We start from the raw sequence: 114,475 nt of genomic DNA, 5'->3' as shown, positions 1-114,475 counted from the left end.
CGCGCCCTGAAAGGCAAACGGACTGCCCTGCGGAGCGCTGCTGGCGGCCTTGCGCGAGCGGATAAAGCCCCACAGCAGCATGCCCGCCAGCACGATCAGGCCGATCATCAGGAACTGACCCATTTCTGCGCCCAGGCCCATGGAATGCGCCAGCCAGGCCAGGCCGACACCGGCCGCCAAACCACCCAACATAGCACCCCATGGGCGCTTGGGAGCTACTGCGGGCGCAGGTGCTGCGGCGGGAGCCGGACGGGCTACGTTGGTGGCGTTTTGCGTGGGTGCCACGGGTGCGGGGGCCGCCTGGCGCTGCGTCACATTGCTGGACTGCCGACCCATCGAACGGCCGCCGCCCAAACGCGCAGCTTCGGCATCGAAACCTGCGGCCAAGACCATCGTGGCGGCCAAAACCAATGCCCAAACTTTCATACTGACTCCATTTATTGTTATGAATTAGACCGGACTACGCTCAACACTTGATACCCACATGCAAGGCCACCATGCCCCCGGTAAGGTTGTGGTAGTCCACATGGCCGAAGCCCGCGGTCTGCATCATGGCCTTGAGTTCTTTTTGGCCGGGGTGCATGCGGATGGACTCGGCTAGATAGCGGTAGCTGGCATCGTCGCCCGCCACCAGCTTGCCCAGCTGCGGCAACACCTTGAAGGAATACCAGTCGTAGACCTTCTCCAGAGGTTGGGCCACCTTGGAAAACTCCAAGACCAGCAGCTTGCCGCCGGGCTTAAGTACGCGGCACATCTCGGCCAGGGCCACGTCTTTGTGCGTCATGTTGCGCAGGCCAAAGGCCACGCTGACGCGGTCGAACGCGGCATCGGCGAAAGGCAGCTTTTCGGCATCGCAAACCATGGTGGGCAGCACCACGCCCGCATCCAGCAGGCGGTCGCGGCCGGTGCGCAGCATGGCTTCGTTGATGTCGGTATGCACCACCCGGCCAGTCGCGCCGACCTTTTTGGCAAACGCCATCGCCAAGTCGCCCGTGCCGCCCGCGATATCCAGTACCTGGTGGCCTTCGCGGATATCGGCCACCAGGACGGTGTAGGCCTTCCAGGTGCGGTGCAGGCCTGCCGACATCAGGTCGTTCATCAGGTCGTATTTGGAGGCGACGGAATCAAACACGCCGCGCACATGGCGGGCTTTGTCGTTCTCGTCCACCGACTGGAAACCAAAGTGGGTAGTGCTCATGTTTGTATACTAAATCAGAATGATGGCGCAGCACAGCGACAACCCTGCACCGCACAGGGAATTTAAAGAAAATCGGCCTCTAGCGTAGGTTCTACCTACGCTAGTAGCTATATCTTCAATAGCAAACCGATTTTAGTGGCTACCGCAGCCCTTAGCCGTTTTGCCGGGCATGGGGGTATCCCGGCTGGCACCGGCGGCGGCCAAGCGGGCTTCGTAGTCGGCCCACAGCTTGTCTTGCTCAGCTCCCAGGAAGTACAGGTAGTCCCAGGTGAAGATGCCGGTGCTGTGGCCGTCGGAGAACGTGGGCTGCACGCCGTAGTTGCCCACCGGCTCCAGCCCGTTCAACGTGACTTCGCGCATGCCGGTTTGCAGGGTTTCCTGACCCGGGCCGTGGCCTTGCACTTCGGCGGATGGCGAGTACACGCGCATCAGCTCGAACGGGATGCGGAACACCGCACCGTCGGAGAACGTGACTTCCAGCGCCCGCGACAGGCCGTGGACGGTGATGTCTTTGGGGGTAGGCGCGCCCGCCTTGAGGCCGGCCATCAGACCAAAACCCGCTCAATGCCGCCGTGGTTGGCTTGCGCCACGTAGGTCGGCAACCAGTCACTGCCCAGGATCTGGTTGGCCATTTCGACCACGATGTAGTCGGCTTCGAGCAGGCCGTTTTGCAGGTCGTTGCCGTAGCGGCTCAGGCCTTGCAGGCAGCTGGGGCAGCTGGTGAGGATTTTCACGTTGTCCTTTTCGCCTACGGAGCCCAGGGCCCGCAGCTTGGTTTCGTCGTTGCGCAGTTCTTCTTCCTTGCGGAAGCGGATTTGCGTGGAGATGTCGGGCCGGGTCACGCCCAGGGTGCCCGACTCGCCGCAGCAGCGTTTGGATTCCAGCACCTGGTCGCCCAGCAGCGCCTTCACCGTCTTCATCGGCTCCTGCAGCTTCATGGGCGTGTGGCAGGGGTCGTGGTACAGGTAGGAGCCGCCGTTGTTCAGCGTGATGCCTTTTTCCAGCAGGTATTCGTGGATGTCGATGATGCGGCAGCCAGGGAATATTTTGTCGAACTCGTAGCCCTGGAGTTGGTCGTAGCAAGTGCCGCAGCTCACCACCACGGTCTTGATGTCCAGGTAGTTCAGCGTATTGGCCACGCGGTGGAACAGCACCCGGTTGTCAGTGATGATCTTGTTGGCCTTGTCGAACTGGCCGCTGCCCTTTTGCGGGTAGCCGCAGCACAGGTAACCCGGTGGCAGCACAGTTTGCACGCCCGCATGCCACAGCATGGCCTGGGTGGCCAGGCCGACCTGGCTGAACAGGCGCTCGGAGCCGCAGCCGGGGAAGTAAAACACCGCCTCGGACTCGCTGGTGGTGGCGACAGGGTTGCGGATGATGGGTACGTAATCGCCATCTTCAATGTCCAGCAGGGCACGTGCGGTTTTCTTCGGCAAGCCACCTGGCATTTTTTTGTTGATGAAGTGGATCACCTGCTCCTTGATGGGCGCGGTGCCCGCCGTGGCGCGCGGCGCGGCGGTCTGCTTCTTGGCAAAGCTGCGCAGCAGGTCGTTGGCCAGGCGCTGGGCCTTGAAGCCCACGCCGACCATGGCGGCGCGCGCCAGCTTGATGGTTTCGGGGTTGGTGGCGTTCAGGAACAGCATGGCGGCGGCGTTGCCGGGGCGGAAGGTCTTTTTGCCCATCTTACGCAGCAGGTTGCGCATGTTCATGGTGACGTCGCCGAAGTCGATCTTCACCGGGCAGGGGCTCAGGCATTTGTGGCACACCGTGCAATGGTCGGCCACGTCCTCGAACTGCTCCCAGTGCTTGATGCTCACGCCGCGGCGGGTCTGCTCTTCGTACAAGAAGGCTTCCACCAGCAAAGACGTGGCCAGAATCTTGTTGCGCGGGCTGTACAGCAGGTTGGCACGTGGCACGTGGGTGGCGCACACGGGTTTGCATTTGCCGCAGCGCAGGCAGTCCTTCATGCTGTCGGCAATGGCACCGATGTCGCTCTGCTGCATGATCAGCGACTCGTGGCCCATCAGCCCGAAGCTCGGGGTGTAGGCATTGGTTAAATCAGCCTCTAGCGCATGTCCTGCCTTCGCATGCAGCTGCGAATTTCGTAGCAACTTACCTTTGTTGAAGCGGCCCTCGGGGTCGATGCGCTGCTTGTAGTCGGTGAACGGCTGCATCTCGGCATCGCTCAGAAACTCCAGCTTGGTGATGCCAATGCCGTGCTCACCCGAGATCACGCCGTCCAGGCTGCGGGCCAACGCCATGATGCGTTTGACGGCACCGTGCGCGGTTTGCAGCATCTCGTAGTTGTCGCTATTGACCGGCAGGTTGGTGTGCACATTGCCGTCCCCGGCGTGCATGTGCAGAGCCACCCAGACCCGACCCTTCAAGACCTTTTTGTGGATGGCGGTGCACTCGTCCAGGATGCCCTTGAAGGCCGCGCCGGTGAAGATGTTTTGCAGACCCGCGCGGATCTGCGTCTTCCAGCTAGCGCGCAGGCTGTGGTCTTGCAGCTGCGGGAACAGGGTTTCCACCCCGTCCAGCCAGCCCTGCCACAGGGCACGCACCTCGGCCACCAGGCTCTGGGCCTGCACCACGCGCTCTTCCAGCAGCTCGGGCGACGGCACATCGCCGTCTTCATCGCCCTTGCCCAGCGGCAGGTTGCCGCGGCTGAAGAACTCCTGCAGCGCGTCGCACAGCTCCAGCTTGTTCTTCAGGCTGAGTTCGATGTTGATGCGCTCGATACCGTCGGTGTACTCGGCCATGCGCGGCAGCGGGATCACCACGTCTTCGTTGATCTTGAAGGCATTGGTGTGGCGGCTGATGGCGGCGGTCTTCTTGCGGTCCAGCCAGAATTTCTTGCGCGCTTCAGGGCTGATGGCGATGAAACCTTCGCCGCTGCGCGAATTGGCGATGCGCACCACTTCGCTGGTGGCACGGGCCACGTCGTCGGCGTTGTCGCCCGCGATGTCGCCAAACAAGGCCATCTTGGGCAGGCCGCCGCGCTTGGATTTGGTGGTGTAGCCCACGGCTTTCAGGTAGCGATCGTCCAGATGTTCCAGACCGGCCAGCAGCACGCCGGTGCGCTTTTGCTCGGCGAACATGAAATCTTTGATCTCGACGATGCTGGGCACGGCGTTCTTGGCATCGCCAAAGAACTCCAGGCACACGGTGCGGGTGTGCGCAGGCATGCGGTGCACCACCCAGCGGCCGCTGGTGATCAGGCCGTCGCAGCCCTCTTTCTGGATGCCGGGCAGGCCGCTGAGGAACTTGTCGGTCACGTCCTTGCCCAGGCCTTCTTTGCGGAAGGTGCGGCCCGGGATGTCCAGGCGCTCGGTGCGGATCTTGGTCTTGCCATCGGCTTCGAAATACTGCAGCTCAAAACTGGCCATTTCCACGTCGTGGATCTTGCCCAGGTTGTGGTTCAGGCGGGTGACTTCCAGCCACTGCGCGTCGGGCGTGACCATGCGCCACGAGGCCAGGTTGTCCAACGCCGTGCCCCAGAGCACGGCCTTCTTACCACCGGCATTCATGGCGATGTTGCCGCCGATGCAGGAGGCCTCGGCCGACGTGGGATCGACCGCAAACACGTAGCCACCGCGCTCGGCTGCGTCGGCCACGCGCTGGGTCACCACACCAGCTTCGCTGAAGATGGTGGCCACCGGGTGGTCCACGCCGGGCAGCATGCGCATCTCCACCTCGGTCATCGCTTCGAGCTTTTCGGTGTTGATGACCGCGCTGTTCCAGGTCAACGGGATTGCGCCGCCGGTGTAGCCAGTGCCGCCACCGCGCGGAATGATGGTCAGGCCGAGTTCGATACAGCCCCTGACCAGCCCGGCCATCTCGGCCTCGGTGTCGGGGGTGAGCACCACAAACGGGTATTCGACGCGCCAGTCGGTGGCATCGGTGACGTGGCTCACACGGCTCAGGCCGTCAAACTTGATGTTGTCTTTGGCCGTGAGCTTGCCCAGCACCCGCGCGGTCTTGCGGCGCAGCTCGGCCACCTCGACGAAGGTTTTGCCAAACTGGTCCACCGCCGCCGTGGCCGCCACTAGCAACTCGCCCACCAGAGCATCGCGCTCGCTGTTGGCATCCGGGTTGCGGCGCTTGCCTACTTCGTCCAGGCGGTGGTGCAAGGCATCCACCAGCTGCTTGCGGCGCTTGGGGTTGTCCAGCAGGTCGTCTTGCAGGTAGGGGTTGCGCTGCACCACCCAGATATCGCCCAGCACCTCGTACAGCATGCGGGCGGATCTACCGGTGCGGCGCTCCTGGCGTAGGCCGTTCAGGACATCCCAGGCACGCGTGCCCAGCAGGCGGATGACGATTTCGCGGTCGGAAAACGAGGTGTAGTTGTACGGGATTTCGCGCAGGCGCACGGCTTCAGGAGCCTGCGCCAGCAGGGTGGACAACGCGGTGGGAGCATTCATGGGGAAAATAACCTGGGGTGGGCACAGCGCCCATGGGCCTGGGATGGGAATCGGATAGCGATTTTAGGGCAGCAGACTTTCACCCTGCCGACAGCGGGTTGTCGGGAAACGACGGTTACATCAGAACAGCACGCGGCTACGGATGGTGCCGGGCACGTGGGCCAGCTTTTCCAAAGCCAGGTCGCTGGAGGCCGCGTCGATGTCGATCACCACATAGCCAATTTTTTCATTGGTTTGCAAAAACTGCGCAGCGATGTTGATGTGGTTGTCGGTAAACACCTGGTTCACCGCCGACAGCACGCCCGGCACGTTGTGGTGGATGTGCAGCAGGCGGTGCTTGCCTGAATGGCTGCTTAGGGCCACCTCGGGGAAGTTGACCGACGAGGTGGAGGTGCCGTTGTCGCTGTACTTGACCAGTTTTTCGGCCACTTCCAGGCCAATATTGGCCTGCGCTTCGATGGTGGAGCCGCCCACGTGGGGGGTCAGGATCACATTGTCCAGCCCGCGCAGAGGCGACTGGAACTCGTCTTTGTTGCTGCGCGGCTCCTCGGGGAACACGTCGATGGCGGCACCGAGCAGCTTTTTAGCCTGCAGGGCTGCGGCCAGCGCGTCAATATCCACCACCGTACCGCGCGCGGCGTTGATAAAAATGCTGTCCTGCTTCATGGCGGCGAACTCTTTGGCCCCAATCATCCACTGCGTGGCGGCGGTTTCGGGCACGTGCAGGGTGACGATGTCGCTTTGGCCCAGCAGATCGTGCAGGTTGCCGACCTGGCGCGCATTGCCCAGCGGCAGCTTGGTCACCACGTCATAAAAGCAGACCTGCATGCCCATGGCCTCGGCCAATACCGACAACTGCGTGCCGATGGAGCCGTAGCCCACGATGCCCAGGGTTTTGCCGCGGATCTCGTACGAATTTTCGGCCGACTTGAGCCAGCCGCCGCGGTGCGCCACCGCGCTTTTCTCGGGGATGCCACGCAGCAGCAAGATCGCCTCGGCCAGCACCAGCTCGGCCACCGACCGGGTGTTGGAAAACGGCGCGTTGAACACCGCAATGCCACGCTCGCGGGCGGCCTCCAGGTCTACCTGGTTGGTGCCTATGCAAAAGCAGCCCACGGCCACCAGCTTGTGTGCCTGGGCAAACACTTCTTTGGTGAGCTGGGTGCGCGAGCGGATGCCGATGAAATGCGCGTCGGCGATCTTTTCTTTCAGCTGCTCCTCGGGCAAAGCGCCGGGCACGCTCTCGATCTGGGTGTAGCCCGCGTTGCGCAGCACCTCCAGCGCCGAAGGGTGCACGCCTTCCAGTAAAAGAAACTTGATCTTGCTTTTGTCCAGAGAAGTCTTGCGCATGCGGTGCCCGGCTGTCAGAGGTGGAGGAGGTTATCCCAAGGGACAAGAATGCTAGCATGCTGCGCCGCAACAAAAGGGGTTACTACCTGCACGGCATTGCCCACAGCAGGGGTTTATGACTCAAGCCTTTGCCACCGGTAAATCTGCCCAGCAGGTGGTGTAACCCGGCGAGCGCAGTTCTTGTTTCATGGTCCAGGTCCGCTGTGGCCCTGCCAAGCCCGCACTGGCCAGCAGCACCGTGCCGCGGCCATAGCGCTGGTTCAGCCCGTCCAGGGCGGACATGAGGCGGGTCCGGTCGGCGGGCAAGGCCCCAGCCTGCAGTGCCAGTTCGCCCTGGTGCTGCGGGTCAGCTTGCAGATCCAACAGCATCACCCCGGCCTTGGCGAGCTGGAAACCGGGCCGGTAGATGGACTGCAAACCCGCCAATGCTGCCCCCACCAGCACCGTGGTGTCAGCGCTGGGCCGGTGCAAGGGCACGGTAGCGGAACGGCTGTACTGCGGCTCCTGGCGAAATGGGCTGGTACGGATATAGACCAGCACCTGGCTGGCCAGGCTGTTCTGGGTGCGCAATTTTTCAGCGGCCCGACTGGCAAATTCGGTCACCGCCTCCTGCAACTCCACCAGATTGGATACCGGTTGCCCAAACGACCGCGTGTAGGCCACTTGCTGGCTGCGCGCAGGCGCTGAGTCCAGGCCATAGCACGGCGTTCCCTGTAGCTCGCGTACGGTGGACTCCAAAACCACCGACCAACGTGCGCGCACCATGGCGGGGTCCAGTCGGGCCAGTTGCAAGGCGGTGGTGATGCCTATTTTTTCGAGCTGCGCACCAATGCGCCGCCCCACGCCCCACACGTCCCGCACGGCCGTTGCGCCCAGCACCGTCGCCAGATCCACGGGTGCCAAGGCAGCCAGGTTGCACACTTGCGCCAGGTGGGCTGGATAGCTGCCGGGTGTGCGTTCGGTCGTTTTGGCCACGTGGTTGGCCAGCTTGGCCAAGGTTTTGGTAGCCCCCATGCCGATACCGCAGGGAATGCCCACCCATTGCAGGATGCGGGCACGGATCGCGTGTGCCCGCGCCACCAGGTTGCCACGTACCCCGGTCAAGTCGATAAACGATTCGTCAATGGAGTAAATCTCCTGGTGCGGCCCCAGCCCGGCGGCCAGACTCATCATGCGGTCGCTCAGGTCACCGTAAAGCGCAAAGTTGGACGACAAGGCCACCAGCCTGTGCGTATCCACCATATGCCGGATCTTGAACCACGGAGCCCCCATCTTGATACCCAGCGCCTTGGCTTCGTTGCTGCGAGCAATGGCACAGCCGTCGTTGTTGCTCAGCACCACCACCGGGAGGCCACGCAAGTCGGGACGGAAGACCCGTTCGCACGAGACGAAAAAATTATTGCCATCGACCAGGGCGTACATGGCTAGACCGCAAACTGCTTGATGCTGCTGGTCACCACGCCCCAGACCTCGATAATCTGGCCGTCGCGGGGCACGATGTCGGGGTAGGCCGGGTTGGCGGCCTGCAGCCAGGTGCGCCCAGCCTGCTGTTGCAGGGTTTTGACCGTGAAGTCGCCATCCACGATAGCCACCACGATGTGCTTGTGGCGGGGTTGGATGGCCCGGTCCACCAGCAGGATGTCGCCGTCAAAAATACCCACCCCCACCATCGACTGGCCGCTGGCCCGTAAAAAGTAAGTGGCTTGCGCATGCACTACCAGCATCTGGGTCAGGTCCATCCGCTGCGCACCCAGGTCTTCCGCCGGGGACGGAAACCCTGCACTCACCCGATTCGCCAGCAGCATCCCCCACAGCGGTGCATCCGAAACCAGCACCGGTGATGGCGGCATAAAAATACTGTTCATAAGTACAGTATATCTACCATCACAACGGATGCCTAGCTTGGCAGTGCTCCCGGCAACTGCATCACCCTGCCGACCAGGGCGGGCACGGGCAGCGCTCGGTGTGCCGCCGCCATGCCCTGCACCCGGGCCAGCACGTCGGTCGGAAATACCGCCGAGCGAGGGCCCCGTATGTCCACATGCAGCAGCATCTGCTCGCACACCGCCACCGGTTCCGCCCTGCCCGACAGCACCAGGCGGAGGAAGATATGCAGCCGCTTCGCATCACAGCCCAGCAACTGCAATTGCACCTGCACTTGTGCGCCCAGCTTCACCTCGTGCAGGTAGTGGATGTGACTTTCCAGCGTAAACAGGCTGCCGTGGGTGCACGCGCGGCCCGCTGCATCCAGGCCAATCTGGTCCATCAGCGCGTCGGTGGCATAGCTGCAAATCAGCCCGTAGTAGGCATCGCGCAGATGGCCGTTGTAGTCCACCCACTCGGGCGGCACGACGGTGGTGTACAGGGGGTCAGATGCCATGGCGGGCTTTGGCGGCTTCCACGGCGGCCATCACGCTCTGGATGGCATCGTCGCGGTAGCGCTCTAGCTGTTTGATGCTGTGCGTGCCAAGCTGGGCGGTAGTGCCGTCCACCACGCTGTCAATCAGCGCATCGGTGAGTTTGGGTGCGACCAACTTGGTCCAAGGCAGCTCCAGGGCCGGGCCAAACTGCGCCATGAAGTGCCGCATGCCGGCATCGCCCCCGGCCAGGGTGTAGGTCAAAAACGTGCCCATGAAGGACCAGCGGATGCCTGCGCCGTAGCGGATGGCATCGTCGATCTCGCCGGTGGTGGCCACGCCGTCGTTGACCAAGTGCAGGGCCTCGCGCCACACGGCTTCCAGCAAGCGGTCGGCGATGAATCCGGGGATTTCCTTGCGTACGTGCAGGGGCCGCATGCCAAGTGCGCTATAGATTTTGATAGCGGCGGCAATGGCTTCGGCGGAGGTTTTTTCGCCACCCACCACTTCCACCAGGGGCAGCAGGTAGACCGGGTTGAACGGGTGGCCGACCACGCAGCGCTCGGGGTGGGTGGCGCTGGCGTAGAAGTCGGTGGGCAGCAGGCCGGAGGTGGACGAGGCGATGATGGCATCGGGCCGGGCCGCCGCGCTGATCTGGGCGTGCAGCGACAGCTTGAGGTCTTGCCGCTCGGGGGCACTTTCCTGGATGAAGTCGGCGTGCTGCACGCATTGCGCAATGGTGGCGACAAAACGCAGGCGCTCCATGGAGGCCCCTGCGGCCAGGCCTTGCCGCTCCAGCGCGGGCCAGGCATTGGCCACGTTGGCGCGCAGTTGCTGTTCGGCCCCGGCAGCCGGGTCCCAGGCAACGACATCCAGTCCGTGGGCCAGTGCGCGCGCAACCCAGCCGCTGCCGATAACGCCTACGCCCAGGGCGGCAAAGGTTTTGAGGGTGGTAGTGATGGTCATGGTGAAAATTTAAGAAATGGTTGGGTTAGAAAACCACCAGGCGGGCCAGGCCAGCACCCGGTCTGCGACGAGCTGGTAGCCCGCAGCCCCCGGATGGCAGCCGTCGCTGGCAACCACGTCGACCCGCCAGAGTGCGCTGTCGGTCAAGAAACGGGCCACCGGCAAATACGGTACGCCAAGGGCCTGGGCGCGTTCGGCATACAGCGGGCACAGGTCCAAGATGCGGGCATCCTGGGCGGCCTCACCCACTGGGAACGGCCCCAGCACCACGGTGGGGTGCCGCGCCTGGGCCGCGGAAACGATGCGGGTAAAAAACTCCACACTCTGCGCCACCGCCACCCGCAGCCCGTCTCCCTGCGGGGTCATGTCGTTGGCACCGAATGAAAACACCAAATATTTATGGCACTCCGCCTGCAAGCGCAGCGCCGACTCGGCCTGCCAGCGCGCCGCAACGCCCTGGCTGGTGTCGCCACGGATGCCCAGGTTGTGGGCGGTCACCGCATAGCCTGTGGCCCAGGCAGCCGCGCTGACACGCCCGGGCCAGCCCAGGCAGGTGGGGTCGCTGGTGCCCTGCGTCATCGAGTCACCGATGAAGCAGATGCGGTGGTCGTTGGCTACGTCAGCCACGCTTTTTGAGGCCCAACTTCTGGCGGCCTTCTTCCGGGGTGAGCGTGCGCGCGCCCATCATGCTGATGATGCTGTTGGCCCGCTCCACCAGCGAGCCATTGCTGGCGGGCACGCCCTTGTCCAGCCAGAGGTTGTCTTCCAGGCCCACGCGCACATTGCCGCCCAGCAATACCGCCTGCGCCACCATGGGCATCTGCATGCGGCCAATGCCAAAGCCGGCCCAGGTGGCACCCGGCGGCATGTTGTCGGCCATGGCTTTCATGGTGGTGGTGTCGGCAGGAGCGCCCCAGGGGATGCCCAGGCACACCTGGAACAGTGGCGCGTCGCCCAGCAGGCCTTCTTTCAGCATCTGCTTGGCAAACCACAGGTGGCCGGTGTCGAACACCTCCAGCTCGGCTTTCACGCCCAGTTCCAGAATGCGCTTGGCCCCGGCACGCAACTGGGCGGGGGTGGAGACGTAGATGTAGTCGCCATCGCCAAAATTCAGCGTGCCGCAGTCCAGCGTGCAGATTTCGGGCAGCAGCTCTTCGATGTGGATCAGCCGGGCCAGCCCGCCGACCAGGTCGGTGCCGGGGCCGAACTGCATGGGGCTTTCGCCCGCGCCGATCTCCAGGTCGCCGCCCATGCCGGCCGTCAGGTTCAGCACCATGTCCACGCCGCTGGAGCGGATACGGTCCACCAGTTCGCGGTACAACGCCGGGTCGCGGCTGCCCTTGCCGGTGGCCGGGTCGCGCACATGGCAGTGCACCACGGTGGCCCCGGCTTTGGCGGCCTCTACTGCCGCTTCGGCGATCTGCTTGGGGGTGACGGGAATGGCCGGGTGACGGCCAACGGTGTCGCCCGCGCCGGTCACGGCGCAGGTCAGGATGACATCATGGTTCATGTGTAGCTTTCCTTATAGACCGAGGGACGTACGCACGGCAGGCAGGCCGTCTTTGCCGTCATAGGTTTTGACACCCGCCAGCCATTTGGTCAGCAGCTCGGGGTTTTGCTTCAAGAAGTCTTTGGCGGCGGTGGCGGGCAGCACCTTGGCCATGATGGGCACCATCAGGCGGTTTTCCACGTCGGTGCTGAAGATCAGATTGGACACCAGCTTGCCCGCGTTCGGGCAGCGCTCCAGGTAGTCATTCGCCACCAAGGTCTTGACCTTGGCTTCGCCAAAATTCGCGCCAAAGTAGGCATCGCCCCCGGTGAGGTAGCTGATCTGCATCTGGATGTTCATGGGGTGTGGCTCCCAGCCCAGGAACACCACCAGCTTCTTCTGCCGTATCGCGCGCTGCACCTCGGCCAGCATGCCCGCTTCGCTGGACTGCACCAGCTTGAAGCCGCCCAAGCCTAGTTCGTTCTTGTCGATCATCTGCTGCACCTTGGCGTTGGCGCTGCTGCCGGCTTCGATGCCGAAAATCTTGCCGTCCAGCTCTTTCTGGAACTTGGCAATGTCGGCAAAGCTCTTCAGCCCCGCCTCATTGGCGTAGGCGGGCACGGCCAGGGTGGCCTTGGCACCGCTGAGGTTGGGCGTGGGCAGCACGACCAGGTTTTTGGCCTTGACCAGCGGATCGACCATGCCGTCCTGCATAGGGCTCCAGTAGCCCAGCGACACGTCGATCTGCTTGCTCTTCAGGCCCGCAAAAGAGATCGGCACCGAGGCGATGGTGGTGCTGGGGGTGTAGCCCAGGCCCTCAAACACCGTGGTGGCCAGCGCGGTGGTAGCGGTGATGTCGCTCCAGCCGATGTCCACAAAGCGGACTTTTTTGCAGCTTTCGGCATCCTGGGCCACCGCTGGTAAAACGCATATCGCCGCAGCCAACAAGCCTGCACCTTGAAGCCATTTTTTCATCATGTTTCCTTGGAATGAATACCGCAAACAGCGCGCATCGCCTTGCGATGGACGAAATTTACCGGGGGATATGCTGAAAAAACGACGCATTGCGACCAGTCATTGACCAGCAGCGACCACGCGGGTTTTCCCATCTGCTACAACCTCAGCCCATGTCTGACCCCGAAGATCTGTACTTTCTGCTGCTGCCCGCGTTTTCGATGCTGGGCTTTGTCTCGGCGGTCGAACCGCTGCGGGTGGCGAACCGTTTCCGCAAGGACCTGTACCGCTGGCACATCCTGAGCGTGGACGGCGGCCCGGTAACGGCCAGCAACGGCATGTCACTCAATGCCGAAGGCTCGCTGGATACGGTCGCCAGCGCCCCCACCTTGTTCATCGTGGGCGGCTTCAACCCGCTGGAGCACTACACGCCGGCGCTGGGCAGTTGGCTGCGGCGGCTGGACCGGGCGGGCACGGTGCTGGGTGCCATCGACACCGGCAGCTTTGTGCTGGCCGAGGCCGGGCTGTTGCAGCGCCAGAAGCTGACCCTGCACTGGGAGGCGATATCGGCGTTTGTGGAGCGCTACCCGGCGCTGGCAGCGATGGTGACGCAGGAGCTGTTTGAAATCGACGGCCAGCGCATCACCAGCGCGGGCGGCACCGCTTCCATCGACATGCTGCTGGCACTGATTGCCCGCAAGCATGGCCACGCGCTGGCCACCGAGGTATCGGAGCAGTTTGTGCTGGGCCGCATCCGCAACCCGTCGGACCACCAGCGCATGCAGATTGCCGCGCGTTACGGCATCCACAACAAGAAAACTATCCAGGTCGTGAGCGAAATGGAGCGCCACATGGAAGACCCGCTGTCGCCCGACGCGCTGGCCGACAGCATCGGTGTGACCCGGCGGCAACTGGAGCGCTTGTTTGCCACTTACCTGAAAGACACGCCCTCGCACTTCTACCTGGGCCTGCGGTTGGACCGGGCGCGCCAGCTGCTGCAGCAGACCGAGATGCGCATCATCGAGGTGAGCGTGGCCTGCGGCTTTGAGTCGCCCTCGTACTTTTCGCGGGCCTACCGCAGCCGGTTCCACAGCCCACCCAAGCAAGATCGTTTGGCTAGCTGACCCCAGAAATGAAAAAACCACCCGAAGGTGGTTATTCATTTTTGCTGGCAGCGCACCCTACAAAACGGCGGACGGTGGTGACACCGTCCGGGCGGTTTGCTTAAAAGATTTAAGCGGCGACAGGTGCGGCCACGAGTGCCTTCACCTTGGTGCTCAGACGGCTCTTATCGCGAGCTGCCTTGTTCTTGTGGAAGATGCCCTTGTCGGCAACCGTGTCCACTACCGCTTGCATCTTGGCAAACAGTTCGGTGGCTTTGGCTTTGTCGCCAGTCAGAACAGCTTTTTCAACGTTCTTGACAGCGGTACGGTATTTGGAACGCAGCGAGGTGTTGGCGGCGTTGATCTTGACGTCCTGGCGGACGCGCTTACGGCCCGACGCAAGGCGTGGGTTCTTTTTCTTTGGTTTGGTTGCCATAATAATTTTCCTTGAGATTGTTAGAGGATGATGCCAGCAAAGCCCACGAGTATAGCAGTTGGGCGCTTACACCCCCCAGCCGGGCTACACTGGATGGGTGAGTCTCTTCAAATCTGCATCCACCATCTCCCTGCTGACCCTGGCTTCCCGCGTGGCGGGTTTGGTCCGCGACCAGTTGTTTGCCGCCACGTTCGGTGCCAACGCCATGACCGACGCGTTCTACGTGGCGTTCCGCATCCCCAACCTGTTTCGCCGCCTGTTTGGCGAAGGCGCGTTCAGCCAGGCCTTTGTGCCAGTGCTGGCCGCCAGCAAGGCCCAACACGGGCTGGAAGCCACCAAGCTGCTGATCGACCGCGTGGCCACCCTGCTGACCTGGGTGCTGGTGCTGACCTGCGTGCTGGGGGTACTGGACACACCGCTGCTGGTCTGGGCCATGGCCGGGGGCATGCAGCAAGAACCGCAGGCCTATGCCGCAGCCACCACCATGACGCGCTGGATGTTCCCTTACATCCTGTTCATCTCGCTGGTGTCCATGGCCTCGGGCATTTTGAACACCTGGCGGGTCTTTGCCGTACCCGCGGCCACTCCAGTACTTCTGAACATCGCCATGATCGCCGCAACCCTGTGGGCCACGCCCTGGTTCCGCAACCACGGCATCGAGCCCATTTATGCGCAGATCATCGGCGTAATGCTGGGCGGCATCTTGCAACTGGCAGTGCAGATTCCGGCGTTGAAGCGTCTGGGTCTGTTTCCCAACATAGGGCTTACCTGGTCGCTGGTGCGCACCGCATGGGCCGATGATGCTACTAAAAAAGTAGCGAAACTGATGGTGCCGGCCCTACTGGGCGTGGGCGTGGCGCAGATTTCGCTGTTCATCAACACCCAGATCGCCTCGCGCCTGGCCCCCGGCAGCGTGAGCTGGCTCAGCGGGGCCGACCGGCTGATGGAATTCCCCACCGCCATGCTGGGCGTGGCGCTGGGCGTGGTGCTGATGCCGCAACTGGCCGGTGCCAAGGCCGCCAACGACCCCAAACAGTACTCCGCCATGCTCGACTGGGGTCTGCGCCTGGTGGTATTGCTGGCCGTGCCCTGCTCGGTGGCGCTGCTGACTTTTGCCACCCCGCTGGTGGCGGTGATCTTCCACTACGGGGCATTTACCGAGCGCGACGTGGCACAAACCGCGCTGGCCTTGATGGGCTGGGGCGTGGGCCTGCTGGGCGTGGTCGCCATCAAGGTGCTGGCCCCCGGCTTTTACGCCAGCCACAACATGAAGACCCCGGCGCGCATCGCCGTGGCGGTGCTGGTCATCACCCAATTGCTGAATCTGGTGCTGGTGCCCTTGTTCCAGCATGCGGCGCTGACGCTGTCGGTGGGCCTGGGTGCCCTGATCAACGCCACCTGGCTGCTGATCGGCCTGCGGCGGCGCGGCAGCTACCTGCCCGTGCCCGGCTGGTGGAGGTTCATCCTGCAGGTGCTGGCGGCCAGCGCCCTGTTGGCGGTATTTTTGATCTGGGCCAGCGGTGCCGTGACCTGGACCCACTTTGCAGGCGCAAAATTGGAACGGGTTGGCTATCTGGCGCTGGTTCTGCTTGCGTCAGCAGCTATTTATTTTGTAGCATTGTGGGCGACAGGAATGAAGTTACGTAAAGTGATACATCCTGGCGGCATTTAAGCTTGACGCTGCGCTGGCGCTCCACTAGAAACTAGACCATGCACATTCCCTACCAAGCCCCCACCCCGCTGGAGTATTTTGCGGCGCTGGTCCAGAGCGATGAGCACTTCCCGCTGCTGGAAGCGGTGACCAGTCTGGCGCAAGACGAATACCCCGAACTGGACATGGAACAGGTACTGGACGACGTAGACCAGTTGCTGGCCCGCCTCAAGCGCCGCCTGCCGCGCGACTCGGTGCCGCTGCAGCGCCTGCGCTCCCTGAACCAGTTTTTCTACCGCGACCTGAACTTTGGCGGCAACGTCAACGACTACTACGACCCTGACAACAGCTACCTCAACGCCGTGCTGCGCACGCGCCGGGGCATCCCGATATCGCTGGCCGTGGTGTGGATGGAGCTGGCCCAAGGCATTGGCCTGGTGGTGCGCGGTGTGGCGTTTCCGGGGCATTTCATGGTCAAGATCAACTTGCCCAAGGGCCAGGTGGTGATGGACCCGTTCACCGGCCAGTCGCTGAGCCGCGAAGAGCTGTCGGAGCGGCTGGAACCCTACACCCGGCGCAACGCGCTGTCCGATGATTTTGAAGTGCCGCTGGGCCTGTACCTGCAGGCCAGCCCGCCGCGCGACATCGTGGCCCGCATGCTGCGCAACCTGAAAGATATCCATACCTCGCAAAGCGACTGGCAGCGCCTGGTGCCGGTGCTGAACCGCCTGCTGGTGCTGCAGCCCGATGCCTGGAGCGACTACCGCGACCGCGGCCTGGCCCACGCCGCCCTGGGCAACAGCGCACAAGCGGTGGAAGATCTGGAAAAGTACCTGCTGTGCGCCGAAGACCCTTTGGACATCGACAGCATCGCCTACCGCATCAGCACCCTGCGCAGGGCAAAAAACTAGGCACACCCCAGGCTACAGCGCAGGCGCCTTTCACAACCCCCCTCGTATAGGCTTGAAAAGCCAATACGACATGCAGGGGGCAACACCAGTGGCCCGGCAAAGCCGGTTCCACGGTGTTTCTGGAAGTTAACGTCTCGCCAGCGTAGCCTGCGCGCCCCGGGCTCCTACGGCCTGCTTGCGGTACAGCACCAGCGTGGCGACCAGCCCGCACAGCGCCGCAAACGTCATCCACAGTGCCGGAGCCGCCTTGTTGCCGGTAGCTTCTATCAAGCCGGTGGCGATGGCGGGGGTGAAGCCGCCAAAAACTGCCGTGGCCAGGCTGTAGGCCAGCGAGAAGCCCACGGTGCGCACCTCCACCGGCATCACCTCGGTCAGCGCCACCACCATGGCACCGTTGTAGCTGGCGTACAAAAAGGACAGCCACAGCTCTACAATCAGCATCTTCTCGAAGCTGGGAGCGTTGGTCAGCCAGGTCATGGCCGGGTAGGCGCTGAGGATGGTCAGCACGGTAAAGAACAGCAGCAGCGGGCGGCGGCCAATGCGGTCCGACAGCGCTCCCATCAACGGTAGCCAGATGAAGTTAGAGATACCCACGCACAGCGTGACGACCAGCGCGTCGGTGGTGCTCAGGTGCAGCACGCTTTTGCCAAACGTGGGGGTGTAGACCGTGATCAGGTAGAACGACACCGTGGTCATGGACACCAGCATCATCCCGGCCACCACCAGGCCCCAGTTGTCCAGCATCGAGCGGAAGATGGCCCGGGTGTCGGGCCGGTGCTTGCGCTGCATGAATTCTTCGGTTTCCTGCAGCGAGCGGCGCAGCATGAACAGCACTGGCACGATCATGCAGCCGATAAAGAAGGGCACGCGCCAGCCCCAGTCGCCGATTTCCAGCGGCGTGAGCCAGATGTTCAGCATGTAACCCAGCGCCGCCGCCACGATGATGGCCACCTGCTGGCTGGCCGACTGCCAGCTCACATAAAAACCCTTGCGCCCCGGCGTGGCCATTTCGGCCAGGTACACCGACACGCCGCCCAGCTCTACCCCCGCCGAAAAGCCCTGCAGTAAGCGGCCGATCAGCACCAGCGCGGGGGCCAGGTAGCCAATGCTGGCATAGCCGGGCACGCAGGCAATCAGCACCGTGCCGGTGGCCATCAGGGCCAGCGTGACAATCAACCCCTGCCGCCGCCCCACTCGGTCCACATACGCCCCCAGAAAAATCGCCCCCAGTGGACGCATCAAAAAGCCTGCGCCAAAGGTCATAAAGGTAAACATCAGCGACGCAAATTCGTCGGCCGCCGGGAAGAAGGTTTTGGCAATGTAGGTGGCGTAAAAGCCGAACAGGAAGAAGTCGAACATCTCCATGAAATTGCCGCTGGTGACACGGAGCACCGTGCCAAACTTCGACTGCGCGGGGGAGGCGGTCATGGTTGTCATTTTTTTGGGGTGTGAACAAAGGGAATGGGAGCGATCTGGCGTGGCCAATCGAATCCATTGTCTGCCTGCTGCCGCGCCCCACAGACGGTGCGCGCCGGGCTTTACCCCTTGTTCACACTGCTTTACGCAGCCGCATTTAACGGCCCCAAAAACTCAGCGCGCAGCAGGACTATCGGCCAAAAACAGCGCCTGCAAATCGCTCAAAAAGTCAAAACCGCGCACCGTGGGCCGGATCCGCACGCCATCACGCTCCAGCAGGCCTTTGCGCTCGCCCTCGGCCAGGCCTTTCTGGATGCTGGTCAGCGGCAGGCCGGTGCGCTCGGTGAACTTCGGCAGCTCAAAGCCGTCGCGCAAGCGCAGGGCGTTGAGCATGTACTCGAACGGCAGCTCGGCACGCGCAACGTCGTCGTCTTGCGCCACGGCCTTGCCTGCCAGAGCGTTGGCCATGTACAGGTTCGGCTCACGGTACCGCACCTGCCGGATGATGCGGTGGGCAAAGCTGAGCTTGCTGTGGGCCCCTGCGCCAATCCCCAGGTAGTCGCCAAACTGCCAGTAGTTCTGGTTGTGCAGGCAGGCGTGGCCGGGTAGCGCGTAGGCCGAGACTTCGTAGCGATCCATGCCGGCAGCCAGGGTCATCTCGGTGATCTTGTCCAGCATGTCGTAGCCCAGGTCTTCCTCGGGCACCACGGGCGGGAACTTGGCGAAGTAGGTGTTGGGCTCGATGGTCAGCTGGTAAATACTGATGTGTTTGGGCCCCAGCGCAAGCGCCGTCTGCATATCTAGCTCTAGATTTTGTAGCGTCTGGCCAGGCAGCGCGTACATGATGTCGAGGTTGAAGGTGTCAAACGACTGGGCCGCTTCTTCCACTGCCGCAATGGCCTGGGCGCTGTCGTGGACCCGGCCCAGGGCTTTCAGGTGCGCGTCGTTAAAGCTTTGCACGCCCACCGACAGGCGTGTCACCCCGGCGCTGCGGTAGGCGCGGAAGCGGTTTTTCTCGAAGGTGCCGGGGTTGGCTTCCAGGGTGATCTCGCAGTCGGGCTCCAGCTTCAGGCGGGCGCGGATGTCGCCAATCAACCTATCGATGGCCTGCGGCGAAAACAGGCTGGGCGTGCCGCCGCCGATGAAGATGCTGTGCACGGTGCGGCCCCAGACCAGCGGCAGCGCGGCTTCCAGGTCGGCCATCAGCGCATCGATGTAGCGCTGCTCGGGCACTTCGCTGGTCGGCACGGGCGCGGCCAGGTTGGCAGCCGGATGCAGGGTCTGCGCGCCATCCGCCCGCAATTCATGCGAGTTGAAGTCACAGTACGGGCATTTCTTCAGGCACCAGGGCAGGTGCACGTACAACGACAACGGCGGCAGCGCGGCCAGTTGCAGCAGACCGGGGCGCATGTGGTGTTGCAGGTCTTTCATGGCAGCCAACGCTCGCGCATCAGGGCCAGCATGGCACGCGACGACTGGCCGCGGTGGCTGTTGGCGTTCTTCACTTCGGGTGTCAGCTCGGCAAAGGTCTTGCCGAACTGTGGCAGGAACATCACCGGGTCAAAGCCAAAGCCGTTCTCGCCCTGCGGCGCGCGGGTGATCTCACCAACGGCCCGGCCCACGGCGATCAGCGGCTCGGGGTCTTGCGGGCTGCGCACAGCGACCAGGGTGCTGACCAGGGCGGCGCGGCGGTTGTCGACGTGCGCCATCTGCTCTAGCAGCGCGCGTACGTTGTTGTCTTCGCTCTTGGGGTAGCCGAACTGGGTGGCGTAATACGCGGTCTGCACGCCCGGCAGGCCACCAAAGGCATCGACGCACAGGCCCGCGTCGTCGGCCACGGCGGGCAGGCCACTGTGGGCACTGGCATGCCGGGCCTTGGCCAGGGCGTTTTCGACGAAGGTGTGGAATGGCTCGTCCGCTTCCGGGATGCCTAACGCTCCTTGCGCTACCAGCTCCACGCCCAGCGGGGCGAACAGGGCTTGCAGTTCAAACAGTTTGCCTGCGTTGTTGGACGCGAGTACGATTTTCATAACAAATAGGGCTCTAGCGTATATTCTGCCTGCATAGTTAGCTCTTATTTCGATAGTTCTTGCTGCTGCAGGTCCATCAGTTCGACGATACCTTTTTCGGCCAATGCCAGCAGCGCGTCCATCTCGGCGCGGGTGAAGGCCACGCCCTCGGCCGTGCCCTGCACTTCGACGAAATGGCCTGCGCCAGTCATCACCACGTTCATGTCGGTATCGCAGGCCGAGTCTTCGGTGCATTCCAAATCCAGCAGCGGCGTGCCCTGCACGATGCCTACCGAGATGGCGGCTACGGGCTGGAGGATGGGCGTGGTGACGATCTTGCCCGCCTTCAGCAGCACGTTGACCGCATCCTGCGCGGCCACGAACGCGCCGGTGATGGCGGCCGTGCGGGTCCCGCCGTCGGCCTGCAGCACGTCGCAATCCAGGTGGATGGTGCGCTCGCCCAGCAGCTTCAAATCGAACACGGCGCGCAGCGATCGGCCGATCAGACGCTGGATTTCCTGCGTGCGGCCGCTTTGCTTGCCGCGCGCGGCCTCGCGGTCGCTGCGGGTGTGGGTGGCGCGCGGCAGCATGCCGTATTCGGCGGTGACCCAGCCCTCGCCGCTGCCCTTTTTGTGGCCAGGCACTTTTTCTTCCACCGAGGCAGTGCACAAAACTTTGGTGTTGCCAAACTCGATCAGCACCGAGCCTTCGGCGTGGATGGTGTAGCCGCGGGTGATGCGCACCGGGCGCAGTTGGTGGGCGGCACGGCCGCTACTACGGATAAATTCGGTCATGGTGTGGATTTCAAAAGCATAAAACACCCCGTTTTACAGGGGAAAACTCAAGCGCGTTTTGCGGCAGCGCGGCGGATGGCTTCGTTAATTTCGGCAATCGACCGCTCGATGGCCGCATCGTCCAGATCGTCGATCAGGCTTTCGGGCCCACGGGGCTGGATGGACGAGGCAAACACGCCCGGCTGGATTGCATCGGTGGAGATGCCCCGGGTGGACTCGAACATGTCAGGGGTTTCCCATTCGATGGCCAACACGGTGACGTTGTCGCTACGGGCACCCGCTTTGCGCAGCGCCTGCTCGACCAGATCGGGCACGGCCTGCGACACCGGAGCGCTGGCCAGAGCGCGCACGATGGTGGCATCGTCCAGGCTTTCCCACAGGCCGTCCGAGCAGAGCATGATTTTGTCGCCCTGGTGCAGCACGATGGGGCCGGTGACGTCGAACTGGGGTTTGACCGGCGAGCCCAGGCAGGTGTAGAGCACGTTGCGGTTCACCGTGTGGGGCAACTGCAGGCCGCCCTCGGCACGGTGCTGCTCGGCATAGGAATGGTCGCGCGTGCGGGTCAGCAGCAGGCCGTCGCGCACCACGTACAGGCGCGAATCGCCGCAGTGCACCCAGGTGGCGCTATTACCTTGCACCACGGCGGCGACCAGGGTGGTGCGCGGGGTGTCGAGCATGCCGTGTTTGGCGGCGTAACGCAGGATTTGGTCGTGGGCCGACAGCAGCGCGGTGCTCAAGAATTCGGCCGCAAGGGGCAGCAGCGGGCGGGCCTGCTTCTGGTACAGGGCGGACAGGGTTTGCAGCGCCATCTGGGCTGCCACCTCGCCTTCCGGGTGGCCGCCCATGCCGTCGGCCAGCAAGAACAGGCCCGAGCCACGGGTATAGCAGTAGCCCATACGGTCTTCGTTTTTTTCGCGGCCGCCTTTGCGGCTGACCTGGAATACCGAAAACTTCACTTGGGCGCAGACCCGATGCCGGTGGCTTCGCGTACGTTTTTCTTGGTGTCGGACACCAGGGTATCGAACTGCAGGCGCAGCTTCTCGGCCACGGTCAGCTTGGTGTAGCGGCGCTCGCCTTCGCGGCTGAGCTCTTTTTGCAGCGCAAACACCGACTGCGGGCGCGACAGCGGGTCGATCGACATGCACCATTCGACTACCTCGATCAGGTTGTCTGAATAGATGCCGCGCAGCCGCGACAAGGCCAGGCCGATGCGGTCTTTTTCCAGGCGCTGCGGCGCTTCGTTGGGCGGAAAGCCCTGCATGCAAGCATAGATGCAGGCACCGATGGCGTAGATGTCGGTCCACGGCCCCATGGACGCGTCGCGCCGGTACATCTCGGGCGCAGCAAAGCCGGGGGTGTACATGGGGCGGATGAAGTTACCTTCTTTGTTCAGCACCTCGCGGGCCGCGCCGAAGTCGATCAGCACCGCCTTGTTGTCGTCGGTGATAAAGATATTGGCGGGTTTGATGTCCAAATGCAGCATCTTGTGCTGATGCACGATGCGCAAGCCGCGCAAAATTTCATCAAACAGGCTGCGGATGGTGGATTCGCGGAACACCTTTTGCTTGCGCTGGTCCCGCGAGGTGATGATGAAGTCCTGCAGGGTCGCGCCCTCCAGATAGTTCATCACCATGTAGACGGTTTCGTTCTCGCGGAAGAAGTTGAGCACGCTGACCACCGACGGGTGCGAGATCTGCGCCAGCGAGCGGCCTTCTTCAAAAAAGCTCTTCAGCCCCAGCCGGTACAACGATAGCTTTTCGGGCTGCACCTGCGGCAGCAGCTCGCCGACTTCGCGGGTGGCCAGGCTGCTGGGCAGGTATTCCTTGACCGCCACCTGGCCGCCATCGGCCCCCACCGCCAGGTACACCACCCCAAACCCGCCGGATGAGAGCCGCCGCACGATGTGGTAGCCCCCGATAGCGGTGCCGGGCGGAAGCGTGGCCGGTTTGTTTTTGGACATAAATAGGATGGGGGGAGCGGGTCAGCAAGCAAGCGACAGAAGGCAATAGCAAGACCTGTTCGGCATCTGGTGCATTGGCTGGCGGCCTTTACATCGGGGGTTGAACAGGTCGTCGGTTATTCTCGGAACATTGCAACGATATGTACCTTCTCAATGCCAGTTTACAGCATGACCGGCTACGCCAGTGCCCAGCACAGCAGCGCCACCGCCACCCCCGAATCCGAGTCTAAAAGCACGGCTGCGCGCCGCCTCGGCATCGAAATCCGCTCTGTCAACAGCCGCTTTCTGGACCTGAGCTTTCGCCTGCCCGACGAGCTGCGCAGCCACGAACCCGCGCTGCGTGAACGCGTCATGGCGCAGCTCAAACGTGGCAAGGTGGAAGTGCGCGCCGCCATTGAAACCACCACATCCGGCAGCTTGGCTGCGCCCTCGCCCCAGTTGCTGCAACGCGTCAATTCGCTACAGGACTCCATCAAAGCCTGGTTGCCCCAGGCCGCGCCACTCAGCGTGGCCGACATCCTGCGCATGGCATCCAACGAGCAAGCCCCCACCAACGACTGGGCCGACGATGTGCTGCCGCTGGCCGACACGGTGCTGCAATCCCTGGTGGCCGCCCGCCAGCGCGAAGGCGAACGCCTGACCACCATGCTGCTCGGGCACCTGAAGCAATTGCGCACCCTGGCCGAAAAAGCCCTGCCGCTGGTGCCCCAGCTGGTGGAACAGCAGCGCCAGCGCTTCATCGAGCGCTGGAAAGAAGCCATGGCCCTGGCCGAAGGCGCCACCCTGCCCGAAGCCGCGCAAGACCGCGCGCTGACCGAGGCCACCGCCTTCGCCATCCGCATCGACGTGGCCGAAGAGCTGACCCGCCTGCATTCGCACCTGGACGAGATGGAGCGCATCCTCAAAAAAGGCGGCGAAGTCGGCAAGCGCCTGGACTTTTTGATTCAGGAACTGCACCGCGAAGCCAACACCATGGGCAGCAAATCCGCCGCGCTGGAGCTGACCCGCATTTCGGTGGACATGAAGGTGCTGATCGAGCAAATGCGCGAGCAGGTCCAAAACGTAGAGTGATTGGCACACCCCCAGGCTACAGCGCAAACGCTTTCCGCCTACCCTCTCGGATCGGTTTGAAAAACCGAAGCGACACGCAGGGGGCAACTGCAGCAGTCTGGCAGAGCCAGCCCTTCGCAGTTCGCGAAGGGGCATCGCTGCGCTTACCTTGGGATAAAAAGTTAACCTCTGTTGTACAGATTTATAAAGAATCGGCCTCCAGCGCATGTTCTACTTGCACTCTTAGCTATTAAATACATAGCATACAGCAGCGCAGGGCAGATCGGGACCGACTCAGTGACCCGTTACACGTAAGGCCAATAACAGCACGACGGTCACAGCCAACACCACGGCGACCACCTGCCAAAAGACCACCGGGTTGCGCTCCACCAGCGGCGGGACGCGCTGGCGCAGAAACTGGGGGCCAGGGGTGTGCAGATCTTGCAGGAACTCGGACACCGCCTCCTGGCGCTTGGCCGGGTGGGGGTGCAGGGCTTTTTGCAGCACGCCATCCAGCCAGGCGGGGAGTTCGGGGCGCAGATGGCGTACCGGCAGGTAGCGCAGCCGCTTCAGGTTGGCAGGTGACTGCACCTGGGTGACCTGCAGGCCGTACGGCAGCCGTGCCGTGAGCATCTGGTAGGCCAGCACGGCCAGCGAAAACAAATCAGAGCGTGCACTGCCACCACCACCGGTAAAATACTCCGGCGCGGTGTACTGCAGCGTGCCGACGATGGCATCGGCCGCTGCGCGTGGCGTGCCTTCGGTAAGACCCGCCACGTGGGTGGAGGCGAAGTCGATGATCTTCACCGTGCCGGTGCGGTCAATCATCACGTTCTCGGGCCGCAGGTCCTGGTGCAGCATTTCCTTGCCATGGAAGGCCTGCAACCCCTTGGCTACCTGGGCGACGATGCTGCGCACAGTGTCCAGGTCGGGGCGGGGGTGGTCGGTCATCCACTGGGTGAGGGTCTGGCCGTCCACAAATTCCATCGCCACGAAGACGTGGCGGCGCGGCCTGTCGCTGGCAAAGGCTTTGAGCACGTGCGGGCTGTGGATGCGGCGCGCCACCCACTCCTCCAGCAAAAAGCCGTCCAGGTAGGCCGGGTCTTCGCGTAAATCCACGGAGGGCGTTTTCAGCACCGCCTGCTGGCCGGTGGCATCGTCCACCGCCAGGTGCACATGGCTGCGCGCACTGGCGTGCAGGCTGCGCACCACGGTATAGCCCTCGAAGCGCATGCGCGGCGACAGCGGTGGCGGCAAAGCCAGCCCCTCGCGCTGGGCCTGCAGGTGCAGCGGGTCGGCAGCGGGCAGCGCGTCGATGCGCAGCAGTTGCACCGTCATGTCGTCGTCAGCACCGCGCGCCTGAGCGGTGCTGACCAGCGCGCTGGCGGCAGCGTCGAAGTCGTCGGGGCACAGCGCCAGGGCAGCATGCACGGCGGCGGCATCAAAGTGCAGGTAGGCGCCGTCGGTGGCCAGCAGGTAGACCTCCCCCACTTCTGCGGTAAGACACCGGTAGTCGATCTCCACATTCGGGCCCACGCCCAGCGCACGGCCCAGATAGGACTCAACGCTAGAGAGGTGAACGCGGTGGTCTTCGGTCAGTTGCTCCAGCGACTGCGGGTGCAGCCGGTAGATGCGCGAGTCACCCACATGCAGCAGGTGCACCTCGCGCCCCTTCAGCACCAGGGCGCTGAAGGTGCACACATAGCCGCTGTCTTTGTCAAACCGCGCATGGCTGCGCATGGTTTGCGCGTGCAACCAGGCGTTGGTGGCACCCAGCACCCGCTGTGCCGAGCGGCGCACCGACCAGGCGTCCGAGGTGGCGTAGTAGTCGTCCAGAAAGCCGCGCACCGCCGCCGCACTGGCCTCCTGGCTCACCGCGCTGGAGCCAATGCCATCGGCCTGCGCCACCACGATGCCCTTGCTGCTGCGCAAGAGCTCCAGCGGCAGCATGGCCCCATGGAAGTCCTGGTTGATGCCTTTTCGCCCGGCCCGCGAATGCTGGCCCAGCGTCACACGCAAGGCGTGGGTCATGCAGACTTCAGCCCACCACGCGCTTGGGGGCTGTCTTGTAGTGCGTCGAATACAGGGTCAAACCGACGAAGGTCAAACCACCCACCAAATTGCCCAGCACGGTGGGAATTTCGTTCCAGATGATGTAGTCCATCAGCGTGAACTTGCCAACCAGCATCAGGCCGGTGGGGAACAAAAACATGTTGACGATGCTGTGCTCGAAACCCATGTAGAAGAAGATCATCACCGGCATCCACATGCCGATGGCTTTGCCCGAAACGGTGGTGGACATCATGGCTGCCACCACGCCGGTGGACACCATCCAGTTGCACATCACAGCGCGCACAAACAGCGTCAGCATGCCCGCAGCACCGTGGGCCGAATAGCCCAGGGTGCGGCCTTCGCCGATATGGCCGAGCTTTTCGCCAATGGCGTTGGGCGCTTCGCTGAAACCGAAGGTGAAGATGATGGCCATGAACACGGCCACCGTCAGCGCACCGGCGAAGTTGCCCACAAACACCAACCCCCAGTTGCGCAGCACACCGGCCCAGGTAGCCCCCGGGCGCTTGTCGAGCACGGCCAGCGGTGCGAGGGTGAACACGCCGGTCAGCAGGTCAAAACCCATCAGGTACAGCATGATGAAGCCCACGGGGAACAGCATTGCGCCGATAAGTGGGTTGCCGGTGTTGACGGTGACGCTCACGGCAAACGCCGCAGCCAGGGCCAGGATGGCACCGGCCATGAAGGAACGGATCAGGGTGTCGCGGGTAGACATCAGCAGCTTGGATTCACCGGCATCGACCATCTTGGTCACGAATTCGGCAGGGGCGAGGTAGGCCATATAACTTCCTTAAAAACGGGAAACTGAAGAGCGCCCACAGGCGGAGTGCCTAGGGTGGCGCACAAAAAAAACGGCACCCGCGGCAGCACCCGTTTTAGGGTGAAGCCAGGGACGCCGTTATCCTTGGATGCACGATTCAACTGTTTGCGAGAGACCCGCAAACACAATGCTCTAGAGCCGCCTTTAGCCCAACAACGCGCTGACTACGCAAGTTTCGTACCGCGGGATTCCTTTGATTTCCCGCCATTTACGCATCTGCGGGCACCCATAAACGCCCAACAGGCCTCAACCCGGTGCACGCCAGGCACCAGCCTGGTTCAACCCGGAAGCTTGCCGCCCGCCTGCACAAACGCCAGGTTCGGCAGCGACAAAGTGGCCTCGGCCACTTCCAGCAGGCGGCGGTTCTGGTCCATCGAGGTTTTTTGCAGCACCCGAAAGGCCGCCTCCTCGTTCATGCCCAGCCGGGCCATCAGCACGCCCTTGGCGCGTTCAATCACCTTGCGCTCGTGCAGGGCACGGCGGGCGGCATCGAGCTCGGCTTCCATACTGGCCATGCGGGCGGACTGCGTTTGCAGCAGGTCGCGCAGTGCGGTGGATTCACTGGCGGGGCTGCCCGCGAGTTCGGGTGTGGCACTGGGTGGGGTGCCGGTGTCAAAGAACCGGTCTACCGCATGGGTGCGCTGCGGTGGGTTGTCGCGCAGGCGGCGCAGCAGGCCCTTGGAGTCCTGCAGGTCCTGCTGGGCCTCCAGAATGCGTGCCGCGCAGTCCTCGCGCAGGCTTTTGACCAGTGCCAACTGCAACTGCCACAGGGCGTTGATGCGCTCGGTGCACACCTCGAACCAAGGCTCGCTGAGCTTGCTGTCCAGCGCCGCGCCGGGCTTGGCAATGCACAGCGTGCGGCGCAGGCGCTCCAGTTGCGCAATGCCCGGCAGCAGTTGCTCCTGCTCCCAGCGGCTGCGCAATACAGGTTCAGCGAACTCGGCAAACACCTGCAGGCTGCGTTCCTGCGCGTCGATCAGGTGCACCACGCGCTGCTGCTGCGCCTCGTTGCCCAGACCCGATGCATACATCAGCGCACCCACGGCCCGCTCCTGCCCCGCCTCTTCCTGGGCCTGCACCAGGTGCAGCAAGGCCACCAGCAGGCGCGAGACGCTGGGCAGCCCGGCCACATCCGCCACGTGGAACACCAGTTCGACCAGCCCGGCGATCAAGTGGCTAAAAGCGGCCACGGCATCATGGGCCCCCATGGCCTGGCTCTCGATCTGGCTGCGCAGCGCCGCCAGCGCGTCCAGGCCCAGCAGGGCCCAGGCCATCAAGGACAGCGCTTTGGCGGTGGCACCCTGGGCGGGCTCCAGATGCTCGGCAAACACGGCACGCAACTGGGCTTCCAGCGGCTCCACCTCGCCCACAATTTTGCGGCGCATATCGGCAAAGCGCTGCGCCTGGGACGCGAGGTAGATGCTGGAGGCCCCGCGCTCGCGCTGCAGGCCCTGGATCAACTGGCCAATAGCATCCACCAGCTCGGCCCGGCTGGCCAGCTGGCGCACCGCGTCAATCTCCAGCTGCTTAGCGCGCAGCACCAGGCTAGAGACCGACAAGGCGGCGGCCAGCGGCATACGCTCTAGGCCAGGGCTACGCTGACGCGGCCTGCATCCACACGCACGCCGTGGGCGCGCACCGACTGCTCGGGCGTTTCCACACATTCGCCGGTGCGCAGGTCGAAGTGGTTTTTGTACAGCGGCGAGGCAACGACGATGCGATCGCCCAGGTTGCCCATCAGGCCGCGCGACAAGACACTGGCCCCGGATTTGGGGTCCACGTTGTCGATGGCGAAGAACTGGTCAGCCCCCAGGCGGAACACCGCCACGTGCCGGTTTTCTACCAGGGCGCACACGCCGGTGCTGGGCAGGATGTCATCGACCGCGCAGATGTCGGTCCAGGTTGGGGTGGTAGTCATGTCCGTGTCCTTATGCAGTTTCAACAGCTTGGGCGCGCTCTTCTGCGCTGGCGGGGCGAATCTGGCCGCGCTCTTCCACAAAGATCACGTGCTCGTCCTGCTTGTCGCTGTTCACGAAAGAGCGGAAACGCTTGCGGGTTTCGGGGTCGGTCACAGCGGTTTTCCACTCGCACTGGTAGGTGTCCACCACGTGCTGCATCTGCGCTTCCAGCTCGGCGCACAGGCCCAGGCTGTCTTTGATCAGTACGTCTTTCAGGTAGTCCAGGCCACCTTCGAGGTTTTCGCGCCAGGTGCTGGTGCGCTGCAGGCGGTCGGCGGTACGCACGTAGAACATCAGCACGCGGTCGATCATGCGCACCATGTCTTCTTTGGACATATCGGAGCCAAACAGCTCGGCGTGGCGTGGCTTCATGCCGCCGTTGCCGCAGATGTAGAGGTTCCAGCCTTTTTCGGTGGCGATGATGCCAATGTCCTTGCCCTGGGCTTCGGCGCATTCGCGGGTGCAGCCGGACACGCCAAACTTGATCTTGTGCGGGCTGCGCAGGCCCTTGTAGCGGTGCTCCAGCTCTACGGCCAGGCCCACGCTGTCGCCCACGCCGTAGCGGCACCAGGTGGAGCCCACGCAACTCTTCACCGTGCGCAGCGACTTGCCGTAAGCGTGGCCGGACTCGAAGCCTGCATCGATGAGTTCTTCCCAGATGGGCGGCAACTGCTCGACGCGTGCGCCGAACAGATCGACCCGCTGGCCGCCGGTGATCTTGGTGTACAGGCCGTATTTCTTGGCCACCTGGCCCACGGCGATCAGGCCATCCGGCGTGACCTCGCCACCCGACATGCGCGGCACCACCGAGTAGGTGCCGTCTTTCTGGATGTTGCCCAGGTAGTAGTCGTTGCTGTCCTGTAGGCCTGCCAGGTCTTTCTTGAGCACAAACTCGTTCCAGCAGGATGCCAGCACGCTGGCCGCCACCGGCTTGCAGATGTCGCAGCCCAGGCCGGTGCCGTGCTTGGCCATCAGCGCGTCAAAGCTCTTGATGTTGCCCACGCGCACCAGGTGGTAGATCTCTTGGCGGGAGTACGCAAAGTGCTCGCAGATATTGTTATTAACGGCCATGCCCAGACGGCCCATCTCGAACTTCATCACCTGGGTGACCAGGGGCACGCAGCCGCCGCAGGTGGCACCGGCCTTGGTGCAGGCCTTCATCTCGGCGATGGTGCAAGCGCCCTCGCCCACCGCCGCGCAGATGGCACCCTTGCTGACGTTGTTGCAGGAGCAGATTTGCGCCGCGTCGGGCAGGGCCTCCACGCCCAGGCCCGGCTTGGCCTTGCCGTCGCTGGACGGGAAGATCAAAAACTCGGGGTCGGCCGGCAGGGTGATGCCGTTCAGCGCCATTTGCAGCAGCGTGCCGTACTCGGTGGCATCGCCAATCAGCACCGCGCCCAGCAGTTGCTTGCCGTCTTCGCTGATGACGATCTTCTTGTAGATCTGGCGCAGCTCGTCCACGTACTGGCAGCTGCGGCTCTTGGGCGTGCGGCCATGGGCATCGCCAATGCTGGCCACGTCCACACCCATCAGCTTGAGCTTGGTGCTCATGTCGGCACCGACGAAGGCGGCATCTTTGTCACCCGCGATATGCCGGGCCACCACGCGGGCCATCTCGTAGCCGGGGGCCACCAGGCCAAACACCTGCTCGTTCCAGGAGGCGCATTCGCCAATCGCGTAGACGTTGTGGTCGCTGGTGCGGCAGGCGCTGTCGATCACCACACCACCGCGCGGGCCGATGGCCAGCACGCACTGGCGGGCTAGGTCGTCCCGCGGGCGGATACCGGCCGAGAACACGATCATGTCGGTTTCCAGGTGGGTGCCGTCGGCAAACACCATGCGGTGGCGGGCGCGGGCACCGTCGGTAATCTCCAGCGTGTTGCGGCCGGTGTGCACGGTCAGGCCCAGCTCTTCCACCTTGGCGCGCAGCACGCGGCCACCGCCTTCGTCCACCTGCACCGTCATCAGCCGCGGGGCAAATTCGACCACGTGGGCTTCCAGGCCCATGTCGCGCAGGGCCTTGGCGCACTCCAGACCCAGCAGGCCGCCGCCCACGACCACGCCGGTTTTCGACTTGGCACCCGAGGCCTGCATGGCCTCCAGGTCTTCGATGGTGCGGTAGACGTGGATGTGTTCGCGGTCACGCCCCGGCACCGGCGGCACAAAGGGGTTGGAGCCGGTGGCCAGCACCAGCTTGTCGTAGGGCAGCACTTCGCCGTCCAGGGTGGTGACGGTGTGGGCGATACGGTCTACCGAGGCAGCGCGGGCGGCCAGGCGCAGGCTGAAGCCGGTGCGCTCGAAAAAGCCGGGCTCGACCAGGGACAGGTCGTCGGCAGTTTTGCCGCTGAAAAATTCGGAGAGGTGTACGCGGTCGTACGCGGGGCGGGGCTCTTCGCAGAGCACCGTGACCTCGACATAGGTCATGCCGGTCTCGGCCAGGCTTTCAAGGAACTTGTGGCCCACCATGCCGTGGCCCACTAAAACTATTTTCATCATGTTGCTTATCCTGCAATTACCCGGGGCAAGCCGCAGCAAACAGGTACACCGCACCGCAGACACAGCCTAAGCCGTGGACATACGATGCAACGCACCCTCCGCGAAACCACGGGTGTGGGTTGGAACTACCTGGCGATGGGCCGTAAGAACAGGTTCTGGGGCCAAAGCTCGCTGGGGGGTTCCGCCTTCATTAGCGGAGGGGTCTATCACTCCGCAGGCAGCTTTACCTGCGGACACAGTGGATTAAGCAGTATCCATGCCAGGCATTTGGGCGTGGAAAGGCGGGAATACAGGCACTGAAATGCGTGGTTTGCGCGCGAATCCAGGGGCGATCTGCATCATCGCGGTGCTATGCGTCCCCAACTTGGGGCGCAGGGACGGAATGGCCCACGCTATTAAAAAATAGCTGCTTGCGCAAATAGTACCTGGGCTAGAGACCTATTTGGCTTAAGAAATACGCACCGGAATACCGCGCTCGGCCATGCGCGCCTTGGCCTGGGCCACGGTGTATTCGCCGTAGTGGAAGATGCTGGCGGCCAGTACTGCGTCGGCACCGCCCAGGCTCACGCCGTCGGCCAGGTGGTCGAGGTTGCCGACACCACCAGAGGCGATGACCGGCACGCTGATGGCATCGGCCACGGCGCGGGTCAGGGCCAGATCAAAACCGGACTTGGTGCCGTCGCGGTCCATGCTGGTCAGCAGTATTTCACCCGCGCCGCGCCGCGCCATCTCGGTGGCCCAGACCACGGCATCGAGGCCGGTATTCTTGCGGCCACCGTGGCTGTACACATCCCAGCCGGGGCCGCGGGTGGCGGCATCTTCGGCACTGCGGCGTTTGGCATCAATGGCCACCACGATAGCCTGCGCGCCGTACTTGGCGGACGCGGCCTCAATCACTTCGGGGTTGCTGATGGCAGCCGAGTTGAAGCTGACTTTGTCGGCCCCCGAATTCAGCAAGCGCCGCACGTCTTCCACAGTGCGCACGCCGCCACCCACGGTCAACGGGATGAAGACCTGCGAGGCCACGGCTTCGATGATGTGCAAGATCAGGTCGCGGCCATCGCTGGTAGCGGTGATGTCCAGAAAGGTCAGCTCGTCCGCACCCTGGTCGTTGTAGCGGGCGGCAATTTCCACCGGGTCGCCTGCGTCACGCAGCTCGACAAAGTTGATGCCTTTGACAACCCGGCCGCCGGTCACGTCCAGGCAGGGAATGATGCGTTTGGCCAGCATGGGGGTTTCCAAGAAATTAAAGTACGCTGATGCGCTGCCAGCCGGTCCACTGCGCGCCTGCCGCCAGGGTGATGGGCGTGTTGACCTGCGCGGCCTCGACGCAGACCATCTGCTGGTAACCCGCGTCGGGCATGTCGGCCATGGCGGCGCATTTGGTGGCACCGGGGTTCCAGACCACAGTGTCGGCCAGGGTGTCGCTTTGCACGATGCGCAGTTGCACTTCACCATCGACCAGCGTGAGCGGCTCGGGCGCGGCCTGGTAGACGCGGTCGACTTCGCCGTCAAACGTTACCCTACCGGGCTCCAGCCGATTCGTCTGGGCCACATCGTCCCAGTAGGGTTGGGCGGCCAGGCCTTGCAGTTGCAGCGTGGGCAGGTCGTGGACGCGCAGATAGGTGTGCAGCGCCAGCGCAAAGTCCAGCGGCTCGGGGCCGGTGTTGTCTACGGTAAAGGAAACTTGCAGCGTACCGGGCGCGATCTCGACGCGCAAGGTAGCGGTAAAGGCGTGTGGCCATATGGCCAGCGTGGCCGGGCTGGTGCGCAACTGCAACTCCAGCCCCTCGTCAGCGGGTACGGGGGTCCAGGCGGACGTGCGGGCAAAGCCGTGCTTGGGCAGACTGCCGCGCATGTTGAACTGCGGAAAGCACAGCGGCACACCACCGCGCAGGGCGGTATGGCCGTCAAAAATAGCTTGGGGACTGAGGTACAGGCGCTCTTCCCCGCCGCTGGTCCACGACAGGATGTGCGCGCCGTGCAATGCGACCAGCACCGTGTCACCACAGGCGTGGTGCAAGCGCAGGCAGGGTTGGTTCTGGAAGAGTTCGGGGCTGACGTGCAACTCAGACATCGCCGTAGTTGTCGGCGCGCTCCTGGGCCGAGGTGAAATCGAGGTCGCCGGTGTAGATGGCACGGCCGCAGATTACACCTTCGATGCCTTCGTCTTCCACATCCAGCAGGCGCTCGATGTCGGTGATGTTGCTCAGGCCGCCCGAGGCGATCACAGGGGTGTGCAGGGCCTGGGCCAAGCGTACCGTGGCTTCGATGTTGATGCCCGACAGCATGCCGTCGCGGCCAATGTCGGTGTAGATGAAGGATTCCACGCCGTAGTCCTGGAACTTCTTGGCCAAATCGACCACCTCGTGGCCGGTAAGCTTGCTCCACCCATCGGTAGCGACCTTACCGTCCCTGGCATCCAGGCCCACGATGATGTGGCCACCAAAGGCGGTGCACGCATCTTGCAAAAAGCCGGGGTTTTTGACCGCTGCGGTGCCGATGATGACGTAGCGCAGGCCCGCGTCGAGGTAGCGCTCGATGGTGTCCAGGTCGCGGATGCCGCCGCCGAGTTGCACGTCGATCTCTCCGCCCACCTCTTTGAGAATCTTACGGATGGCCATTTCGTTCTTGGGCTTGCCCGCAAACGCGCCGTTCAGGTCCACCAGATGCAGCCGCCGTGCGCCCTTGTCGACCCAGCTACGGGCCATGGCGGCGGGATCTTCGCCAAAGGTGGTGGATTGGTCCATGTCGCCTTGTTTGAGGCGTACACAGTGGCCGTCTTTCAGATCTATCGCAGGAATGAGAAGCATGGTGCCGTTAACAGCGGGTTGGTAAAAGAATTAAGGAGACCAGTGGAGGAAGTTGCGGTACAGGGCCAGGCCATGTTCAGCGCTCTTCTCTGGATGGAATTGTGTCGCAAAAATATTATCACGTGCAATGGCTGCGCTAAACGCTGCGCCGTACTCCGTCAAGCCCGCGCTGTGGCGTGCATCCGACGGATCGGCGTAAAAACTGTGCACGAAGTAGAAGTAGCTGTTGTCGGGCACCTCGCCCCACACCGGGTGGCGCTGGCCGCCATGGACTTGCTGGCGCACCTGGTTCCAGCCCATTTGCGGCACCTTGAAGCGGCTGCCGTCGGCTTGCAGGCGGCCCGCCAGGTCGAAACGGCGTACGGTGCCGGGGATCAGGCCCAGGCCGGGCGTGTCCTGCTCTTCGCTGTGGTCCAGCAGCATCTGCATCCCCACGCACACGCCCATCAGCGGCTTGTTGCGGGCGGCATCCAGCACGGCTTCTTTCAAGCCTGAATCGTGCAACTCGCGCATGCAGTCGCGCATGGCACCCTGGCCGGGCAGCACCACGCGCTCGGCGGCGAACACGTCTTCGGGGCGGGAGGTGACCACCACGGTGTAGCCGCTGGCAGCCGCCACGTGCATCACAGCTTGCGATACCGAGAACAGATTGCCCATGCCGTAGTCCACCACGGCGACCGTTTTATTTGCTATCAATTTAGTAGCTGCTTGCGCAGGTTTTATATGCGGTAGAGACCGATTTTACTTAAAACTTTACAGGCTGCCCTTGGTCGATGGGATCATGCCCACCGAGCGCGGGTCCAGCTCCAGCGCGGAGCGCAAGGCGCGGGCAAAGGCCTTGAACACGGTTTCGGCCTGGTGGTGGGCGTTCACGCCTTTCAGGTTATCGATGTGCAGGGTGACAAACGCATGGTTGGCAAAGCCCTGGAAGAATTCGTAGGTCAGCTGGCTGTCGAAGCCGCCGATCATGCCGCTGGTGAAGGGCACGTGCATTTCCAGGCCGGGGCGGCCCGAAAAGTCGATCACCACGCGGCTCAGCGCCTCGTCCAGCGGCACGTAGGCGTGGCCGTAGCGGCGGATGCCTTTTTTGTCGCCCACGGCCTTGTGCACGGCCTGGCCCAGGGTGATGCCCACGTCTTCCACGGTGTGGTGGCCGTCGATGTGCAGGTCGCCCACGCAATGGATGTCCAGGTCGATCAGGCCGTGGCGGGCGATCTGGTCCAGCATGTGGTCGAAGAAGCCGATGCCAGTGTGCAGCGTGGACTTGCCGGTGCCGTCCAGGTTGAGCTTGACGGTAATTTTGGTTTCGGCCGTGTTGCGGCTGACTTCGGCGGTGCGTTGGATCGTGGTCATATCGTGGTTTGGAAGGCGGCCAGCATGCGCAGATTTTCTTCGGCGGTGCCGATGGTGATGCGCACGCAATTGAGCAGCAAGGGATGCATTTTAGAAACGTTCTTGACCAGCACGCCCTGGGCCTTCATGCCGTCGAAGGTTTTTGCGGCATCGGGCACCCGCACCAGCAGCATATTTGCGTCGCTGGGCCAGACTTTCACGCCCGGAAAAACCCCCAATGCTACGGAAATAATAGCACGCTGCGTACGTATCTCCTGCGCCTGGGCTGCAAACACCTCTAAATGCGCTAGGGCGAACAGCGCGCACTCGCAGTTCAGCACGCTGACGTTGTAGGGCGGGCGCACCTTGTCGATTTCGGCCACCAACGCCTGCGGGCCGATCAAATAGCCCAGGCGGACCCCGGCCAGGCCGAACTTGCTCAGCGTGCGCATCAGCAGCACATGGGGGTGCCGCGTGAGCCTGTCAAGGTAGGTTTTGCTGGAAAACGGCTGGTAGGCCTCGTCGATCACCACCAGGCCGGGCGCGGCTTCAATGATCTGCTCAATGGCTGCGTCATCCCACAGATTCGCCGTGGGGTTGTTCGGGTAGGCCAGGTAGACAATAGCAGGCTGGTGCTGGGCAATGGCCACCAGCATGGCGGGTGTGTCCAGCTCGAAGTCGGCGGTCAGCGGCACGCCCACAAAGTCCAAGCCCAGCAACTGCGCGGCCATGCCATACATCACAAAGCCGGGCACCGGGGCCAGCACCGTGGCACCCGGGCGGTTGCAGGCGATGGCCAGCAGGTTGATGATTTCGTCCGAGCCGTTGCCCAAAATCAGGCCGTAGCCCGCAGGCAGGCCGGTGTGGGCGGCCAGCACCTGGCGCAAGAAGTCCACCCGGCCATCGGGGTAGCGGTTCAGCGCGACCTCGCCCAGGCATTGGCCCAACTCGGCCTGCAGGGCGATTGGTAAGCGGTGCGGGTTCTCCATCGCGTCCAGCTTGACCATGCCGGTGGCATCCTGCACGACGTAAGCGTTTATGGCCCGAACATCGGGGCGGAGGGTGTCTAAAGGGTTTCTCATGGGGCTCGTTTTGCGTAGCGTTGTGCCAGCACGGCACAGACCATCAACTGGATCTGGTGGAAGATCATCAAGGGCAGCAGCATCACGCCCACGGTGTGCGCGGCAAACAGCACCTTGGCCATAGGCACGCCGCTGGCTAGGCTCTTTTTGGAGCCGCAGAAGACGATGGTGACCTCGTCCTCTTTGGAGAATCCAAACAAGCGGCTGCCCCAGGTGGTCATGGTCAGCGCCAGGGCCAGCAACAGACAGCAGGCGGCCACCAAGCCCAGCAGAATCGGCAGCGGCACCTGCTTCCACAGCCCTTCGATCACGGCCGCGCTGAACGCGGTGTAGACCACCAGCAAGATCGAGCCCTGGTCGACAAACTTCAGCCCGGCGGCGTGCTTTTTCACGAAGCCGCCAATCCAGGGCTGCAGCAGTTGCCCGGCCGCAAACGGCAGCATCAGCTGCAGCATGATGCGGCCCACCGCCTCCAGCTCGCCCGAGCCCGACACCCCGCCCGGCACCACCAGCCAGCCCACCAGCAGCGGCGTGATAAACACCCCGATCAGGCTAGAGGCCGAGGCACTGCACACGGCCGCCGACACATTGCCCCGCGCCATGGCGGTGAACGCAATGGCCGACTGCACCGTGGCGGGCAAAGTGCATAAAAACAGCATACCCACCGCCAGATCAGGGGTGAGCACAGCAGAAAACAACGGCTTGAGCAACAGGCCCAAAATGGGAAACAGCGCAAACGAGCAAGCCAATACCAGCAAATGCAGCCGCCAGTGGCTCAAGCCCGCCACCACCGCCGCCCGCGACAGCTTGGCCCCGTGCAGAAAGAACAGTAGCGCAATGGCTGCTGTGGTCAGCCTCTCGAAAAACTGCGCCGTAATGCCCTGCGCAGGCCACAGGCTGGCCAGGGTGACGGTGGCCAGCAGGGCCAAGGTGAAGTTGTCGGGGAGGAAGCGGGGTCGTTGCATGGGTATGGAAGCCTGATTGCTACTTTTTATATAGCTGCAGGCGCAGGTTAAATATGCGATAGGGACTTATTTTATGTGGAACAGGTCCTGGCTCAGTCCAACCGCCGAGCCGCCGCCGACATCACCATCTGAACGCCTAGCGCATTTAGATGGTGGTCATAGGGACCGACTTCCAGCCCCAAGCCAGACTGGGCCGTATGCACGGCATACACAGGCTCCAAATCAATGACCTCCGCACCGTGGGAGCGCAGCCGGGCAATCGTGGTTTGCCGTTCTATATCTGACAACGTCGGCGCAGCATGGGAAGGTACGCGGCGACCATCCACCACAAACAGCAAGCGGCCCCGCAGATACGGCGCCGCTTCAGCAAAGAAACCATCCACCACGGCGGCCACTACCATCTCCGAACGCTGACGCGCAGCAGAGCCAGCTCGTAGATCGGCATCGGGCGCGGGTGGCGACGGCTACGATGCCGAGGACGGCAGGATGCTGTGGACCAATTGGGCCGGATTCAGCTTCAGCTGTCCAAAAACATACTGCGCCAACGCACTGTGGCGGGCCCAGCGCTTGAGGGTGGGCGGCGGTGGCAAACGCTTGATGCGCGGCAACAGGGTCTGCGGGTCCAGGCAGCGGCTGTGCACATTGCCAGAACCGCACAGAGACTGGCGTACATCGCCCGCCTCCATCCAGACTACAAAATCGACCACTTTCAGCGTCTGGCTGGCCCAGCGTATGCGCTGGGCATAGTCGAGCAAGGCCGTTCCCGGACTACCCAGCGCATACACCGGACGGGGCGTGCGCAGCAGCGATGCCAGTTGGGTCGCAGGCCGGTCCTGCGAGCGCAGCATGCTGGCTTCGACATAGCTGTCGCCCACCAGTGCCAGCGCAGCGACATCGGGCACAAAGTCGATATCGCTGGCGAATCCTTGGGGATTGCTGCGCAGATTTTGGGGATTGCGCAGATCCCAGCCGGTGGAGGCGGTCCAGTAGTGATCGGGCGGGTAGACCAGCAAATCCGGATCGCCGTAATAGCCTGTCATGGTCGCGGTCGATACCGGCAGCAGGCGCATCAGCGCTTCTCCGGCCAACAACGTAGCGCACAGACTGGCAGCGACAATACAAAGGCTACGCAACATATCAAAAATTGAAGTAGATAAAGGCGCTGGCGGCATCGCGCGTGCTGTTCACCAGCACCAGAAACAAGGCCGACAGCATGGCCGCGGCCCCCAGGGCTACACGGCCATCGGGCGACCGGAGGCACCAGCTGTGCACGCGCTCACCAACCTGGTTACTGTTGGGCAAGACCAGCGCCGCCAGGCCCAGGGCCGCACACCAACCGGCCCCCACAGACACCTGCAAACCCGCATTCCACAGCAGCGGATGGATGCCACCAGCACCCGGCATGCCATCGGCCATGGCGTGCAGCATACGCAAGGCACCGTCGATGCTGGTAGCCCGGAAAAAAACCCAGGCCACCAGTACGGCCAGCAAGGTCAGCACCCAAGACAGCAGCCCAAACGAGCGGCTGGCATGCAGCCGCTCGCCCCAACCCCAACGGATGCACACCGCCCGAAAGCCATGGTTGAGCATCAAATAACTGCCATGCAACGCCCCCCACAGCACAAAAGACCAGTTGGCCCCATGCCATAGCCCACCCAGCACCATGGTGACCGCCAGATTCACATAGCGCAGCAGTGCCCCCTTACGGCTGCCGCCCAGCGGCACGTACAGGTAATCGCGCAAAAAGGTGGACAAGGAGATATGCCAGCGGCGCCAAAAGTCGCTGATGCTGCGTGCCTTATAGGGGGAGTTGAAGTTGTAGGGCAGCCGGATGTTGAACATCCACGACAAGCCGATGGCCATATCGGAATAGCCCGAAAAATCAAAATACAGCTGCAGTGCGTAGGCGCATGCCCCCAGCCAGGCCTCGGTGCCAGTGGGGAGCAGGCCACTGTCGGCCCCCAGAAACACCGCATCGGCATACGGCGACACACCATCGGCCAACACCACCTTCTTCAGTAAACCGATGCAGAAGATCGCCAGCCCCGCAGCAAAATGGCCGCCCTGGAAACGGTAGACGGATGGGCTGGCAAACTGCGGCATCATCTGCGCATGGTGCAAGATGGGGCCGGCCACCAAGTGCGGGAAGTAGGTCACAAACAAACCGTAATGGATAGGCCGCACTTCATGGACCTTGCCCTGCCACGCATCTACCAGAAAGGCGATCTGGGTGAAGGTGTAGAAAGAAATGCCAATCGGCAACGTGATATGGGCCATATGCCACGACAAACTCAGCACTTTGTCCAGGTTGTCGACAAAGAAATTGGCATATTTGAAGTACGACAGCAGCCCCAGATTGACCACGATGCCCAGCACCAGCCATACCGCCGGGGCCGTCCGCTGCGCCTGCTGGCGGGCGCGGGAGATGCACAGGCCCACACTAAAGTTAAAAACCACCGAACCCAGCAGCAGCAGGGTAAAAGCGGGCATCCAATAGCCATAAAAAAACACCGATGCTCCAAACAGCCACAATGCCGCCCCCGTTGTAGAGCGCCGTCCCAAGGCAAAAAATCCAAGCAGGACAATCGGCAAAAAAGCACCGACAAAGATGGCTGTGGTGAAAAGCATATGGACAGGTCAAGAGCCCCAATCGGGCGCGAGCCAGTATCGCAGCTTTGCCTGCGGTGCCGCCCGCTAGCCCAGCCCCAGATAGCCCGCCAGTATCAGCGCCGCATCGTCGGTAAAAGCACCCTCCTCCAACTGCTGGACCAGTAATGCCGGGGTCAGCAAGGCAAAGCCCTGCACCTCGCCGTCCTGGTTCTGCGGTTCCAGGCCTGCGGGCAGGGTGCAGGCATACCAATGGATGTGCTCCACCACGTAGCCCGCGCCGCCGCTGTCGGTACTGGGACGGCGGGTGGTCAACTGGCCGCCGGGGCGCAAAGCCTGCAGTGTGGGCAGGCGCAGACCGGCCTCCTCCCAAGTTTCACGCTCCAGCGCGGTGTCCAGGTTGTCGGCGGCGGACACCATGCCGCCGACCAAGGTGTCCCACAGGCCAGGGTCGTTGGGCTTGGTCAGGGCGCGCTGCTGTACCCACACGCGGCCATCGGGCGCAGCCCCGACCAGGTGCACGGCGTGGGTGGTAATGCCCAAGGCGCGGACCACGGCGCGCTCCACGGTGGCGAAGGCCTGGCCCTCGGCATCGGACACGGCCAGTTGCTCGTCGCGCCAGGCGGCGGCCAGGCCCGCGTCGCGCAGGGCATGGGCCAGGTGCGCCAGGCTGTTGGTTGGGTCACCCTGAAGTTGCCAACCTGCCTTGCCGTTTTGCTCTATTTTCAAGAGCAACCGGTGCAGGTAGGGTATACGCTGGAGCTCTATTTTCCTTATAAATTCCGGCTCCACCGAACCGACCTGCGCCCTACCCGCCCACAGCGGCGCACGCGGGCGCAGCGGTGGCTGGTCGGCATCGGCGCGCAGCTGGGCTAACCAGGGCGGCACACTCATAACGTGAGGATGGTGCAGCCGGTGGTTTTGCGGGCTTCCAGGTCGCGGTGGGCCTGTTGCACATCGGCCAGAACGTAGCGTTGGCCGATGTGGATCTGCACCTGGCCACTGGCCACCACCGCAAACAGGTCGTCGGCCATGGCCTGGGTGCTCTCGCGGGTGGTGATGTGGCTGAACAGGGTGGCACGAGTCAGGTACAGCGAGCCCTTGGCACCGAGGATGCCGGGGGCGAACGGCGCCACCGGGCCGGACGCATTGCCAAACGATGCCAGCAGGCCGAACGGGCGCAGACAGTCCAGCGACTTCTCAAAGGTGTCTTTGCCCACCGAGTCGTAAACCACTTTGACGCCTTTGCCGCCGGTGATTTCCTTGACCCGGGCGACAAAGTCTTCTGCTGCGTAATTGATAGCGTATGCCACCCCATTGGCCAGTGCCAGGGCACATTTTTCTGCCGAGCCTGCGGTGCCGATGAGCTGCAGGCCCAGGGCCTTGGCCCATTGGCTGGCGATCAGGCCCACGCCCCCGGCGGCGGCGTGGAACAGCACAAAGTCGCCGGGCTGCAGGCCGCCCTGGGGCAGGGTTTTCTTCAGCAGGTACTGCGCGGTCAGGCCCTTGAGCATCATGGCTGCGCCGGTCTCAAAGCTGATGGCGTCGGGCAGCTTGCAGACGCAGGTGGCGGGCATCACACGGCGCTCGCAATAACTGCCGGGCGGGTTGCTGGCATAGGCGGCGCGGTCGCCTACCTGCAGATGGGCTACGCCCTCGCCCACCGCCTCGACCACCCCGGCGGCTTCCATGCCCAGCTGCACCGGCAGGGTCTGCGGGTACAGGCCGCTGCGTTGGTACACGTCGATGAAGTTCAGGCCGATAGCATGGTGGCGGATGCGGATCTGACCTGGGCCGGGCTCGCCCACATCGACTTCGGTGAGGGTCAAAACTTCGGGGCCACCGTGCTGGTGGATCTGGATGGCTTGGCTGCGCATAGGGAAAAGCTCCTGAAATGGGTTCGGCACGATGGTGCCATGAAAGCCCGGGTAAAGTGCGCGGCATGCAAGAACGCCTTACTTTTCGAACGGCCCTGCTGCTGGCCTTTGGGCCGCTGATGTGGGCAGGCAATGCGGTGGTGGGCCGGGTGGTGCACACCCTGGTGCCGCCGGTCACGCTGAACTTTCTGCGCTGGACGCTGGCGTTTGCGATTCTGCTGCCGCTGGGCGGCTGGATATTCAAGCGCGGCCGCGGGCTGTGGTCGCACTGGCGGCGGTTTGCGCTGCTGGGGTTGCTGGGCGTGGGCCTGTACAACGCGCTGCAGTACATGGCGCTGCAGACCTCCAGCCCGATCAACGTGACCCTGGTGGGGGCCAGCCTGCCGATGTGCATGCTGGCTGTGGGTGCCCTGTTTTTTGGGGCCCAGGTGTCACGTCCGCAGGTGCTGGGCGCGCTGCTGTCGCTGGCCGGGGTACTGCTGGTGCTGGGCCGGGGCGAGTGGCAGCAACTGCTGGCGCTGCGCCTGGTCCCGGGCGATATCTTCATGCTGCTGGCCACGGTGGCGTTTGCGTTTTACAGCTGGCTACTGACCCAGCCCAAAGACCCGCCCGCCATCCGTGCCGACTGGGCGGCATTTTTGCTGGCACAAATCAGCTTCGGCCTGCTGTGGTCGGGAAGCATGACGGCTGTGGAATGGAGCCTGGGTGCAGCCCCCATCCAGTGGAGCTGGACGCTGGCCGCCGCCCTGGTGTTTGTAGCTGTGGGCCCCGCGGTGCTGGCCTACCGCGCCTGGGGCGAAGGCATGCAGCGCGTGGGGCCAAACGTGGCCGGGGTGTTCATCAACCTGACCCCGCTGTTTGCCACCGTGATGTCCTCCGCTTTTCTGGGCGAGTGGCCGCACCCGTACCACGGGCTGGCGTTTGGGCTGATCGTGGGCGGGATTCTGGTGTCGGCGCGGCGCTGATCAAAACGCTATATATTCAATAGCTGCTTGTGCTGACTTCGTCAGCACACAAGGCCTAAAAAGCATCAGGTTTTCCAGAGGTTGCCAGCAAACCTTGCGCCGAAGCGCAGCTTGCTGCGGTCCCAGGGCGTGAAGCGCGGGATCTGGAACACATCAGTACCCGCGCGCGACGCACCCCAGGTGGTGGATACGGCGGCGTCAAAGCCCAGGTCGCGCACGATTTGCACGCTCTCGGGCGAATAGTCGGTGCCGGGCTTGCCATTGGGGTAAGCAAACAGGCCGACACGCTCGCCCAGTAGCTGCTCCAGGCGCACACGGCTCTCATGAATCTCGGCCCGGGCGGCATCGGCGCTGAGGGTGGCCAGGATGGGGTGGGTGCGGGTGTGGGCACCGATCTGCATGCCCGCCTGGCGCATTTCGCGCACCTGCTGCGAGGTCATCATCAGGTCGGTGGGCGGCTGCACCTCGGCGCAGTCGGCAATGTGCGTGGTCAGAGCGTGGCGCTGGGCCACGGGCAGGTATTTGATCTGGCCGATGATGGCCCCGATGGCGCTGCGCTTGTCGGCAGGGCTGGCGATGGTGTGCAGGCCCAGGTCACCACTGCTGCCACCGTTGCCATCGGGCTTGGCGATGCTGCGCAGATCCAGCTGGGCCGCACGGCAGCCGCGCACCGACTCGATCACGGTGTCGTTCCACATGCGGCCGCCGTCCAGAAAGTCGGTGGCGATGAAGAAGGTGGCGGGTAGCCCGTGGCGCGCCAGGATGGGCTGGGCCTGGGTGCGGTTGTCGGCGTAGCCGTCGTCAAAGGTGATGGCCACGGCCCGCTCGGGCAGGTTGCCGTCTTGCAACTGCCGGGTGGCCAGGTCCAAGGGCAGCACATTGCACCAGGATTTCATCCACTGGCAGATGGCATCGAAGGTGTGCGCATCCACCTCGCCGGGGAAGATCGGGTCGGGCTGGGGCAGCACGCGGTGGAAGATGAGCACCGACAGCCGGCCCCGCGCACCCGCAGGCGACAGGGGCTTGAGTAGCGTTTTAAACATAGCGTTTGATCGGCACTGCAGGCAGTGGCAGAACGGGCCGCGCCAAGCCGGGGATGTTCTTCCAGCCGGGCACATAAGTGGGTTCGCGCAACCAGCCTTTGGTTTGCACCCACACGCGGGTCAAGATCACCATCACCATGACGTTGTAGGGCAAATCGAAGTACGCTAGGCTGAGGAAGGCACCGCCGACTGCATAGCCGATCAGGCAAACCTGGCACATGGCCCCCATATCAACGCACCACGCGGCCTCAGGGATTTTGGCGCATTGGGTGCGCAGCCAGCCCGCCGAACGCCAAGTGGATATCCAAATACATAAAAACACGAACAAACCAATAAAACCGTGGTTACCCAACACCTGGAAGTAAATGCTGTGCGCGGCATGAACCGCGTCAGGGTACGGCGAAAACCTGGCAAACAGCTCGGGCCGGGCGGCATTGAAACCCACACCCAGCGGATAGTGAAAGGCAATATTCCAGGCATTCCACCAGGCGGAAATACGACCCATGGAAGACTCATCCTCCTGGTACTCACCAATACTGGACATCCGGCCCATCCAGGCATCGGGCATGAAAGCAATCAGCAGCGGTACGGCTAGTAGCAGCACCGTGCCCACGACCAGTTTGTTCTTGCCGTTCCACCACAAAAAAAGCGTCATGGCGCTGATGCCCAACAGTGCGCCCCGTGAATAGCTCCCCAAAGAGGCCACTGCGCACAGCAGCATGGTGAGGCTCATGGCGTGCCGCCCCCAGCGGTTGGTGAGCTGTAGCTGCAAGAAACGGAGCAAAGGAATCGCCATCACCAGGGACAGAGCAAACTCGTTGTTGTCCTCAATGAAAGAACCGGGCGGGCCCCAGACCCGGAAGTTGCCGCCGGTCATCAGCGTGAACAACCCGCCTTTGGCGCCCAGCAGAGCCAGGGAACCGGCCGAAACCCAGGTCAGGGCCAAAATATGTTTCTTGCTGTGCAGCAGCGCCAAGGCGACCAGAATCATGGCATCCACCTTCATGACCTTGTTCCACTGCCAGTAGTCTTCGCTGGGGTCTAGCCCAAACGCCGTAGACAAGGAGATCCACACCATGAAGACCACAAACAGGATGACCGCCGTGCTCTTGAACGGTGAGCTGCGCTCTTTGGTCATCAACAAACCGAGAATGGTCGCCCCGAAGGCGATGGCGGCCACTGGCGCATCGTAAGCAAAACCGAATGAGTAGCGGTGTGGGTTCATGATGCTCAACCAAGTCCACAGCATGATGCCGATCCAGGGTCGCTTCAGTGCGGCGAACGCGCCAGCAAACACGATCGACATGATCAGCAAGTCACGCATGGGAGAGCCTACCTGGGTAAATGTGAACCATGGTGTTAAACAGCATGGCTGATGATGTAGCGGAATTTACCCGACTTCTCGGCGGCAATGGATTCCACCAAATCCACCTCCACCGTGACGCTGGCACCCAGCCGGCGCTGGAATCCACTGATGATCTGGCCCACCATGGCGGGCTGAAATTCTGGCCCAGCCACCAGTAGCACACGGGTTTTTTCGCGCGACTCCTGCACCACCTTGAAGGACTGCACCCCGGCCAGGTCGCGCAGGATGTAGATCAGCGACAGGCCATGCATCACCGTGCCGTCGGCGGCGATCACAAAGTCGGTGCTGCGGCCCTGGATTTCCTTCAGCACCGGCAGGCCGCGGCCACAGCTGCACGGCGCGCTGCCCTGCACGCCGATGTCGCCAGTGCGGTAGCGGATGAACGGAAAGTCGTTGGTTGCCAGGTGGGTGACGACGATTTCGCCCGCCACACCGGGCGGCTGCACCTCCCCTGCTTCGTTGACGATTTCCACCACCAGGTCGTCGGCCGTGATGTGCATGCTGCCTGCCGGGCATTCATGGGCAATGAAGCCCGCGTCGCGCCCTCCGTAGCCATTGGCCACGGGGCAGCCAAAGGTCTGGCCGATGGTGGCGCGCTGGGTATCGTACAGACGCTCGGAGGTGACAAAGGCGACCTTGATGCCCAGGTCGTCCATGGCCACACCGCGCTTTTGCGCATGCTGGGCGATGTGCGTCAGGGCCGAGGGGTAGCCAAACAGCATCTTCGGGCGGGTGCTGCGGATGGTGGCGATGAAGCCATCCAGCTTGGCCTCGGACATCTCGAACGCGGGCAGCAACTGGGTGCGCAGCATCTGGTCGCGCAGGTGTTTGATGCGGTCTTGCCCGCCCAGCTCGATGGGCGAGCCCCAGACCACGATTTCCGGGTCGCCAATGTCCACGCCCCACCAGCGGGTGGCCCGCCACTTGGCCGCCACGTCGTGGCTGACGCGCTTTTTGCCGATAAAGAACACCAGCGGCTCACCCGAAGAGCCACCCGTATTGAAGCGGGCCAGGCCCTGAGCGTGGGTGTGGCGCAACGCGTCGGTGTTCGCTTTGATGACCGATTTGGTGAGGAACGGCAGGCGTGCCAGGTCGGCCACCGACTGCACCTGCGCGGGGTCAAAGCCGGTGTGGGCAAACAGATCGCGGTAGTACGGCACATGCTGGCCTACGTCGGCCAGCAAGGCACGCAACTGCTGCAACTGGTAGGCGGCAATCTGCGCCGGGGGCCACCACTGAGCAGTTTCCATGTGGCGGCGCGTGGCCACCGTACTGTGGCTCTTGAGCCGCTCGTGCAGTGGAAATAGCAAACCGGAGACCAGAGATGTGTACATATCAATACTACAAAATGTATAGCTACTTGTGCAGGTGAAATATGCGCTAGAGGGCTATTTTGTTTGAATTGCTTGGCGGTAGTGCGCCACCAGCAGGGGAGCGACTTGAGCCCAGGTATAGCGCTGCACCTCGGCCAGGCCCGCCTGCTGCAAGCGTGCCCACAGGCCCGCATCGTTCAGCAGCCGCAGGCAGGCTGCAGCCATGGCCTCTGGCTTAGCGGGTGGCACCAGCAATGCGGTTACGCCGTCTTGCACCATGTAGGGTACGCCGCCCACGTCGGTACTGACCACCGGCACGCCGCTGGCCATGGATTCCAGCACCGAGTTGGGCATGTTGTCGGCCAAACTGGGGTTGAGCATGATGTCAGCCTCGCGGTACAGGACGGCCATGGCATCGCGGTCTAGCCGCCCGGTGAAACGCACACAGTCCTGCATACCCAGGTCGGTGACCAGTTGGCGCAATGCGGCTTCTTGTGGGCCGCTGCCAGCGATGGTGAGCCGTGCCTGGGGCCATTGCGCCTGCACAGTCTGGAAGGCGCGGATGGCGGTGCTATTGTCGTACAGGGGTTCCAGATTGCGCGCCACCACGATGTGTGCAGATTGCGCGGCCTTGGCGCCGCGCGGATGGAAGCGGGCCAAGTCGATGATGTTGGGCACGATGACCGCCGGCATGCCGAAGCGGGCAAACACTTCCTGCAAAAAAGCCGATGGCACCAGCAAACCGGCACTGGCGGCCATGGACCTGCGCACCACGGCCTGCGCACCCTGCAGGAATTGCGCTGCCTCGCCGCCCCGGTAGTTCACCACCACTGGCACGTTACGCACGCGCGCCATCCAGATGGCGGGCGCGGCAAACAAATGCCAAGACCAGCCTGAGTTGGCCATGATGTGCAACACATCGCTGCGACCCGCGGCACGCCATAGCGCCCAAAGGTAAGGTAACAAACGAAACACCGCCCGCAAGCCCGGCACCTGCCCGACCCACAGGGGACGGTATGGCGCATTGGTTTGTACCAGGGTGACCTGGGCTTGGGCGGACTGGAGAAGTTCGGCCAATTGCCGGGTCTGGTTGGCCATGCCGCCCGCTGGCGGTGGCAAGGGGCCGACCAAGCCCACCCGGATACCCGCAAATGCCATCAGGCCACGCTGCCGGGACGGGCGGTGGTGAGGGCAGCGTAGGGGCGGCGGTAGTGGTCGATACTGGCGGTCCAGTTGCGCTCGGACTCAACGAACTGGCGGCCCGCGGCGCGCAACAAGGGCCAACGCTCGGGGGTGGCCAACAAATCCACAACGGCTTGGGCCAGCGCAGACGCACTGCCCGCTTTGAACAACATGCCAGTTTCCCCATGGCGGATGAGTTCTTTGTGGCCACCCACATCGGAAGCCACCAGCACCCGGCCTTGCGCCATAGCCTCCAAGGGCTTGAGCGGGGTGACCAGCTCGGTAAGACGCATGGAGTGGCGGGGATAGGCCAGCACGTCCACCAGGTCGTAATAGCGCTGCACTTCGGCGTGCGGTACGCGGCCGGTGAAGATCACTTTGTCCTGGATGCCCAAAGCAAAGGCCTGGGCTTTGAGGGCATCGTCCTGCGGGCCACCGCCCACCAACAACAGCCGCACCCGGGGTTCGGTGGCCAACATCTGGGGCATGGCGGCCAGCAGCAGGTCCAGGCCTTCGTAGGCGTAGAAGGAGCCAATAAAGCCGACCACCTTGCAGTCAGAAAGGCCCAGGCGGCCCTTGAGCGCCATATCAGGCACGCCGCCAACATCGAACGAGTCAACATCCACCGCGTTGGGAATCACCGTGACCTTGGCTTCGGGGATGCCCCGTGCCACGATGTCGGAGCGCAAGCCTTCGCAGATGGTGAAGATATGACTGGCCTGCTTGAAGGCCCGGGTCTCCAGGTGGCGCGTCAGCCGGTAGCGCAGGCTACCCTCGGCCGTGGTGCCGTGGTCGACCGCCGCATCCTCCCAAAACGCCCGCACTTCGTACACCACGGGTATGCCCAGGCGCTTGCCCACACGCAGGGCGGGCATGGCGTTGAGCACCGGAGAGTGGGCGTGCAGGATATCGGGGCGGACCCGTTCGGCGACCTCTTGCAGGCGGCGCTCGACCTGCCGCATCATCGCCCACTCATCCAGACCGGGTAGCGCGCTGCCCGGCCCTGCCTCCGCCGGTGTACGGTAGAAATGCCAGCCGTCTACATCCTCTTCGAGTGCATTGCCATCGGTGTGTTTGGGGGTGGTGACGTGGAAGGTTTCCCAGCCCAGTTTGCGCTGTTCGCGCAGGATGGACAGGGTGCGAAAGGTGTAACCACTGTGCAGGGGAATGGAATGGTCCAGGACATGCAGGATGCGCGTCATACAGGCACAGCCTCTGCAGGTGTGGGCATGTGCACTTCGGGCTGCATTACGTTGCGCAAAAATGCCTCGAACATCAGCAGGGTCCACAAGGGCGCACTGTAGTCACGGGCACCGGAATCATGGGCATCCACCAGATGCTCCAGGTACTGGCGGTTGAACCAGCCGGTTTCGGCCAGACGCGGGCCCAGCACGGCATCGCGCACGCGCTGGCGCAAGGGGCCGCGAAACCAACGTGCCAAGGGCACGGAAAAGCCCATTTTGGGGCGGTACAAAATATCGTGCGGCAGGCGCGGCTCCATGGATTTCTTGAGCAGATATTTGCCCTCTTGGCCCTGGATCTTGAGCGAAGACGGCAAAGTCGCCATCCATTCGACCAACTCGTGGTCCATCAGGGGTTCACGCACTTCCAGCGAATGGGCCATGCTGGCGCGGTCCACCTTGGTATTGATATCACCAACCAGATAAGTCTTCAGATCGAGGTACTGGATCAGGGCCAGCGGGTCGTCGGTATTGGCCTGGCTGGCGTGGTAATCGAACACTTCCTGGGCGTTGTAACCGGCCAGTTCGGTCTTGAAACGTGGGCTAAACAACTGGTCGCGCATAGGGCCGCGCAGAATCGACACCGAATGAAAATACGCTTCCACCGAATTACGGGCCATGCCCTCGAACGTAGTCTTAGCGCGGAACATGCGCGGAGCCCAATCGGCCTTGGGGTAGATGCGGCCCAGTGTCTTGAACAAAGGCTGGCGCAGCCCCGCTGGCATGGAAGAGCGCATCTTCTCCTCCATCAAATGCATGCGATAGCGCCGATAGCCGCCAAAAGTTTCATCGCCACCATCACCCGACAAAGCCACGGTCACGTGCTTGCGCGCCAACTCGCACACCCGGTACGTGGGGATAGCCGAGCTGTCGGCATAGGGCTCGTCGTACAAACGGGCCAGGGTGTCGATCAGGTCGAAGTCATCGCTCTTGACCATCTCCACATGGTGGTTGGTGTGGTAGCGATCGGCTACGGTTTGGGCGAACGCGGCCTCGTTAAAAGCCGGGTCGTCGAAAGCGATGGAGCAGGTATTGACGGGTTCCTGCGAAATCTCGGCCATCTCAGCGACCACCGCGCTGGAATCCACGCCGCCCGACAAAAATGCACCTAGCGGCACTTCGGCAATCATGCGCAGCCGCACCGACTCCTTGAGCTTTTCGTCCAATTGCGCACACGCCTCGTCCACACCGATCTTGCTGTCCAGCGTAAAGCGCACATCCCAGTAGGGCTCGGGCTCCGCCAGCGGCTGTCCACGGCGGATGGTGAGGGTGTGTGCCGGAGACAACTTCTTGGCTTGCCGGAAGATCGTGCGCGGTTCGGCCACATAGCCCAGCGCGAAATACTCCTCCACTGCCAGCGGGTCCATGTCGCGCTTCAGGCCTCCGTGGGCCAGCAATGACTTCAGCTCGGAGCCAAACACCAGCATGCCATCATCCAGCAGGGCGTAATACATGGGTTTAACAGCCAAACGGTCACGCGCCATAAAGAAGGTCTGCTGGTTACGGTCCCACAGTGCAAAGGCGAACATGCCGCGGAAGCGCTTGACACAGTCCTTGCCCCAGGCCTCCCACGCATGGACGATCACCTCGGTGTCGCTCCTGGTGTGGAAAACATGCCCAAGGGCTTGCAGTTCTGGGATCAACTGCTGGTAGTTGTAAATTTCACCATTGAACACAACGACCACCGAACCGTCTTCATTAAATAGCGGTTGCTGCCCAGTCGCCAGATCAATGATGGAGAGGCGCCTGTGCCCAAAACCCACGCCAGGCTCCAAGTACAAACCGCCCTCCACCGGACCCCGATGGCGCTGAGATTCGTTCATGCGGTGCAGTACAGCGCGGTCAATATCTCGCCCGCTCCGTATATCAAAAATGCCGACAATTCCACACATGGTATTTATCTGTTGGTTATTTGTTGGTGGGTACTAGCGGCACAGAGCCTTCGCCTATGCCCAAAAGTCGATCGTACAGGCCTTGGTAGGTACCGACCATGGCATCGAGACTAAATTTCTCGAGAACACGTTGCCGACCAGCACGGCCCATCTTCAGCGCTAATTCTGGTGAAGTCGCCAGTTTCACCAAACTGTGCGCAATCGCGTCCACATCACCAGCAGGCACGATATACCCTGTGATGCTATGGAGTACCAAATCAGCATTACCACCCACATCGGTGGCAATCACCGGTAAACCGCATGCCATTGCTTCCAGTATGGTGTTAGAAATGCCCTCTGCCAATGATGGCAATACAAAACAATCAAGCCCACGCATGACGTCTGCCACGTCGTTACGCTCACCGGGTAACCAAGCTAAATGCTCCGCTTCGGCTGATTTCATTAAAGCCATGCACTGCTCCCGCAATGGCCCCTCTCCTACCAAGGCGAGGCGTGCATAGACTCTAAGCTCTGGCGCCAGTTCCAATGCACGTAAGAACGCATGCGTAAACATAAGCTGGTCTTTGACGGTCTGCATACGCCCGACCGTGCCCACTATCCATAAACTAGCCTCTACAAAAGGACACCCCTGAATGATAGGGCGACCTGATGCCTGCCAAGGTGCAAATCGCACCGTATCAACACCGTTATAAACCTGTGTTACTCGCCTGTGAGCAATATGCACTTTCTCCGTCAAGTACGAGGCCAAGTCACGCGACAGCGCCAAATAGTGGCTTACGAATGGCGCATATATTCGACGCATCCATTGGTACTTTCTATTATTACCATCAAGATCACCGACATCACGGCCATGCTCTCCATGGATGCGAACAGAAACACCGGCCGCCCACGCGGGCACTAAAACTTCAAGGGCAGCAAGATTTCTGGTGTGAACGATGGCAGGACGCAACTTCCTAAAAAGACGAAATAACTCGGGATACAACCAAAAGGCATGCCCTGGCAATTTATTTAAGGCATAAAACATGACATCGTCGCGAACAATGCGATTCCGAAAATCAGTAATATCTGTCAATGCAACTACAACATGACGGTATTTATCTACTGCCATATTGTTAATTATGTTAACCACACCATTCTCAAGACCACCCATATCGAAGCGGTACACAACATGTACCACTAAAGGCCGTTTATCGACTAGAGCCTCCACAACTTATAACCGGCAGCCTCAATTGCAGTACGATCAAATGAAGATTTAACATCAATAAAAGCGCCACCTTTTACCAGCTTTTTACCAAAATCCTCTATCGACAACGCTGCGTATTCAGAATGTGCAACAGCGGCCACGATGGCATCGGCGCGAGGTAATTCATCCCATGTGAGCAAACGCACACCATACTCATGCATCGCCTCTTCAGCATCTGCTTGCGGATCAGTAACAAATATCTCTACACCATAAGATTTAAGTTCTTTAATGATGTCAATAACTTTTGAATTACGGAGATCACCACAGTTTTCTTTAAAGGTGAGTCCCAATATATTGACACGGGCACCTTTAATATAGCTTCCTGACGCAATCATATTCTTGATCGTCTGTTCCGCAATGAACTTACCCATACTGTCATTAATACGCCGACCAGCCAAGATAACCTCAGGCTGATATCCCAGCATGGCGGCCTTATGAGTCAAATAGTAAGGATCAACCCCAATACAATGGCCACCAACAAGGCCCGGTTTAAATTTCAAGAAGTTCCATTTTGTCCCTGCTGCTTCCAGAACTTCAGAGGTATCAATACCTATTTTATCGAAAATAATAGCCAACTCATTCATTAATGCAATATTCAAATCTCGCTGTGTATTTTCGATAACTTTTGCAGCCTCAGCAGCCTTAATCGACGATGCACGATGGACGCCCGGCACAATAATCTTTTCATAAAGTTGAGCAACTTTCTCCAAGGTATCTGGAGTATCCCCAGATACTACTTTTAAAATTTTAGTTAACGTATGTTCTTTATCTCCAGGATTAATTCGTTCAGGCGAATAACCAATAAAAAAATCTTGCTTCCACTTCATTCCCGACTCACGCTCTAAAACTGGAATACAAACCTCTTCAGTTGCGCCTGGATATACTGTGGACTCGTATACAACAATAGCTCCAGCCCTCATATGCCGACCAACGCTTGTACTTGCGCCAATTAACGGACGGAAGTCTGGGATATGCGCATCATCAACAGGCGTGGGTACCGCAACTACCACGATATCGGCTTCAGCCAACATTGCTGGATCATAAGTATACAAAGCATGCGGAGCTGAAAGCATATCTGCATCTGACAACTCTCTCGAGGGATCAATACCACTTATACAAGATTCGACTTTAGAAACAGAAATATCAAAACCGATAGTTTTGAAATGCTTACCAAATTCAATAACCAATGGAAGTCCAACATATCCCAGACCGATAACAGCAACAACAGTCATGTCAATCCTCAAGAAAAATTAAATTATAGAATACAACATCTAAATTATTCAGAACGAGTTTTTTCAAGTATTATTTTTATTTCAGAATAATTATCTCGCAAAAACTCTTCAATTGATTTTTTCGCCAAATGATTAACGTCATCCTTGGCATATAAGACAATAACGGCCGAATCATCTCCATTACCCCAAAGGCGCTGTATAGCACCATAAGCTTTAGCTATATAGTCATTTCCTGTGAATACACCATTGACCCAGTAAAACTGCCAAGTTTGCAGATGAGTCTCACCTATTTGGCCAGGAACACCCAAACCTTTCCAATCTGTTGCTCTTACAGTCAATGCGTCATCAAGACCCTTAACAATATAATTTTCAGATCTTGATAAAATCCAATATTTATCTTTAGTATTAAAAATAGAATTTTCAGAATTTACTAATTTATTTATATAATTCTGATTTCTATAATATTTAACATAAAACCCAGCGTGAACAAAATTTTTTATATAAATGTTGTTTAAATCAACAGCTGAGCCATGGAATTTCGGTTTTATATCGATATATCCATCATTAGATCTAGTCCAACCAGACTTTAATACTGAAGGAGCCGCCATTACTGGAGATTCGGGGCCTTGGTTATATACAACGAAATTTTCCCAACCAACTGGTAAAGCCACCAAACACGAAATAATCAAGGCCATACACCAGAAACTAGAATTTTTGAATTGGGCATCCGTATAAACAGAATTTAATTTCTCTTCTTCAAAATTTGTGCTTTCGGCCCATCTACCGCCAATCAAAAACATCAACATTATTACAACCCCAAAAAATAACCATCCGTATATAAGATGATCAAATCCTACGGCAAGTTTATTACCTGAAATATGACCCAGCATAACTATAAAATATGCCCGCATCCAATTAGCAAAAACTGGAACAACAATAGAAACACATACGAATATAACTCGACGATTCAATGACTGGTAGTTAAGATACGCATAGAGCGTTCCGATCATTATCGAAGATATGAGATAACGCACCCCACTGCAAGCCTCAACCACCGACCAACTACCAGAAGATATTACAAACTGCAGCCCTTCTTGATATACAGGAACACCACTCAATCGAACAGCAATTACAGTAAATTTTGCAGTCCAATCCATTAGCAATGGTAAAAGAAACTCACCAAGTGGAACTGCAAAAAATAAAAATAATAACGGGAAAATAATAATAGATGTTATAGACCAACCAAATATTGAAAGAACTAGTAATACAACTATGGCAACCGCAGCTAACTGTGTGACGGAATTTATGGAAACTAAATTACCTAAAAGCCAAACAATAGATGTAAAAAAAATTGGAATTAATATCCAAAAATTAGTTTTTGGCAATTCAGATGCAAGTACATTACGTTTTAACCAAATTAACCAAATAACAATAGGAATAACTAAAAATCCATGGGTAAATGTCTCCGATCTAGCCCATATGGCTACCATACCGTAGAAAGTGTTCCAAAATAAAAAAATAACCCAAAAAAATAAAGCGGAAAAAGCAAATATTGCATTCAACCAATGTTTTTTTACTGCGTCTGGCATGTTCATAAATTATTACCAGCAACATTAATATCCAAATACTTATCAAGCTCTTTCAAATGAAATTCCCAACTGTACTTCTTTAAAATATTACTCCTAGCAGAATTTCCAATTGATTTAGCTTCTTTTTTATTATTAATAATAAAAATGATTCTTTGAATAAAATCCATAGCAGTCTCAGCAGAAAGTATTTCAACTCCATCAAGAGTGTCTATCGCATTTACACATGCAGTAGACGCAATAACCGGTTTGGCCATGGCCATTGCTTCAAGTACTTTATTCTGAATTCCACGAGCAATTCGTAACGGGGCGACCACAACCGTTGCATGTTGTAGATATGGCCTGACATCATCTACTGTACCGGTAATAAAAATAGTTTTCGAATTTAAATTTAAAACAGCCTGTGTCGGATTCCGCCCAACAATATAAAACCGAGAGTTTGGGTATGTTTTAATTAAAACAGAGAAAACATTCTCAACAAACCAAACCACCGCATCTATATTAGGCCAATAATCCATTGCACCAGTAAAAACTATCTGCGTTAATTTTTCTACAGAAGTATCGAATGGAACAGGGAAAAGCACATTTGGACAAAAGAAATCCGAATCAACTCCATTATTTAAAGCACTTGTCTTTGATATACTTTCAGGCACATAATCGGAAAAAATATTTCTTTCATTTTCCGTAACAAAAAAAGAATGCTTAGCACTTAGCGCAACATATTTTTCATAACTTAAAAGATAACTACTTTCTCTTCGATAAATCCAAGATAGCGGGAAAGGTTTTTTATCCGCATATTCATTCCACTTTTTTGAATCAACATCTACAAAATCAACCAACATACGTGAATGAAAATCTTTACTCACAAACTGAGCCATAACAGACGAAAAAATTACAATGGCATCTATTCTATTATCACGAACAACAGATTTTACCCAGTCATGAAAAATCGAGCTATTGTAATAATTTAAAGTTAAAGCATTACCTTTAATTAACCCCCACAAACTTTGAATTTTAGAATTATTTTTATTTATTTTTTCAAAATAAGATTTTTTACAAAGCGTCCTAACAAAAGGAACATATTTCTCATCATCAGGATCATCCACAAATGTACCTAAATACACATTATGTTGCGCAGAAAGATGTTTTAATATATTAAAAGATCGAACTTTATCTCCTTTATTCGGAGGATAAGGTAATCTATGCACCAGATAAAGTATATTAAGCAAAAAATTAACCCAGATTTTTAACGATGAAAGGCCCTAGCGTATTAGCAACCGGAATAGGCAACCGTTTCCAAATAGAAATTAATAGTTTATATTTTTTGTTAGAAGGATTATTTTGAGGAATAGAATCTCTTTTGTACAAACAATACTCATAACACAATGGCTTAGGTTCGAATCCCCAGTTTTTCTTAAATGCAAATGAACCAGTTTCAACTTTACTTCGCCCATAATCAAATGTCTTCAATCCTGATGCGCAAGCTCTTCGAAGCAATTCCCAATATTTAAAATCATTTGCAGCCAACTCGCGTGCCGACACATCATCGCCAGCATAATATGGAAGCACTTCATCTCTAAAATAAAAACTAAATACACTGCTAAGCGGGGCACCGGTATTGGAGAAAATGGTTAATATTTCGCAATCATTCCCGAATTCATTAATTAAAGTTAAAAAATAATTTCTCGACATCGCTGGCGTTCCATGCCGATGTACATTATCAGAATATAATTTAAAAAAATCATCTACATTCAAACTAATCAAACTAGATAAGCCATTTTTTATACCTTTTCTAATCATTGCCCGCTGTTTGCGTGGTATTGCTAACAAGTTTTCCTCTTCCGTTGGAAGAATAGATTTTCGAAAAGTTACATAAATATCTTGAGCTGGCCAATCAAAGTGCCTTTGGTCTAAATTCCGTAATTCAAGATGATCAACATTTAAACTATTCGCCAACTCTTGGGCTGCCAGTTCTAATGCAGTGGCAGTTTCTTCATTAAGAGCAACGACTCCACCATAAACAGCAAAAGGCAAGCTAACTAGTGAGTTCCCAAAAAGTATACTTTTAACATGTGCTAAAGGGAGAATTCCTTCAACTACACCAGAACACTCTACATATAAAAAATATGTGGGATGATTAAATACTTTATTAATAACACGTTGCCAACCAGCTCGATGGAAAAAAGTGGCGTTTAAATTAGAAAAAACAAATTTATCCCATAACTTGTTTGCATCTATATCATCTACTTGAAGATGTTTTATTTCTTTATTTCTCTTCATATCGTTCTATATAGAAAAAACGCGATCAACCCTATCCCAAGAAAAATCTTCTAGTAATTTACCTAATTTTCTTTCCATTCTTGAAATATTTACATAATGCCTAAATTTAGTCTTCATATTAACTCCCGAAATTCTAGGTTGATCAATATCAATTTCCCAAGGGTGAAAGTAAAACATAGCAGCTTGTTGGTCGCTTGATAAGACTTTACTAATCATCAGTTTAGTTAAAAAATAAGGCAACAATCTAAAATATCCCCCTCCACTCGATGGGAAATTCTTTCCATATAGCCGTATCGTAGTTATCGGTATTTCAATCAACCCATCTCTTACAGAATAAGAAAATCTCGGTGTATCGGGCATTCCATAATGATCGTGTTTTATGGGATAGATACTCGAACTATATTTGTATCCCGCGGCAAGCAAGCTATCATAAGCCCAAAGATTTCCCTGATTAATAGAAAAGCTAGGAGCTCGGTACCCTTTTATCTGAATACCGGATATATCTTCCAATAAATTTTTTGCAGATTGAACATCACTAAAAAAATCTTTTTTAGACAGATCAGAAGCACGCTCATGCCCGTATCCGTGACTCGCTAACTCGTGCCCTTCTTGAACAATTTTCTTCACCATTTGAGGATATCTCTCTGCAATCCAACCCAATGTGAAAAAAGTGGCTTTAGTGCCACTTATATCTAACATCTGCAATATCTTATCAATATTTGCCTCGATACGACATTCCCGCGAATCCCAATCGCCTCTCTCAATATAGGGAGAAAATGCGGATACTTGAAAATAGTCCTCCACATCAATAGTAAATGCATTAATAATATTCATATTTATGAAATAAAGTTATATACATAGCCATTTTTTTAAATCTTCAGTAATACGTTCAGCTGCTGATCCATCCCAATACTCAGGAATTTTCCCAGATTTCCCTTTGCCCAGTAATATTTGATCTACACATGACAAAATTAAATCACGATCTCCACCAACAATAGTGTTAGTACCTTCATCTACCGTAATTGGTCGCTCTGTATTTTCTCTCAATGTCAAACATGGGATACCTAAGGCCGTGGACTCTTCTTGAAGTCCCCCTGAATCCGTTAAGATTAAGGTTGAATTAGATAACAAACCAAGCATTTCAAGATACCCTTGTGGTGGCAAAAATATTATATTTTTATTTTTAAAAATGGAGTTTAAATTAAATTTAATAATATTATTTTTTGTACGTGGATGCAAAGTAAATATTAATGGTATTTTTTTTGATATTTCCGCCAATATATCTAACAGACTGCCAAGTTTATCTAATTTATCCACATTAGAAGGCCTATGTAATGTTACAACTGCGTATCTCTCTAAGTTAGTTGATTCCAATAAATTAATATCAAAAGATTGCAGTATTTTCGATAAAGTAGGTGCACTTTTACGACCATATAACAAAGAATCAATCATTACGTTTCCAACAAAACAGATTCGATCGGAAGAGATTCCTTCTTTTATCAAATTATTTTCGGCAGAACGTTCAGTTGTATATAAACGATCAGCTATCTGATCGGTCAGAATTCTATTTACCTCTTCAGGCATTTTTTTATCATAGCTACGCAAACCTGCCTCTACATGTGCAACTAAAATGCCTTTTTTTGCAGCAACTAATGCACATGCAAGCGTTGAATTAACATCACCAACAACGATCACACAGTAGGGATTATGAGCATCCAAAATAGGCTCAAATCGTTGCATAACATCTGCAGTTTGAATTGCGTGTGTGGCTGAGCCGACTTCAAGGTTTATATCCGGCCGAGGTAACTTTAGGTCGTCAAACAACTTATCACTCATATCCTTATCATAATGCTGTCCGGTGTGAACAAGCAAAACAGGAATCGAAGATAAATTAATTGATAATGCCCGTAAAATTGGTGCCATTTTCATGAAATTTGGTCGTGCACCAACTACGCAAATAATATGACGGTCAAGCATAATTAAATATATTAATGTTTATTAAAAACTTCTAGTGAAATAAGTATGCTCTTCAGCACACCTAAAATCTCATAATTATTTTTCTCTAATCGAAGAATACCTTGCTCCAAGCCATCTATTTTATTATTGAATTGAATTTCCTCCATACCCTTAACTCGCTCCAAAGAGGAAGAATTTAGTCCTTGAGAGGGAATTAGGTTTACAGAAACGTCAGATTGAATTAAATTATTTTTAATTTCGCTAGAAAAATAATTTTTTCCGACGATATGACCTGATTCTTCTAAAATTTCATTAGCGACATTTTTTACATCAATTTCTTCAAATTTATTTTTATTTTCAAGAAAACCTAATAATAACAAACGATCGCAAATTAAATTTATTCGTCTAGGTATGCCGCCACTTGCATCAAAAATAGATTCAAATGCGGTTGCACTAAAATATGGGCGTTCTGTCCATCCTGCACATTTTAATCGATGCTCAATATATCCTTGGGTTTCTTCTAAATCCATAGGTCCAATATGACATGCGGCAATTACTCGCTGCCGCAATTGTTGCATATTTGGATTCTGCAATATGTCTCTAAACTCAGGTTGCCCAATTAAAAAACTTTGCAATAAAGATTGCTTGCCGAATTGAAAATTCGACAACATTCTTAACTCCTCAACTGCACGAGGCGTAAGATTTTGAGCTTCATCAATAATCAATAAACAGCGTTTGCCTAGGCTTGTCTGGCTTACAAAAAAAGCTTCTAGCGCTAACAAGATATCCGCCTTTGAAGAGTCTTTCGTTCGTACACCAAATGCAGCTCCAACCATGCGTAAAGTATCCTCCGCATCTAATTGTGTTGTGACAAGATTACCCGCAACCACTTTATCCGCATCTAAACTATCTAATAAGCTGCGCACTATTGTTGTCTTTCCGGCGCCAACTTCTCCTGTGATAATAATAAATCCTTCATTTCTAAGAACACCATATTCTAAATAGGCTTTTGCGCGTCTATGTTGTTTACTAGCAAAATAAAATAATGGATCTGGATTAAGTTGGAAAGGCTTAGTAGTTAGCCCATAAAAATTTTCATACATAACTTAAAACTGTACAGTTAAATTACCGGTAACCGAGGTTTCTTTATATGGAAAAGAACTTCCTGAAGATATCGAGTGTCGTGCGCCCAATGTAAAATAGGCTCTCGAACTAACTCGCGTCGAAACACCAATATTATTAGATTTCAACTCTGAATTTTGAGAATCAAGTTCCCCATATATTTTTTGTACAGAGAATTGATTACTAACAGTAGTAGATTCGGTCAGTCTGTGAGTATAGGAAATTGTCAGGCCATTTTGACGAATAGTACTAGAATTATTAAAGTCATTAGTAGTCAGAATCGATGTCCCAATGTTATTGCCTACACTTCGTATAGCAGTAAAAATAATAGTATCTCGAATACCTAGCAATGCAAAAGAGATATTTTGAGACCGTTGCAGGGACGTTCCAGATGTTAAATAGCCATTTATTAATGTTGCATTTGGGCTAATCCCATACGTTTGTAAATAATTACTAACTAATTGAGCTCTTTTTATTGGATCTGTTTCAATAGATGAAAATTGACTATACAGTAAATCATAATTGTTACCAGAATTTATTTGACTCTTACTATTTGATAAAGACACGCTTTTGACATCACTTATTCGCCAACTTGTGCGAGGTGTTCGATGTTCAAAATTAAGACTGTGCATTTTTCCTAACGGGTTATTATCTAAATTTGCAGATAATTTTGTCATCTCAGATACTGACCAATTTAGCCCCATACCGGAGGTCCATGATGTCTCTTTCCCAGCTGAAGTGTAATTTTGACTTTCACGCCCACCAGAAATAGAAAATATTAACTTATTAGTGATTGGATAATTTATGGATAAATCGACTGCATCGACTTCAGTATCAGCGAGATTGTGACGTGATATCAGTTGACGATTAGCCGTCAACGCCCATGATAGCTTTTCCCAGAAGTCTTCTCCATTAAGATTAAGTGAAATTAAATTTTCATTTGAAGAAAAATTATCCGAATTTTTAACTTGCGTTGTTGTTAATCCATATTTTGCTTCATAATTTAGAATGTTAGATATTCTTCCGCGATAATATGGGGCTATACTATATGAAGAAACTTCAGTTTTATTTGAATTTATATTGTTATTATTTGTTTGAACAGAAAATGCCGAAATTGTCTGTTGAGTTACAGCTCCAGTAACATCAATGAATCCATGTCCATCAATAATTTCCATATTAACCGATGAATTCAAAGAGTTTTGTACGGAGTTTCGCACTTGTCCATCACTGTAGTTTAATAAATTCAACGAATAGTTGAGATATCCTTTAACTCTACCGGCATCACTTCGAATATTTACTCCAGGACTAATCTCACTTATCCATCCAGATTTTTTGGCTCTAGCTACAGGGGAGATATTATTCGTCCATGTTTCTGTAGATGAAAAAGTTGGCGTGACAGAAAAATGATTACTAGAACTTCCACCCTCAAGGGGTATTGTTTGTGCACTTGAATTTGTTGTCACGCACAATGAAGTAAGTAGTGCAACCAATATGCTCCAAGAACTGTAAATTAATGAATTACCACACGATAATTTCATATTATTTCAATAATTAAAAATAACGCATTTATTGCTCGTAACCATAGCCATAACCGTAGCCTCCATATCCACCTTGTACACCATTTTTCGCCTGATTCAAAACCATCATCTTTACCGGACAGGCCTCAATAGAAGATAAAGCATGCTGAATATCAACTTGAAGAGTCTTTTCTGCATGAACAACCATAACAATTTGTCCCATATGTGTTGCTAAAACTCTTGATTCAGTTGTTAAAAGAAGCGGCGGGGAATCAAATATGATGATCCGATCCGAATAGCGATTCGCGATATTTTTAATTAACTGACTCATGGCATCGCTTGCCAATAATTCTGTTGCTCTTAGGTGCGGAGTCCCACTTGGTAAAAGAGTTAACTTATCAATATTTGTTCTTAATAGAACACTAGATAAATCCTCAACATCTCCAACCAATAAGTCGAGCAATCCAGGACTAGCAGGAAGTCCGAGCATTCGAAGCACAGATGGACGTGCTACATCAGCATCAACAAGCATAACTGTGTTATCTAATTCAGTTGCAATGCTCATTGCTAAATTAATTGCTGAAAAACTTTTGCCTTCTCCCGCTAATGCGCTAGTAACCATTATTAAATTACCATTACTAATCATAGATGGACCTTTTCCCATCGCATTACTGATTAGTGGTCGTTTTATAACTCGATATTGATCAGCGATTTGTGATCTTGGTGCATTCGGACTGACAATACCGGCTGCAGCCAATGCATCTAGATCTAGTTCTACTTTTCTTGAAAAAGATGCTGGTTTTATATCTTTTTCTGTTAAATGGCTGTCTACCAATAAAGGGGGGATATCAGAATTAAATTTATCTGCCGATATATTTTTTAAATCTTCGTCCGCAGAAGACTTTAATATGACTCCAGCTTGCCGTAATTGTTCAAGACGACGTGTTGCTTGTTCGATTAAGCTACTCATTTTTAACCTATTTGTCCAGATGTAAATGCCAGTATAGCTATTAAGCAAATAAATGAAGCAATTAGTGCAGTCAAAACTATAAAGAATTTACGTAAATCCGATCGTTCTTTGCGTTTTGCAACCTCACTCAATACCAACGTTACAACGCCCAAAAGTGGCAGATCAATTACATTTCGTAATGTTCGAGCATCATGAAATACCGGCCTTAATTGGCTTGCTGCAAATGCAGTAAAACCACCGGCACCTAAAGAAACAACTAACGCCAACAATAAAAGCAACAGCCTGTTAGGCGCAACAGGTTTAGGCGAAACTCTTGGTGGATCAATCAATCGGAAATCAGCTACACCTGCAGCGGACTCTAAATCACCTGAGAGTGATGCTGATTCACGTCGACTTACTAAATCTTCATAATTTTTCTTATTGATAGCATAATCTCTATTTAATTGCGCGTATTCTGCTTCTGTTTGTGGCGCAGTTTTTAAGAATTCACGAGCTTTTTCATATCTTAATGAGTACTCGGAAACTCTAGCTCGTAACGATGCGACTTGCACTTCTGAAGTAGCCAAAAGGCGATTCATTTCCTGCGATGCTAGCGTGCTATTGCCCGAAGACAATGGACTTGCCATTGCAGTTTTCCGTAATTCTTGAATTTCTTTTTTTCTTTGATCTTCTAATTCTTTAAGCAATCTTCTAGTACCAATGACATCTGGATGCTGTTCAGTAAATCGTTGCAATAAACCATCTAGATTTCTTTTTTGCACTTCTATGCGTGAATCAATTTCTGGCGTGGCTAATGATTGCGCTGATTCCTGCATCAAGCTTTTAGAAGAAATATTTGCACTTTCAGTTTTCTCACTTTGCAATTGCATCTTTGCTGCATCACGTGCGTTTTCAGCTTCACGTAAGTCTAATTTAGCTTGATTTAATTGAATACTAATCTCGCTTAATTTTCCAGCTATATCCGTACCTCCATTTGCAGTTTGGACATCAATATTACGCAACTTAAACTCTTTCAAACGCGCTTCGGCTGATTCCAATTTCGATTCATAAGTTTTAATTTGTTCTGTAATAAACTTCTTTGCTGCGTCAGTATCTTTACGACTATCACCTAAACTTGACTCAACAAATATAGATACTAACGACTGAACTACACGTTTAGCTTTTTCAGGATTTGGGTCCTGATATGAAAGTGTGTATAAATTATCCCTAGCAGTACTTTTTATTTGCAATGTATTAATTAACTGCTCAATCAAGCCATCTTGAGAACCTTTAGATGATGTCCCAAGATCAAGATCAGCCATACGGATCAACTTTTCAACATTCGGTCGAGTTATAAGTGTCCTACTCAACATGCCCACTTGCTGATCCACATTTGGTTGAACTGCCAAACCTGACATTAAAGGTTTTAAAATTGATTGCGTATCCACATAAATACGAGCGGAGGCTTCATATTTGTCAGGCACCCTTAATACTATGCCGGCACCTATCACTCCGACAAGCCAAGCGACAAGTAAACCCAACCAGCGATGCTTCCAAGAACCTTTAGCAAAAGTTAGTAATTGACTAATTAACTCATCCATTATTTTGTATATTCTAAAAGTTAATTAAATATTTTCAATTCTTTAAATTTCATTAAAACCACCCTTGTGGAATTATCAAAATATCGCCAGGCTTCATTTCAACATTACCTGAGTAATCTCCTCTTTTTATTAAATCTTTTAATCGAACAGAATAGCGCTTATCGCCCTCTGAAGTCCGTAATATAGTCGCACTATTTCCATCTGCAAAATCTGTCAAACCGCCTACTAAAATCATTACATCTAATACAGTCATCTTGCTCTTATAAGGCAGTGTTTGCGGCTTTGCTGCTTCGCCCACCACCCTAATTTGCTCGCTATAAGGGCCAACAAAACCAGTGACCATTACTGTCACAACAGGATCGCGGACAAATTTTGCTAGAACTGTTTCGATTTCACGAGCAACCTGAACTGAAGTTTTTCCTTGAACTACAAGTTCATCTACAAGTGGTGTTGTTAACTTACCGTCTGGTCGTACAGGAACTGACATTGAAAGTTCAGGATTGCGCCAAACAGTAATAGTTAATGCGTCTCCTGGTCCAATAATGTAGTTGTAATCATTCGTTATAGCAGTTGACGGGGCAGCTGGGTAGCTAGGTGTAAAAATCGAACATGATGTCATTAGCCCGCAAACAATGCAACGCACTACCAAAGAAAGATAACTACGATTTTCTTTCAAAATTTTCCCCTTGTTCATAAAAATTTATGCTTATACAGCTTTTCAATGTAGCTCAAATTCTAGATGCGTAACCATCAAAAATTTCACAAATATTGCACATATACGTGTAGAGTTTTGACGGTTAGCAGGCATAGGTTTGGAAATTTTTTGGCGTTAGCAAGGCAGTTGTTAATGAACTTTAATCACATTAAAAATTAATCCAACTACTTTGTAGCAACTTACATATTCTGAAATATAAGTACGCCATGAAGCCCGATGGCTCTGAAATTTAACATCCTCTAAGGTACCTCTATTCGGGTTGATACCGGGACCAGTAACTTCGCGTTTACAAGGAGCAATGCTGCACAGCTTTGCCTAAGAGAATCCGGTTGCGACCATACCGGTGGCCACAACCATCATTAAGCCAATAATGTCGCTCGCCAAGCACGTCCACAACAAAGCGATCCAACAAGCGTGGGTCGGGAAAACCGCGAATCGCCATATGAAGGTGGTGCGCAGTCCTACTCGCACAAGGTTGCTTACGATGTGTAATACGGCCAGATGCAAATAACCCGCCGTGGTGACACTGTGGGCTTTTTTTACGTTGTTGTTGAACAGCCTCCATCGACTGGATCGCTTTGTGCCAAGAGCAAGCCGACTCGAACCGTTCAGAGTTGGCTGTGGACCCACGCCACTACGGCGGCATCGCTGCGGAAATCGTCGCAGGCGCGGGCCGGAATGTCCGGGTAGCGTTGGTTCCAGATGCGGGCCAAGGCCTGCCCTGGGCCAACCTCCAGCACGCAACCCACGCCGCGTGCGGCCAGGTTGTCCATGCACTCGTCCCAGCGCACGGTCTGGGCGATTTGCGCGGCCAGCGCGGCTTTGGCCTGCGTGGCATCCAGAACGCGGTCGACCGCGTTGCTGAACAGTACGCTGCGCGGCCGCTGCAGTGGCAAGGCTGCCAGGGTCTGGGCAAAGCTGTTTGCCGCAGCCTGCATCCAGAGCGTGTGCGAGGCAACGTGGACCTTGAGGCGGGTGCAGTGCGCGTTCTGTTGCAAGGCCTGGCTTTCGGCCCGTGCCAGCGCGGCATGCGGGCCGCCAATGACGGCGCTGTCCACCCCGTTGCGGATGGCCACGGCCACGCCGGTCTGGTGGCAGAGCTGGTCGAGCACAGGCATGGTCAGGCCGCTAACGGCCAGCAGCCCTCCTGGTGTATCGGCGGCACAGCGGTCCATGGCCTCGGCCCGGTCGCGGGCCAGATCCAGCGCCGTGGCGGCATCGAACACCCCGGCGGCGCTGAAAGCGGCCAACTCGCCCACGCTGTAACCGGCAATGGCAGTCGGCGGCGGCAGGTCTGCGGCGAGTTGCTGCCAGGCCGCCAGCCCCAGCCCGGTCAGCAGGCATTGCGCGTGGCGGTTGCTGGCGGCCCACCCGGCATCTTCCAGAGCATTGCGCCAGTCCTCCACGCCCAGCCGCGCACAGGTCAGCCGCACCAGGGCACTGTCGGGGGCCAGCCAGGGCAGCATGGCGGGGTGCTGCATGCCTTGGCCGCTGAAGACCAGCGCGAAGCTCATGGCGCAGAGGCGCAGAGCTGGACCATCCAGCAGGCGGCGGCCAGGGTATCGGCAGAGCCACCGGGCGACAGGTTGCGGGCTTTGAAATCCACGCCCATGGCCTGGGCGGCCTCCATGCCCCCAGGGCGGGCGGCCCCACCTGCGGCCAGAAAACTGCGGGCCGACTGCCGGGCGTGGTGCAGGCCCGCCAGTCCGCCCCGGTGGGCCAGGTTGCTGTCGTCCAGCACCGCCATAACGTGGAAAAGGGTGTCCAGGCGCGCCTGCATAGGTGACAGGCCCCGTGCCAGCCCCGCGGCCAGGGCCGGTACCGCCGTTTCGAACAACACCGGAAACGCCAGCGCCGCCTCTTGCGAGGCACTGCGCAAACCGTGTTTTTGCGCGGCGATGCCCCCGGGTAGCGTGGGCGTTCGCGAAGCCCGCGCCGCCAGCGCGCCACCCCAGTGGTGCCGCAAGGCCAGGCGCAGCCGCGCAGGGGTGGGCGCTGCGCCGCTGGCAGACGCAGCCCCCGCCGCTGCACACAGCAGGCCCAGCATGAAGATCGCCCCCCGGTGCGTGTTGATGCCGCCGGTGGCCGCCAGCATGTGGGCTTCGGCCTGGATGCCGCAGCGCTCCAGCGCCGCAAAATCGGCGTTCTGCTGGCCCAGCTCGGAGATGGCCACGAAGTAGCCGCGCAGGGCGAACAGGCTGCGCATAAAGGTCTGCGCGTCCATGTCGCGGTGGCTGCCGTTGTCGGTCAGGGTGACCAGGCCGGGCTTGGGGGACAGGGCCAGCTCGTGGTACAGCGCCCGCGTCGCCGCCCGGCCTATCGCTTGGGGGGCGGGTGACAAGGAAACCTGAGGCCAGACCTGCGCTGGCTGCAGTGCGGCGGCCATCATGCAATGGCCTCCGCCACCGACGGAGCACTCTGCCAGAAGGGCGCGCGTTCCAGCGTAGCACCGCACAGGCGCTTGACCAGTACGGCGCTGCTGCGGCCCGCCCGCCAGGCGGCCCATTCGCGCCAGGCCACGGCGGCACCGTCGCCAAACACCAGCTCGCCGTCCAGGCGCACGCGCGGCACAGCACAGTCCTGCAGCAAGGCGGCGACCGCATCGGCCTGGCTGGGGTGGGATACGGCGATGCACAGGTCGATATCGGAATCGCCATGCACATGGTCCAGCCCGGTCAGCCGCTGCCAGCCGTAGCTGCCGTAGACCCGCGCTGCGGCCTGGCAGGCGCTGAGCTGTTCACACAGCCCGCGCCAGGCGGTGCGTGCCGGTAGCGGCAGCAGGCACTGCACCTCACCGGCACGTGGAAATGCGTCGAAATACAGCACCGCACTGCGCGGCACGGCCAATGCGATGCGCCGCTTGTCCCAGCGCACTGGGGCGGGCAGGCCCAGGGCGATGGTGTGCGGCATTTCACTGACGGTCTGGCGCGTGACCACCAGCGGCAGGCGCTGGCGGGCCCAGTGCTGCAGGCAGTCCTGTGCGGTGGCATCCCAGGCTTGGGCCAGCACCTGCTGCCAGCCGGCATCAGAAAGCCAGGCGATCTGGTGGCGGTGCAAAGGGGTCATGCGGCATCCAGCACCCGTTGCACCACGGCAGCCGACATCTTGCGGCCACCGCGTGCAGCACCGTCAATGGCGCGCCGGTCTTGGGTGGGCGCATGTGCCAGCGCCTCGCGCAGGGCAGCAGGCAAATCGCCTTGCCAAAGGGCCTGCACGCCGCCCATGGCCACATAGTTGCCCACGCCGGGGGCGAATACCGGGTTGGACTGCGACAGCGCGGTCAGCATCTCCTCGGGCAGCTTGGTGACACGGGCCATGGCGGGGATGCGCATGACGCGGATCTCGGCCTCGGGCATTGCGTAGCAGGCATCGGCAATCAGGCCCGAGGTGATGAAACCACCCGACAGCGCCTGGTCGTACACCAGCCCCAGCACCCGGTGCCCGCTGCGCCGAGCCAAGTCGATGGCCATGCCCAGATGCGCCATAGCGCGGTTGATGCCCAGCAGCTCATCACGGCGGCGCAACTGCTGGCCCTGGGTGTCGATCAGTAGCAGGATGGGGCGGCCCGGGTGCCGGGCGATGGTGTCCAGCACCACCCGGGCCTGGGCCAATGTCAATTGGACGCCGATGGGCGCGTGGTTTGTGGTGCCCAGCACCGCCAGCAGCTGCCCGTCGAAGGTGACGGTGCCTTGCAGAAAGTCGCGCTCGGCGGTGATGCCATGGGCGGGACCGAAGAGTTGGGTGGCCAGGGTGTTCCAGTTCATACGTTGACTCCCAAGGTATTGAGTTCGGCCACATCCATGTCCGGCACGCGGGCCGCGTCGGCAATACCCAGGCGCTGCCACAGGGCGGTGGCTTCGTCGCCGCCGCTGGCCAGGGGCCGCAGGCGGGCTGCCAACAATGCATGCTCGGCTTCCAAGGCGGCTAGGCTCACTGGTTGGGCGGCTTGCAGTGCCGCAATGGCAGCGCGGCGGAAAGCCGCTACGTCGTCTTCCACCAGCGCATCGCAATCGCCGGTGAGCCAGCGGTGCTTGCCGCCCGTGGTGCGCCAGACCAGCGCGCGGTCGCGCGAGTCGAACTCATCCACGCCGTGGCTGGCTTCAATCACTTCCGGGCCGGACATGGCCAGGCGGCCCACGTCGCTCATCACAATGTGGTCGGCGCAGCGCGCCACGATGCCCATGCCGCCAAAGCAGCCGTTGGCACCACCGATCAGGAAGATGACCGGGATACCCGCGGCCCGTACATCCAGCACGGCACGCATCACTTCCGACACGGCAATGAGCCCGGCATTGGCTTCGTGCAGGCGCACACCGCCGGATTCGGCCAGCACCAGCACGGCCTGTGGCCGGTCGCGTAGCGCGCGCTGCAGCAGGCCCACCAGCTTGGCACCATGCACCTCGCCCACGCCACCGCCCATGAACTCGCCTTCTTGTGCGGCCACAAAGATGGGATGGCCGTCCAGGGTGGCGCGGCCAATCGCCACGCCGTCGTCAAAGGCCGAGGGCACGCCGAGCTGGGCCAGGTGCGGGCTGGTGATGCGTTCTGCGGGGGGCAGCCACTCGTGGAAACTGCCACGGTCCAGCACCTGGGCCAGGCGCTCGCGGGCTGTGCATTCGACATAGCTAATCATGTGGAGGCCCCTGGAGTTGCTGGGAGTTCGGCCACGGCCTGGTCTAGGCGCAGGCTGACGACGGCGGGCGTGGCCCCCATGTCGTGGATGGAAATACGCACCCCGGTGATCGGGTGGCGGGTGTGGAAGTCGTCCACCACCGCCTGCCAGATCGGGGCAAAGCCGCGTGCCGAGGTTTCAATGCGGACGGCACAGGGCCCGTCCGTGGCCGCTTCCAGCAGCACCTCCAGGTTGCCGGAGCCGACGACACCCACCAGGATGGGCGCAAAGCGGCCCGCGGGTTGGCCAGCGGGGTATGCAAAGTCCAGGGTTTCAAGCCCTGCGGGAATATCGCTCATGGTGGTCTTCCTCCTACCAGTTTCTGAAACGTTTGGGCGGTTGGTACAGCCCGCCGGAGGCGCGCACTAGGTCGCGCATGCTGCGTGCGGCCAACAGGTTGCGCGTAGCATCCCGCGGGTCGATACCCAGGTCTTGCGCGCGGCGGATGATGCCGCGGTCGCGCAGGTTTTCGACCGCGCGTTTGTCGCGCGCCAGGCCGACCGCCGTGTAACCGGCCACGCCACGGATGGCCTGCTCGCGCTCGGCATCGCTGCGGCACAGCAGCAGGTTGGCAATGCCTTCTTCGGTCAAGATGTGGGTCACGTCGTCGCCATAGACCATGATGGGCGGTAAATCCATGTTGGCTTGTTCTTGCAACGTCCAGGCATCCAGCCGGTCCACAAATGCGGGCTGCATATGCTCGCGGAAGGTTTCCACCATTTGCACCACCAGCTTTTGCCCCCGCGGCGTGCCTGCTGCGCCACTGCGGCCAGCGCGGGCCTCGCGCCCGGCTTTCAGCCAGGCCGGGCTGGCGTGGCGGCGGCCACGGGCATCGGCCCCCATATTGGGTGCGCCACCAAATCCGGCGATACGCCCCAGAGTGGCGGTGGAACTGTTGCCGTCCAGGTCGATCTGCAGGGTGGAGCCGATGAACAGGTCGCAGGCGTAGTGGCCCGCCGCCTGGCTGAAGGCGCGGTTGCTGCGCAGGCTGCCGTCCGGGCCGGTAAAGAACACGTCGGAGCGGGCGCGGATGTAGTCCTCCATACCCAACTCGGAGCCGAAGGAGTGGATGGATTCGACCCAGCCCGCCTCGATGGCCGGGATCAGCGCCGGGTGCGGGTTCAGCGCCCAGTGCTTGGCGATTTTGCCCTTCAGCCCCAGCGATTCGGCGTAGGTGGGCAGCAACAGCTCGATGGCGGCGGTGTCGAAGCCAATGCCGTGGTTCAGCCGCTGGACCCCGTATTCGGCGTAGATGCCCTTGATCGCCATCATTGCCATCAGCACCTGGATTTCGCTGATCTGTGCCGGGTCGCGGGTGAAAAGGGGTTCGATCAGGTTGGGGCGCGGCGCTTTCACTACAAAGCTGATCCAGCCTGCGGGAATGTCGATGCGCGGCAGCGTGGTATTGCCGTCCACCAGCTCGTTGACCTGGGCGATGACAATTCCGCCCGAGAAGGCCGTGGCCTCGACGATGGCCGGGGTGTCCTCGGTGTTGGGCCCGGTATAGAGGTTGCCCTCGGCATCGGCCGCATGCGCCGCCACTAGCGCCACCTTGGGGGTCAGGTCCACAAAATAGCGGGCGAATAGCTCCAGGTAGGTGTGGATGGCTCCGATCTGGATGCGGCCAGTGGACACCAGCCGGGCCAGTCGCGCGCCTTGCGGGCCGGAGAAACTGAAGTCCAGTTTGCTGGCCACGCCGTTCTCAAAAATATCCAGGTGCTCCGGCAGTGCCAGCACGGATTGCACCATGTGCAGCCCATGGATTTTTTGCGGATCAACCTGCACCAGGGCCTGGGCCAAAAAGTCGGCCTGCTTCTGGTTGTTGCCCTCCAGGCAGATACGGTCGCCGGGTTCGATCACGGCTTCCAGCAGCGCACCGATGGACTCGGTGGCCACATGCTTGCCGCGCAGCTGCGGGCCCAGCGCCTGGGCGGCCCGTGCCAGCCGGGCGGCGCGGTTGTCGGCCTTGGTATTCCAGTTCAAACGGTCCATGGCGTGATCCTCAACCCACCAGAGCTTTGGTGGCAAAAAACAGCACCGACGGGCCCATCAGGCAGCCCAGGCCGGTGTGGAAAGTAGCGACCAGCGCGCCGTAGGGCACCAGCTTGCGGTCGGTGGCGGCCAGCCCGGCGGAAACCCCGCTCACGGTGCCTGCCAGTCCACCAAATACCATGGCCGAACGGGGAGTCTTCAGCCGCAGAAAACGCGCGGCCACCGGGGTGCCGACCATCACCAGAATCGCCTTGATCAGGCCGGTGGCAATACTCAGCGCCATCACGTCGGGGCTGGCACCAATGGCTGCACCGGTGACCGGGCCGACGATGTAGGTGACGGCACCCGCGCCGATGGTGGTCATGCTGACGGCATCGGTATAGCCAAAGCTCCAGGCGATGCTGGCCCCGACGATGAACGGCAGCACCGTGCCCAGTACCAGGGCCACGACCCCGATCAGACCGGCCTTGCGGGCTTCGGTAGCCTGCACTTCGAAGGCGGTGGCAACGATGGCGAAGTCGCGCAGCATGGCCCCGCCCATCAGGCCGATACCACCAAACAGCGACATATCGGCCAGGCCTTTGTGCCCGCCGGTTTGGGTGCCGCCCCAGTAGGCCAGCACCAGCCCGATGACGATGGCGATGGCCGAGCCATGCACCCGCCCAAAGGTCAGCTTGCGCGACAGGAAGTTGGACAGCAAAACCACTAGGCCGACGATGGCGAAGGCGGTAACGAGGCCGTTGCTGGCGGCGGCTTTTTGCAGAATTTCGAGCATGGTGTTTACTTTGCGTGGGGGGTGGGTACTGCCGTTGGCAGCGCGGCTGCATCGGCTTCTTCAGAGGGCTTTTCCATGCGGTTGATCAGGGAGATGACCACGGCGCACAAGCCCACCGCCACCAGCGCCGACAACAGCGCCAAATGCCCACCGCGCAGGGCCGACACCACATCCTGCTGGGCCGCCATGGCCACCACCACGGGGATGTACATGGCACCCCAGTACCCCACACCCACCTCGGTGAGCTTGGGCAGGATGTTTTTCTTCTGCATATAGAGGCGTGCAAAAATCAGCAGCAACATGGCGATGCCCACTCCACCCACATTGGTTTTGACCCCCATGGCCTGCCCCAGCAGGTCGCCTAAAAAAATACCGAGCAAGTGGCAGGCTGCCAGCAGTGCGGTGCCGTAAATGATCATGTCTGTCTCCTGGTTATGGCGCATGTCAGCGCTATTTTTGGGAGGTCTTGCCGGGTGCCGGAACACAGCAGGACCTCTTGGACTGGAATGTACCGAGCCCTCCACGACAGAACAATTAACGGGAAGCGCGGATGTTTACGCCCAGCGAAACAATCGGGGGTTAACCCTTTGGACCGTGTTCAGGCCAGACTGGCTTGGGACAGGCGGCAGACTGACAGCAAGGTCAAAAGATTGGGGTCGCGCTCGCGCGTGCGCAGAAAGTTCAGGCCAATGGTCTGGCGCATGGCGTATTTGGCTTGCAGTGGAATCAGCTGCACCTTGTGCTGGAACACATCGCGCACCCGGCCCGGCAGCAGCGTGCAGCCCAGGCCACCGCTGACCAGGTTCATCAGCGAAAAAATATCACCGGTCTGCATCACCACATTGGGCGTGAATTCGGCGATACGAAAGGCTTCCTGGAAGCCCTTGTAGGTGGCAAAGCCCTCGGTCAGGCTGACAAAGCGCTCGTCGGCGCAACTGCCCAGGTCCACCGCCGCCATCTCGGCGTAGCACGAGCCGACCGGCGCAGCAAAGTAGATGTCATCCTCGAACAGCGGTAGCGACTCGATGTCGGGCGCATCGTCGGGAATGGCCATCAGCGCCGCATCGATCACGCCCTGGGCCAGCTTGTGCAGCAGCACGGCGTTCGAGCCCAGCACCAGCTCGGGCTGCAGCTCGGGCTTGCGGACCTTCAGGGCAATCAGCAGCGTCGGCACGGTCTTGATGGTCAGCGAATACAGCGAGCCAATGCGGATCTGGTCGGAGGCATAGCCCGCCGCCTCGCGGGTGGAGCGCACGCCCTCGGCCATCAGGTGCAGCACGTCTTTGGCCGCTTCGGCCAGCACCTGCGCAGCCTGGGTCGGGATCAGGTTGCGGCCTTCGTGGCGGAACAGCGCGCAGCGCAAGCCTTCTTCCAGCGCATGCAAGGCCCGGTGCACGCTGACCGTGCTGGTGTCCAGCACCTCGGCGGTGCGCGTCAGATTACCTTCCTGCATGAAAGCCAGAAAAATCTCCAGCCTGCGGAAAGTGATGTCGTCTCCGACGCGCGTGGTCATGGTCAGGCGGCGGCTTTGTCGGCCTCGCTGGTGAACGCATCCGCGAAGAAGGCCTCCGGCGGCAGTCCGGCCTGGGCGATGTACGCAGCCTGGGCCGAATCGACCACGATGGGGGCACCGCAGGCATAGACCTCATAGCCAGACAGATCCGGCAGGTCTTGCAGCACCGCCTGGTGGACAAACCCGGTGCGGCCCGTCCAGCCGTCTTCGGGCAAGGCGTTGGAAATGACCGGAACAAAGCGTAAATGGGGCATCACCGCCAACTGGGCTTGCACCCAGTCGCTCAAATACAGGTCGCCGGGGCGGCGACCACCCCAGTACAGCGTGGCCGGGCGGGTGATGGCCTTGTGATGCATGTGCTCGAGGATGGCCTTGATGGGCGCAAAACCGGTGCCGGAGGCCAGCAGCACGATGGGCTTGTCGGAATCTTCGCGCAGGTAGAAGCTGCCATAGGGGCCTTCGATGCGCTGGATTTCCTTTTCCTTCATCGTACCGAATACATGGTCGGTGAACTTGCCACCAGGCATGTGGCGGATGTGCAGCTCGACTGCCGGGCCGGTGTGCGGTGCGTTCGCCATGCTGTAAGAGCGCCGGGCACCATCGCGCAGGATGAACTCGATGTACTGGCCAGGGTGGTAGCGCAGCGTGTCGTTGGCGGGCAGTTGCAGTTTGAGGACCATCACATCGCCGGAGACCTTCTCCAAAGTGGTCACACGGGACGGCATTTTCTTGACCGGGAAGGCGCTTTCATCTGTAACCTGGCGTGACTCCAGCACCACGTCGGTCAGCGGCATGGCGCAGCAAGTCAACACCAGACCGGCGGCTTCTTCCTCTTCGCTCAAGGCCTTGCTCTGGTGCGGGCCGTGGAACACCATACCTTCGAGCTTTTTGCATTTGCAGGAGCCGCAGGCGCCGTCCTTGCAGCCATAAGGCAGGCCAATGCCCTGGCGGATACCTGCGGCCAGGATGGATTCGTCGGCGGTGGCGGCAAAGCTGCGGCCGCTGGGCTGCACGGTGATGCTGAAGGCTTGCGGGGTGGGGACGGGATGGGTCATGGGGTTCGGTATCCTTCAGTATTCAGCGCATATTTTTGTCAATACCACCTACAGCGATACAGACAGCGGTTTTCAGAGCAGGAACCCGTGGAACCGGCTTTGCCGGGCCACTGGGTTCGCACCCTGCAAGGGGGTTAGCGAAAACACGAAGTATGTAGCCTGGGGGTGTTTTTAATTCCTTTCGATTTTGCCTTCAAACCAATCCCCTCTCGGCGCGCTGCCTGCGCGCTTCCGCCGCGAACGCGTGCTCATCGTCGGCTGCGGCGATGTCGGCCAACGTGCCGCAGCCTGCTTGCCGGGCGCGGTGCGCGTGCTGGCACTTACCTCCAGCTCCGAACGCCGCCCGGCTTTGCGGGCCCAAGGTATCACACCCCTGTGCGGTAACCTGGACGATGCGCGCACCGTGCTGCGCCTGTCTGGCTTGGCCACCCGCGTGTTGCATTTAGCCCCACCACCCAACGAAGGCAGTAGCGACCCGCGCACCCGCAGCCTACTGCGCGCGTTGCAACTGCGTGGAGCTCCCAGAGCCTTGGTGTATGGGTCCACCAGCGGTGTTTATGGCGACTGCCAGGGTGCACTAGTGAATGAAACCCAAGCACTGGCGGCCACCACACCCCGAGCCCAACGCCGAGTGGATGCTGAAGCCTCGGTCCGCCTGATGGGTCGCCGCCCCAGTCGAGTGCGCACAAGTATTCTGCGCATTCCCGGCATCTACGCACCCAACCGCGAAGGTGGCACACCCGAAGCCCGGTTGCGCAAAGGTACACCAGTACTAGAGCGTGCCGACGACGTATTTACCAACCATATCCATGCAGACGACCTAGCCCGCGCCTGCGTAAATGCTCTTTGGCGCGGCCAGCCCCAGCGCATCTACAACATAAATGATGACAGCGCCATGCTGATGGGCGACTACTTCGACTTAGCCGCCGATCTATATGGCTTGCCACGCCCGCCGCGCGTCCCTCGTAATGCGGCGCAAGGTCAATTGTCGTTAATGCTGCTGAGCTTCATGTCCGAGTCGCGGCGTATGGACAACACACGAATGAAGCAGGAGCTGCGACTGCGGCTGCGATATCCGACGGTAGAGACGGGCTTGGTGTTGGGTACATAGATGTCTGAGGCCATACCGACGACCTGCCCGTATCACCATATTGCAATAGTCCGTAAGTCCAGCTGACGCTCGCTTACTCTGGTATGACTGAATTGCCAGTACGGTGTATTCATCACCAAATTTTTGCTACTCGTCAGCTTGAACCGCCCGTAACTGTGGGTATGCTGGGTTTGTGGTTTTAGGCATTGAATTTCGGTCAATTATGGTGGGATTGAGGAATTTCAGGGAATTCTTGGTCGTCTACAGTCAGGCCTTGGGCTGAAAACTTGGCAGCAGTTTTGTCTTTGACTCCTGGGACCCGTGCCATGAAATCAGTCCAATTTTTAAACTTGCCTTGTTCCCGTTCAAGCAGAATTTTGCGGGACATGCTGGGGCCAATGCCCCGAATCCCATCTAGCGCAGCTACATCTGCCCGATTAACATCTACCCCCGCCCACGCTGTGCCAACGCATAGCGCTACAGACATTGCCAGTATCTTCTGCAACATAGTGTGACCTCTCGTTTAGTGAGTCAAGCGCAAAGCACTGTCATGTACAACAAGCCAGTTAAGATCGACTATATATCGCAACAGACAAAGGATGGGGTCATGAAGATTTTGGTAACGGGGGCTGCGGGCTTCATTGGCATGACAGCATCAATAAAGCTGTTGGCGCGTGGCGACGAAGTGGTCGGGCTAGACAATCTGAACGACTACTATGACGTAAACCTGAAGCACAATCGCCTCAAGCGACTGACCTCTCATACGAATTTCCGGTTCGTACAACTAGATGTGGGTGACCGCACTGGTATGGCCACTTTATTTACAGAAGAGAAATTCGACCGAGTCATCCACCTTGCAGCCCAGGCAGGCGTGCGCTATTCACTGCAAAACCCGCATGCCTATGTGGACAGCAATTTGATTGGTTTTGTCAACGTATTGGAAGGCTGCCGCCATAGCAAAGTACAGCATTTGGTCTACGCATCCAGCTCTAGCGTGTACGGCGGCAATACCAAGATGCCGTTTTCAGAGCACGACAGTGTGGACCACCCTGTAAGCTTATACGCGGCCACAAAAAAGGCGAACGAGTTGATGGCCCATACATACAGCCATCTATACAACTTGCCCACCACGGGCTTGCGATTTTTTACGGTTTACGGTCCTTGGGGTCGTCCCGACATGGCTTTGTTCTTGTTCACAAAGGCCATCATGGATGGTCGCCCGATTGATGTGTACAACTACGGCAATATGCAACGAGACTTTACTTATGTTGATGACATTGTGGAAGGTGTCGTTCGCGTGTTGGACCGTGTCGCAGCTCCCAACCCAGCGTATGACTCAGCCCTCGCCGACCCGGCCACCAGCAATGCACCATACCGTGTGTTCAATATCGGCAACAACAACCCGGTACCTTTGCTCGATTTTGTAGCCTGTATTGAAGATGCCCTCGGCAAAAAAGCAGAAAAACGCTTGCTACCTCTGCAAGACGGCGATGTGCCCGCCACTTATGCAAATACCGATGCTTTGAAAGATTGGGTAGGTTTTGTGCCCGGCACAAGTATTCAGACAGGTATAGGCAACTTTGTTGCTTGGTATCGTGATTACTACCAAGTTTGAAGTGCCCACTAACGACGAGTGCGTCGTTGGGCTAGGCCAAAGTGCTGCGCAATAACCCCTGTACTCCAGTCTCGCATAAATCTAACACCCGTTCAAATCCTTCACTGTTTCCGTAATAAGGGTCGGGAACTTCGCCGCTGCCAACTCCCTTGCTTTCGGCGAGAAACATTTTTAATTTATGTTGTAACTCGGGTGGGCAAATACGCTGCAATTCACTGTAGTTTGTATTATCCATTGCCAAAATAAAATCAAACCGTTGAAAGTCTTTTTTCTCAATAGGCTTAGAACGCATTTTTTTTACCGCATAACCTCGTCGTTCCAATACTGCAACGGCACGGCTATCTATGCGCATCTTACTTTTGTTTGCATGGGTTCCTGCAGATTCGAAACGAAATTTCTGCGACAACCCGTTACGTTGCGCTATCTGAGTCGCCACTACTTCTGCCATCGGAGATCTGCAAACATTGGCTGTACAGACCATCAAAACATTAATCATTAAATTTTTACTTAGAACACGATTTATATATAATATTAATTAATATTATATCGTCCTGGCGAAATAATATTATCAGGATCAAAAGTATTTTTAAGAGAATAAACTGATTGCCAATACATCGGATCTCGAGAAACAATATTAGCCATCACATCTGCACGCGCTCTATAAATTTCCAAACCTTGCGCATGAATATAATTCAATAACGCATCGGCACACCGATGTGCATTATCAACCTGAACTACATGACTACGGTCAAATAATATATTAATGATAGCCACAAATGAAGTGGCGGTTTCAATATTAACCGTCATATATAAAACATGACCATATTTTTCTGCCAACTGCTTCATACCCTCAATTAAACTTACCACGATTTTCCCATCAGGTGGTAATGCTGGACTAATAAACATTAAACCACAATTAGATTGGTCAAGTTGTATAGCCTTAAGATCTGTACGATCATATTTCCATAGCAAATTGTCAATAGCTACATCTGTGGGAACACCTAGCGCAAGAGCATGCAAAGGTCTAATTGCCGAAATAGCTGCAGCGTTAGCACGGGCAAACGATAAAAACCGCAAATTATGCATCACGGTGTACCCGAAGTCTAATAAACCGTCCGTAATCACGCTAACTCGAGCGATACGCTTCATGCGTTGCTTGATCTCTTTGATTGCTGCTGCTACCTGTCCCGCATTTCCTGTAATTGCTCCAAGGCTCGTCCATTCGTTGGGCGCAACGACATGGAGTGCCTTTTCAGCTTCGATTAAAGCATCAGCGCTATTGAAATTACAGAACTCTTTAAGATAACTTGTCATGCCAAACATCATGGAGGCTTGGCTACGCGCTTTATTAGCAATATGGGTAACCGATGTCATCAAACCTTCTCGTTTAAGATGGCCTAATTCATCAATAAATAAACCAAGATTCGAGCTATCGCGCAATGCCAGCGACACTGCAACTTCTTTTGGACGACGCGGCATCAGTCTAAAACAAGCGCTCGTCACAATTCCAAAATTACCTTGAAAAAAGAGCCCATCAAGCATAGGGCCTAATCCAAATGGATGGCTATGAGCCAAAGGTGAGTCTTCACCTAATCGTCGAAATCCAGTTTTTATAATTTGCCCCGACCCACATACCACTTCCAAACCAAATAAATCGTCTTTACGCGGCCCAAAATAACCTACACCTCGATCCAATGCATTCCCAATTAAACTTGTGCCACGTGCCGATCCAGTGACATTAAAAGTAAGCTCCGGGCAATGCGATTGCAAAAAATCGTATAACTGTCCTTGGGTAACACCGGCTTCCACCACGGCAATAGGATTTGAAATCGATATTTTTTCCGCATTAAGGATTCGATTCATCCCGCTTAGATCCACCAGAGAACAACCGGGGGTTGCAGGCGATGCGGATCCATAACCCCAATTCAAGCCACAAGATATTGGGTAAAGCGGACTTTTATTCCGGCGTGACTGCAGAACGAGTTGTTGAACTTCACTGGTAGATGTTGGCTTGTGAATTGCCAATACTGGATTACTGCGGCCGGTAATATTAGTACCTATCTCGCTATTTAGAGATGTTTGCAAGTTCACGTCGAATTCTCCAAACTAATTTACGACACGCAGAAGTATTTTCTTTTGTAAGTTTACGGCAGCAGTCGTTAAAAATTTGAAAATTCCATAAAAAAAGGGGCCGAAGCCCCTTTTTTGGTTTGATACCCTACGGTTCAAATTACTTCACGCTACGACGACGACGCGATGCAGCCAAAGCTACCAAGCCTAAGCCCAAGAGGGCAACGCTGGTTGGCTCAGGGACACGGTTGAAGTCAACACCACCCGAAGCGTTGTTGATAGCAGCCAAACCGGTAGCAGTGTTCACAGCAAAACCATTGCTGGTGTTAGTGAAGCTGCTGAATGCCAAGTCATAAAAAGGAACTGGGGCAATGAAGAAAGACGAACCAGCTGCTGTCAACGCAAAACTCATCGTGGAATTCAACGAAGTTCCCAGCAAGTCATTCAGCGATGAAACACCCACCAACGATGAGCCAGATCCAAGCAGTACCGTGTCTGCAGAGTGCACAACAGTACCGCTAGATGCATTAGTGTTATCGGCTGCAGTGAACACGCTGTTGTTCGCTACACCGTTGCTTGTTTCACCATACAAATTGAAAGACAACGCAGTCACTGTATAAGTGCTGTTAGGTGCAGCATAGGTACCGGAGGCCAGCGCCAAGGTGTAGCTGAACTCAGCCCACATGGAATAACCAAAATTATTGCTCAAAGCCAAACCAGAATCACCGGCCAAGACACCTTGGAAGGATGTTAACTGGGTGTAACCAGTACCTGTTTGGTGAATGCCATCAGGATTCAACGCAACCAGAGTGGACGCGGAACCATTGATGAAATTGGAAGTGAAGTCAGGCGTAGCGTAGCCGAACAACGAGGTGTTGACGGTAAAGCTAGGTGTAGGCGCTGCCAAGGCTGGCATAGCAAACCCAGCAACAGCTACGGCTGCGGAAAGAACGGCGGCTTTAAATGCGTATTTCATATGAACTCCTAAATTGAAGAAAGGGGACTTGATAGAGTACTAGAAGCAATGTGTGTGCCATTTTCCAAAGATGTTTAAAATCAATAACTTAGGATGACAATGAGGACTTTCATCACCATAAGTGTAAAAAATTCCGACTCTTAGACGTACTCCAACTCCATTCCATGCAAAGAAGATCGAGCCCACAGTAGAGGATGACGTACACATGCTTCGTGTTCACCATCGGCTCACCACAGCCATGCGCAACCTAGTGAAATGCTGACTTCGTATTGCGTCACAACCGCCGCAGTAACGGCATGCGCACAAGGTTTACGCCTTAGACCAAAACTCAGAGTTCTTTCGCCTGCACATCGGTCACGTCAGCCAAGTCACGACCCGTATTGGTATGGCCCTTGGGCTGCTTGGCAGCAGGCTGCCAGCGACTGGCCGCTTGGGAGGCCCTGCTCCAGCCCGCACTTGGGTTTACACGCATGACCCAAGGGGTCATAGGCTGACCCGTGAGCTTGGCCCATAGCGCACGCAGCCCCCACACGATGGCCAGCGCCACCACGACCAAGAGCAGGCTGGCAGCAAACACCAAGCCCATCGCCAAGACAAGCACGCGAACCAGAAACCTAACCATACTCGTTACAAAATCTGCCACACATTTCTCCATCGTCTTAGGGCACATGCCCTTAGGTTAATGTTTGTAGTTTGTGGGTAAAACCTGGAATGCAAGCAGTGACCCTGGGCGCTTGGCGAACGCCCATAAAAAAAGCCACCTTACGGTGGCTTTTCAAGAATTCTGAAAAGAATTACTTTGCAGCGGAAGCAGCGTCTTTGGCAGCATCCACAGCGGTAGCAGCAGCGCTGGTAGCAGCAGCGGCAGCGTCGGTTGCAGCAGAAGCGGCAGCTTCAGCAGCTGCTGCAGCAGGAGCGGCAGCAGGTGCTTCAACAACAGGTGCTGGTGCAGGAGCTGGTTCTTCTTTTTTGCCGCAAGCAGCCAAAACAACAGCAGCCATCAAAGCCGCGAGTACAAGCGATTTGTTCATTAGAAAATTCCTTAAAGAGATAGGGAGTAGAAACAATTTCCGGAAATCGTCAGCATAACTTTACGTGTATGTGACCGAGAGAAAGCACTCGAGCTCTTTCAACTCAGCCCTCGATTATAAGCTTCTTCTTCTGCAATGCTCAAAAACCCTTACTCGTAAATACAACAAGAAAACTACAGGCCCAGCGTAGACGACGGAAACGCCGGGCTGCTTTTGCGCAGCCACTCGCTCTGCGCCTGCTGCAGCAAAACCCTCCGCTGGGCGTCATCGCCGCAAATGCCGCTGCTGTGTTCCAGATCAAGGCGGCGCATCGTCCATACAGGGCTATACAAAGCACTGGGGATATCTTGCACGTCTTGCGAATGGGCGCTGCGGCAGGCGCGGCAGTCGATCAGGTGCGACCAGGTGGTACGCCAGGCCACAAAACGAGCGTGGCGACGCACCACCTGGTCGTATGAGCCAGCCAACATGGTGAACTGCCGCCCCGGCCGCGCCCAGGCGTGTAAAGATGTGCAAACGTCCCGCTCACCCAGCGGCCAGTCCTCAAAAGTTGGGTCGCTGACGATGATCTCGCGCCAGCCCTCATGCGCCGCACAGGCCAGGGCATCGCGCAGCATCTGCTGAAATGCGACCCGCCCCAGAAAGCGGCCTGTGGGGCGTTGGGACACATCGGGGGTGGGCAGCAAGTCGTCCATGGCAAAACCTTTCAGTGGGAATGCACCCAGCCATTGGCGCACCACGACAGCACCAGAGCGCGGGCATCGGCGCTGGCGCGGGCCAGTTCTTTGGCCCCCAGTGTGCGCGCATCGGCCAGGCGGCGCATCAGCGTGGCATCGCGCCCGGCGGCACGGAAGCTTTCGCCGTTGATGAAGATGTGCTGCGCGTCATAGAACATGCGGCTGCGCGGGTCCAGGGTGACGGCACCCAGCGGCTCGGACGGCTCGTGGGCCTCAAACCAGACCTGCGCCTTGGGCTCGGTGAGCACCTCGCCCAGTGCGCATTGCAAGGCCACGGGGTCGTCCAGCAGTTCTTGCAGCGCGGTTTGCGCAAAGTCCAGCAACGCCGCCGGGATGGCGCCTGGTGTATCCGTGGCGGGCTGGTCTGCATCGCTGTACAAGGCTTCGCCAACCGCATCCTCCGCCTCTTCGGCCATGCGTTGCATGAGTTCACGGACCAGCTCGGCGCGCTTCGGGGCACGAAAACCCACCGAGTAGGTCATGCACTCGCCCACCGCAACACCGTCGTGGGCGTAGCGCGGCGGCAAATACAGCATGTCGCCGGGTTCCAGCACGAACTCTTGCTCGGGCACAAAGTTGGCCAAAATCTTCAGCGGCGCGCCGTCCACCAGGCTCAGGTCCTTTTGCCGCCCGATGCGCCAGCGGCGCTGGCCGTGGGCCTGCAGCAGGAACACGTCGTAGCTGTCAAAGTGCGGGCCGACGCCGCCGCCATCGGTGGCAAAGCTCACCATCACGTCGTCCAGCCGCGCGTCGGGCACAAAGCGGAACTGCTGCAGCAGGTCGTGCACGGTGGCGGCGTGGATGTCCACGCCCTGGACCAGCAAAGTCCAGCCGGGAGTTTTCAACGGCGGCAAGGCGCGGCGTGGCAAGGGGCCGTTTTTCATTTTCCAGCCGGCATCGGTCTGGGTAATCAATCGCGACTCAACTTCGTCCTGCTCGGCCAGCGCAAACAGCGCGCTGCGGTCCAGCAGAGCCTGGAAGCCGGGAATGGCCTGGCGGATCAGCAAAGGCTTTTTTTGCCAGTAGTCGCGCATGAATTGCTGCGGGCTGAGTCCGCCCAGCAGCGGCAAAATTTGGGTGGTGTCCACATAGTTCCTTGGGTGTGTCATGAAGGCTGTTGCCTAAACTGCGACAATTCTCCTATGGAAATTACCCAACAATGTGTGGTCGCTCTGACCTGGACGCTCAAGGACACTCTGGGCGTGGAACTGGACGTACTCGACGAGCCAGTCGAACTTTTAGTGGGCGGCGGCGATCTGCTCAAGAAAGTGGAAGATGAATTGCAAGGCCACGAGGTCGGCGATGTGCTGGAACTGCACTTGGAGCCGGAGGAAGCCTTTGGCGACTTCAACGACCAGTTGATCTTCCTGGAAGCGCGCGGCCTGTTCCCCGATGTGCTCGAAGAAGGCATGAGCTTTGACGGCAGCACCCTGCCCGAAGGCATCAGCCCCGAAGTGCCCCGCCACGGCCTGTACATCGTCTCCGAAATCTACCCCGAGCACGTGGTGCTGGACGGCAACCACCCGCTGGCCGGCATGGCGCTGCGCCTGAAGCTGGGCGTGGCCGGTGTGCGCGAAGCCACCGAAGAAGAAATTGGCCGGGGCACCACCGGCACCAGCTTCTTCAACGTCTCGTCCAGCGCCCCGGACGGCGACTATCTTCATTGAATTTTAAGAAAAACAGGCCTCTAGCGCATATTCTACCTGCGCAGGCCGCTATTTAAAGAATAGCGTGCGCGTGCGTGGTGCCGGATTCAAGCACCCGCACGCAACGCTGCCATACGGCATCGGGGCTTTCAATTTTGAAGCCAAAAAACCCGTCTTTGGCCCGCACCACCATCGCCCGCACGGTGGATTTTTCACCCTCTCCCAGATGCACCCATACGCCAGCCCACAGTTGCTGGGGCAGCGCGCTGGCGCAGTGGGCCTGGAAACCGCCGCTGGAGATTTCAATGACATCCAGCGTGTGGATTTCGGTGTCTTCGGCGCGCTCTAGCCGCAGCTCGGCCGGGCATTTGAGCGAAAAGCGCGGGTGCGCCCGCAGCGGATGGACCGCACCGGCTTCGGCGGTGGGTGCCATGCCGGGCAGCACGGGCAGGTATTCCGGCAGGTTGTAGATGGTGTGCAACAAGGCTTTTTTGCGCGCATCCAGGCGCTCGAAGCCAGGGGTTTTCTGGTTGAAAAAGTAATCCAGCAGCTCCGGTGTCATCACCGGGTCGTTGGTGGTGAAGTAGCGGCGGCGCGGTAGCTGGATGTTGGGCAACTCCAGTTCCATAAAGTAGCTGTGCAAGTTTTTGCGCTGCCTTTTGGGGCCATAGACATGCTTGAACAGCTGCGGCGCGGCGTACAGGTCCAGGCTCGCCCCCACGGCTGGCGCGCCGTTGGCAAAGTCGTAGCGCTCTACCGGAGTGGCGCGCAGGCGCTCGAAGAACAACAGCGACTCGTACATCTCGATGCGGTTTGGGTTCACCGCAATCACGATATGCCGGGTGTCGAAATAGGTAGCGCAGTAGGTGAACATGAACTTCATCAGCGGGAACAAGATCGCCCCGCCGGTTTTGCGAAAGTCCGGGTGCACCGCCAGGGCCGACACCTCGGCGATGTTTCCGCCCACCTCGCGCACCTGGTGCAGATCAAAAATCGCCTGCAGCGGAAAGCCAAACACGCTCTCGCGGATCAAGGAAATGGTGCCGACCACCTGCCCGTCGATCTTGGCGCACAGGGTGGTGGTGGTGGGCAGCGCGTGGTAGAGCGTGACGCGCATGCCGCTGGGGTCGGGCTGCATGAAACCCGCGTTCACATAGGCATCGTGCAGCAGGCCAAAACAGGCCTCCAGTTCTTCGCGGGTCTCGGCAATCTTCAGCACCAAATTGGCGGCGGGCGCGGGGTCGCAATCGACAAACGAGCGGTACACCGCAAACCGCAGGGGCCGCGGCGCCGGGGCAAACAGCTTGCGAACGCCCTGGTGCAGGAACTTTCGCGCCGACGCGCTGACTGAATGGGGAGCCGCTTTTGCCATGCCTGTGTCTCCGTGGGAGGGATGCCCCGGCACCATCGTACCCAGCACCCGCCCGCGCCGCTACCGGGTGCGCCCTTATGATGTTTGGGCGGCCGTGCACGGCCCTCTTTCAACCTCCAGAAAAGACCCCCTTTTGAACTCCCTTTTTGAGCAACGCGCCTTCATGCGCCTGTGGATTGCGCGCGTCTTTGGCACGCTGGGCAGCCAGATTTTGATGCTGGCCGTGGGCTGGCAAATGTACGACCTGACCGCCAGCGCCTGGGACCTGGGCCTGGTGGGGCTGCTGCAGTTCCTGCCCGCCCTGCTGCTATCGCTGGTGGCCGGGCATGTGGCCGACCGGGTGCACCGGGGCCGGATTGTGGCCACCTGTGTGGCCTTGCAGGCGCTGGTGGCGGTGACCCTGCTGTGGGTCACGCACGCGCAATGGGTGAGCCGCGAATGGCTGCTGCTGGTGTCGCTGGTGCTAGGGGCTGCCCGGGCCTTCCAGATGCCTGCACAGCAAGCCCTCACGCCGCTGCTGGTGCCCCCTGCCCTGCTGCCACGCGCCATGGCCATGAGTGCCGCAGGCATGCAGGCCGCCACCATCGGCGGCCCGGCGCTGGGCGGAGCCATCTTTCTGGCCGGGGCCAGCGCGGTGTACGCCACCGGCGTGCTGCTGTTCGGCGTGAGCGTGGTGCTGCTGTCGGGCCTGCGCTACGACCACGTGCCGCCGCCGCGCGAACCCATGACGGTGCGCAGCGTGCTGGCCGGAGTGCATTTCATCTGGGAGAAAAAACCCATTCTGGGTGCCGTGTCGCTGGACCTGTTTGCCGTGCTGCTGGGCGGGGCCACAGCCTTGCTGCCGATGTTTGCCAAAGACATCCTGCACACGGGGCCCTGGGGCCTGGGCTTGCTGCGCGCCTCCCCGGCTGTCGGGGCGCTGCTGATTTCCATCGTGCTGACGCGCTGGCCGCTGCAGCGCAAAGTGGGCCGCACCCTGCTGCTGTCGGTAGCACTGTACGGCGTGTGCATGGTGGTGTTTGGCGCGTCCACCAGCCTGCTGCTGTCGCTGGCAGCGCTGGGGATTTCCGGCGGTGCCGACATGGTCAGCGTGGTGGTGCGGCAAAGCCTAGTGCAACTGGAAACGCCGAATGAAATGCGTGGCCGGGTCAGCGCCGTCAACTCGGTGTTCATCGGCGCATCCAACCAGCTAGGTGAGTTTGAGTCGGGCGCCACCGCCGCGATGTTGGGGCCGGTGGGCTCGGTGGTGCTGGGCGGCATCGGCACGCTGATCGTGGCGGTGCTGTGGCTCAGGCTGTTCCCCAGTCTGGCCCAACGCGACAAGCTGGGCTGAGATGGAGCAGGTCGATGCCGTGGTGATCGGCGCTGGAGTCGTTGGCTTGGCTGTCGCCCGAGCGCTGGCCTTGCAGGGCCGCGAGGTGCTGGTACTGGAAGCCGCCCATGCCATCGGCACCGGCAACAGTGCGCGCAACAGCGAAGTCATCCACGCGGGCATTTACTACCCGCCCGGCTCGCTCAAAGCGCGGTTGTGCGTGCGCGGCAAACAGATGCTGTACGCCTACTGCGCCGAACGTGGCATTGGCCACCAGCGCTGCGGCAAGCTGATCGTCGCCACCGATGCCGGGCAGCTGGCCCAACTTGAACACATCCGTGCCCAGGCCGCTGCCAACGGCGTGGACGACCTGGTCGTGCTGGACCGCGCTAGCGCCCGCGCGCTGGAGCCGCAGCTGGAATGCAGCGGCGCGCTGCTGTCGCCCAGCACCGGCATCGTCGACAGCCACGCGCTGATGCAGGCGCTGCTGGGCGACCTGGAGCACGCCGGTGGAATTTTGGCATTAAATAGCCCTTTAGCGCATATGAAATCTACGCATATCGCTATTATTTTGAAAGCAAGCGATGGCACCCGGCTACGGGCCCGCAGCGTCGTCAACGCCGCCGGGCTGCAGGCCCCGGCCCTGGCCCGCCGCTGCGCTGGGCTGGATGCGCGCTGTGTTCCCACGCCCTACTTCGCCAAGGGCAGCTACTTCACTCTGAGTGGGCGGGCACCCTTCCAGCATCTCATCTACCCGGCCCCACAATCCGCCGGGCTGGGCGTGCACCTGACACTGGACCTGGGCGGCCAGGCCAAGTTCGGCCCCGACGTGCAGTGGGTGGACAGCCCCGACGACCTGGCGGTGGACCCGGCGCGCGGCGAAGCCTTCTACGCCGAAGTACGCAAGTACTGGCCCGGCCTGCCCGATGGTGCGCTGCAGCCAGGCTACGCAGGCATCCGCCCCAAAATCCACGCCCCAGGCGAAGCAGCCCAAGACTTCCTCATCCAGGGCCCGGCCGTACACGGCGTGCCGGGGTTAGTGAATCTGTTTGGGATCGAGTCGCCGGGCTTGACGGGTTGTTTGGCGCTGGGAGACCGGGTGGCGGGGATGCTTTAAAAATTTAAAGAAAACCGGCCTCTAGCGCAAGTAATACCTACACTATTAGCTCTATTTTCTATAGCACCAGATCCACCATCGCCGCCAACGGAATCAAGGCTCCGCGGTACTGGATGACGCGGGCGGCCAGGTGGTTGCCTTGGGTGGCGGCGGCGACCGTGCTGCCGCCTTGCAAACGCACGGCCAGGTAGCCTGCGGCGAAGGAGTCTCCGGCCGCGGTGGTATCCACCACTTTTTCGACCCGCTCGGTGGCGATCTCTTGCACGCCGCTGGCGGTGCACACCAGGGTGGCATCGCGGCCCCGCTTGATGACCACCTCGGGGCATGGCAGGGCCGATGCGGCTTCCACGGCGGCTTCCAGCGTGGCCAGGCCGCGCAGCGCCTGTTCGTCGTCGGCCGTGACCAGGGCGATACTGGCCAGGCTGTAGGCGCGGTCAAAACAGTCCAGCGCCTCGGTACGGCTGGGCCACAGACGGGGGCGGTAGTTGTTGTCAAAAATCACGGCGGCACCGCGTGCGCGCAGGCGGGCCATCACAGCGAACAGGCGCTCGCGGCCCGCAGCTGGCAGGATGGCGAGGCTGATGCCGCTGCAGTACAGCGCGTCGATCTGGTCGGCTGCCTGCTCCAGCGGGGTCTCGGGCATATCGAAATACGCCTTGGCCGCGCTGTGGTCGCGCCAGTAGCTAAAGCTGCGCTCGCCCTGGGCATCCACCTCGATCAAATACAAACCCGGCATGCGGCCCGGCAGGCGCTGCACCAGCGACACGTCCAGGCCCTCGGCCTGCCAGCGCGCCAGCAGGCCGCTGCTCAGGCTGTCGTCGCCCAGAGCCGTGGCGTAGCCAACCTGCAGGTCGGCCGAACACCGCGCCAGGTAGACGGCGGTGTTGAGCGTATCGCCGCCAAAGCCTTGTTGCATGGAACCGAAGGCCTCGCCCTGCAGCTCCAGCATGCATTCGCCAAACAGGACGACACGCGGCATGCCGGTCAGGCTCCGGTCATGCGCCGATGTACGCGGTCTTCACGGTGGTGAAGAATTCTTGCGCATAGCGGCCCTGCTCGCGCGAGCCATAGCTGCTGCCCTTGCGGCCACCGAACGGCACGTGGTAGTCCACACCCGCAGTGGGCAGATTCACCATCACCATGCCGGCCTGGCTGTGCCGCTTGAAGTGGGTCGCGTACTTGAGGCTGGTGGTGGCAATGCCCGCCGACAGGCCGAACGGCGTGTTGTTCGACTCGGCCAGAGCGGCTTCGTAGTCTTTCACGCGGATGACGCTGGCCACCGGGCCGAACACTTCTTCGCGGTTGATGCGCATGGCCGAGGTGGTGTCCAGCAGCAAAGCCGGGGCCATGTAGAAGCCCTCGGTGGTGCGCTCCAGGCGGGCACCGCCTGCCACCAGCTGGGCGCCTTCGGCCTGGCCGATGGCTACGTAGTCCAGATCCTGCTGCAGCTGTGACAACGACGACACCGGGCCGATGTCGATACCGGCCGCCAGCGCGTCGCCAATCTTCAACGTAGCCATGCGGGCCTGCACGGCTTCCACGAACTTGCCGTAGATACCGTCGGTGACGATCAAACGGCTGGATGCGGTGCAGCGCTGGCCGGTGCTGAAGAAGGCGCTTTGCACACTGAGCTCGACGGCCTGGGCCAGGTCGGCATCGTCCAGGATGATTTGCGGGTTCTTGCCGCCCATTTCCAGCTGCACCTTCTTCAGGTTCACTGCGCACTGCTGGGCGATACGGCCACCCACGCCTTGCGAGCCGGTGAAGCTGATGCCGTTAATGCCGGGGTGGTTGACCAGCGGATCGCCGATGACCGAGCCGCGGCCCATCACCAGGTTGAACACGCCTGCGGGGATGCCGCTACGGCTGATGATTTCGGCCAGCGCCCAGGCGCAGCCGGGCACCAGATCGGCGGGCTTCAAGACCACGCAGTTGCCGTAGGCCAGGGCCGGGGCAATCTTCCACGCGGGGATGGCGATGGGGAAGTTCCAGGGGGTGATCAAACCCACCACACCCAACGGTTCGCGGGTGATTTCCACCGCCACGCCAGAGCGCACCGAGGGCACGATCTCACCCGTCAAACGCAGGCATTCACCGGCGAAAAACTTGAAGATGTTGCCTGCGCGGGTAGCTTCACCAATGCCTTCGGGCTTGGTTTTGCCTTCTTCGCGGGCCAGCAGGGTGCCCAGCTCTTCGCGGCGGGCCAGGATTTCGGTGCCGATCTTGTCCAGCGCGTCGGCGCGGGCCTGCACGTTGCCGGTGGACCAGGCGGGGAAAGCAGCTTGGGCGGCTTGCACGGCCGCGTCGAGCTGGACCGCGTCGCCTTGGGTGTACTCGCCGATCACGTCGCCCAGGTTGGATGGGTTGATGTTGGGGGTGTAGCTGGCACCAGCGACCCATTGGCCGTTGATGAAGTTGTCGTGTTTTTGGGTCATGGTGGTCTGCTTATTGTGGGCCGAGTTTGGCGATCAGCGCGGCGAGTTCTTCCATCTCGGCGGGCTTCAGATCGGTCAGGGGGGCGCGCACCGGGCCGCCGTCGTGGCCGACGATGGTGGCACCGGCCTTGATGATGCTCACGCCGTAGCCTTCCACGCGGTTGCGGATGGTCAGGTAAGGCATGAAGAATTCCTTCAACAGCTTGTGCTGCGTGGGCAGGTCATCGGCGGCGACGGCATGGTAGAAGTCCATGGCGGTTTTGGGGATGAAGTTGAACACCGCCGACGAGTACACCGGCGTGCCCAGCGCCTTGTAGGCGGCGGCATACACCTCGGCCGTGGGCAAGCCGCCCAGGTAGGCAAAGCGGTCGCCCATCTTCATGAAGATGGAAGACATGGTTTCGATATTGCCCACGCCGTCCTTGAAGCCGATCAGGTTGGGGCAGCGCTCGGCCAGGATGGCCAGCGAATTCGGGGTGAGCTTGGTGCGGTCGCGGTTGTAGACGATGACGCCAAACTTCACGCTGTTGCAGACCTGGGCCACGTGCTCAATCAGGCCTTCCTGGCCAGCTTCGGTCAGGTAGTGCGGCAGCAGCAGCACGCCGTGGGCACCCAGGCGTTCGGCTTCTTGCGCATGGGCGATGGCCATGCGGGTAGGGCCACCAGCACCGGCAATGATGGGCACCACGCCACGGCAGGTGTCCACCGCGGTCTTGACGACCTGGCTGTACTCGGCACCCACCAGCGAGAAGTATTCGCCCGTGCCACCGGCGGCAAACAGCGCCGATGCGCCGTAGGGGGCCAGCCATTCCAGGCGCTTGATGTAGGTGCTGGGACGGAAGTCGCCGTTGGCATCAAAGTCGGTGATGGGGAAGGACAGCAGGCCGGAGCCCATGATGGTTTTGAGTTCTTGGGGATGCATGGTGGTGGTCTCTTTGGTGAACGTGAAAGATGGTTTACTATGATTTTAATAGCTACTAGTGCAATGGATATATACGCTAGAGGCTGTTTTATGCCGTATTTAAGGCTTGTTAGCCGGGAACTGGGTGAACACGGGTGCGGCAACGCCACACGCACCCGGCTGCAGGGCAAACACGGCCCCATTCAACCCGGGCGCTGCCGCGTCTACCGTGCCCGGCACGATGGAGGTGACATACAGCACATCCAGGTTCGCCCCGCCAAACGTGCACATGGACGGCTTGGCCACGGGCACCTCCAGCGACTCGACCAGCTGGCCTTGCGGATTGAAGCGGTGCACCCGACCTGCGTCGTTGCCGCAGATCCAGTAACAACCTTCGGCATCGACCGCTGCGCCATCCGGGCGGCCCGGCAGAGCTTGCATGTCGACAAACAGGCGTGGGTGCTGCAAATTACCGCTGGCATCCACATCGAAAGCCCAGATTTTTTGTACGCTGGGGTGCGAATCGGACAGGTAGGCGGTGCCGCCATCGGGGCTGAATGCCAGGCCGTTGGGGGTGATCAGGCCGTCCAGCGGGGTGGACTGCAAGCCATCCAGCCGCACGGCGTGCAGGCCGGTGGCATCCAGGCAATACAGGCGGCCTACGGAAGAAGCCAGGCCCATGTCCATCACCATGCTGCTGGCCCAGAAGCGGCCCTGCGCATCGCAGCGGCCGTCGTTGAAACGCATGCCGGGCGCGGGGTGGGTGACGCTGGCCAGGCACTCGACACGCACCTCGGGGGCGTTCAGCAGCGTCACGGCAAAAATGCCGGTTTCCATCGCGGCCACCAGGGTGCCTGCGGTGGCGGTCAGGCCGATGCAGCCGACGCGCTCGGGTACGGTCCAGCTGTGGACGGTGTCCGTGGCGGGCGACCAGCAGCGGATCTGCTGGCCATTGATATCCACCCAGTACAGGGCTTGCTCGGCTACCGACCACACCGGGCTTTCGCCCACGCGGTCGCGGACGCTGGAAACAACAGTCACCGTGCTCATGCCTCGTAAGGTCCCATGCGCACAAACGCACCGCCCTGGTGCAGGGCTGCAGGGTCACTGAAGTCAGGCGGCGGGGTGCGGGCGTAGACGGCCTCGCGGAAGATGTCCGAGCTGTCTTGCGGCACGTAGCCGATATGGCGGGCGCGGCTGTTGTCCCACCAGGTAACGGCGTTGTTGGACATGCCAAAGATGATGCTGAAACCCAGCGCAGGCGTGGTCAGGCAGGCGGTGATCAGGCGGTGCAGGTCGTCAAAGCTCAAAAAGGTGGCCAGCATGCGGCGGTCGCGCGGCTCGGGGAAGGACGAGCCGATGCGCACACAGGCGGTTTCAATGCCGTAGCGGTCAAAGTAGTAGCGCGCCAGGTCTTCGCCGAAGGCCTTGCTCAGGCCGTAGTTGCCGTCCGGGCGGGCCGGTGCATCGGCGGTGATGGTCTCGTCCTGGCGGTAAAAGCCGGTGACGTGGTTGGAGCTGGCAAACACCACCCGCTTCACGCCAAATTTGCGGGCGGCTTCGTACAGGTTGTAGGCCCCCAGGATGTTGGCCATCATGATGGGCTCGAACGGGCCGTCCAACGACTTGCCGCCCATGTGGACAATGGCATCCACGCCTTGCACCATCGCATCGACCTGGGCCGCATTGGCCAGGTCGGCCAGCATGATTTCTTCGCCTTCGGCGGCAGCGCCGAAGTCCACTACATCCGACAATCGCAGCGTGGTGCAGTTTTGCTTGAGGCTCTCGCGCAAAACCTTGCCCAGGCCACCGGCGGCGCCGGTTAACAAAATTTTCTCGTGCAACTTGATGGCCATATAGGTTCCTGTTAACTTGTTTTACGTCACAACACTGGCTCCGACTGGGCTCGCCTTGCGTACCTGGGTTTCATCCGCTGGACTTTTACTGGGGCTTTGCTACTATGCATTGCATAGACTTACACATCAGTCATGTGTTGTCTGACAACTAGCTATTCTGATAACCACTTCATTCCATGTCAAGGCTTTTTTAATGGCATCCGCACAAACCCTTGCGAAATTAGACCCCACCTTGTCTGCCTCCAGCGCGCGCTCCACGCCCATCCCCCCGCCCTCCCCGGCTTCCTCTGCCGCTCTGGCCCGCCCCCGGCGCACGCGGGGTCTGGTGTTTGAGATTGTGGACGCGCTGGTGGCCGACATCCGCAAAGGCCAGTTGCACCCCGGCGACAAGCTGCCCACCGAAGCCGAGTTCATGGCCCGGTTCGAAGTCAGCCGCACCGTGGTGCGCGAGGCCATCTCCAAACTACAGGCCTCGGGTCTGGTGGAAACGCGGCACGGCATCGGCACCTTTGTGATCGAGCCGCCCGACACCCGCAACTTCAAGATCGCCCCCGAAGACTTTGCCACCGTGGCCGACGTGATCGCCCTGCTGGAGCTGCGCATCAGCCTGGAAACCGAGGCTGCCGGGCTGGCTGCCCAGCGGCGCACCCCGGCCAACCTGGCCCAGCTAGAGCTGGCGCTGAAAGACTTCAAGGACGCGATTCCGCTGGAGTCCGATGGCGTACCGGCCGACTTCCAGTTCCATATGGAAGTGGCCCGCGCCACCGGCAACCAGCACTTTGCCGACCTGATGACCTACCTGGGCACAATGATCATTCCGCGCACCCGCGTCAAGACCCTGGAGAACGTGCCCGAGGGCCGGCTGGCCTACCTGCTCAAAGTGCATGGCGAGCACGAGAGCATTTACCACGCCATCCGCGACCAGGACAGCGATTCGGCCCGCGCCGCCATGCGCACCCACCTGTCGAACAGCCGCGAACGGCTGCGCAAAAGCCAGCCCCTGGACACCGCCAAGCTGGGGTGATTCGGCCACAAACAGGGGTTTACCCTTTGTGTCATTTTGTTTTTGGGTTGTAGGATGACTGATAAATTTTATCACTCCTCAGCCACTCAACAGGAATCGACATGAAGACTTTCCACCGCCCCCTGATCAGCCTGATCGCCGCAGCCGCCCTGTGCGTTGTCAGCGGTACCGCCGCAGCCCGCACTTTCCGTTCGGCCGACGTGCATTCCAAAGAATTCCCCACCAACATGGCGGTGAAGTACATGGGTGACGAGCTGAGCAAGTCCACCAACGGCAAAGACAACATCAAGGTGTTTGGCGACAGCGCCCTGGGCTCCGAAAAGGACACCGTGGAACAAGTCAAGATTGGTGCCATCGACATGGTGCGCGTCAGCCTGGCATCGTTCAACGGCATCGTGCCCGAGTCGATGATTCCGTCGTTCCCATTTATCTTCCGTGACCTGGCGCACTTCCGCAAAGCCATCTACGGTGCCGAAGGCGACAAGATTCTGGCGTCTTTCGACAAAGCCGGTTTCATTGGTCTGGCCATGTACGAAAGCGGTTCGCGCTCAATGTATGCCAAGAAGCCGATCAAGTCGGTAGCCGACATGAAGGGCCTGAAGATCCGCGTGCAGCCATCTGACCTGGCCGTCGCGATGGTCACCGCCATGGGCGCATCGCCTGCCCCCATGCCCATGGCCGAGGTGTATTCTGGTCTGAAGACTGGCCTAGTCGATGCCGCTGAAAACAACATCCCTTCGTACGAAGAAGCCAAGCACTACGAGTCGGCTGGCATTTTCTCTGAAACCATGCACGTGATGACACCCGAAGTCGTGGTCTTCTCGAAGAAGGTTTGGGACACGCTGACACCGGTGGAGCAAGCCGGACTGCGCAAGGCCGCCAAAGCTTCGGTTGCCTACTACGTGACCCTGTGGGATGCCAAGGAAAAAGATGCCAAGGCCGCCGTGCTCAAGGGCGGCGCGAAGATCATCCCCGCAGCCGAAATCGACAAGGCCAGCTTCGTGAACGTGGAAAAGCCCGTCTGGGACAAGTTTGCCACCACGCCTGAACTGAAGGCTCTGGTGCAAGAGATCGTCAACGTCAAATAAGCCCACTTCTGCCGCCGCCGTCCCAGCTCTGTGGACGCGCGGCGGCAGAACGCTTGAGAAGTAACCACCATGAATTTACTCAATTCACTGAGTGCACACCTGTCCAACTGGGTGTTGCGCGTGGCCAGTGTGTGCCTGGCGGCATTGGGACTCGTAGTCATCTACGGTGTCGTGATGCGCTATGCATTCAATGACGCCCCCGCCTATGTCGAGCAGGTTGCCTTGCTGCTGGTCATCTCGGTTGCCATGTTTGGTGCCGCCGCCGGTGTGCACGATGCAGGCCACATCAGCCTGGATTCAGCCGTCAAACTCCTGCCCGCCAAAGGCCAGTTCTGGTGTCTGGTAGTGGTCGAACTGCTAACCATCGCCTTTGCCGCCGTGCTGCTGTATGGCTGTGAACACATGGCTGCATCGACGCGCCACGACACCATTCCTACGCTGGGTATCTCCGAAGCCTGGCGCTATGTACCGCCCATGATTGCCGGCGTCCTCATCATCCTGTTTTCAGTGAGGCACATGCTGGCACTGTTTACAAAGAAAACCACTGCCTGACCATGGAACTTGCTGTACTTTCCTTGAGCTTTTTGCTCTTTCTGGTGCTCGGGGTGCCGGTGGCGTTTGCCATCGGCCTGAGCTGTCTGGCCACCTTTGCGGTGGAAGGCTTGCCACTGGCCACGGCCATGCAGATGATGGTGTCGGGCATGAACGTGTTCTCGTTCTTGGCCATTCCGTTCTTCATCTTCTCGGGTGAGCTGATGCTGCACGGTGGCATTGCCGACAAGATTCTCAACTTTGCGCGCAGCATGGTCGGCCACATGCGCGGCGGGCTCGGCCTGGCCAACGTGATGGCCAGCACCTTGTTCGGCGGTGTGTCGGGTTCGCCGATTGCCGACACCTCGGCCATGGGCGGCGTGATGATCCCCATCATGAAGCGCGAAGGCTATAGCGCCGGTTACGCGGTCAACGTCACCACCCACGCGTCGCTGACCGGCGCGCTGATGCCCACCTCGCACAACATGATCATCTATGCCTTCGCCGCCCAAGCGGCCACCGGCATGATCGGTGGCCATGTGATCCGCGGTGTGTCGATTGGCGACCTGATGTTTGCGGGCTTGGTGCCGGTGTTCTGGATCATGGTCTGCATGCTGATCGCCGCCTACTGGCAAGCCGTGCAAAACGGTTTTCCCAAGCGGGCTGACGGCTCGTCCATGCTGGAGAAATTCCCCGGCTGGAAAGCCGTGCTGACTACTTTCATCGCAGCCATTCCCGGACTGATGGTGATCGGCGTGATTCTGGGCTGCGTGATGGGCGGCGTGACCACAGCGACCGAGGCCGCAGCGATTGCGGTGGCCTATTCGCTGCTGCTGACCAGCGTGATCTACCGCACCATGAGCCGTGCCAAAGTGGTGATGGCGCTGAAAAAAGCCTCCAAGACCACCGGCGTGATCTTGCTGTTGATTGGCGTGTCGAACATGCTGCGCTGGCAAATGGCGTACCTGGAAATTCCAGATGCGATTGAAGCCGCGCTGCTGCACGCCACCACCACTCCGTGGCTGATGCTGTTGTACATCAACATCATCCAGATCTTCCTGGGCATCTTCCTGGACATGGCGGCCCACATCCTGATCACCACACCGCTGTTCCTGCCGCTGGCCATCCAGATGGGCGTGGGCCCGGTGCAGTTCGGCATGATGCTGCTGCTGAACTGTGCGCTGGGGCTGGTGCATCCGCCGGTAGGGACGGTGCAATTTGTCGGCTGTGCCATTGGCAATATTTCGATTGGTGAGGCAACCAAAACCGCGTGGCCCTACTACCTGGCGATATGGGTGGCCATCAACCTGGTGACCTATGTGCCAGCGTTCTCCACCTGGCTACCGTCACTGATCACCGGACACCCGGTGTTCTGACGGTGATCCCCAAGGGCTGCTTTTGCAGCCCTTTTTGTTGGGCCACAAGCCCCACCCTTGCCGCCCCGGCCCCCCCTTTTTTCTTTCTTGACTATGCACCTACCTTTTATGGGACACACCAGCATTTCCCGCCGCCTGTCCATCGGCTTCGGCGTGATGGTCTGCCTGTTGGCCGTCATCACGGCGGTCTCGCTGGTGAGCATGTACAACACCCGGCACCGCGTCACCGTTATCCGCGACGAACTCAGCCCCAAGGTGGAGCTGGTCGGGCAAATGAAGCAGCAGGTCAACCAGATCGCCATGTCCATACGCAACCTGGGCATCCTGACCACGCCCGAAGATCTGGAAAAAGAATACCAACGCCTGACCAGCGCCTACACCCGTTACGACGCACTGTCACAACAGTTCATCCAGCGCGCCGATGCCGACGGCGAGAAGACGCTGCTGGCCAGCCTGGACGCTGCCCGCAAAGATGCCTCGGCGATGTTCCAGTCGGCGGTGGAAAAAGCGGGCTCTGCGGGCGCAGTGCAAGACATTGCCGTGCTCATCCGCCTGGAACTGCGTACCAACCTGGAAGCCTGGAGCGTGTCGCAAGACACCTGGCTCAGCACCATCGACCAGCTGCAGCACAAGGTGTCCCAGCAGATCACGGACAACCAGGCTGATGTGGTGCAGCAGGCCAACCGCGGCATCCAGGTACTGTTGATCGTGGCCTGCCTGGCCATCAGCTTCGGCATAGCAGCCGCCTGGTTCATCACCCGCTCCGTCAAGCTGCCGCTGCGCCGCGCCGTCGAAGAAGCCGACCGCATGGCCGGAGGCGACCTGTCGCACGCCATCGAATCCGCCAGCCACGACGAAACCGGCCAATTGCTACGCCGCCTGGAAAGCATGCGCAGCCGCTGGGCCAGCACCATGGCCCATCTGCGCGACACCACGCAAAACGTCAACACCGCCGCGGTAGAAATCGCCCACGGCAACCTGGACCTGAGCCAGCGCACCGAGCACACCGCCGCCAACCTGCAACAAACCGCCGTGTCGATGGAAGAGCTGACCGGCATCGTCAAGCAATCCGCCGATGCCGCCCGGCAGGCCAACCAGCTGGCCTCATCCGCCGCCGAAGTCGCCGCTCGGGGCGGCCAGGTAGTGGCCCAGGTGGTGCGCACCATGGACGAGATCAACACCAGCTCCCAGAAAATTGCCGACATCATTGGTGTCATTGACGGTATTGCCTTCCAGACCAATATCCTGGCGCTGAATGCGGCTGTGGAAGCCGCCCGCGCCGGGGAACAAGGCCGGGGCTTTGCCGTGGTGGCCAGTGAAGTGCGCAATCTGGCAGGTCGCTCGGCTGAGGCCGCCAAAGAAATCAAGGTGCTGATCGCCGCCAGCGTGGACCGCGTGGATGCCGGCTCGCACCTGGTGGCCCACGCGGGCCAGACCATGGCCGAAATCGTCGGCTCGGTGCAGCGCGTATCGCACATCATTGGTGAGATCACCGCCACCGCGTCCGACCAGTCGGAGCGCATCGGCCTGGTCAGCATCTCGGTGGCCGAGCTGGACCAGATGACCCAGCAAAACGCCGCCCTGGTCGAACAATCTGCCGCGGCCGCGGAGAGCCTGAAAACCCAGGCCACCCACCTCACGCAGCTGGTGGACACCTTCAAGCTGGGCGCACCCACTGCCTACGCCGCACCGCAAAAAATCACGGCCCGAAAGAAGCTGCAACTGGCCTGAACGCACCTTTTCGCGCCTTTTTGCGTTTTTACTTCGGTTAATCCGGCAGGTTAAATTTTAAAGAAAATAGGCCTCTAACGTATGTAATACCTACGCTAGTAGCTATATTTTCAGGAGCAATTAGCCTTTGGCGTACAGCGCGCCTGCCAGCGCTCAATCTGCCGAGTACTTCTGGCAGGAGCCGCGCGCAGTGGCGACCGGGTACTTCTCGGCATTCACCAGCATCTTGCGCCGCGCGGATTCCAGCAAGTCGATGTCCAGCTTGTCACAGAGCTGCAGCAGGTACAGCAGCACGTCGGCCGCCTCGACGGCGACTTCGGCTTTTTGCGGCGCTGGAAGGCTGCGGCTTTGGTCTTCGGTCAGCCACTGAAAGTGCTCCAGCAACTCGGCCGCCTCCACGCTCAGCGCAGCAGCCAGGTTCTTGGGCGAATGGAATTGCGCCCAGTCGCGCGCCGCAGCGAAGTCGCGCAGGGCTTGGGTCAGGGAGGGGATGGTGGTCATAGTGGAGGGGGGGTTATGGGCCTGCAAGGGCCAAAGTTGCGATGGACTGGAGCCGCTGCAGCACCAGACCCGTACGCGTGCTGTGCGTGACGATGCCCGGTAATGCGTTCAAAAACTCTGGGTGCGCCAGCAACGCACCCACTTGGCTGACGACAAACCTGCGCACATCGGCTGCTGCCACGGCCAGCTCTGCCACCACCTCCACCCGGCCATCCACCACCGTGATGATGTCCTCGAGATCGTGGCTCAGGTAGACATCGTCCTGCCCGCGGTCTTTGAATGCCTCGAACTTGGTGGCCAGGAAATACGGCGCCGATAGATGGCGCAGCCACAAGCCTGGCTCGGGCTCGGCACGCACCGCAGCCTCAAAACCCGCGCGGTACCAGGGGTTGGCAAAGCCCATCACCTTCTCATCCAAGGGCACCAAATCCAATTGCATGCGCTGCCAAAACCACCGAAATGGTGGTGTGTTGTTTTCATGGTCTGGCGGAAACCTCTGGCAACAAGCTCTTCGGTAACCAGGTGGTAGCCCGCCAAAGTGGTGACTTCCACAATCGCATCCACATCCTCCGTGGGGCGAATGTCCGCCAAGGCAGGCTGGCTCATCAACAGCCCGGTCGCGCAGCCCCCGACAAACACCACGCGCTCACGCAACGGCCCCAATGCTTGCGCCATGGCGATCAACAGACCCAGATTGGGATTAGCCATGCGTGCTGGCCCCAGTCTTGCCCGCATGCGGCGGATGGATCAAGACGGGCAAACGCAGCGCCGCCATGCCCCGCTCACGCGCACGGCCAATGCGCAGGGCATCAAACAGTGCCAGCATCTCGTACAAGCGCGCATCCTGCATGGCAGCATACGGAACACTGGGATGCAGGGGCACCAGCCCCGTGCCGCGTACGCTGCCCTCCGGGTGGGGCCACACGTAGTCGTCGGATCCCGGCGCGAACACCCCGGCAAATGCCGGTGCGCTGTGGCTGGTGGGCACGCCCACCGTGGGGCCAAAGGTGTCGGCAGCAAACGCATATTTGGCCCCATGCAGCGCAAATTCCGCCAAATTACGCGGGTGGGCGCGGGCCGGGTTACCCGCCGCCGCATCGGCCACCGCCCCAGGCGGCGCACGCCGGGAGCGTTTTGGCAATAAATAAACAGCCTTTGGCTCCCGTACCCCAAGCGGTGCTTCGGGCAAAGCAAACACCCGGTTGTCCAGCAACAGCCCCGCGTGCAAGCCCCGTTTCACACAAGCGTGCGCCTCGGAAGCACTCAAGCCAAGAGCGAGTGCCAGACTGGCATATGTCCACCGTTGGTCAGCCCACGACACCAGCTTGAGGGCCACTAAAAAATCTTGCGGTTTGAGTTGCATTATTCAATATTCGCGATTCAAGAATATAGCTAAAACCAACGAAAAATGCAAGCACCGTGCAGCGTCTGGGCTTGAAATCAAGCGTGGCCCGATCGCCCCCGCACCACCAGTTCGTCATACCCCGTTGCCACATCCAACTCGCGCGTAAACGCTCATTCGGGCAACAGCGCCAGCAGCACCTCCGCCGTGGTCCGCACGGTGTAGCCCGCCGCCACATGCCCGCCCAGCACCGCCCCGGTCGCGGTGGACAGCGCCATGTGCAGGTGCGAACTGCTGCGCTCCCCGTCAAACGCCACCGTGCCCGACAGACTGAGGATTTCCATGTCCCCCACCAGCCGCTGCGGCTGCTCCGCCCCGGCGAAACGCAGACCGGCGGTGGACAGGCTGCCGATGCCCGAGAGCACAAAGGCCGCCTGGCAGTTTTGGCTGCGCACGGCGGCTTCCAGGGCCTGGCGCAGGTCTTGGCCAGGGGTGAGGCGGAGGGGGAGGATTTGCATGGAATTTATAAAAAATAGGCCGCTAGCGCAAATATTACCTGCACCATACGCTATATTTTTGATAGCAAACCACGCAACCCGAAACCCTGACCACCTCAGACCCTACTGCAGCTGCACAGCCTTGGCCGCCATCGCCTTCGCCAGCCCCCCCACTGCGCGCTGAACAGCCCCGCGTCCATGGTCTTGACGTTCTTCATGATCGGCTTGAAGCCCATGTGCGCCAGCACATCGCGCTCCAAATCCACGCCGGGGGCAATTTCGGTCAGTTCCAGGCCTTCGGTGGTGAGCTGGAACACGGCGCGCTCGGTGACGAACAACACTTCTTGCTGGCGCAGGGCGGCGTCATGGCCGTTAAAGGTGATTTGCTCAACCTTTTCGATGAACTTGCGCGACTTGCCCTCTTGGACGATGGTGAGCTGGCCGTCAGCCGCTTGCACCTGCAGGCCACCGGCGGTGAAGGTGCCGCAGAACACCAGCTTCTTGGTGGAGCGGGTGATGTTGACGAAGCCGCCGCAGCCGACCGGGCGGCCATTGAACTTGCTCACGTTGACGTTGCCCCAGTTGTCGGCCTGGGCCAGGCCCAGGAAGCTGGCATCCAGGCCGCCGCCGTCGTAGAAGTCGAACTGCAGCGACTGCTCGATGATGGCCTCGGCGTTGTAGACCACGCCGAAGTCGCCCAGCTGCGCGGGGATGCCGCTGGTGATGCCGCTCTCTACGCTCAAGGTCAGTTGGTCGGACACGCCCTCTTCCGCCGCCACCGACGGCACTCCGGCGGGGATGCCGATCCCGAGGTTGGTGACGGCACCGGGCTTGAGTTCCATGGCGGTGCGGCGGGCGATGACTTTGCGCTCGTCCAGCGCCATGGGCTCCAGCGAATTGAGCGGCACGCGCACGTCGCCGCAGAACGCAGGGTTGAACTGGGTGGCGATGGTCTGCATGTGGTTCTCAGGCTGGCTGACCACCACGTAGTCCACCGACACACCGGGGATCTTCACCGCCTTGGGGTGCAGGCTGCCCGCTTGCACGATGCGCTCCACCTGGGCGATGACGATGCCGCCGCAGGCCTTGGCCGCGTGGGCGATATTGATCTGCTCCAGCAGCACGCCCTCTTTGTCCAGCGTGATGTTGCCGTTTTCATCGGCCAGCGTGCCGCGGATGATGGCCACGTCGATCTTCGGGCAGGGGTAAAACAGCCATTCTTCGCCCGCAAATTCGACCAGCTTGACCAGGTCTTCGGTAGACTGGCTGTTGAGCTTGCCGCCTTCGATGCGCGGGTCCACAAAGGTGCCCAGGCCCACCTTGGTCAGCAGGCCGGGGCTGCGGCTGGCGATGTGGCGGGTGAGGTGCGACAGGCTGCCCTGCGGGAAGTTGTAGGCCTCGACCTCGCCCGCAAACACCATCTTCATCATCTCAGCCCCGGTCTGGCCGAAGTGGCCTGCGATGGTGCGCTTGATCATGCCGGGGTGGGCAAAGTGGACCATGCCTGCGTCCTTGCTGTTACCCATGGCCCCACAGGCCCAGGTGGTGACGTTGCGCGGGTGGCCGGTGTTCAAGAACGTTTGCTCCACGCCTTTGAGCACCTCCTCGGGTAGGCTGGAGACGGCCAGGCCGCCCAGGAAGAGGTGGCGTTGTCTTGGATGAGTGCGCCTGCTTGGGCGGCGGTGATGATTTGCATGTCAGTCTTTCAGGTATTCAGGGTTTTCAATCAGTAAGGCCATGCCTTGGCCGCCGCCTACGCAGGCGCTGGAGATGCCGTAGCGCAGCCCGCGGCGGCGCAGTTCGCGCGCCAGGGTGACGGTGAGGCGCACGCCGGTAGCGGCCAGGGGGTGGCCGAGTGCAATCGCACCGCCATTCACATTCAGCTTGTCGCGGTCCAAGCCCAGCTCGCGCTCCACCGCAATGGTTTGCGCGCCCTGGGCCTCCTTGATCTCGAACAAGCCGATGTCCGACAGTTGCAGGCCGCAGCGCTCCAGCAGGGCGCGGATGGCGGGCGCGGGGCCGATGCCCATCAGCTCGGGCGGCACACCGGCGGCAGCGGCACCGCGCAAACGGGCCAGCGGCTGCAAGCCGTTTTGGCGTACATACGTTTCGCTGGCGACCAGCGCGCCCACCGCGCCATCGACCAGGGCCGAGCTGTTGCCTGCGGTTTGCACGCCGCCGGGGTAGACGGTGCGCAGGCCCGCCAAGGCTTCCAGCGGCGAGGGGCGGGGATGGGTGTCGCGGTCCAGCTGGGCCACCTTGCGCGGCAGCTGGATGCCCCGGGTGGCGTAGCCGTCCAACGCGAATTTTTCGCTGGTCACAGGGACGATTTCGCCCGCCAGAAAACCATCGGCCTGGGCCTTCAAGGCACGCTCGAACGACAGGGCGGCATACGCATCGGCGCGGGTGATGCCGTATTTTTTGGCCAAGTTCTCCGCCGTCTCGATCATGGTGACCGGGCCTGCGGTGTCGGTCAGGGCTTCGATCAAAAAGTCTTTGAACTCCACCGGCGCGCCCAGCTTAAAGCCGCTGCGGTGGGTGTAGGCGGCGATGGGGTTGCGCGTCATGGACTCGGTGCCCACCACCAGCGCCAGGTTGGCGTAGCCCAGGGTGATCTGGTCGGCGGCCTGGCGGAACAGCTCGAAGCCGGTGCCACAGATGCGCTGCACCAGGATGGAAGGCGAGGCGATGGGCACGCCTGCGTACAGGCCGATGTGGCGCGGCAGCACAAAGGCATCGAAGTCGGCGTGCGCCATGGAGCCGGTGACGACCGAATCCACATCGGCCGCGGGCACGCCGCTACGGGCAAACACGGCGCGGGCCACCTTGATGCCCATGTCGGTGGGTGACACACCGCCCAGCGGGCCGCAGTAGTCCACCAGCGGCGTGCGCACGCCGTCCACAATCCACGCGTCTAACTTGGCAGAAAAGTGTTGCATGGCTTATCCCTTGCGGCTGTCGGTAACACGTAAGACGGTGGCGTAACCGCTGTCTCCCGCTGCGCAGCCGGTGAACAGGCCCACGCCGCCGCCACGCAACACCAGCTCTTCGATCAGCTCGATGATGGCGCGCAGGCCGGTGGGGGCTTGCGGGTGGCCCCAGATGATGGAGCTGCCATAGTTGTTCATCTTTTCCCAGGCAAAACCGGTGTCGCGGGCCAGCGCAATGTCGTTCACCGCGAAGGGGTTGTGGGTTTTGATGGCGTGGATATCGGCAATCGACAACCCGTCGTTTTTGAGGGCGTTAAAGGCGGCGGGCGAAGGGGCCATGGGCATGTAGCCGGGCTCCACGCGGGCCTGGCCAAAGCCCAAAATTTCCACTTCGATATTCGGATTGGTCGATGCGGCACGGGCCAGGTCGCGCGTGGTGACGATAGCCCCGGCGTTGCCGTCGGCCGGGTGGGTTTGGCCGCCAAAGGTCACCGTGCCGCCCGGCATCACCGGCTTCAATTTGGCCAGGCCCTCGGCGGTAGTGGGGAAGATGCCTTCGTCGGCGCTGAGCACACCGGTTTGCTTGCGGAACTTGGAATCGGTCAAGGGCACATCGGCCATGTACAGCTTCTGGAACGCGCGGTCATGTGCCAGCGCCTGCTGGTACTGGCCGTAGCGGTGCAGCTTCAGATCGTGCTGCTCGGCGGTGCTGATGCCGTAGCGCGCGGCCACGTTTTCGCCGGTTTGCAGCATGGGGTTTTTGGCATACGGGTCATGGCCCATGTTGTCGGGCACCCAGTGCTCGGTGGTGCCGTAGCCGCCGGTGCCCGTGGGGTCGGGGTAGTAGACCACCGGGCCATTGGACTGGCGGTCGGCCATCACCAGCAGCGCGCTGGTGGCGGTGCCGCACTGCACTTCCTGCGCGGCCATTTGCAGGGCCCGCACGCTGGTGGCGCAGGCCTGCTGGACGGTGGGTCCGGCCACGCGGTCAATGCCCATCAGGCCGGTGACATACGGCAAGCCGTAGAAGCTGCCTTTTTGCGGATTGGTCAAGCCCAGGATGGCCAGGTCGATCTGCGCCATGTCATAGCCACGGGCCGCCAGGGCCTGCTTGCCCACGGCGGCGGCCAGTGGCAAGGCGTTCAGGTTGGCCAGCGAACCCTGCCATTTGGCAAACGGGGTAGACCAGTAAACCCCGTAGGGGATGTATGCGGACATGGCTTTTCCTTGCGCCCGAATGGGCAAATTTGATTATTTATAATAACTATATTTTGATCCTAAAAAGCTAGGGAAAGCACTTACGATAGAACGTCCTATCCATCTTGTTTTAGTTATTTTTTATAACTATAATCCAGCCAGACGAAGAGCACACCATGACTACACACCACCCTGATATTTCCCTTGAGATCTGCGGCGACGACCAAGAAATTGCCGTCATCCGCCTGACCCGCCCCAGCAAACGCAATGCACTGAACGACGGCCTGATCCTGGCTTTGCGCAACCTGCTCGACGGCCTGCCCAGCACCGTGCGGGCGGCGGTGATCGACGGCGAAGGCCCGCACTTCTGCTCCGGCCTGGACCTGAGCGAGCTCAAGGACCGTGACGCGGGCCAGGGCCTGCTGCATTCCCGCATGTGGCACGCTGCGCTGGAGCGGGTGCAGTTCGGCCCGGTGCCGGTGGTGGCGGCGCTGCACGGCGCGGTGGTCGGCGGCGGGCTGGAGCTGGCCAGCGCCTGCCATATCCGCGTGGCCGATGAATCCACCTTCTACGCCCTGCCCGAAGGCTCGCGGGGCATCTTTGTGGGCGGCGGCGGCGCAGTGCGCATCCCGCGCCTGATCGGCACCGCCCGCATGACCGACATGATGATGACCGGCCGCGTGTACAACGCAGTAGACGGCGAACGCATCGGCATGGCCCAGTACCTGGTGCCCACCGGCGAAGCCTTTGCCAAGGCGCTGGAACTGGCCACGCGCATTGCCCAGAACGCGCCGCTGACCAACTACGCGCTGATGCACGCCCTGCCCCGCATTGCCGAGCAACCGGCCGACCAGGGCTTTATGACCGAAGCCATGATGGCCGCCATCGCCCAGAGCGCACCCGAAGCCAAGGAACGCGTGCGCGCCTTCCTGGACGGCAAGGCCGCCAAAGTCCAGAAAGCCTGATCCCCATGTCCGCCCCCACCTACCGCCCCCTGCGCTTCGGCGTGACCCACGTCACCACCCGTGACACGCCCGAGGGCGTGCGTTATGTGCGGGCCGCGCAAGACCTGCAGCCCTACCCCACCCGCCTGACCGACCGGCTGGCGCACTGGGCCCGCACCACGCCCGACCAGACCTGGATGGCCCAGCGCGTGAAAAACGCCGACGGCAGCCTGGGCGACTAGCAGCACATCAGCTACGCACAGGCTTGGCAGTCGGCACGCAACATCGCCCAGGCTCTGCTGGGGATGCCCCTGAGCGCCGAGCGCCCGGTGGCCATCCTGAGCGAAAACGACCTGGACCACGCCCTGCTGTCCCTGGGCTGCCTGGTAGCCGGTGTGCCGCAGTGCACCGTATCCACCGCCTACAGCACCATCAGCCAAGACTTCGACAAACTGCGCCATGTGGTGGACACCCTCACCCCCGGCCTGGTGTTTGCCAGCAGCGGCGAGCGCTTTGGCCGCGCCATCACCGCCACCATGGGCCCCGACGTGCAGGTGGTGCTGGGCAGCGGCATCGTGCCGGGCCGCGCCACCATTGCTTTCAGCGATTTGCTCCACACCCCGGCCACTGCAGCGGTGGATGCCGCGCACGATTCCATCACCGGCGACCACATTGCCAAGTTCATGTTCACCTCGGGCTCGACCAAGCTGCCCAAGGCGGTGGTGGTGACGCACGGCATGTGGAGCGCCAACCTGCAGCAGATGAACCAGTCCATGCCGGTACTGGCCGAGGAGCCCCCGGTGCTGGTCGATTGGCTGCCCTGGAACCACACCTTTGGCGGCAACCACAACTTTGGCATCGTCATCTACAACGGCGGCACCCTGTATCTGGACGAAGGCAAGCCCACGCCCAAGGGCATGGCAGAGACCCTGCGCAACCTGCGCGAGATTGCGCCCACCATCTACTTCAACGTGCCCACCGGGTTCGAGGTGCTGGCCGAGGCCCTGCAGACCGACGCACTGCTGCGCAAAAACCTGTTCAGCCGCGTCAAGATGTTCTTCTTTGCCGCCGCTGCGCTGTCGCAACCCATCTAGGATGCCTTGTTTGCCAGCGCCGAGCGCGAGGTGGGCGAGCGCATCGTGATGAACACCGGCCTGGGCATGACCGAAGGCACGCCGTTCTGCATCGCCGTCAACAGTCCCAACGTCAAGGCCGGCTACATCGGTGTGCCCACCCCCGGCCTGGAGCTGAAGCTGGTGCCTATGGACGGCAAAACCGAGGTGCGTTACCGCGGCCCCAACATCACCCCCGGCTACTGGCGCAACCCCGAAGCCACCCGCGAGAGCTTTGACGACGAGGGCTTCTTTTGCTCCGGCGACGCAGTGCAGTGGATCGACGAGAACGACCTGCACCAGGGCCTGAAGTTCGATGGCCGCATTGCCGAAGACTTCAAGCTCAGCACCGGCACCTTCGTCAGCGTGGGCCCCATGCGCGCCAAGATCGTGGCCGCCGGTGCGCCCTATGTACAAGACGTGGTGCTGACCGGTATCAACATGAAGGAAGTCGGGGCACTGCTGCTGCCCACTGCCGCCTGCCGCACTCTGAGCGCCCTGCCCGACAGCGCCAGCGTGCAAGAGGTGCTGCACAGCACGCCGGTGCAAGCCCATTTCCAGCAGGTGATCAACACCCTGGCTGCCAGCTCCACCGGCAGCGCCACCCGCATCGCCCGCGCCCTGCTGCTGGCCGAGCCGCCGTCGCTGGACAAGGGCGAAATCACCGACAAGGGCTCGATCAACCAGCGCGCCGTGCTGCAACACCGTGCCGCTCTGGTCGAAGCCCTGCACGCCGACACCCTGCCCCACATCCTCAAACCTACCGGACCCACAGCATGAATATTTCAGGACAATCCGCCCTCGTCACCGGAGCCGCCTCCGGCCTGGGCGAGGCCACCGCCCGCGAACTCGCCCGCCTGGGTGCCAAGGTCGCGGTGCTCGACGTGAACATGGCGCTGGCCGAAAAGGTCGCCGCCGAGATTGGTGGCGTGGCTTGCCAGTGCGACATCACCCATGCCGACAGCGTCAGCGCCGCCATCGAAAAAGCCGCTGCGGCCCATGGCCCGGCGCGCATCCTGATGAACGTGGCCGGTATCGGCGGCGCCAAGCGGGTGGTGCAAAAAGACGGCAGCGCCGCACCGCTGGACGCGTTTGCCAAAGTCATCGCCGTCAACCTCATCGGCAGCTACAACATGACCCGCCTGTTTGCCGCGGCCTGCGCCAAGTTAGAGCCGTTGGACGGCGGCGAACGGGGCGTAATTATGTTCACCGCGTCCGTTGCGGCGTTCGATGGCCAGGTGGGCCAGCAGGCCTACAGCGCGTCCAAGGGCGGGCTGGTGGGTATGACGCTGCCGATGGCACGCGACCTGGCGCAGTACGGCATACGGGTGTGCACCGTGGCACCCGGCCTGTTTGCCACGCCGCTGATGCAGGAGCTGCCCGAGGCGGTGCAGGCATCGCTGGCCGCATCTATCCCGTTCCCGTCGCGCCTGGGCAAGCCGTCCGAATTTGCCGAGCTGACGGCGCACATCGTGACCAACGGCCACCTGAACGGCGAAGTGATTCGCCTCGACGGTGCGCTGCGCATGGCCCCCCGTTAAAACCCTCAAAAAAAGATTAGGAGACAAAAAAATGCAAACCACCGCTACCACCCATTCCCCCCCCAGCACGGCGGGGTCCGCCAAATTCATGACGCTGTTTCTGTGCTTCGTCGTGGCCCTGCTCGAAGGCCTGGACCTGCAGTCCGCAGGCATCGCCGCGTCGCGCATCGGCGCGGAATTTCACCTGCTGCCGCCGCAAATTGGCGGCATGTTCAGCGCAGGTCTGGTGGGCTTGCTGCCCAGCGCGATCTTTGGCGGCTGGCTGTCCGACCGCATCGGGCGCAAGAAAGTATTGATTGGTTCGGTGCTGATTTTTGGCCTGTTTTCGCTGGCCACCGCCCATGTGTGGGACTACCACAGCCTGCTGGCGGCGCGCTTTCTGACCGGCCTGGGCCTGGGCGCGGCGTTGCCGCTGCTGATCGCCTTGTCGTCCGAAGCTGCCGAGCCGCACAACCGCAGCATTGCCGTCAGCATCACCTACGCCGGCATCCCGCTGGGCGGGGCGATTGCCTCGGTGCTGGGCATGGTGAACTTTGGCGGCGACTGGCGCGGCCTGTTCTATGTGGGCGGCGTGGTGCCGCTGGTGATTGCCGTGCTGCTGCTGTTTTTGCTGCCCGAGTCGCGGGCCTTCCGGGAAGACCAACAAGCCCCGGCCAGCGCATCGCGCACCGCCGGTGGGCTGTCTGGCCTGTTCACCTTGGGCATGTGGAAATCCACCCTGCTGCTGTGGCTGGCCAGCTTCTTTGTGCTGACCGTGCTGTACATGCTGCTGAGCTGGCTGCCGTCCCTGCTGCAAGGCAAGGGCTTTAGCCGGGCCGATGCCGGACTGGTGCAACTGATGTTCAATTTTGGCGGTGCTGCAGGCTCGCTGGCGGTGGGACGGCTGATGGATTCGCCGCGCCGCATGGCCACCGCCGTAGCGATTTACCTGGGCATGCTGCTGGCACTGGCCGGGCTGGGCCTGTCGGACAGCTTTGCGCTGGTGGTGCTGGCCGGGCTGGGTGCCGGGTTCTGCGCCCTGGGTGGCCAGGTGGTGCTGTACGCCATGGCCCCCACGCTGTACCCCACCTCGAACCGGGGCACCGGCGTGGGCGCATCCATCACCGTGGGCCGCCTGGGTGCCATCGGCGGGCCGATGATTGCCGGGCAGATTCTGGCCGCCGGCATGGGCGTAGCCGGGGTGATGGCCGCCTCGGCCCCCGGCATCATGGTCGCCGCCTTCGCCGCCCTGGCGCTGGTGCGCGATCCCGTCAAACCTTCCCACTGAAATTTATATAAAAACGGCCTCTGGCGTAGGTAATACCTAGGCTAACAGCTATTTAATTAGGAGCAAACGTGTTGCTGCGAAGCGGCACGTGCGCCTGAGCCACGTCTGCGCTTTGCGCAGCCCCCGTCCACCCACCTGAGTTTCTGGAGACTTCTATGAAAAAAATGACATCCCACCGCGCGTTGACGGCCCTGGCCGCGCTCAGCGCACTCGCCACCGCCGGTGCCGTCCACGCCCAAAGCGTCACCCTCTACGGCCTCATCGACACTGGGGTCGAGACCGTCAGCAACACCGCCACTGCCGGGCGCATCACCCGCGTGCCGTCCAACACCGGCATCCTGCCCTCACGTGTCGGCATGCGCGGCAAGGAAGACCTGGGCGGTGGCCTGAACGCCGTGTTCGCCCTGGAGATGGGCGTGGCCCCGGATACCGGCGCTTCGGGCCAGGGCGGTCGCCTGTTTGGCCGCCAGTCGTACGTGGGCCTGGGCAGCGACTGGGGCACCGTCACCGTGGGCCGCCAGTACAGCATGCTCTACTGGTCGATGATGGATGCCGACATCGTCGGCCCCAGCGTGTTTGGCCTGGGTTCGCTGGATGCCTACATCCCCAACGCCCGCCACGACAACGCCATCGCCTACCGGGGCAAGTTCGATGGCCTCAGCGTCGGTGCCAGCTACAGCCTGGGCCGCGACACGGTGAACGCCGGGCCATCCCCAGTGGGCACCAACTGCCCCGGCGAAAGCGGCAGCGATGCCCAGGCCTGCCGCGCCTGGTCGCTGCAAGCCAAGTACGACACCCCCACCTGGGGTGCCGCATTGGCCTATGACCTGCAGCACAGCCGCACGCTCACCAGCGCCACCGACGCGGTGTTTGGCGGCCTGACCAGCAGCGCCAAAACCGATGCCCGCCTGTCCGTCAACGGCTACGCCAAGTTCGGCGATGCCAAGCTGGCTGCAGGCGTCATCCGCCGCGACAACGACGGCAGCGCCACCAAGCCCAAGAGCGATTTGTGGTTCCTGGCTGCGTCCTACGCCATCAGCCCCGCCTGGACGGTAGACGGCACCGTGGCCCGCCTGGCCTACAAGGACTTTGACAATTCCGACTCCACCCTGGTGGCCGTGCGGGCGCTGTACAAATTGTCCAAGCGCACCACCGTGTACGCCCAGTTGGGCCACATCAGCAACCAAAGCCTGGCGGCCGTGTCGGTCAGCGGCGGGGCCACCGGTAGCAACCCGGCGGCAGGGGGCAGCCAGACCGGCACCATGGTTGGCATCAACCACTCGTTCTAACGCTGATACCACCTGCACAGGCTGCTATTCCTAACAGAGCAAACCCATGACCGCATTGGACGACATCCGCTTCCTCCTCCACGACGTGCTGCAGGCCCCCGCCCAGTGGCAGGCGCTGCCGCCGTTTGCCGATACGGATGCGGACCTGGCGCTGCAGGTGCTGGAGGAGGCGGGCAAGTTCGTCACCAGCGTGGTGGCACCGCTGCAGCGCGTGGGCGACGAGGTGGACTGCCGGTTCGAGGCGGGCCGGGTGACCACGCCGCCGGGCTTTAAGGAGGCCTACCAAGCCTTTTGGCAGGCCGGGTGGCCATCGTTGGCGTGCGCGGTGGAAGACGGCGGCCAGGGCCTGCCTGCGGTGCTGGAGGGCGTGCTGTTTGAAATGCTGGCCGGGGCCAACCACGGCTGGACCATGGCCCCCGGCCTGCTGCACGGGGCCTATGCCTGCCTGAAGCACCACGGCAGCCAGGCGCTGAAAGACGCGTACCTGGAAAAGATCGCCACCGGCGAATGGCTGGCCACCATGTGCCTCACAGAAGCCCATGCGGGCAGCGACCTGGGCCTGGTGCGCACCAAGGGCACACCCCAGCCCCATGCCACGGACAGCAGCGTGCGCGTCAACGGCAGCAAGATTTTCATCTCCGGCGGCGAACACGACCTGACCGACAACATCGTCCACCTGGTGCTGGCGCGCCTGCCCGATGCCCCGCCTGGCCCCAAAGGTCTGTCGCTGTTCCTGGTGCCCAAGGTGTTGCCCGACGGCAGCTTGAATGCCGTGGTCTGCGAGCGCATCGAGGAAAAAATGGGCCTGCACGGCAGCCCCACCTGCGTGATGCGCTTTGACGATGCCATCGGCTGGCAGGTAGGCGAGGCCCACAAAGGCCTGAACGCCATGTTCGTGATGATGAACGCCGCCCGCCTGCACGTCGGCCTGCAAGGCGTGGGCCTGCTAGAAGCGGCTTGGCAAAAAGCCCATGCCTACGCCCAGGAGCGCCGCCAGATGCGCGCGCCCACCTCTACCCACGGTCCCAGCTTGATCCACGAGCACCCCGCCATCCGCCGCATCCTGGACACCCAGCGCGCCTGGATCGACGGCGGCCGGGTGCTGGCCTACCACACCGCCCTGCAGCTAGACGTGGCCGCGCATAGCCCCGATGCGGCCACGCGCGGCGCGGCCCAGCGCTGGTGCGCCCTGGTCACCCCGGTGCTGAAAGCGGCGATGACCGACCAGGCCTTCAGCGGGGCCAGCGCCTGCCTGCAGGTGTTTGGCGGCCATGGCTACATCCGCGAATGGGGCATTGAGCAGATCGTGCGCGACAGCCGCGTAGCCATGATTTACGAAGGCACCAACGAGATCCAGGCCATCGACCTGCTGGTGCGCAAGGTGCTGGCCGATGGCGGTGCAGGCATCACCGCGCTGCTGGTCGAACTACCCGCCAGCCCGCACCGCGATGCACTGATCGAGACCACCGCCGCGCTGGTACAGGCCGCCCCCGCCGACCCCGAACTCCCCTACGGGGTGGCTGACGACTACCTGCGTACCGTGGCTCTGGTGCTGCTGGAATCCGCCTGGAGCCGCATCCACGCCGCCAGCACGGACGGGCGCTGGACCGCGCCCGCCCGGGCCTTCCGTACCTGGGTGCTGCCCGAATGCGGCATGCGCCTGGCCGTCATCCAGCAGCGGCTAAAAAATACGTAAAAAGTGCCTCTAGCGCATATTTAATCTGCGCAAGCAGCTATTTATTCAATAGCAAACCCATTTCCCCGCCCGCAGCGTGTAAAGCGATGGCCTAGGCCACGCTGCGGGCTCCCCTGCGCCTGGCCCTTGGAGACAACCCCATGAAACGAAGATTCCACCCCGGTTGGCTGGCGGTAAGCCTGCTGCCCACGGTCTTGCTGGTTGGCTGCGGCGGCGCGGACGATAGCCTGCCGCAACTGGCCGCGGCCACGTCCGGTTCGCTGCTGTCCTGCACCGATCTGGCCAGCAAAATCAGCTTTGCCAACACCACCATCACAGCGACCACGGCGGTGGCTGCCGGTACGCTCACGGTCGGTGGCACACCGGTACCGGCGCACTGCCAGGTCACCGGCAAGATGCACCAGCAGGTCAGCACGGCCGACGGCAACAACTACGCCATCGGCTTCGAGATGCGCCTGCCCAGCGCCTGGAACGGCCGCTTCTTCTACCAGGCCAACGGCGGCACCGACGGCAGCGTGCTGACCGCCACCGGGGGTGTCAACGGCGGCGGCGCGCTGACCAATGCACTGAACATGGGCTTTGCGGTGATCAGCTCGGATGCAGGCCACGCCGCGGCGCTGGGTGCCAACTTCGGCATCGACCCGCAGGCCCGGCTCGACTACGGCTACCAGGCCGTCGCCAAGCTGACGCCGATGGCCAAGAGCGCGATCGCGACCGCCTACGGCAAGGGCCCCGATCGCTCCTACTTCGGCGGCTGCTCCAACGGCGGACGTCAAACGATGGTCGCAGCGGCGCGCGAGCCGGACCAGTACGACGGGTACCTGGTCGGCGACCCGGGGTTTCGCCTGCCGCTGGCGGCGGTCGCCAACATCGCTGCGGCCCAGGGCTATGCGACGGTCGCGACCAAGGCGGGCGACATCTCGACCGGCTTCACCACCGCCGAGCGCCAGCTC

The 114,475-nt window shown here is 59.5% G+C and carries 107 protein-coding genes and 2 pseudogenes (1 of these 109 cut by a window edge); 23 read left to right on the top strand and 86 right to left on the bottom strand.

Going from position 1 to position 114,475, the window contains the following annotated elements; all coding sequences use genetic code 11:
* The 12 genes from Q0T48_RS13765 to choX form a co-directional block, all read right to left on the bottom strand.
* Positions 1–426, bottom strand: the 5' portion of a protein-coding gene (locus tag Q0T48_RS13765) for a TIM44-like domain-containing protein (protein WP_295957185.1). The gene continues 537 nt to the left of window position 1, outside the view; 426 of the gene's 963 nt are visible here — the first part of the coding sequence; its start codon is at positions 424–426; its stop codon lies off the left edge, out of view.
* Between the two features lie 40 nt (positions 427–466).
* Positions 467–1,198, bottom strand: a complete 732-nt coding sequence (gene ubiE / locus Q0T48_RS13760; protein WP_295957184.1) for a bifunctional demethylmenaquinone methyltransferase/2-methoxy-6-polyprenyl-1,4-benzoquinol methylase UbiE — start codon at positions 1,196–1,198, stop codon at positions 467–469.
* Positions 1,199–1,330: 132 nt separating this feature from the next.
* Positions 1,331–1,744 (bottom strand): DUF971 domain-containing protein, encoded by a 414-nt coding sequence (locus tag Q0T48_RS13755; protein WP_295957183.1) that lies wholly within the window; start codon positions 1,742–1,744, stop codon positions 1,331–1,333.
* Positions 1,744–5,622, bottom strand: a complete 3,879-nt coding sequence (locus tag Q0T48_RS13750) for an FAD/FMN-binding oxidoreductase (RefSeq protein WP_295957182.1) — start codon at positions 5,620–5,622, stop codon at positions 1,744–1,746. The genes Q0T48_RS13755 and Q0T48_RS13750 overlap by 1 nt, the downstream gene beginning before the upstream one ends.
* 120 nt (positions 5,623–5,742) lie before the next feature.
* On the bottom strand, positions 5,743–6,972 hold the full coding sequence (gene serA, locus Q0T48_RS13745) for a phosphoglycerate dehydrogenase (RefSeq protein WP_295957181.1): 1,230 nt from the start codon (positions 6,970–6,972) through the stop codon (positions 5,743–5,745).
* A 120-nt stretch (positions 6,973–7,092) separates the two neighbouring features.
* Entirely contained in the window at positions 7,093–8,394 is a 1,302-nt protein-coding gene (locus tag Q0T48_RS13740; RefSeq protein ID WP_295957180.1) for a Y-family DNA polymerase, read from the bottom strand.
* 2 nt (positions 8,395–8,396) lie between these two features.
* The gene (gene umuD, locus Q0T48_RS13735) at positions 8,397–8,837 is read right to left on the bottom strand and encodes a translesion error-prone DNA polymerase V autoproteolytic subunit (protein ID WP_295957179.1); all 441 of its coding nucleotides are present in this window, start codon (positions 8,835–8,837) and stop codon (positions 8,397–8,399) included.
* 32 nt (positions 8,838–8,869) lie between these two features.
* Positions 8,870–9,352, bottom strand: a complete 483-nt coding sequence (locus Q0T48_RS13730) for a thioesterase family protein (protein WP_295957178.1) — start codon at positions 9,350–9,352, stop codon at positions 8,870–8,872.
* Complete coding sequence (locus Q0T48_RS13725) at positions 9,342–10,295, bottom strand: L-carnitine dehydrogenase (RefSeq protein ID WP_295957177.1); 954 nt, start codon at positions 10,293–10,295, stop codon at positions 9,342–9,344. The genes Q0T48_RS13730 and Q0T48_RS13725 overlap by 11 nt, the downstream gene beginning before the upstream one ends.
* Before the next feature lie 9 nt (positions 10,296–10,304).
* Positions 10,305–10,922: a GDSL-type esterase/lipase family protein gene (locus tag Q0T48_RS13720; protein ID WP_295957176.1), complete on the bottom strand. Its 618-nt coding sequence runs from the start codon at positions 10,920–10,922 to the stop codon at positions 10,305–10,307.
* Positions 10,915–11,805, bottom strand: a complete 891-nt coding sequence (locus Q0T48_RS13715; RefSeq protein WP_295957175.1) for a 3-keto-5-aminohexanoate cleavage protein — start codon at positions 11,803–11,805, stop codon at positions 10,915–10,917. The genes Q0T48_RS13720 and Q0T48_RS13715 overlap by 8 nt, the downstream gene beginning before the upstream one ends.
* A 12-nt stretch (positions 11,806–11,817) precedes the next feature.
* A complete protein-coding gene (gene choX / locus Q0T48_RS13710) occupies positions 11,818–12,759 on the bottom strand; it encodes a choline ABC transporter substrate-binding protein (RefSeq protein WP_295957174.1) in 942 nt (313 codons plus the stop codon).
* A 152-nt stretch (positions 12,760–12,911) separates the two neighbouring features.
* Between choX and Q0T48_RS13705 the strand changes: the two genes are divergently transcribed.
* Complete coding sequence (locus Q0T48_RS13705; protein ID WP_295957173.1) at positions 12,912–13,862, top strand: GlxA family transcriptional regulator; 951 nt, start codon at positions 12,912–12,914, stop codon at positions 13,860–13,862.
* 109 nt (positions 13,863–13,971) lie between these two features.
* Here the strand turns inward: Q0T48_RS13705 and rpsT are convergent, their stop codons facing one another.
* Complete coding sequence (gene rpsT, locus Q0T48_RS13700; RefSeq protein ID WP_295957209.1) at positions 13,972–14,280, bottom strand: 30S ribosomal protein S20; 309 nt, start codon at positions 14,278–14,280, stop codon at positions 13,972–13,974.
* A gap of 94 nt (positions 14,281–14,374) precedes the next feature.
* Here rpsT and murJ point away from each other — a divergent pair, with 94 nt between their 5' ends.
* Together murJ and Q0T48_RS13690 are read left to right on the top strand one after the other, a co-directional pair.
* Positions 14,375–15,949 carry a murein biosynthesis integral membrane protein MurJ gene (gene murJ / locus Q0T48_RS13695; protein ID WP_295957172.1) on the top strand — a complete coding sequence of 525 codons (1,575 nt, stop codon included), beginning with the start codon at positions 14,375–14,377 and terminating at the stop codon, positions 15,947–15,949.
* Positions 15,950–15,987: 38 nt separating this feature from the next.
* On the top strand, positions 15,988–16,839 hold the full coding sequence (locus tag Q0T48_RS13690) for a tetratricopeptide repeat protein (RefSeq protein ID WP_295957171.1): 852 nt from the start codon (positions 15,988–15,990) through the stop codon (positions 16,837–16,839).
* Between the two features lie 126 nt (positions 16,840–16,965).
* Here the strand turns inward: Q0T48_RS13690 and Q0T48_RS13685 are convergent, their stop codons facing one another.
* The 6 genes from Q0T48_RS13685 to Q0T48_RS13660 all read right to left on the bottom strand — a co-directional run bounded on the left by Q0T48_RS13685 (position 16,966) and on the right by Q0T48_RS13660 (position 23,018).
* Positions 16,966–18,276 carry an MFS transporter gene (locus Q0T48_RS13685; RefSeq protein WP_295957170.1) on the bottom strand — a complete coding sequence of 437 codons (1,311 nt, stop codon included), beginning with the start codon at positions 18,274–18,276 and terminating at the stop codon, positions 16,966–16,968.
* A gap of 153 nt (positions 18,277–18,429) precedes the next feature.
* Positions 18,430–19,686, bottom strand: a complete 1,257-nt coding sequence (gene hemW / locus Q0T48_RS13680) for a radical SAM family heme chaperone HemW (protein WP_295957169.1) — start codon at positions 19,684–19,686, stop codon at positions 18,430–18,432.
* Positions 19,683–20,285 carry an RdgB/HAM1 family non-canonical purine NTP pyrophosphatase gene (rdgB, locus tag Q0T48_RS13675; RefSeq protein ID WP_295957168.1) on the bottom strand — a complete coding sequence of 201 codons (603 nt, stop codon included), beginning with the start codon at positions 20,283–20,285 and terminating at the stop codon, positions 19,683–19,685. The genes hemW and rdgB overlap by 4 nt, the downstream gene beginning before the upstream one ends.
* A 44-nt stretch (positions 20,286–20,329) precedes the next feature.
* On the bottom strand, positions 20,330–21,058 hold the full coding sequence (gene rph / locus Q0T48_RS13670; RefSeq protein ID WP_295957167.1) for a ribonuclease PH: 729 nt from the start codon (positions 21,056–21,058) through the stop codon (positions 20,330–20,332).
* A gap of 47 nt (positions 21,059–21,105) precedes the next feature.
* The gene (locus Q0T48_RS13665; RefSeq protein ID WP_295957166.1) at positions 21,106–22,014 is read right to left on the bottom strand and encodes a PP2C family serine/threonine-protein phosphatase; all 909 of its coding nucleotides are present in this window, start codon (positions 22,012–22,014) and stop codon (positions 21,106–21,108) included.
* Positions 22,011–23,018, bottom strand: coding sequence for a serine/threonine-protein kinase (locus tag Q0T48_RS13660; RefSeq protein ID WP_295957165.1), 1,008 nt, complete (start codon positions 23,016–23,018; stop codon positions 22,011–22,013). Before Q0T48_RS13660 ends, Q0T48_RS13665 begins: the two co-directional genes overlap by 4 nt.
* Before the next feature lie 153 nt (positions 23,019–23,171).
* Between Q0T48_RS13660 and Q0T48_RS13655 the strand changes: the two genes are divergently transcribed.
* Positions 23,172–24,089, top strand: coding sequence for a YicC/YloC family endoribonuclease (locus Q0T48_RS13655; RefSeq protein WP_295957164.1), 918 nt, complete (start codon positions 23,172–23,174; stop codon positions 24,087–24,089).
* Positions 24,090–24,362: 273 nt separating this feature from the next.
* Here Q0T48_RS13655 and Q0T48_RS13650 read toward each other — a convergent pair whose 3' ends face one another.
* The 17 genes from Q0T48_RS13650 to Q0T48_RS13570 form a co-directional block, all read right to left on the bottom strand.
* Positions 24,363–26,099: a bifunctional protein-serine/threonine kinase/phosphatase gene (locus tag Q0T48_RS13650; protein ID WP_295957163.1), complete on the bottom strand. Its 1,737-nt coding sequence runs from the start codon at positions 26,097–26,099 to the stop codon at positions 24,363–24,365.
* Between the two features lie 7 nt (positions 26,100–26,106).
* Positions 26,107–26,919 (bottom strand): formate/nitrite transporter family protein, encoded by an 813-nt coding sequence (locus Q0T48_RS13645; protein WP_295957162.1) that lies wholly within the window; start codon positions 26,917–26,919, stop codon positions 26,107–26,109.
* 317 nt (positions 26,920–27,236) lie between these two features.
* The gene (locus Q0T48_RS13640; protein WP_295957161.1) at positions 27,237–28,535 is read right to left on the bottom strand and encodes a nitrate- and nitrite sensing domain-containing protein; all 1,299 of its coding nucleotides are present in this window, start codon (positions 28,533–28,535) and stop codon (positions 27,237–27,239) included.
* A 5-nt stretch (positions 28,536–28,540) separates the two neighbouring features.
* On the bottom strand, positions 28,541–28,876 hold the full coding sequence (gene nirD, locus Q0T48_RS13635; RefSeq protein ID WP_295957160.1) for a nitrite reductase small subunit NirD: 336 nt from the start codon (positions 28,874–28,876) through the stop codon (positions 28,541–28,543).
* Positions 28,877–28,886: 10 nt separating this feature from the next.
* Positions 28,887–31,409: a nitrite reductase large subunit NirB gene (gene nirB, locus Q0T48_RS13630; protein ID WP_295957159.1), complete on the bottom strand. Its 2,523-nt coding sequence runs from the start codon at positions 31,407–31,409 to the stop codon at positions 28,887–28,889.
* A 450-nt stretch (positions 31,410–31,859) separates the two neighbouring features.
* A complete protein-coding gene (gene hisF / locus Q0T48_RS13625; protein ID WP_295957158.1) occupies positions 31,860–32,642 on the bottom strand; it encodes an imidazole glycerol phosphate synthase subunit HisF in 783 nt (260 codons plus the stop codon).
* A gap of 16 nt (positions 32,643–32,658) precedes the next feature.
* Entirely contained in the window at positions 32,659–33,489 is an 831-nt protein-coding gene (locus Q0T48_RS13620) for a D-hexose-6-phosphate mutarotase (protein ID WP_295957157.1), read from the bottom strand.
* Positions 33,482–34,225 carry a 1-(5-phosphoribosyl)-5-[(5-phosphoribosylamino)methylideneamino]imidazole-4-carboxamide isomerase gene (gene hisA / locus Q0T48_RS13615; RefSeq protein ID WP_295957156.1) on the bottom strand — a complete coding sequence of 248 codons (744 nt, stop codon included), beginning with the start codon at positions 34,223–34,225 and terminating at the stop codon, positions 33,482–33,484. Before hisA ends, Q0T48_RS13620 begins: the two co-directional genes overlap by 8 nt.
* Before the next feature lie 30 nt (positions 34,226–34,255).
* Positions 34,256–34,918 (bottom strand): imidazole glycerol phosphate synthase subunit HisH, encoded by a 663-nt coding sequence (gene hisH, locus Q0T48_RS13610; RefSeq protein WP_295957208.1) that lies wholly within the window; start codon positions 34,916–34,918, stop codon positions 34,256–34,258.
* A 60-nt stretch (positions 34,919–34,978) separates the two neighbouring features.
* On the bottom strand, positions 34,979–35,578 hold the full coding sequence (gene hisB / locus Q0T48_RS13605; RefSeq protein WP_295957155.1) for an imidazoleglycerol-phosphate dehydratase HisB: 600 nt from the start codon (positions 35,576–35,578) through the stop codon (positions 34,979–34,981).
* On the bottom strand, positions 35,575–36,639 hold the full coding sequence (gene hisC / locus Q0T48_RS13600) for a histidinol-phosphate transaminase (protein WP_295957154.1): 1,065 nt from the start codon (positions 36,637–36,639) through the stop codon (positions 35,575–35,577). The genes hisB and hisC overlap by 4 nt, the downstream gene beginning before the upstream one ends.
* On the bottom strand, positions 36,636–37,604 hold the full coding sequence (locus Q0T48_RS13595) for a bile acid:sodium symporter family protein (protein ID WP_295957153.1): 969 nt from the start codon (positions 37,602–37,604) through the stop codon (positions 36,636–36,638). Before Q0T48_RS13595 ends, hisC begins: the two co-directional genes overlap by 4 nt.
* 92 nt (positions 37,605–37,696) lie before the next feature.
* The gene (locus Q0T48_RS13590) at positions 37,697–37,999 is read right to left on the bottom strand and encodes a hypothetical protein (protein WP_295957152.1); all 303 of its coding nucleotides are present in this window, start codon (positions 37,997–37,999) and stop codon (positions 37,697–37,699) included.
* Between the two features lie 69 nt (positions 38,000–38,068).
* Positions 38,069–38,740: a hypothetical protein gene (locus Q0T48_RS13585; protein ID WP_295957151.1), complete on the bottom strand. Its 672-nt coding sequence runs from the start codon at positions 38,738–38,740 to the stop codon at positions 38,069–38,071.
* Between the two features lies 1 nt (position 38,741).
* A complete protein-coding gene (locus Q0T48_RS13580) occupies positions 38,742–40,094 on the bottom strand; it encodes an MBOAT family protein (protein ID WP_295957150.1) in 1,353 nt (450 codons plus the stop codon).
* A gap of 204 nt (positions 40,095–40,298) precedes the next feature.
* A complete protein-coding gene (locus Q0T48_RS13575; protein WP_295957149.1) occupies positions 40,299–41,105 on the bottom strand; it encodes an NUDIX domain-containing protein in 807 nt (268 codons plus the stop codon).
* Positions 41,102–42,088 (bottom strand): quinone oxidoreductase, encoded by a 987-nt coding sequence (locus Q0T48_RS13570; protein WP_295957148.1) that lies wholly within the window; start codon positions 42,086–42,088, stop codon positions 41,102–41,104. The genes Q0T48_RS13575 and Q0T48_RS13570 overlap by 4 nt, the downstream gene beginning before the upstream one ends.
* 65 nt (positions 42,089–42,153) lie before the next feature.
* Here Q0T48_RS13570 and Q0T48_RS13565 point away from each other — a divergent pair, with 65 nt between their 5' ends.
* On the top strand, positions 42,154–43,053 hold the full coding sequence (locus Q0T48_RS13565; RefSeq protein WP_295957147.1) for a DMT family transporter: 900 nt from the start codon (positions 42,154–42,156) through the stop codon (positions 43,051–43,053).
* Positions 43,054–43,118: 65 nt separating this feature from the next.
* Here Q0T48_RS13565 and Q0T48_RS13560 read toward each other — a convergent pair whose 3' ends face one another.
* The 29 genes from Q0T48_RS13560 to Q0T48_RS13420 form a co-directional block, all read right to left on the bottom strand.
* Positions 43,119–44,096, bottom strand: coding sequence for a polysaccharide deacetylase family protein (locus Q0T48_RS13560; protein WP_295957146.1), 978 nt, complete (start codon positions 44,094–44,096; stop codon positions 43,119–43,121).
* Complete coding sequence (locus tag Q0T48_RS13555) at positions 44,089–45,420, bottom strand: putative O-glycosylation ligase, exosortase A system-associated (RefSeq protein WP_295957145.1); 1,332 nt, start codon at positions 45,418–45,420, stop codon at positions 44,089–44,091. Before Q0T48_RS13555 ends, Q0T48_RS13560 begins: the two co-directional genes overlap by 8 nt.
* 35 nt (positions 45,421–45,455) lie before the next feature.
* A complete protein-coding gene (locus Q0T48_RS13550; protein WP_295957144.1) occupies positions 45,456–46,796 on the bottom strand; it encodes an AMP-binding protein in 1,341 nt (446 codons plus the stop codon).
* Between the two features lie 54 nt (positions 46,797–46,850).
* Positions 46,851–47,933 (bottom strand): glycosyltransferase family 4 protein, encoded by a 1,083-nt coding sequence (locus tag Q0T48_RS13545; RefSeq protein ID WP_295957143.1) that lies wholly within the window; start codon positions 47,931–47,933, stop codon positions 46,851–46,853.
* Positions 47,933–49,159 (bottom strand): TIGR04063 family PEP-CTERM/XrtA system glycosyltransferase, encoded by a 1,227-nt coding sequence (locus tag Q0T48_RS13540; protein ID WP_295957142.1) that lies wholly within the window; start codon positions 49,157–49,159, stop codon positions 47,933–47,935. The genes Q0T48_RS13545 and Q0T48_RS13540 overlap by 1 nt, the downstream gene beginning before the upstream one ends.
* Positions 49,156–51,090 (bottom strand): XrtA/PEP-CTERM system amidotransferase, encoded by a 1,935-nt coding sequence (locus tag Q0T48_RS13535; protein ID WP_295957141.1) that lies wholly within the window; start codon positions 51,088–51,090, stop codon positions 49,156–49,158. Before Q0T48_RS13535 ends, Q0T48_RS13540 begins: the two co-directional genes overlap by 4 nt.
* Before the next feature lie 16 nt (positions 51,091–51,106).
* Positions 51,107–52,267: a TIGR03088 family PEP-CTERM/XrtA system glycosyltransferase gene (locus Q0T48_RS13530; protein WP_366887957.1), complete on the bottom strand. Its 1,161-nt coding sequence runs from the start codon at positions 52,265–52,267 to the stop codon at positions 51,107–51,109.
* A gap of 17 nt (positions 52,268–52,284) precedes the next feature.
* On the bottom strand, positions 52,285–53,565 hold the full coding sequence (locus Q0T48_RS13525) for a nucleotide sugar dehydrogenase (RefSeq protein ID WP_295957139.1): 1,281 nt from the start codon (positions 53,563–53,565) through the stop codon (positions 52,285–52,287).
* Between the two features lie 44 nt (positions 53,566–53,609).
* The gene (xrtA, locus tag Q0T48_RS13520) at positions 53,610–55,160 is read right to left on the bottom strand and encodes an exosortase A (protein ID WP_295957138.1); all 1,551 of its coding nucleotides are present in this window, start codon (positions 55,158–55,160) and stop codon (positions 53,610–53,612) included.
* Entirely contained in the window at positions 55,157–56,359 is a 1,203-nt protein-coding gene (locus Q0T48_RS13515) for a TIGR03087 family PEP-CTERM/XrtA system glycosyltransferase (protein ID WP_295957137.1), read from the bottom strand. Before Q0T48_RS13515 ends, xrtA begins: the two co-directional genes overlap by 4 nt.
* Before the next feature lie 25 nt (positions 56,360–56,384).
* Positions 56,385–57,431, bottom strand: a complete 1,047-nt coding sequence (locus Q0T48_RS13510; RefSeq protein WP_295957136.1) for a FemAB family XrtA/PEP-CTERM system-associated protein — start codon at positions 57,429–57,431, stop codon at positions 56,385–56,387.
* A gap of 6 nt (positions 57,432–57,437) precedes the next feature.
* On the bottom strand, positions 57,438–58,265 hold the full coding sequence (locus Q0T48_RS13505; protein ID WP_295957135.1) for an XrtA system polysaccharide deacetylase: 828 nt from the start codon (positions 58,263–58,265) through the stop codon (positions 57,438–57,440).
* A gap of 15 nt (positions 58,266–58,280) precedes the next feature.
* Positions 58,281–59,408: a UDP-N-acetylglucosamine 2-epimerase (non-hydrolyzing) gene (wecB, locus tag Q0T48_RS13500; RefSeq protein WP_295957134.1), complete on the bottom strand. Its 1,128-nt coding sequence runs from the start codon at positions 59,406–59,408 to the stop codon at positions 58,281–58,283.
* A gap of 11 nt (positions 59,409–59,419) precedes the next feature.
* Positions 59,420–60,490, bottom strand: a complete 1,071-nt coding sequence (locus Q0T48_RS13495) for an XrtA/PEP-CTERM system-associated ATPase (protein WP_295957133.1) — start codon at positions 60,488–60,490, stop codon at positions 59,420–59,422.
* Positions 60,491–60,493: 3 nt separating this feature from the next.
* Positions 60,494–62,047, bottom strand: a complete 1,554-nt coding sequence (locus tag Q0T48_RS13490; RefSeq protein WP_295957132.1) for a TIGR03016 family PEP-CTERM system-associated outer membrane protein — start codon at positions 62,045–62,047, stop codon at positions 60,494–60,496.
* 28 nt (positions 62,048–62,075) lie between these two features.
* Complete coding sequence (locus Q0T48_RS13485; RefSeq protein WP_295957131.1) at positions 62,076–62,996, bottom strand: XrtA-associated tyrosine autokinase; 921 nt, start codon at positions 62,994–62,996, stop codon at positions 62,076–62,078.
* A gap of 2 nt (positions 62,997–62,998) precedes the next feature.
* Positions 62,999–64,576 (bottom strand): XrtA system polysaccharide chain length determinant, encoded by a 1,578-nt coding sequence (locus Q0T48_RS13480; protein WP_295957130.1) that lies wholly within the window; start codon positions 64,574–64,576, stop codon positions 62,999–63,001.
* A 52-nt stretch (positions 64,577–64,628) separates the two neighbouring features.
* The gene (locus tag Q0T48_RS13475) at positions 64,629–65,195 is read right to left on the bottom strand and encodes an XrtA/PEP-CTERM system exopolysaccharide export protein (RefSeq protein WP_295957207.1); all 567 of its coding nucleotides are present in this window, start codon (positions 65,193–65,195) and stop codon (positions 64,629–64,631) included.
* A 704-nt stretch (positions 65,196–65,899) separates the two neighbouring features.
* Positions 65,900–66,805, bottom strand: coding sequence for an acyltransferase domain-containing protein (locus Q0T48_RS13470; RefSeq protein WP_295957129.1), 906 nt, complete (start codon positions 66,803–66,805; stop codon positions 65,900–65,902).
* Complete coding sequence (locus Q0T48_RS13465; RefSeq protein ID WP_295957128.1) at positions 66,802–67,680, bottom strand: triphosphoribosyl-dephospho-CoA synthase; 879 nt, start codon at positions 67,678–67,680, stop codon at positions 66,802–66,804. The genes Q0T48_RS13470 and Q0T48_RS13465 overlap by 4 nt, the downstream gene beginning before the upstream one ends.
* Positions 67,677–68,357 (bottom strand): malonate decarboxylase holo-[acyl-carrier-protein] synthase, encoded by a 681-nt coding sequence (gene mdcG / locus Q0T48_RS13460; RefSeq protein ID WP_295957127.1) that lies wholly within the window; start codon positions 68,355–68,357, stop codon positions 67,677–67,679. The genes Q0T48_RS13465 and mdcG overlap by 4 nt, the downstream gene beginning before the upstream one ends.
* Positions 68,354–69,055: a biotin-independent malonate decarboxylase subunit gamma gene (locus Q0T48_RS13455; RefSeq protein ID WP_295957126.1), complete on the bottom strand. Its 702-nt coding sequence runs from the start codon at positions 69,053–69,055 to the stop codon at positions 68,354–68,356. Before Q0T48_RS13455 ends, mdcG begins: the two co-directional genes overlap by 4 nt.
* The gene (locus tag Q0T48_RS13450) at positions 69,052–69,924 is read right to left on the bottom strand and encodes a biotin-independent malonate decarboxylase subunit beta (protein ID WP_295957125.1); all 873 of its coding nucleotides are present in this window, start codon (positions 69,922–69,924) and stop codon (positions 69,052–69,054) included. Before Q0T48_RS13450 ends, Q0T48_RS13455 begins: the two co-directional genes overlap by 4 nt.
* Positions 69,921–70,262, bottom strand: coding sequence for a malonate decarboxylase acyl carrier protein (mdcC, locus tag Q0T48_RS13445; protein ID WP_295957124.1), 342 nt, complete (start codon positions 70,260–70,262; stop codon positions 69,921–69,923). Before mdcC ends, Q0T48_RS13450 begins: the two co-directional genes overlap by 4 nt.
* A 13-nt stretch (positions 70,263–70,275) precedes the next feature.
* Positions 70,276–71,955 (bottom strand): malonate decarboxylase subunit alpha, encoded by a 1,680-nt coding sequence (gene mdcA / locus Q0T48_RS13440; protein ID WP_295957123.1) that lies wholly within the window; start codon positions 71,953–71,955, stop codon positions 70,276–70,278.
* Positions 71,956–71,965: 10 nt separating this feature from the next.
* The gene (gene madM, locus Q0T48_RS13435; RefSeq protein ID WP_295957122.1) at positions 71,966–72,730 is read right to left on the bottom strand and encodes a malonate transporter subunit MadM; all 765 of its coding nucleotides are present in this window, start codon (positions 72,728–72,730) and stop codon (positions 71,966–71,968) included.
* Between the two features lie 5 nt (positions 72,731–72,735).
* Positions 72,736–73,149 (bottom strand): malonate transporter subunit MadL, encoded by a 414-nt coding sequence (madL, locus tag Q0T48_RS13430; protein ID WP_295957121.1) that lies wholly within the window; start codon positions 73,147–73,149, stop codon positions 72,736–72,738.
* 179 nt (positions 73,150–73,328) lie between these two features.
* Positions 73,329–74,243, bottom strand: a complete 915-nt coding sequence (locus Q0T48_RS13425) for a LysR family transcriptional regulator (RefSeq protein ID WP_295957120.1) — start codon at positions 74,241–74,243, stop codon at positions 73,329–73,331.
* A gap of 2 nt (positions 74,244–74,245) precedes the next feature.
* Positions 74,246–75,298: a CDP-6-deoxy-delta-3,4-glucoseen reductase gene (locus Q0T48_RS13420; protein WP_295957119.1), complete on the bottom strand. Its 1,053-nt coding sequence runs from the start codon at positions 75,296–75,298 to the stop codon at positions 74,246–74,248.
* Between the two features lie 187 nt (positions 75,299–75,485).
* Between Q0T48_RS13420 and Q0T48_RS13415 the strand changes: the two genes are divergently transcribed.
* Entirely contained in the window at positions 75,486–76,409 is a 924-nt protein-coding gene (locus Q0T48_RS13415; protein ID WP_295957118.1) for an SDR family oxidoreductase, read from the top strand.
* A gap of 196 nt (positions 76,410–76,605) precedes the next feature.
* Here Q0T48_RS13415 and Q0T48_RS13410 read toward each other — a convergent pair whose 3' ends face one another.
* Complete coding sequence (locus Q0T48_RS13410) at positions 76,606–76,875, bottom strand: helix-hairpin-helix domain-containing protein (protein WP_295957206.1); 270 nt, start codon at positions 76,873–76,875, stop codon at positions 76,606–76,608.
* 120 nt (positions 76,876–76,995) lie between these two features.
* On the opposite strand from Q0T48_RS13410, the gene Q0T48_RS13405 reads away from it, so the two are divergent.
* A complete protein-coding gene (locus Q0T48_RS13405; RefSeq protein WP_295957117.1) occupies positions 76,996–78,003 on the top strand; it encodes an NAD-dependent epimerase in 1,008 nt (335 codons plus the stop codon).
* Between the two features lie 31 nt (positions 78,004–78,034).
* On the opposite strand, the gene Q0T48_RS13400 is transcribed toward Q0T48_RS13405, so the two are convergent.
* The 4 genes from Q0T48_RS13400 to Q0T48_RS13385 form a co-directional block, all read right to left on the bottom strand.
* Positions 78,035–78,484 carry a low molecular weight protein-tyrosine-phosphatase gene (locus Q0T48_RS13400; protein ID WP_295957205.1) on the bottom strand — a complete coding sequence of 150 codons (450 nt, stop codon included), beginning with the start codon at positions 78,482–78,484 and terminating at the stop codon, positions 78,035–78,037.
* Positions 78,485–78,534: 50 nt separating this feature from the next.
* Entirely contained in the window at positions 78,535–80,094 is a 1,560-nt protein-coding gene (locus Q0T48_RS13395; RefSeq protein ID WP_295957116.1) for an FAD-binding protein, read from the bottom strand.
* 139 nt (positions 80,095–80,233) lie between these two features.
* Positions 80,234–81,049, bottom strand: a complete 816-nt coding sequence (gene pepA, locus Q0T48_RS13390) for a flocculation-associated PEP-CTERM protein PepA (protein ID WP_295957115.1) — start codon at positions 81,047–81,049, stop codon at positions 80,234–80,236.
* Positions 81,050–81,377: 328 nt separating this feature from the next.
* Complete coding sequence (locus Q0T48_RS13385; RefSeq protein WP_295957114.1) at positions 81,378–81,650, bottom strand: hypothetical protein; 273 nt, start codon at positions 81,648–81,650, stop codon at positions 81,378–81,380.
* Between the two features lie 110 nt (positions 81,651–81,760).
* On the opposite strand from Q0T48_RS13385, the gene Q0T48_RS13380 reads away from it, so the two are divergent.
* Complete coding sequence (locus Q0T48_RS13380; RefSeq protein ID WP_295957113.1) at positions 81,761–82,138, top strand: hypothetical protein; 378 nt, start codon at positions 81,761–81,763, stop codon at positions 82,136–82,138.
* 115 nt (positions 82,139–82,253) lie between these two features.
* On the opposite strand, the gene Q0T48_RS13375 is transcribed toward Q0T48_RS13380, so the two are convergent.
* Both Q0T48_RS13375 and Q0T48_RS13370 read right to left on the bottom strand, forming a co-directional pair.
* Entirely contained in the window at positions 82,254–82,775 is a 522-nt protein-coding gene (locus Q0T48_RS13375; RefSeq protein WP_295957112.1) for a hypothetical protein, read from the bottom strand.
* 11 nt (positions 82,776–82,786) lie between these two features.
* Positions 82,787–83,905, bottom strand: coding sequence for a cupin domain-containing protein (locus tag Q0T48_RS13370; RefSeq protein WP_295957111.1), 1,119 nt, complete (start codon positions 83,903–83,905; stop codon positions 82,787–82,789).
* Between the two features lie 54 nt (positions 83,906–83,959).
* Between Q0T48_RS13370 and Q0T48_RS13365 the strand changes: the two genes are divergently transcribed.
* The gene (locus tag Q0T48_RS13365) at positions 83,960–84,484 is read left to right on the top strand and encodes a peptidylprolyl isomerase (RefSeq protein WP_295957110.1); all 525 of its coding nucleotides are present in this window, start codon (positions 83,960–83,962) and stop codon (positions 84,482–84,484) included.
* A 52-nt stretch (positions 84,485–84,536) separates the two neighbouring features.
* Here Q0T48_RS13365 and Q0T48_RS13360 read toward each other — a convergent pair whose 3' ends face one another.
* Positions 84,537–85,835 (bottom strand): GNAT family N-acetyltransferase, encoded by a 1,299-nt coding sequence (locus Q0T48_RS13360; protein WP_295957109.1) that lies wholly within the window; start codon positions 85,833–85,835, stop codon positions 84,537–84,539.
* A 133-nt stretch (positions 85,836–85,968) separates the two neighbouring features.
* Here Q0T48_RS13360 and Q0T48_RS13355 point away from each other — a divergent pair, with 133 nt between their 5' ends.
* Entirely contained in the window at positions 85,969–87,168 is a 1,200-nt protein-coding gene (locus tag Q0T48_RS13355) for an MFS transporter (RefSeq protein ID WP_295957108.1), read from the top strand.
* Between the two features lies 1 nt (position 87,169).
* A complete protein-coding gene (locus Q0T48_RS13350; RefSeq protein ID WP_295957107.1) occupies positions 87,170–88,264 on the top strand; it encodes an NAD(P)/FAD-dependent oxidoreductase in 1,095 nt (364 codons plus the stop codon).
* 58 nt (positions 88,265–88,322) lie between these two features.
* Here Q0T48_RS13350 and Q0T48_RS13345 read toward each other — a convergent pair whose 3' ends face one another.
* From Q0T48_RS13345 to Q0T48_RS13325, 5 genes are all read right to left on the bottom strand, one after another.
* A complete protein-coding gene (locus Q0T48_RS13345; protein ID WP_295957106.1) occupies positions 88,323–89,243 on the bottom strand; it encodes a sugar kinase in 921 nt (306 codons plus the stop codon).
* Positions 89,244–89,259: 16 nt separating this feature from the next.
* The gene (locus tag Q0T48_RS13340) at positions 89,260–90,699 is read right to left on the bottom strand and encodes an aldehyde dehydrogenase family protein (RefSeq protein WP_295957105.1); all 1,440 of its coding nucleotides are present in this window, start codon (positions 90,697–90,699) and stop codon (positions 89,260–89,262) included.
* Positions 90,700–90,709: 10 nt separating this feature from the next.
* Entirely contained in the window at positions 90,710–91,621 is a 912-nt protein-coding gene (gene kdgD / locus Q0T48_RS13335) for a 5-dehydro-4-deoxyglucarate dehydratase (protein ID WP_295957104.1), read from the bottom strand.
* A 99-nt stretch (positions 91,622–91,720) separates the two neighbouring features.
* Entirely contained in the window at positions 91,721–92,650 is a 930-nt protein-coding gene (locus Q0T48_RS13330; protein WP_295957103.1) for an SMP-30/gluconolactonase/LRE family protein, read from the bottom strand.
* Positions 92,647–93,456: an NAD(P)-dependent oxidoreductase gene (locus tag Q0T48_RS13325; RefSeq protein ID WP_295957102.1), complete on the bottom strand. Its 810-nt coding sequence runs from the start codon at positions 93,454–93,456 to the stop codon at positions 92,647–92,649. The genes Q0T48_RS13330 and Q0T48_RS13325 overlap by 4 nt, the downstream gene beginning before the upstream one ends.
* 262 nt (positions 93,457–93,718) lie before the next feature.
* On the opposite strand from Q0T48_RS13325, the gene Q0T48_RS13320 reads away from it, so the two are divergent.
* The 5 genes from Q0T48_RS13320 (at position 93,719) to Q0T48_RS13300 (ending at position 99,206) form a co-directional block, all read left to right on the top strand.
* Positions 93,719–94,480 carry a FadR/GntR family transcriptional regulator gene (locus Q0T48_RS13320; protein WP_295957204.1) on the top strand — a complete coding sequence of 254 codons (762 nt, stop codon included), beginning with the start codon at positions 93,719–93,721 and terminating at the stop codon, positions 94,478–94,480.
* Between the two features lie 101 nt (positions 94,481–94,581).
* A complete protein-coding gene (locus Q0T48_RS13315; RefSeq protein WP_295957101.1) occupies positions 94,582–95,568 on the top strand; it encodes a TRAP transporter substrate-binding protein in 987 nt (328 codons plus the stop codon).
* Positions 95,569–95,637: 69 nt separating this feature from the next.
* Positions 95,638–96,120, top strand: coding sequence for a TRAP transporter small permease (locus tag Q0T48_RS13310; RefSeq protein WP_295957100.1), 483 nt, complete (start codon positions 95,638–95,640; stop codon positions 96,118–96,120).
* 2 nt (positions 96,121–96,122) lie between these two features.
* Positions 96,123–97,475: a TRAP transporter large permease gene (locus Q0T48_RS13305; RefSeq protein ID WP_295957099.1), complete on the top strand. Its 1,353-nt coding sequence runs from the start codon at positions 96,123–96,125 to the stop codon at positions 97,473–97,475.
* A gap of 93 nt (positions 97,476–97,568) precedes the next feature.
* Positions 97,569–99,206, top strand: coding sequence for a methyl-accepting chemotaxis protein (locus tag Q0T48_RS13300; protein WP_295957098.1), 1,638 nt, complete (start codon positions 97,569–97,571; stop codon positions 99,204–99,206).
* Positions 99,207–99,359: 153 nt separating this feature from the next.
* Here Q0T48_RS13300 and Q0T48_RS13295 read toward each other — a convergent pair whose 3' ends face one another.
* The 8 genes and pseudogenes from Q0T48_RS13295 to Q0T48_RS13260 form a co-directional block, all read right to left on the bottom strand.
* Positions 99,360–99,707: a nucleotide pyrophosphohydrolase gene (locus Q0T48_RS13295; protein ID WP_295957097.1), complete on the bottom strand. Its 348-nt coding sequence runs from the start codon at positions 99,705–99,707 to the stop codon at positions 99,360–99,362.
* 13 nt (positions 99,708–99,720) lie between these two features.
* A complete protein-coding gene (locus Q0T48_RS13290; RefSeq protein WP_295957096.1) occupies positions 99,721–100,146 on the bottom strand; it encodes a hypothetical protein in 426 nt (141 codons plus the stop codon).
* On the bottom strand, positions 100,110–100,415 hold the full coding sequence (locus tag Q0T48_RS13285; protein ID WP_295957095.1) for a hypothetical protein: 306 nt from the start codon (positions 100,413–100,415) through the stop codon (positions 100,110–100,112). The genes Q0T48_RS13290 and Q0T48_RS13285 overlap by 37 nt, the downstream gene beginning before the upstream one ends.
* Positions 100,408–100,848: a hypothetical protein gene (locus Q0T48_RS13280; RefSeq protein WP_295957094.1), complete on the bottom strand. Its 441-nt coding sequence runs from the start codon at positions 100,846–100,848 to the stop codon at positions 100,408–100,410. Before Q0T48_RS13280 ends, Q0T48_RS13285 begins: the two co-directional genes overlap by 8 nt.
* Before the next feature lie 377 nt (positions 100,849–101,225).
* Positions 101,226–101,567 (bottom strand): annotated as a pseudogene (locus tag Q0T48_RS13275) (PPC domain-containing DNA-binding protein); the annotation flags it as partial.
* A 95-nt stretch (positions 101,568–101,662) separates the two neighbouring features.
* Positions 101,663–103,120 carry a malonate decarboxylase subunit alpha gene (locus tag Q0T48_RS13270; RefSeq protein ID WP_295957093.1) on the bottom strand — a complete coding sequence of 486 codons (1,458 nt, stop codon included), beginning with the start codon at positions 103,118–103,120 and terminating at the stop codon, positions 101,663–101,665.
* Between the two features lie 123 nt (positions 103,121–103,243).
* Positions 103,244–104,485: a thiolase family protein gene (locus Q0T48_RS13265; RefSeq protein WP_295957092.1), complete on the bottom strand. Its 1,242-nt coding sequence runs from the start codon at positions 104,483–104,485 to the stop codon at positions 103,244–103,246.
* A gap of 3 nt (positions 104,486–104,488) precedes the next feature.
* Positions 104,489–105,694 (bottom strand): thiolase family protein, encoded by a 1,206-nt coding sequence (locus tag Q0T48_RS13260; protein WP_295957091.1) that lies wholly within the window; start codon positions 105,692–105,694, stop codon positions 104,489–104,491.
* A 155-nt stretch (positions 105,695–105,849) separates the two neighbouring features.
* On the opposite strand from Q0T48_RS13260, the gene Q0T48_RS13255 reads away from it, so the two are divergent.
* The 7 genes and pseudogenes from Q0T48_RS13255 to Q0T48_RS13225 form a co-directional block, all read left to right on the top strand.
* The gene (locus Q0T48_RS13255; protein ID WP_295957090.1) at positions 105,850–106,638 is read left to right on the top strand and encodes a crotonase/enoyl-CoA hydratase family protein; all 789 of its coding nucleotides are present in this window, start codon (positions 105,850–105,852) and stop codon (positions 106,636–106,638) included.
* 5 nt (positions 106,639–106,643) lie between these two features.
* A pseudogene (locus Q0T48_RS13250) lies at positions 106,644–108,509 on the top strand (feruloyl-CoA synthase).
* Positions 108,506–109,270, top strand: a complete 765-nt coding sequence (locus Q0T48_RS13245; protein WP_295957088.1) for an SDR family NAD(P)-dependent oxidoreductase — start codon at positions 108,506–108,508, stop codon at positions 109,268–109,270. Before Q0T48_RS13250 ends, Q0T48_RS13245 begins: the two are co-directional and overlap by 4 nt.
* Positions 109,271–109,301: 31 nt before the next feature.
* The gene (gene mhpT, locus Q0T48_RS13240) at positions 109,302–110,537 is read left to right on the top strand and encodes a 3-(3-hydroxy-phenyl)propionate transporter MhpT (RefSeq protein ID WP_295957086.1); all 1,236 of its coding nucleotides are present in this window, start codon (positions 109,302–109,304) and stop codon (positions 110,535–110,537) included.
* A gap of 155 nt (positions 110,538–110,692) precedes the next feature.
* Entirely contained in the window at positions 110,693–111,826 is a 1,134-nt protein-coding gene (locus tag Q0T48_RS13235) for a porin (protein WP_295957084.1), read from the top strand.
* 46 nt (positions 111,827–111,872) lie between these two features.
* Positions 111,873–113,522, top strand: a complete 1,650-nt coding sequence (locus tag Q0T48_RS13230; protein WP_295957082.1) for an acyl-CoA dehydrogenase family protein — start codon at positions 111,873–111,875, stop codon at positions 113,520–113,522.
* Positions 113,523–113,662: 140 nt separating this feature from the next.
* Positions 113,663–114,475 (top strand): tannase/feruloyl esterase family alpha/beta hydrolase (locus tag Q0T48_RS13225; protein WP_295957080.1); only part of this gene is annotated, 813 nt, incomplete at its 3' end.

The organism is Rhodoferax sp., assembly GCF_025354435.1.
Taxonomy (GTDB): Bacteria; Pseudomonadota; Gammaproteobacteria; order Burkholderiales; family Burkholderiaceae_C; genus Rhodoferax_B.
The sequence above is the reverse complement of the archived record's forward strand: the minus strand, read 5'-3'. Positions and strand labels throughout refer to the sequence as shown.

What these genes read in the sequence shown, in the direction of transcription:
- Q0T48_RS13550 (WP_295957144.1), bottom strand. Translation starts at nt 46,796, where the DNA reads ATGTACACATCTCTGGTCTCCGGTTTGCTATTTCCACTGCACGAGCGG.
- Q0T48_RS13245 (WP_295957088.1), top strand. Translation starts at nt 108,506, where the DNA reads ATGAATATTTCAGGACAATCCGCCCTCGTCACCGGAGCCGCCTCCGGC.
- Q0T48_RS13285 (WP_295957095.1), bottom strand. Translation starts at nt 100,415, where the DNA reads ATGGCTAATCCCAATCTGGGTCTGTTGATCGCCATGGCGCAAGCATTG.
- rph (WP_295957167.1), bottom strand. Translation starts at nt 21,058, where the DNA reads ATGACCGAATTTATCCGTAGTAGCGGCCGTGCCGCCCACCAACTGCGC.
- Q0T48_RS13620 (WP_295957157.1), bottom strand. Translation starts at nt 33,489, where the DNA reads ATGTCTGAGTTGCACGTCAGCCCCGAACTCTTCCAGAACCAACCCTGC.
- Q0T48_RS13640 (WP_295957161.1), bottom strand. Translation starts at nt 28,535, where the DNA reads ATGCCGCTGGCCGCCGCCTTGTCGGTCTCTAGCCTGGTGCTGCGCGCT.
- wecB (WP_295957134.1), bottom strand. Translation starts at nt 59,408, where the DNA reads ATGCTTGACCGTCATATTATTTGCGTAGTTGGTGCACGACCAAATTTC.
- Q0T48_RS13230 (WP_295957082.1), top strand. Translation starts at nt 111,873, where the DNA reads ATGACCGCATTGGACGACATCCGCTTCCTCCTCCACGACGTGCTGCAG.
- Q0T48_RS13300 (WP_295957098.1), top strand. Translation starts at nt 97,569, where the DNA reads ATGCACCTACCTTTTATGGGACACACCAGCATTTCCCGCCGCCTGTCC.
- Q0T48_RS13310 (WP_295957100.1), top strand. Translation starts at nt 95,638, where the DNA reads ATGAATTTACTCAATTCACTGAGTGCACACCTGTCCAACTGGGTGTTG.
- xrtA (WP_295957138.1), bottom strand. Translation starts at nt 55,160, where the DNA reads ATGAACATGCCAGACGCAGTAAAAAAACATTGGTTGAATGCAATATTT.
- Q0T48_RS13480 (WP_295957130.1), bottom strand. Translation starts at nt 64,576, where the DNA reads ATGGATGAGTTAATTAGTCAATTACTAACTTTTGCTAAAGGTTCTTGG.
- Q0T48_RS13705 (WP_295957173.1), top strand. Translation starts at nt 12,912, where the DNA reads ATGTCTGACCCCGAAGATCTGTACTTTCTGCTGCTGCCCGCGTTTTCG.
- Q0T48_RS13475 (WP_295957207.1), bottom strand. Translation starts at nt 65,195, where the DNA reads ATGACATCATGTTCGATTTTTACACCTAGCTACCCAGCTGCCCCGTCA.
- Q0T48_RS13465 (WP_295957128.1), bottom strand. Translation starts at nt 67,680, where the DNA reads ATGATGGCCGCCGCACTGCAGCCAGCGCAGGTCTGGCCTCAGGTTTCC.
- mhpT (WP_295957086.1), top strand. Translation starts at nt 109,302, where the DNA reads ATGCAAACCACCGCTACCACCCATTCCCCCCCCAGCACGGCGGGGTCC.
- Q0T48_RS13235 (WP_295957084.1), top strand. Translation starts at nt 110,693, where the DNA reads ATGAAAAAAATGACATCCCACCGCGCGTTGACGGCCCTGGCCGCGCTC.
- Q0T48_RS13330 (WP_295957103.1), bottom strand. Translation starts at nt 92,650, where the DNA reads ATGAGCACGGTGACTGTTGTTTCCAGCGTCCGCGACCGCGTGGGCGAA.
- Q0T48_RS13715 (WP_295957175.1), bottom strand. Translation starts at nt 11,805, where the DNA reads ATGAACCATGATGTCATCCTGACCTGCGCCGTGACCGGCGCGGGCGAC.
- Q0T48_RS13255 (WP_295957090.1), top strand. Translation starts at nt 105,850, where the DNA reads ATGACTACACACCACCCTGATATTTCCCTTGAGATCTGCGGCGACGAC.
- Q0T48_RS13400 (WP_295957205.1), bottom strand. Translation starts at nt 78,484, where the DNA reads ATGGTCTGTACAGCCAATGTTTGCAGATCTCCGATGGCAGAAGTAGTG.
- umuD (WP_295957179.1), bottom strand. Translation starts at nt 8,837, where the DNA reads ATGAACAGTATTTTTATGCCGCCATCACCGGTGCTGGTTTCGGATGCA.
- Q0T48_RS13325 (WP_295957102.1), bottom strand. Translation starts at nt 93,456, where the DNA reads ATGGCCATCAAGTTGCACGAGAAAATTTTGTTAACCGGCGCCGCCGGT.
- Q0T48_RS13650 (WP_295957163.1), bottom strand. Translation starts at nt 26,099, where the DNA reads ATGACCCACGCCTTGCGTGTGACGCTGGGCCAGCATTCGCGGGCCGGG.
- Q0T48_RS13495 (WP_295957133.1), bottom strand. Translation starts at nt 60,490, where the DNA reads ATGTATGAAAATTTTTATGGGCTAACTACTAAGCCTTTCCAACTTAAT.
- Q0T48_RS13420 (WP_295957119.1), bottom strand. Translation starts at nt 75,298, where the DNA reads ATGACCCATCCCGTCCCCACCCCGCAAGCCTTCAGCATCACCGTGCAG.
- pepA (WP_295957115.1), bottom strand. Translation starts at nt 81,049, where the DNA reads ATGAAATACGCATTTAAAGCCGCCGTTCTTTCCGCAGCCGTAGCTGTT.
- Q0T48_RS13450 (WP_295957125.1), bottom strand. Translation starts at nt 69,924, where the DNA reads ATGATTAGCTATGTCGAATGCACAGCCCGCGAGCGCCTGGCCCAGGTG.
- madL (WP_295957121.1), bottom strand. Translation starts at nt 73,149, where the DNA reads ATGATCATTTACGGCACCGCACTGCTGGCAGCCTGCCACTTGCTCGGT.
- Q0T48_RS13265 (WP_295957092.1), bottom strand. Translation starts at nt 104,485, where the DNA reads ATGCAACACTTTTCTGCCAAGTTAGACGCGTGGATTGTGGACGGCGTG.
- hemW (WP_295957169.1), bottom strand. Translation starts at nt 19,686, where the DNA reads ATGAAAGACCTGCAACACCACATGCGCCCCGGTCTGCTGCAACTGGCC.
- hisA (WP_295957156.1), bottom strand. Translation starts at nt 34,225, where the DNA reads ATGCTTCTCATTCCTGCGATAGATCTGAAAGACGGCCACTGTGTACGC.
- Q0T48_RS13340 (WP_295957105.1), bottom strand. Translation starts at nt 90,699, where the DNA reads ATGACCCAAAAACACGACAACTTCATCAACGGCCAATGGGTCGCTGGT.
- Q0T48_RS13540 (WP_295957142.1), bottom strand. Translation starts at nt 49,159, where the DNA reads ATGACGCGCATCCTGCATGTCCTGGACCATTCCATTCCCCTGCACAGT.
- Q0T48_RS13405 (WP_295957117.1), top strand. Translation starts at nt 76,996, where the DNA reads ATGAAGATTTTGGTAACGGGGGCTGCGGGCTTCATTGGCATGACAGCA.
- Q0T48_RS13740 (WP_295957180.1), bottom strand. Translation starts at nt 8,394, where the DNA reads ATGTACGCCCTGGTCGATGGCAATAATTTTTTCGTCTCGTGCGAACGG.
- Q0T48_RS13360 (WP_295957109.1), bottom strand. Translation starts at nt 85,835, where the DNA reads ATGGCAAAAGCGGCTCCCCATTCAGTCAGCGCGTCGGCGCGAAAGTTC.
- rdgB (WP_295957168.1), bottom strand. Translation starts at nt 20,285, where the DNA reads ATGAAAATCGTACTCGCGTCCAACAACGCAGGCAAACTGTTTGAACTG.
- Q0T48_RS13505 (WP_295957135.1), bottom strand. Translation starts at nt 58,265, where the DNA reads ATGAATATTATTAATGCATTTACTATTGATGTGGAGGACTATTTTCAA.
- Q0T48_RS13570 (WP_295957148.1), bottom strand. Translation starts at nt 42,088, where the DNA reads ATGCGCAGCCAAGCCATCCAGATCCACCAGCACGGTGGCCCCGAAGTT.
- Q0T48_RS13305 (WP_295957099.1), top strand. Translation starts at nt 96,123, where the DNA reads ATGGAACTTGCTGTACTTTCCTTGAGCTTTTTGCTCTTTCTGGTGCTC.
- Q0T48_RS13510 (WP_295957136.1), bottom strand. Translation starts at nt 57,431, where the DNA reads ATGAAGAGAAATAAAGAAATAAAACATCTTCAAGTAGATGATATAGAT.
- Q0T48_RS13560 (WP_295957146.1), bottom strand. Translation starts at nt 44,096, where the DNA reads ATGTTTAAAACGCTACTCAAGCCCCTGTCGCCTGCGGGTGCGCGGGGC.
- hisC (WP_295957154.1), bottom strand. Translation starts at nt 36,639, where the DNA reads ATGAGAAACCCTTTAGACACCCTCCGCCCCGATGTTCGGGCCATAAAC.
- nirB (WP_295957159.1), bottom strand. Translation starts at nt 31,409, where the DNA reads ATGAAAATAGTTTTAGTGGGCCACGGCATGGTGGGCCACAAGTTCCTT.
- kdgD (WP_295957104.1), bottom strand. Translation starts at nt 91,621, where the DNA reads ATGCATCCCCAAGAACTCAAAACCATCATGGGCTCCGGCCTGCTGTCC.
- Q0T48_RS13660 (WP_295957165.1), bottom strand. Translation starts at nt 23,018, where the DNA reads ATGTCCAAAAACAAACCGGCCACGCTTCCGCCCGGCACCGCTATCGGG.
- Q0T48_RS13565 (WP_295957147.1), top strand. Translation starts at nt 42,154, where the DNA reads ATGCAAGAACGCCTTACTTTTCGAACGGCCCTGCTGCTGGCCTTTGGG.
- Q0T48_RS13585 (WP_295957151.1), bottom strand. Translation starts at nt 38,740, where the DNA reads ATGTTGCGTAGCCTTTGTATTGTCGCTGCCAGTCTGTGCGCTACGTTG.
- Q0T48_RS13455 (WP_295957126.1), bottom strand. Translation starts at nt 69,055, where the DNA reads ATGAACTGGAACACCCTGGCCACCCAACTCTTCGGTCCCGCCCATGGC.
- Q0T48_RS13525 (WP_295957139.1), bottom strand. Translation starts at nt 53,565, where the DNA reads ATGACTGTTGTTGCTGTTATCGGTCTGGGATATGTTGGACTTCCATTG.
- Q0T48_RS13490 (WP_295957132.1), bottom strand. Translation starts at nt 62,047, where the DNA reads ATGAAATTATCGTGTGGTAATTCATTAATTTACAGTTCTTGGAGCATA.
- Q0T48_RS13345 (WP_295957106.1), bottom strand. Translation starts at nt 89,243, where the DNA reads ATGCCGCGTGTCGTCCTGTTTGGCGAATGCATGCTGGAGCTGCAGGGC.
- Q0T48_RS13555 (WP_295957145.1), bottom strand. Translation starts at nt 45,420, where the DNA reads ATGCGTGACTTGCTGATCATGTCGATCGTGTTTGCTGGCGCGTTCGCC.
- serA (WP_295957181.1), bottom strand. Translation starts at nt 6,972, where the DNA reads ATGCGCAAGACTTCTCTGGACAAAAGCAAGATCAAGTTTCTTTTACTG.
- choX (WP_295957174.1), bottom strand. Translation starts at nt 12,759, where the DNA reads ATGAAAAAATGGCTTCAAGGTGCAGGCTTGTTGGCTGCGGCGATATGC.
- Q0T48_RS13410 (WP_295957206.1), bottom strand. Translation starts at nt 76,875, where the DNA reads ATGTCTGTAGCGCTATGCGTTGGCACAGCGTGGGCGGGGGTAGATGTT.
- Q0T48_RS13425 (WP_295957120.1), bottom strand. Translation starts at nt 74,243, where the DNA reads ATGACCACGCGCGTCGGAGACGACATCACTTTCCGCAGGCTGGAGATT.
- mdcA (WP_295957123.1), bottom strand. Translation starts at nt 71,955, where the DNA reads ATGGACCGTTTGAACTGGAATACCAAGGCCGACAACCGCGCCGCCCGG.
- Q0T48_RS13690 (WP_295957171.1), top strand. Translation starts at nt 15,988, where the DNA reads ATGCACATTCCCTACCAAGCCCCCACCCCGCTGGAGTATTTTGCGGCG.
- Q0T48_RS13725 (WP_295957177.1), bottom strand. Translation starts at nt 10,295, where the DNA reads ATGACCATCACTACCACCCTCAAAACCTTTGCCGCCCTGGGCGTAGGC.
- mdcG (WP_295957127.1), bottom strand. Translation starts at nt 68,357, where the DNA reads ATGACCCCTTTGCACCGCCACCAGATCGCCTGGCTTTCTGATGCCGGC.
- madM (WP_295957122.1), bottom strand. Translation starts at nt 72,730, where the DNA reads ATGCTCGAAATTCTGCAAAAAGCCGCCGCCAGCAACGGCCTCGTTACC.
- Q0T48_RS13730 (WP_295957178.1), bottom strand. Translation starts at nt 9,352, where the DNA reads ATGGCATCTGACCCCCTGTACACCACCGTCGTGCCGCCCGAGTGGGTG.
- Q0T48_RS13470 (WP_295957129.1), bottom strand. Translation starts at nt 66,805, where the DNA reads ATGAGCTTCGCGCTGGTCTTCAGCGGCCAAGGCATGCAGCACCCCGCC.
- Q0T48_RS13575 (WP_295957149.1), bottom strand. Translation starts at nt 41,105, where the DNA reads ATGAGTGTGCCGCCCTGGTTAGCCCAGCTGCGCGCCGATGCCGACCAG.
- Q0T48_RS13375 (WP_295957112.1), bottom strand. Translation starts at nt 82,775, where the DNA reads ATGGACGACTTGCTGCCCACCCCCGATGTGTCCCAACGCCCCACAGGC.
- Q0T48_RS13365 (WP_295957110.1), top strand. Translation starts at nt 83,960, where the DNA reads ATGGAAATTACCCAACAATGTGTGGTCGCTCTGACCTGGACGCTCAAG.
- Q0T48_RS13580 (WP_295957150.1), bottom strand. Translation starts at nt 40,094, where the DNA reads ATGCCCGCTTTTACCCTGCTGCTGCTGGGTTCGGTGGTTTTTAACTTT.
- hisB (WP_295957155.1), bottom strand. Translation starts at nt 35,578, where the DNA reads ATGACCACGATCCAACGCACCGCCGAAGTCAGCCGCAACACGGCCGAA.
- Q0T48_RS13545 (WP_295957143.1), bottom strand. Translation starts at nt 47,933, where the DNA reads ATGGCATTTGCGGGTATCCGGGTGGGCTTGGTCGGCCCCTTGCCACCG.
- Q0T48_RS13645 (WP_295957162.1), bottom strand. Translation starts at nt 26,919, where the DNA reads ATGGCCTACCTCGCCCCTGCCGAATTCGTGACCAAGATGGTCGATGCC.
- nirD (WP_295957160.1), bottom strand. Translation starts at nt 28,876, where the DNA reads ATGACTACCACCCCAACCTGGACCGACATCTGCGCGGTCGATGACATC.
- Q0T48_RS13535 (WP_295957141.1), bottom strand. Translation starts at nt 51,090, where the DNA reads ATGTGTGGAATTGTCGGCATTTTTGATATACGGAGCGGGCGAGATATT.
- Q0T48_RS13260 (WP_295957091.1), bottom strand. Translation starts at nt 105,694, where the DNA reads ATGTCCGCATACATCCCCTACGGGGTTTACTGGTCTACCCCGTTTGCC.
- Q0T48_RS13685 (WP_295957170.1), bottom strand. Translation starts at nt 18,276, where the DNA reads ATGACAACCATGACCGCCTCCCCCGCGCAGTCGAAGTTTGGCACGGTG.
- Q0T48_RS13655 (WP_295957164.1), top strand. Translation starts at nt 23,172, where the DNA reads ATGCCAGTTTACAGCATGACCGGCTACGCCAGTGCCCAGCACAGCAGC.
- Q0T48_RS13755 (WP_295957183.1), bottom strand. Translation starts at nt 1,744, where the DNA reads ATGGCCGGCCTCAAGGCGGGCGCGCCTACCCCCAAAGACATCACCGTC.
- Q0T48_RS13485 (WP_295957131.1), bottom strand. Translation starts at nt 62,996, where the DNA reads ATGAGTAGCTTAATCGAACAAGCAACACGTCGTCTTGAACAATTACGG.
- mdcC (WP_295957124.1), bottom strand. Translation starts at nt 70,262, where the DNA reads ATGAGCGATATTCCCGCAGGGCTTGAAACCCTGGACTTTGCATACCCC.
- Q0T48_RS13350 (WP_295957107.1), top strand. Translation starts at nt 87,170, where the DNA reads ATGGAGCAGGTCGATGCCGTGGTGATCGGCGCTGGAGTCGTTGGCTTG.
- Q0T48_RS13295 (WP_295957097.1), bottom strand. Translation starts at nt 99,707, where the DNA reads ATGACCACCATCCCCTCCCTGACCCAAGCCCTGCGCGACTTCGCTGCG.
- Q0T48_RS13380 (WP_295957113.1), top strand. Translation starts at nt 81,761, where the DNA reads ATGCAAGCAGTGACCCTGGGCGCTTGGCGAACGCCCATAAAAAAAGCC.
- Q0T48_RS13595 (WP_295957153.1), bottom strand. Translation starts at nt 37,604, where the DNA reads ATGCAACGACCCCGCTTCCTCCCCGACAACTTCACCTTGGCCCTGCTG.
- ubiE (WP_295957184.1), bottom strand. Translation starts at nt 1,198, where the DNA reads ATGAGCACTACCCACTTTGGTTTCCAGTCGGTGGACGAGAACGACAAA.
- Q0T48_RS13750 (WP_295957182.1), bottom strand. Translation starts at nt 5,622, where the DNA reads ATGAATGCTCCCACCGCGTTGTCCACCCTGCTGGCGCAGGCTCCTGAA.
- Q0T48_RS13290 (WP_295957096.1), bottom strand. Translation starts at nt 100,146, where the DNA reads ATGCAATTGGATTTGGTGCCCTTGGATGAGAAGGTGATGGGCTTTGCC.
- Q0T48_RS13315 (WP_295957101.1), top strand. Translation starts at nt 94,582, where the DNA reads ATGAAGACTTTCCACCGCCCCCTGATCAGCCTGATCGCCGCAGCCGCC.
- hisF (WP_295957158.1), bottom strand. Translation starts at nt 32,642, where the DNA reads ATGCTGGCCAAACGCATCATTCCCTGCCTGGACGTGACCGGCGGCCGG.